General features: G+C 59.6%; 79 protein-coding genes and 2 pseudogenes. 33 read left to right on the forward strand and 48 right to left on the reverse strand.

Annotated elements, in window-relative coordinates:
- The 11 genes and pseudogenes from ASD60_RS29350 to ASD60_RS07695 form a co-directional block, all read right to left on the reverse strand.
- Window positions 1-430: pseudogene (locus ASD60_RS29350) on the reverse strand (aldehyde dehydrogenase family protein); the annotation flags it as partial.
- 1 nt (window position 431) lies between these two features.
- Window positions 432-1,079, reverse strand: a pseudogene (locus tag ASD60_RS29355) (aldehyde dehydrogenase family protein); the annotation flags it as partial.
- A gap of 187 nt (window positions 1,080-1,266) precedes the next feature.
- Window positions 1,267-2,790, reverse strand: a complete 1,524-nt coding sequence (locus ASD60_RS07655; RefSeq protein WP_056853425.1) for an APC family permease — start codon at window positions 2,788-2,790, stop codon at window positions 1,267-1,269.
- 122 nt (window positions 2,791-2,912) lie between these two features.
- Complete coding sequence (locus ASD60_RS07660; RefSeq protein WP_056853426.1) at window positions 2,913-3,935, reverse strand: heme-dependent oxidative N-demethylase family protein; 1,023 nt, start codon at window positions 3,933-3,935, stop codon at window positions 2,913-2,915.
- Between the two features lie 17 nt (window positions 3,936-3,952).
- On the reverse strand, window positions 3,953-4,921 hold the full coding sequence (locus ASD60_RS07665; RefSeq protein WP_056853427.1) for a PDR/VanB family oxidoreductase: 969 nt from the start codon (window positions 4,919-4,921) through the stop codon (window positions 3,953-3,955).
- Window positions 4,918-5,523, reverse strand: a complete 606-nt coding sequence (locus tag ASD60_RS07670; protein WP_056853428.1) for a dimethylamine monooxygenase subunit DmmA family protein — start codon at window positions 5,521-5,523, stop codon at window positions 4,918-4,920. The genes ASD60_RS07665 and ASD60_RS07670 overlap by 4 nt, the downstream gene beginning before the upstream one ends.
- 246 nt (window positions 5,524-5,769) lie before the next feature.
- A complete protein-coding gene (locus ASD60_RS07675; RefSeq protein WP_056853429.1) occupies window positions 5,770-7,206 on the reverse strand; it encodes a sigma-54 interaction domain-containing protein in 1,437 nt (478 codons plus the stop codon).
- Window positions 7,203-8,333 carry a PAS domain-containing protein gene (locus ASD60_RS07680; protein WP_056853430.1) on the reverse strand — a complete coding sequence of 377 codons (1,131 nt, stop codon included), beginning with the start codon at window positions 8,331-8,333 and terminating at the stop codon, window positions 7,203-7,205. Before ASD60_RS07680 ends, ASD60_RS07675 begins: the two co-directional genes overlap by 4 nt.
- Before the next feature lie 613 nt (window positions 8,334-8,946).
- On the reverse strand, window positions 8,947-9,366 hold the full coding sequence (locus ASD60_RS07685; protein ID WP_056853431.1) for an organic hydroperoxide resistance protein: 420 nt from the start codon (window positions 9,364-9,366) through the stop codon (window positions 8,947-8,949).
- 151 nt (window positions 9,367-9,517) lie between these two features.
- The gene (locus ASD60_RS07690; RefSeq protein WP_056853432.1) at window positions 9,518-9,736 is read right to left on the reverse strand and encodes a PLD nuclease N-terminal domain-containing protein; all 219 of its coding nucleotides are present in this window, start codon (window positions 9,734-9,736) and stop codon (window positions 9,518-9,520) included.
- Between the two features lie 121 nt (window positions 9,737-9,857).
- Window positions 9,858-12,305, reverse strand: coding sequence for a TonB-dependent receptor (locus ASD60_RS07695; protein ID WP_056853433.1), 2,448 nt, complete (start codon window positions 12,303-12,305; stop codon window positions 9,858-9,860).
- Between the two features lie 262 nt (window positions 12,306-12,567).
- Between ASD60_RS07695 and ASD60_RS07705 the strand changes: the two genes are divergently transcribed.
- Window positions 12,568-13,035 (forward strand): cupin domain-containing protein, encoded by a 468-nt coding sequence (locus ASD60_RS07705; RefSeq protein WP_056853435.1) that lies wholly within the window; start codon window positions 12,568-12,570, stop codon window positions 13,033-13,035.
- Between the two features lie 14 nt (window positions 13,036-13,049).
- Here the strand turns inward: ASD60_RS07705 and ASD60_RS07710 are convergent, their stop codons facing one another.
- On the reverse strand, window positions 13,050-14,462 hold the full coding sequence (locus ASD60_RS07710; protein ID WP_056853436.1) for an MFS transporter: 1,413 nt from the start codon (window positions 14,460-14,462) through the stop codon (window positions 13,050-13,052).
- A 131-nt stretch (window positions 14,463-14,593) separates the two neighbouring features.
- Here ASD60_RS07710 and ASD60_RS07715 point away from each other — a divergent pair, with 131 nt between their 5' ends.
- The 6 genes from ASD60_RS07715 (at window position 14,594) to ASD60_RS07740 (ending at window position 21,579) form a co-directional block, all read left to right on the forward strand.
- On the forward strand, window positions 14,594-15,484 hold the full coding sequence (locus ASD60_RS07715) for a LysR family transcriptional regulator (RefSeq protein WP_056853437.1): 891 nt from the start codon (window positions 14,594-14,596) through the stop codon (window positions 15,482-15,484).
- 482 nt (window positions 15,485-15,966) lie between these two features.
- The gene (locus tag ASD60_RS07720; RefSeq protein ID WP_056853438.1) at window positions 15,967-17,364 is read left to right on the forward strand and encodes a diguanylate cyclase domain-containing protein; all 1,398 of its coding nucleotides are present in this window, start codon (window positions 15,967-15,969) and stop codon (window positions 17,362-17,364) included.
- Window positions 17,365-17,372: 8 nt separating this feature from the next.
- On the forward strand, window positions 17,373-18,689 hold the full coding sequence (locus tag ASD60_RS07725) for a glycosyltransferase family 2 protein (RefSeq protein ID WP_236708421.1): 1,317 nt from the start codon (window positions 17,373-17,375) through the stop codon (window positions 18,687-18,689).
- 1 nt (window position 18,690) lies between these two features.
- Window positions 18,691-19,509, forward strand: a complete 819-nt coding sequence (locus ASD60_RS07730; RefSeq protein ID WP_056853440.1) for a hypothetical protein — start codon at window positions 18,691-18,693, stop codon at window positions 19,507-19,509.
- Window positions 19,510-19,515: 6 nt separating this feature from the next.
- Complete coding sequence (locus tag ASD60_RS07735) at window positions 19,516-20,631, forward strand: HlyD family secretion protein (protein WP_056853441.1); 1,116 nt, start codon at window positions 19,516-19,518, stop codon at window positions 20,629-20,631.
- Window positions 20,632-20,634: 3 nt separating this feature from the next.
- Window positions 20,635-21,579 (forward strand): NAD-dependent epimerase/dehydratase family protein, encoded by a 945-nt coding sequence (locus ASD60_RS07740; protein WP_056853442.1) that lies wholly within the window; start codon window positions 20,635-20,637, stop codon window positions 21,577-21,579.
- On the opposite strand, the gene ASD60_RS07745 is transcribed toward ASD60_RS07740, so the two are convergent.
- Window positions 21,551-21,811 (reverse strand): hypothetical protein, encoded by a 261-nt coding sequence (locus ASD60_RS07745; RefSeq protein WP_056853443.1) that lies wholly within the window; start codon window positions 21,809-21,811, stop codon window positions 21,551-21,553. The two genes, ASD60_RS07740 and ASD60_RS07745, sit on opposite strands and share 29 nt — an antisense overlap.
- Before the next feature lie 378 nt (window positions 21,812-22,189).
- Here ASD60_RS07745 and ASD60_RS07750 point away from each other — a divergent pair, with 378 nt between their 5' ends.
- Both ASD60_RS07750 and ASD60_RS07755 read left to right on the forward strand, forming a co-directional pair.
- Window positions 22,190-23,251: a hypothetical protein gene (locus tag ASD60_RS07750; protein WP_056853444.1), complete on the forward strand. Its 1,062-nt coding sequence runs from the start codon at window positions 22,190-22,192 to the stop codon at window positions 23,249-23,251.
- A gap of 16 nt (window positions 23,252-23,267) precedes the next feature.
- Window positions 23,268-23,621, forward strand: coding sequence for a DUF1428 domain-containing protein (locus ASD60_RS07755; protein WP_056853445.1), 354 nt, complete (start codon window positions 23,268-23,270; stop codon window positions 23,619-23,621).
- 15 nt (window positions 23,622-23,636) lie between these two features.
- On the opposite strand, the gene ASD60_RS07760 is transcribed toward ASD60_RS07755, so the two are convergent.
- The gene (locus ASD60_RS07760) at window positions 23,637-23,831 is read right to left on the reverse strand and encodes a hypothetical protein (RefSeq protein WP_056853446.1); all 195 of its coding nucleotides are present in this window, start codon (window positions 23,829-23,831) and stop codon (window positions 23,637-23,639) included.
- Between the two features lie 109 nt (window positions 23,832-23,940).
- On the opposite strand from ASD60_RS07760, the gene thpR reads away from it, so the two are divergent.
- Window positions 23,941-24,480, forward strand: a complete 540-nt coding sequence (gene thpR / locus ASD60_RS07765) for an RNA 2',3'-cyclic phosphodiesterase (protein WP_056853447.1) — start codon at window positions 23,941-23,943, stop codon at window positions 24,478-24,480.
- A gap of 977 nt (window positions 24,481-25,457) precedes the next feature.
- On the opposite strand, the gene ASD60_RS07770 is transcribed toward thpR, so the two are convergent.
- From ASD60_RS07770 to ASD60_RS07790, 5 genes are all read right to left on the reverse strand, one after another.
- Complete coding sequence (locus ASD60_RS07770; protein WP_056853448.1) at window positions 25,458-26,555, reverse strand: polyamine ABC transporter substrate-binding protein; 1,098 nt, start codon at window positions 26,553-26,555, stop codon at window positions 25,458-25,460.
- Window positions 26,556-26,771: 216 nt separating this feature from the next.
- Window positions 26,772-27,656, reverse strand: coding sequence for an ABC transporter permease subunit (locus ASD60_RS07775; protein WP_056853449.1), 885 nt, complete (start codon window positions 27,654-27,656; stop codon window positions 26,772-26,774).
- Window positions 27,653-28,534 (reverse strand): ABC transporter permease subunit, encoded by an 882-nt coding sequence (locus tag ASD60_RS07780; protein WP_177336560.1) that lies wholly within the window; start codon window positions 28,532-28,534, stop codon window positions 27,653-27,655. The genes ASD60_RS07775 and ASD60_RS07780 overlap by 4 nt, the downstream gene beginning before the upstream one ends.
- Before the next feature lie 29 nt (window positions 28,535-28,563).
- Window positions 28,564-29,706 (reverse strand): polyamine ABC transporter ATP-binding protein, encoded by a 1,143-nt coding sequence (gene potA, locus ASD60_RS07785; protein WP_056853451.1) that lies wholly within the window; start codon window positions 29,704-29,706, stop codon window positions 28,564-28,566.
- A gap of 370 nt (window positions 29,707-30,076) precedes the next feature.
- Window positions 30,077-30,838, reverse strand: coding sequence for a gamma-glutamyl-gamma-aminobutyrate hydrolase family protein (locus tag ASD60_RS07790; RefSeq protein WP_056853452.1), 762 nt, complete (start codon window positions 30,836-30,838; stop codon window positions 30,077-30,079).
- A 284-nt stretch (window positions 30,839-31,122) separates the two neighbouring features.
- Here ASD60_RS07790 and ASD60_RS07795 point away from each other — a divergent pair, with 284 nt between their 5' ends.
- From ASD60_RS07795 to ASD60_RS07825, 7 genes are all read left to right on the forward strand, one after another.
- On the forward strand, window positions 31,123-32,499 hold the full coding sequence (locus tag ASD60_RS07795) for a glutamine synthetase family protein (RefSeq protein WP_056853453.1): 1,377 nt from the start codon (window positions 31,123-31,125) through the stop codon (window positions 32,497-32,499).
- A gap of 173 nt (window positions 32,500-32,672) precedes the next feature.
- Entirely contained in the window at window positions 32,673-34,163 is a 1,491-nt protein-coding gene (locus tag ASD60_RS07800; RefSeq protein ID WP_056853454.1) for an aldehyde dehydrogenase, read from the forward strand.
- Window positions 34,164-34,217: 54 nt separating this feature from the next.
- A complete protein-coding gene (locus tag ASD60_RS07805; protein WP_056853455.1) occupies window positions 34,218-35,516 on the forward strand; it encodes an NAD(P)/FAD-dependent oxidoreductase in 1,299 nt (432 codons plus the stop codon).
- 326 nt (window positions 35,517-35,842) lie between these two features.
- Entirely contained in the window at window positions 35,843-36,391 is a 549-nt protein-coding gene (locus ASD60_RS07810; RefSeq protein WP_007895886.1) for a cupin domain-containing protein, read from the forward strand.
- Between the two features lie 110 nt (window positions 36,392-36,501).
- A complete protein-coding gene (locus ASD60_RS07815) occupies window positions 36,502-36,972 on the forward strand; it encodes an anti-virulence regulator CigR family protein (protein ID WP_056853456.1) in 471 nt (156 codons plus the stop codon).
- Between the two features lie 106 nt (window positions 36,973-37,078).
- A complete protein-coding gene (locus ASD60_RS29130; protein WP_056853457.1) occupies window positions 37,079-37,573 on the forward strand; it encodes a hypothetical protein in 495 nt (164 codons plus the stop codon).
- A gap of 338 nt (window positions 37,574-37,911) precedes the next feature.
- Entirely contained in the window at window positions 37,912-38,715 is an 804-nt protein-coding gene (locus ASD60_RS07825) for a hypothetical protein (RefSeq protein ID WP_056853458.1), read from the forward strand.
- A gap of 34 nt (window positions 38,716-38,749) precedes the next feature.
- Here the strand turns inward: ASD60_RS07825 and ASD60_RS07830 are convergent, their stop codons facing one another.
- Both ASD60_RS07830 and ASD60_RS07835 read right to left on the reverse strand, forming a co-directional pair.
- A complete protein-coding gene (locus ASD60_RS07830) occupies window positions 38,750-39,487 on the reverse strand; it encodes a hypothetical protein (RefSeq protein ID WP_056853459.1) in 738 nt (245 codons plus the stop codon).
- Between the two features lie 192 nt (window positions 39,488-39,679).
- A complete protein-coding gene (locus ASD60_RS07835; protein ID WP_056853460.1) occupies window positions 39,680-39,916 on the reverse strand; it encodes a hypothetical protein in 237 nt (78 codons plus the stop codon).
- A gap of 355 nt (window positions 39,917-40,271) precedes the next feature.
- Between ASD60_RS07835 and ASD60_RS07840 the strand changes: the two genes are divergently transcribed.
- The 4 genes from ASD60_RS07840 to ASD60_RS07855 all read left to right on the forward strand — a co-directional run bounded on the left by ASD60_RS07840 (window position 40,272) and on the right by ASD60_RS07855 (window position 43,827).
- On the forward strand, window positions 40,272-40,940 hold the full coding sequence (locus tag ASD60_RS07840) for a hypothetical protein (RefSeq protein ID WP_056853461.1): 669 nt from the start codon (window positions 40,272-40,274) through the stop codon (window positions 40,938-40,940).
- Window positions 40,941-41,284: 344 nt separating this feature from the next.
- The gene (locus ASD60_RS07845; RefSeq protein WP_056853462.1) at window positions 41,285-41,821 is read left to right on the forward strand and encodes a hypothetical protein; all 537 of its coding nucleotides are present in this window, start codon (window positions 41,285-41,287) and stop codon (window positions 41,819-41,821) included.
- Between the two features lie 69 nt (window positions 41,822-41,890).
- A complete protein-coding gene (locus ASD60_RS07850; protein ID WP_056853463.1) occupies window positions 41,891-42,715 on the forward strand; it encodes an alpha/beta fold hydrolase in 825 nt (274 codons plus the stop codon).
- Between the two features lie 329 nt (window positions 42,716-43,044).
- On the forward strand, window positions 43,045-43,827 hold the full coding sequence (locus tag ASD60_RS07855; RefSeq protein WP_056853464.1) for a DeoR/GlpR family DNA-binding transcription regulator: 783 nt from the start codon (window positions 43,045-43,047) through the stop codon (window positions 43,825-43,827).
- 231 nt (window positions 43,828-44,058) lie between these two features.
- Here ASD60_RS07855 and ASD60_RS07860 read toward each other — a convergent pair whose 3' ends face one another.
- The 5 genes from ASD60_RS07860 to ASD60_RS07880 form a co-directional block, all read right to left on the reverse strand.
- Complete coding sequence (locus ASD60_RS07860; RefSeq protein WP_056853465.1) at window positions 44,059-45,345, reverse strand: NAD(P)/FAD-dependent oxidoreductase; 1,287 nt, start codon at window positions 45,343-45,345, stop codon at window positions 44,059-44,061.
- Window positions 45,346-45,477: 132 nt separating this feature from the next.
- The gene (locus ASD60_RS07865; protein WP_056853466.1) at window positions 45,478-46,842 is read right to left on the reverse strand and encodes a glutamine synthetase family protein; all 1,365 of its coding nucleotides are present in this window, start codon (window positions 46,840-46,842) and stop codon (window positions 45,478-45,480) included.
- 320 nt (window positions 46,843-47,162) lie between these two features.
- Window positions 47,163-48,509, reverse strand: a complete 1,347-nt coding sequence (gene chrA / locus ASD60_RS07870) for a chromate efflux transporter (protein ID WP_056853467.1) — start codon at window positions 48,507-48,509, stop codon at window positions 47,163-47,165.
- Between the two features lie 120 nt (window positions 48,510-48,629).
- Window positions 48,630-49,628 (reverse strand): GTP 3',8-cyclase MoaA, encoded by a 999-nt coding sequence (moaA, locus tag ASD60_RS07875; RefSeq protein WP_056853468.1) that lies wholly within the window; start codon window positions 49,626-49,628, stop codon window positions 48,630-48,632.
- A gap of 175 nt (window positions 49,629-49,803) precedes the next feature.
- Window positions 49,804-50,655, reverse strand: a complete 852-nt coding sequence (locus ASD60_RS07880) for a CAP domain-containing protein (protein ID WP_056853469.1) — start codon at window positions 50,653-50,655, stop codon at window positions 49,804-49,806.
- 141 nt (window positions 50,656-50,796) lie between these two features.
- Between ASD60_RS07880 and ASD60_RS07885 the strand changes: the two genes are divergently transcribed.
- Window positions 50,797-51,417: a cell wall hydrolase gene (locus tag ASD60_RS07885; protein ID WP_056853470.1), complete on the forward strand. Its 621-nt coding sequence runs from the start codon at window positions 50,797-50,799 to the stop codon at window positions 51,415-51,417.
- A gap of 11 nt (window positions 51,418-51,428) precedes the next feature.
- On the opposite strand, the gene ASD60_RS07890 is transcribed toward ASD60_RS07885, so the two are convergent.
- Window positions 51,429-51,944, reverse strand: a complete 516-nt coding sequence (locus ASD60_RS07890; RefSeq protein WP_056853471.1) for an HvfX family Cu-binding RiPP maturation protein — start codon at window positions 51,942-51,944, stop codon at window positions 51,429-51,431.
- A 251-nt stretch (window positions 51,945-52,195) separates the two neighbouring features.
- Between ASD60_RS07890 and ASD60_RS07895 the strand changes: the two genes are divergently transcribed.
- Entirely contained in the window at window positions 52,196-53,698 is a 1,503-nt protein-coding gene (locus ASD60_RS07895; protein ID WP_056853472.1) for an aldehyde dehydrogenase family protein, read from the forward strand.
- 47 nt (window positions 53,699-53,745) lie between these two features.
- Here ASD60_RS07895 and ASD60_RS07900 read toward each other — a convergent pair whose 3' ends face one another.
- Together ASD60_RS07900 and cynS are read right to left on the reverse strand one after the other, a co-directional pair.
- Window positions 53,746-54,405 carry a carbonic anhydrase gene (locus ASD60_RS07900; RefSeq protein ID WP_056853473.1) on the reverse strand — a complete coding sequence of 220 codons (660 nt, stop codon included), beginning with the start codon at window positions 54,403-54,405 and terminating at the stop codon, window positions 53,746-53,748.
- A gap of 59 nt (window positions 54,406-54,464) precedes the next feature.
- A complete protein-coding gene (gene cynS / locus ASD60_RS07905; RefSeq protein WP_056853474.1) occupies window positions 54,465-54,932 on the reverse strand; it encodes a cyanase in 468 nt (155 codons plus the stop codon).
- A 127-nt stretch (window positions 54,933-55,059) separates the two neighbouring features.
- On the opposite strand from cynS, the gene cynR reads away from it, so the two are divergent.
- A complete protein-coding gene (gene cynR / locus ASD60_RS07910) occupies window positions 55,060-55,941 on the forward strand; it encodes a transcriptional regulator CynR (RefSeq protein ID WP_056853475.1) in 882 nt (293 codons plus the stop codon).
- Window positions 55,942-56,039: 98 nt separating this feature from the next.
- Here the strand turns inward: cynR and ASD60_RS07915 are convergent, their stop codons facing one another.
- From ASD60_RS07915 to ASD60_RS07930, 3 genes are all read right to left on the reverse strand, one after another.
- Window positions 56,040-56,369: a hypothetical protein gene (locus ASD60_RS07915; protein WP_056853476.1), complete on the reverse strand. Its 330-nt coding sequence runs from the start codon at window positions 56,367-56,369 to the stop codon at window positions 56,040-56,042.
- A gap of 522 nt (window positions 56,370-56,891) precedes the next feature.
- Window positions 56,892-57,395, reverse strand: coding sequence for a GNAT family N-acetyltransferase (locus tag ASD60_RS07925; RefSeq protein ID WP_056853478.1), 504 nt, complete (start codon window positions 57,393-57,395; stop codon window positions 56,892-56,894).
- A 41-nt stretch (window positions 57,396-57,436) separates the two neighbouring features.
- Complete coding sequence (locus ASD60_RS07930; RefSeq protein WP_056853479.1) at window positions 57,437-59,386, reverse strand: DNA topoisomerase III; 1,950 nt, start codon at window positions 59,384-59,386, stop codon at window positions 57,437-57,439.
- 208 nt (window positions 59,387-59,594) lie between these two features.
- Between ASD60_RS07930 and ASD60_RS07935 the strand changes: the two genes are divergently transcribed.
- Complete coding sequence (locus tag ASD60_RS07935) at window positions 59,595-59,963, forward strand: DUF427 domain-containing protein (protein ID WP_056853480.1); 369 nt, start codon at window positions 59,595-59,597, stop codon at window positions 59,961-59,963.
- Window positions 59,964-60,014: 51 nt separating this feature from the next.
- Here ASD60_RS07935 and lldD read toward each other — a convergent pair whose 3' ends face one another.
- From lldD to ASD60_RS07950, 3 genes are all read right to left on the reverse strand, one after another.
- Window positions 60,015-61,166: an FMN-dependent L-lactate dehydrogenase LldD gene (gene lldD / locus ASD60_RS07940; protein WP_056853506.1), complete on the reverse strand. Its 1,152-nt coding sequence runs from the start codon at window positions 61,164-61,166 to the stop codon at window positions 60,015-60,017.
- Window positions 61,167-61,306: 140 nt separating this feature from the next.
- Window positions 61,307-62,929: an MFS transporter gene (locus ASD60_RS07945; protein ID WP_056853481.1), complete on the reverse strand. Its 1,623-nt coding sequence runs from the start codon at window positions 62,927-62,929 to the stop codon at window positions 61,307-61,309.
- A 154-nt stretch (window positions 62,930-63,083) separates the two neighbouring features.
- Complete coding sequence (locus ASD60_RS07950) at window positions 63,084-64,730, reverse strand: GMC family oxidoreductase (RefSeq protein ID WP_056853482.1); 1,647 nt, start codon at window positions 64,728-64,730, stop codon at window positions 63,084-63,086.
- Between the two features lie 121 nt (window positions 64,731-64,851).
- Here ASD60_RS07950 and ASD60_RS07955 point away from each other — a divergent pair, with 121 nt between their 5' ends.
- Window positions 64,852-65,736 (forward strand): LysR family transcriptional regulator, encoded by an 885-nt coding sequence (locus ASD60_RS07955; RefSeq protein ID WP_056853483.1) that lies wholly within the window; start codon window positions 64,852-64,854, stop codon window positions 65,734-65,736.
- Here the strand turns inward: ASD60_RS07955 and ASD60_RS07960 are convergent.
- Together ASD60_RS07960 and ASD60_RS07965 are read right to left on the reverse strand one after the other, a co-directional pair.
- Window positions 65,733-66,830 (reverse strand): DNA alkylation repair protein, encoded by a 1,098-nt coding sequence (locus ASD60_RS07960; RefSeq protein ID WP_056853484.1) that lies wholly within the window; start codon window positions 66,828-66,830, stop codon window positions 65,733-65,735. The genes ASD60_RS07955 and ASD60_RS07960 overlap by 4 nt on opposite strands.
- Window positions 66,831-66,902: 72 nt before the next feature.
- Complete coding sequence (locus tag ASD60_RS07965) at window positions 66,903-68,711, reverse strand: monovalent cation:proton antiporter-2 (CPA2) family protein (RefSeq protein ID WP_056853485.1); 1,809 nt, start codon at window positions 68,709-68,711, stop codon at window positions 66,903-66,905.
- Between the two features lie 159 nt (window positions 68,712-68,870).
- Here ASD60_RS07965 and ASD60_RS07970 point away from each other — a divergent pair, with 159 nt between their 5' ends.
- Window positions 68,871-69,785: a LysR family transcriptional regulator gene (locus ASD60_RS07970; RefSeq protein ID WP_056853486.1), complete on the forward strand. Its 915-nt coding sequence runs from the start codon at window positions 68,871-68,873 to the stop codon at window positions 69,783-69,785.
- Here the strand turns inward: ASD60_RS07970 and ASD60_RS07975 are convergent.
- Together ASD60_RS07975 and ASD60_RS07980 are read right to left on the reverse strand one after the other, a co-directional pair.
- Window positions 69,775-70,551 carry a substrate-binding domain-containing protein gene (locus ASD60_RS07975; protein ID WP_056853487.1) on the reverse strand — a complete coding sequence of 259 codons (777 nt, stop codon included), beginning with the start codon at window positions 70,549-70,551 and terminating at the stop codon, window positions 69,775-69,777. The genes ASD60_RS07970 and ASD60_RS07975 overlap by 11 nt on opposite strands.
- 24 nt (window positions 70,552-70,575) lie before the next feature.
- Window positions 70,576-71,868: an MFS transporter gene (locus ASD60_RS07980; RefSeq protein ID WP_056853488.1), complete on the reverse strand. Its 1,293-nt coding sequence runs from the start codon at window positions 71,866-71,868 to the stop codon at window positions 70,576-70,578.
- 271 nt (window positions 71,869-72,139) lie between these two features.
- Between ASD60_RS07980 and ASD60_RS07985 the strand changes: the two genes are divergently transcribed.
- Window positions 72,140-72,478 carry an FKBP-type peptidyl-prolyl cis-trans isomerase gene (locus ASD60_RS07985; protein WP_056853489.1) on the forward strand — a complete coding sequence of 113 codons (339 nt, stop codon included), beginning with the start codon at window positions 72,140-72,142 and terminating at the stop codon, window positions 72,476-72,478.
- A gap of 14 nt (window positions 72,479-72,492) precedes the next feature.
- On the opposite strand, the gene ASD60_RS07990 is transcribed toward ASD60_RS07985, so the two are convergent.
- The 8 genes from ASD60_RS07990 to ASD60_RS08025 form a co-directional block, all read right to left on the reverse strand.
- Window positions 72,493-72,816: a protealysin inhibitor emfourin gene (locus ASD60_RS07990; RefSeq protein ID WP_056853490.1), complete on the reverse strand. Its 324-nt coding sequence runs from the start codon at window positions 72,814-72,816 to the stop codon at window positions 72,493-72,495.
- Window positions 72,813-73,874 carry a M4 family metallopeptidase gene (locus ASD60_RS07995; RefSeq protein ID WP_056853491.1) on the reverse strand — a complete coding sequence of 354 codons (1,062 nt, stop codon included), beginning with the start codon at window positions 73,872-73,874 and terminating at the stop codon, window positions 72,813-72,815. The genes ASD60_RS07990 and ASD60_RS07995 overlap by 4 nt, the downstream gene beginning before the upstream one ends.
- A 220-nt stretch (window positions 73,875-74,094) precedes the next feature.
- The gene (locus tag ASD60_RS08000) at window positions 74,095-74,838 is read right to left on the reverse strand and encodes an SDR family NAD(P)-dependent oxidoreductase (protein ID WP_056853492.1); all 744 of its coding nucleotides are present in this window, start codon (window positions 74,836-74,838) and stop codon (window positions 74,095-74,097) included.
- A 340-nt stretch (window positions 74,839-75,178) separates the two neighbouring features.
- Entirely contained in the window at window positions 75,179-76,198 is a 1,020-nt protein-coding gene (locus tag ASD60_RS08005) for a branched-chain amino acid aminotransferase (RefSeq protein ID WP_056853493.1), read from the reverse strand.
- Window positions 76,199-76,475: 277 nt separating this feature from the next.
- Window positions 76,476-77,858: a dihydrolipoyl dehydrogenase gene (gene lpdA / locus ASD60_RS08010; protein ID WP_056853494.1), complete on the reverse strand. Its 1,383-nt coding sequence runs from the start codon at window positions 77,856-77,858 to the stop codon at window positions 76,476-76,478.
- 3 nt (window positions 77,859-77,861) lie between these two features.
- On the reverse strand, window positions 77,862-79,136 hold the full coding sequence (locus ASD60_RS08015) for a dihydrolipoamide acetyltransferase family protein (protein WP_056853495.1): 1,275 nt from the start codon (window positions 79,134-79,136) through the stop codon (window positions 77,862-77,864).
- A complete protein-coding gene (locus tag ASD60_RS08020; RefSeq protein WP_053158507.1) occupies window positions 79,137-80,195 on the reverse strand; it encodes an alpha-ketoacid dehydrogenase subunit beta in 1,059 nt (352 codons plus the stop codon). It lies immediately after the preceding gene.
- 1 nt (window position 80,196) lies between these two features.
- A complete protein-coding gene (locus tag ASD60_RS08025; RefSeq protein WP_056853496.1) occupies window positions 80,197-81,432 on the reverse strand; it encodes a 3-methyl-2-oxobutanoate dehydrogenase (2-methylpropanoyl-transferring) subunit alpha in 1,236 nt (411 codons plus the stop codon).
- A gap of 185 nt (window positions 81,433-81,617) precedes the next feature.
- On the opposite strand from ASD60_RS08025, the gene bkdR reads away from it, so the two are divergent.
- The gene (bkdR, locus tag ASD60_RS08030) at window positions 81,618-82,106 is read left to right on the forward strand and encodes a Bkd operon transcriptional regulator BkdR (RefSeq protein ID WP_041476986.1); all 489 of its coding nucleotides are present in this window, start codon (window positions 81,618-81,620) and stop codon (window positions 82,104-82,106) included.
- Window positions 82,107-82,190: 84 nt separating this feature from the next.
- Here the strand turns inward: bkdR and ASD60_RS08035 are convergent, their stop codons facing one another.
- Window positions 82,191-83,054, reverse strand: coding sequence for an MBL fold metallo-hydrolase (locus tag ASD60_RS08035; RefSeq protein ID WP_056853497.1), 864 nt, complete (start codon window positions 83,052-83,054; stop codon window positions 82,191-82,193).
- A 162-nt stretch (window positions 83,055-83,216) separates the two neighbouring features.
- On the opposite strand from ASD60_RS08035, the gene ASD60_RS08040 reads away from it, so the two are divergent.
- From ASD60_RS08040 to nahK, 4 genes are all read left to right on the forward strand, one after another.
- Window positions 83,217-84,023 carry a sulfite exporter TauE/SafE family protein gene (locus ASD60_RS08040; protein ID WP_056853498.1) on the forward strand — a complete coding sequence of 269 codons (807 nt, stop codon included), beginning with the start codon at window positions 83,217-83,219 and terminating at the stop codon, window positions 84,021-84,023.
- A gap of 209 nt (window positions 84,024-84,232) precedes the next feature.
- A complete protein-coding gene (locus tag ASD60_RS08045) occupies window positions 84,233-85,417 on the forward strand; it encodes a porin (protein WP_056853499.1) in 1,185 nt (394 codons plus the stop codon).
- A 152-nt stretch (window positions 85,418-85,569) separates the two neighbouring features.
- On the forward strand, window positions 85,570-86,727 hold the full coding sequence (gene nosP, locus ASD60_RS08050; RefSeq protein WP_442965988.1) for a nitric oxide-sensing protein NosP: 1,158 nt from the start codon (window positions 85,570-85,572) through the stop codon (window positions 86,725-86,727).
- The gene (nahK, locus tag ASD60_RS08055; protein WP_082557548.1) at window positions 86,657-89,290 is read left to right on the forward strand and encodes a hybrid sensor histidine kinase/response regulator NahK/ErcS'; all 2,634 of its coding nucleotides are present in this window, start codon (window positions 86,657-86,659) and stop codon (window positions 89,288-89,290) included. The genes nosP and nahK overlap by 71 nt, the downstream gene beginning before the upstream one ends.
- Window positions 89,291-89,450: the final 160 nt, after the last annotated feature.

The following is an 89,450-nucleotide window of genomic DNA, read 5'->3' on the forward strand; positions in this document are numbered from 1 at the left end:
CTTCGCGGCGGACGATTTCGTCGTCCTGCTGGGCATCGGCCAGCACGGTCGGTTCGAAGAAGAAACCATTGCCCTCGACCGCTTTGCCGCCAGTGATCAGGCGAATGTGCGGCTGGGCGATGGCGCGTTCGACGAACCCGGCGACGCGGTCGCGGTGTTGCGCGGTAATCAATGGGCCGAGCTCGGTCGCCGGGTCATCCTGCACGCCATATTTGATACTGCTAACCGCCGCGCCAAGCTTCTCGACGAACTTGTCGTAAATGCCCTCTTGCGCATAAATGCGGCAGGCGGCGGTGCAGTCCTGGCCGGCGTTGTAGAAGCCGAAGGTACGGATGCCTTCGACGGCGGCGTCGATGTCGGCGTCGTCGAAGATGATCACCGGGGCCTTGCCGCCCAGTTCCATGTGCATGCGTTTGACGCTGTCAGCGGTNGTCAGCGGTGCTGGAAATGATGTTCGAACCGGTGGCGATCGAGCCGGTCAGCGACACCATGCGCACTTTCGGGTGAGTGACCAGCGGGCTGCCGACGCTAGGACCACGGCCGAACACCAGGTTGAGCACACCGGCCGGGAAGATGTCCGACGCCAGTTCGGCCAGGCGCAGGGCGGTCAGCGGGGTTTGTTCCGATGGCTTGAGCACCACGGTGTTGCCGGCGGCCAGGGCCGGGGCGATTTTCCAGGCGACCATCATCAGCGGGTAGTTCCACGGCGCGATGGAAGCGATGACGCCCACCGGGTCGCGGCGGATCATCGAGGTGTGGCCCGGCAGGTATTCGCCACCGGCGTCGTTCAGCGCGGCGCTGTAGGGTTTGCCGCAGTTGTCCGATTCCAGTTTGGCCAGCTCTTCGCCATGGGCCTCGATGGCATCGGCGAGTTTGAGCAACAGCAGCGAACGCTCTTTCGGCGGGGTCTGCGACCAGCTGTCGAACGCAGCATCGGCGGCACGCACGGCGGCATCGACCTGGGCTTCACTGGCTTCGTTGATTTCCACCAGCACACGGCCCAGCGCCGGGTTGAATACGGGTTGGGCGGGGCCTTCGCCGGTAATGAGTTGGCCGTTGATCAAGAGTTGGGTTTGCATGGCATTGTCCTCTTCAAAATTATTGTTTTTGTCCGTAGAAACCGGTCCCTGTGGGAGCTGGCTAGTCGGGTCGCCGCATCGCAGCGATAGCGGTGGATCAGCCAACATCTTTGTTGAACCTTTCGGCCCCATCGCTGGCAAGCCAGCTCCCACAGGAATTCGGTTCCCACATTGGGAAATGGGGTTGTCAGTTACCGACCACGACTCTTTGCGACGCTTTGGTCTGTGGTTTCGAGAACTTCCACGCATCACCCGCCGGTGCCGTGCCTTTGTCGTAAGGCTTGCCCAGCAGCATGTAGACCAGACCGGCACCCATCACCACCAGGGTGGTCAGGATCATTGAATAGTTGATGTACCACGGCGCATCCGGCGAGCGCGGCCAGACCATGTTGATGATCGCGCAAACGCCGTAAATCAACGCCGCCAGGTTGATCCACAAGCCCCAGGCACCGAGGGTGAATTGACCATTCGGGCGCCAGCCCTTGGCGCGGGCGATCAACGCGGCGACCACGATCAGCTGGAACGCCACGTAAATACCGATGGCCGCAAAGCCGACAATGGTGGCCACGGCGTCGGCCATGAACATGCCCAGGCAGACAATCGCCGCCGGCACCAGGCCGCTGACCAGCAGCGCGAACGATGGCACATGGTTTGCCGACAGACGCTTGAACAGCGAACTGCCGACGATCATTTCGTCCCGGGCATAGGCGAACAGCAACCGGCTGGCGGCCGCTTGCAGGCTCAACACGCAGGAAATGAACGAGACCATCACCACCGCCATCACCAGGCGCGAACCCACGGGGCCAAACGCGTTGGCCAGGATGGTCGCGACCGGGTCGGTGTCTTCGCCGGCCAAAACCTTGGCCATGTCCGGAACCGAAAGGATCAGCGCCAGGCAAGCGAACATCGCCGCCGCGCCGCCGATGTAAATGGTCATGCGCATGGCTTTGGGAATGCGTTTGCCCGGGTTCGGAGTTTCTTCGGCGACGTCGCCGCAAGCCTCGAAGCCGTAGTACTGGAACAGACCGGCCAGGGACGCCGCGAGGAACGCCGGCAAGTACGAACCATTGACCTCAAGGTTGAAGGTGTCAAACAGCACGCTGAACGGTTGATGACGCTCGAAGATCAGCAGATAGCCACCGACGAGAATCGCCCCGACCAGCTCGCAGAGAAAGCCGAACATCGCCACCTGCGCCAGCAACTTGGTGCCCACCAGGTTCAACGCGGTGGACAGCAGGATGATTGCCAGGGCGATGTAGATGTTGGCCTCGGGACCGGGGCTGAAGCCCAGCATGATCGCCAGATACGGCCCGGCCCCCACCGCGACCCCGGCGATAGTGGCGCACAAGGCCCAGGCATACACCCAGCCGACCATCCACGCCCAGCGCTTGCCCACCAGGCGACGAGCCCAAGGGTAAACACCGCCGGAAATCGGGAACTGCGAAACCACTTCACCAAAAATCAGGCACACCAGCATCTGCCCGGCACCGATCAACAGATAAGACCAGAACATTGGCGGGCCGCCGGCAGCCAGGCACAAACCGAACAGGGTGTAGACGCCGACGACGGGCGACAAGTAGGTAAAGCCCAGGGAAAAGTTCTCCCACAGGCTCATGCTGCGGTTGAAATCGGAGCTGTAGCCGAGGGCGCGCAGTTGTTCCGCGTCCTGGTCGACGCTGCTGCTTGCACGCGTGTTAGATGAGCCACTCATGTTATTTCCTCATTATCAATGGCAGTGGATTGCGGGTACTCGATCCTGTGGGAGCCAGCCTGCTGGCGATGGGGCCCTCACGACCGCCATCGCCAGCAGGCTGGCTCCCACAGGGGATTGCGTCAGGCTTTGGCTTCGTCGTCGTATTGGGACAGCCACTCCACCGCCGCGTCGCGGTAACGGCTGAACCCCTTGTAGTCGACCAGTTGTTGATTCAAGTCGCGCAACACGCGGTGCATGCGCCGGGCCCACGCCGGATTGGTGGCGATGTCTTCGAGGCTCAACAGGTAGGTGCGAATCGGAAAGACAATGGCGTTACTGCGTGGCAGGCGATGCAGCGGTTGCAGTTCGATGCGCAGATACACCAGCTTGCCGGCGTTTTCGGCGGTGACGATGGTTCGGTCGGGTGCCCATTCCGGCAGGCTTTCAGCCGACACTTCCAGACGCGGGTTGACCGTCAGCGACCAGTTCAGGCGACGCACCGGGTGGCCGATACGCAGGCGCAGCAGGAATTTCAGGGCACGGTCGAGCATGCCGATTTCCTTCACCAGCGGTACCGGACCGTGGAATTCTTCCCAGCTCATGCCGAGGTTGAAACGCAGCGAATAGTCGGCACGCTGAGTGGCGATGCCGGCACCCCAGTACAACGTGCCGTCGCGTTCTTCCTGCAAGACCCAGTCGCCCTGAGCCTGACGGGTCACGTATTCCATTGGCTCATAGGGCAGGGTGGTCGGGTCGCCAAAGGTGAAACGGTCGTCGATGCCCAGCAGCCGGTTGGTCCAGTGCCACTGGCGACCGTCGCGCTCCAGGCTGAAGTACTGCGGGTAATCCCGGGCATAGGACTCCATGATCAATTCCAGAAGGTCCCATTGCGCCTCCATCATGTGCGGTGCCGAGACATAGTGCATGCCCGGGTCTTTCTCCAGGGTGATGGCGCGATCGCGGCACTCGCTGATGTAGTGCTCGTCGATATCGAATGCGGCGCGGAATGCACCGTCGCCCACCGAGACATGCGGTTCGAGGTTCATCGAATACATGTACTCGTCATCGGGAAACGGGAAGGGCGCGCGCGCGATGGTTTCCGGGCTGTTGGCGAAGGTGTAGTCGTCGCGGTAGGTTTCGTCGGGATTGAATTTTATGTTCATTGTTTTTTCTCCGTCGATCAGAGGTCGATGACCAGGCGATTGCATTTGGCGCGGGATACGCAGGGCATGATTTTCTTGCCACTGGTCTTGTCGTCGTCGGACAGCCAGTCGTCGCTGTGCAGCAGTTCGCCGTCGAGTTCCAGTACGGGGGTTTCACAATGCCCACAGGCCCCGCCACGACACAGGTAAGGCATGCTGAAGCCCGCGGCTTCTACCGCTTCGAGCATGGTCTGGTCGGGTGAGACCTCGATGGTTGTGCCGCTGCGGCCGAGGGTGAAGCTGAAGGCTTCGCCGCCGCTGCTTTGTTCCAGAAAACGTTCGAAGTGCACATGGCTGTCGGTCCAGCCAAGGTCGCGAGCGCACGCCAGGGTGGCATCGATCATGCTGTCCGGGCCGCACACGTAGACGTGACTTCCCAACGCACGGTCGGCCAGAATCTTGCCGATTTCCATGCGCGATTCGACACCCTTGCGGTACAGATGCACCTGCTGGCCATAGATAGCCTGCAACTCTTCGCCCAATTGCGCATGTTCTTCGCCACGCACTGCGTAATGCAGCTCAAACGGCACCTTGCTCAGGCGCAATTCTTCCAATTGCGAAATCACCGGGGTAATGCCGACACCGCCGGCGATGAACAAATGCAGGCGCGCCTGTTTGATCAACGGGAAGAGATTGACTGGCGGAGTCACCTCGATCATGTCCCCTTCGTTCACCGAATCGTGCAGCGCGACCGAACCGCCGCGACCGCTTTCCACCCGACGCACGGCAATCTGGTAGCTGCTGGTGTCGTAGGGCGAGCTCAGGAGCGAGTAGGGGTTGCGCAAAGTGTTGCTCTGATTGGCGATCAAGACCACGACGTGACTGCCACCGGAGAACGCCGGCAAGTGCGCGCCGGTCGGCGAGACCAGGGTGAAGCGTTTGATTTCCGGGGTTACCGCTTCGATGCGGGCCACACGCAGATTCAAAGTCCCATTGTTCTGGCTCATGTATCGAGCTCCTCGGCAGGGGGTAGTTCGCCCGGTACTTCGGCGTCGGCCTTGACCGCCTGAAACGCTGCCAGGCGCCGGGAATAGTGATCGCGCACCACCAGCGTCAGGCCGCAGCCGGGGCAGTCGTAGACACGTTGGGTGACGTTTTCGGTATAGGTGTCGCAGTGCACGCACCAGACCCGGCGCACGAGGGTGCCGGAGTGCTCGCGCAGGACTTCGTCGCGGTTGAGGTCGAAATGCGTGGCCACTTGCATGGCGCTGCCGAGGAAGCTTTCGGAGCCGGCCAGATACAGGCGGGTGCCCATGCGGGCATCGGCGAGCAGCACCTTGAGCGCGTCGATCAACGCTTGGTTCGTCTCAACGACCTGCAATGGCAGATCGGGGTGGCGCTGCTGCAAAGGTGCGAGGAAGTCCTGCCCGGAAAACGACTCGCGGGAATACAGCAAGGTAATGGGGCAATCCAGCTCCACCAGTTCGTCCAGCAAACGCAACATGGCACGACCGCCGCTGCCTTGCCCGGCAACGATATGGCGCCTGCCTCCCGGTAATGGTTGCAACCGGTCATAGACCGGTCGGCTTTTGATCCCGGTGATCAACATTCTTATTATTCCTCCTGGCTAGCGAGCCGGCGTTTGGAAGCCGGCTGCGATGCAAAGCCCAACGATGGTGGGTTGCAGATAGCAGGAGCACAGGTCGTGCCAAGTGATTAACTTGTTGAAATATAAGGAAGTATTATTTTTGCTGGACTGCGATGCAGGCAAAAGTAAGCAGATGTGTATGCGTTTTTGCAGCGGCTGGAGGAGTGCCGGACAGCGCACAATCCCCGCGGAACCGCCTGACGGCGGTCAATCGCGCTGCAACTTGCGAATCAGCGTGCCGATGTCGATGCCCAGGTGCTGCGCCGCCTTGCGTTTGCTGCCACACAGGTCCACGGCCTGGAGGATCACTTGGCGTTCGAACTGTTGAACCTGAAGCTTGAGGTTTTGCTCCGGGTTGTCTTGCGTCTCGACCTCCACGAAGGAAGGGCTCTGGTGCTGCGGCGATCGCTGCGGTTCCAGCAGTTCGGCTGGCAGGTGATGTTCCTGCGCTTCATCGTCGGCAAGCACCGCCAGCCGCTCGAAGATGTTCACCAGTTCACGAATATTGCCGGGGAAGTCGTAGCTCATCAGACGCTTGCGGCAGCCGCTCGACAGGCTCAGCGACGGCTCGCGGTCGCCATTGATGCGACTCAGGAGAATATCGATCAGGAACGGCAAGTCATCCCGATGCTGACGCAGCGGCGGAATTTCAACCGGCAGCACGGCGAGGCGATAGTAAAGGTCGGCACGAAATTCGCCGATGCTCACCAAATGGCGCAGGTCTTTGTTGGTGGCGGCGATGACCTGCACCTGTACGGTCTTGCTCAATGGCGAGCCGACTGACTGGATGGTGCTGTCTTCCAGAAACTTCAGGAGCTTGGCCTGCACATGCAGGGGGATTTCGCCGATCTCGTCGAGAAACAATGTCCCACCCGAGGCCGCCTCGATATAGCCCTGCTTGCCGCCCTGCAAGGCGCCGGTAAAGGCGCCGCGCTCGTAGCCGAACATCTCCGATTCGAACAGGCTCTCGGGAATGCTCCCGCAATTGACGTGAATGAACGGCCGGTCACCCCAACCGGCCGCCCGATGAATATGCCGGGCGATGGCGGTCTTGCCGACCCCCGGTTCACCCAGCAGCAACAACCGTGCGCGCCGGCGAAAAGCGCGCACGCCGGTATCGGCGATGCTCGACAGTTGCGGGGAAAGATGCAGGGCATTGTCCTGAGGATCTCGCAGGCCCTGGGGTTCTACCGGTCGGCCGCCAAGGGCGGCTCGCCGCTGTGGCTGGCTGCCGTCGAAGTCTTTCTGGGTCAACATGCGGAAGGGTTTTTCGTAAGCCCCCGTGGGGATCGCATGCGTGCTGCTGAGCAGCACGCGACCTTCCCGCGAGCGGGTCAACGCGCTGTTGCCGCCACGATTCAATGCAGCCAGCAAATCGTCGTAGTTCAACGCCGAACGCTGGAAGAAATCACTTTCCGACAGCCCGACGGCTTGCTGTTTGGAGAGCCGGTTGACCCGTTCGGCGGCCAGATTGAGAAAGCGCACCTGGCCTTCGCCGTCCGTCACGATCAGCGCTTCGCTGAAGCTGTCGAGCAAGGCGTGCAGCGCTGGAGTTTGCAGCAGTGCACCGAGCACTTCAGTGCTGACATTGACCGAAGAGCGCATGCCCATCTGCATGGTTGGAGGCAGGTTGGTATCTTTCATGGGTGCAACTCTTCGGTGCGGCGAACGCCCTGGCTTTGGCGGAACACCGCTACCCGCCAGGCCACGCCTTCACGGATCAGGATACGCGAACAATGCACATTGAAGTGCCGTTCGCGCCCGCCAAGGCCCGGCAGGGGCAGGCTGTGCCAAGTGCGCTCGGGCAGGGCGTTATCCAGCAACAATCGAGCGATGCCGGCACCTTGGGTGATCCCGAAGGTTTCTTCGAAGGCTGCGTTACGCCATTGCGGTTGCAGGTGTTCATCGATCACCAGCACCGCGTCAGGCACCGCATCGAACACCCGGCGCAGGGCATCGATGCGTTGCTCGGCGTCGTGCTGCATGCGCAGTTCCTGGCTGACGTCGCGAATACTGCCCCACATCCGTAACAGCTGGCCGTTGACGATGGTCGCCCGAACATCGTTTTCCACGTAGGCGGGCGAACCGTCATGGCGACGGTCCACCGACAGTGCGCAATCGACGGTGAATCCGGCTTCGATCAAACGCCGCACGAACTCTTCGTTGGCCGGGCTGCGCGGCCAGTACAGTCGCACGGGTTGCTGGTTGAAATCGACATCGGACGGCATCTCGTAGACATCGGCCATTGCCCGGTTGCACAGGCGCCAATGGGAGTCGTTTTCGAACACCTGGCGGACGATTTCATCCGGGGAATTGTTGATGTCCACCGCCTCGGCGAACTCGATGCACCAGTAGGCGACCTTGGCGCTCTGCAGCATCTGGCTCATCACCTCATTGGCGTTGTGCATTTCCCGTAGCCGATGGCCCAGCACGCCGAGCGGGATTTTCAACAGATGAAGACGTGCCGGTTGCACTGTCCGCCATTCCAGCAAGCCGCTGGCAATCACGTGCAACAGCCCGCCGTTGCGGCGAATCAGGGTCAATTCCTGGCTTTGGACCTGTTCATCGGCCGGTGGGTTGGTAAACAGCGAATGCACAGCACGCATCGAGTCGACGCTAAAGATGCGTTCGATCGGCTGGTCGAGCAGTTCCTCGGGTGCATAACCCAATTGATCGCTCAGGCTGGCGGAAAGGTTGAGCAGGTGCCCGTCGGCACTCAGGGTACTGGCAAGAGGCTGGGCTTTTCTGGCCAGCAAATTCAGGATATCCATCGATGAGTCGACTCACTCTGGTTTATGGGGTTCCTGGATGAAAAACCACAGGCAATAACAGGAGGGCATTTCGCATGCCAACTCAAAAGCCTGCGAACAGGGAGCAACGCAACAAGGTACTTTGTCGACTGCTGCGATATTGCAGCGAAATGTGCATTTATGCAGCGCATGAGTCGAGCTTAATACGCGAAGATCGTAGGCGGTAGGCATTCCGATGAGTGAAGTATGGGCATAGCATTTTTCAATCCAGCGGTATTTGCCACAGGATGAAATCGGTCTAAAAACAGCAACCCACACTTGTAGTGCTTTGCTACTCTGAAGGTGTAGGTGAAAACGCAGACTGATGCGCAAGCGGATAGCGAGGACGCGTGGGGCGCGCTCCGAAGGGTACACGGTTAGAAAGATCTCCGCGCTGAGATCCAGCCCTTATGCCGTGTGAAGCAGGGCAGCGCAAATAGCTGTTTCTGTGGGAGTCCTGATAAACCTCGTAAGCCAGAGACCAGCACTGGCCACCTACTTGGCTCTCGAAGCCGACTTGTGCAGCTGCGAACAAGCAGTTCGCCAAGATCAAATGCCCCGCCTGCCGGGGCATTTGTTTGTCTGCACTATTGCATCAAACCAGATTGATCGTCACGTCGATGTTGCCACGGGTTGCCTTGGAATACGGGCAAGTCTGGTGGGCAGCGTCCACCAATGTGCGGGCCAGTGTTGGCTCAACACCTGGCAGGCTGACGTTGAGACGCGCCTGGAGGAAAAACGCGTTATCGGTCTTGCCCAGATCGATTTCGGTCGCGACGCTGACGTCAGCCGGCAAGCTGACCTTCAACGCCGCCGCGGCTTTGCCCAGCGCACCGATAAAACAGGCCGACCAACCGGCACCCAGCAATTGCTCGGGATTGGTGCCACTGCCGGAAGAGCCCGGCGGGGAGAGCTTGATGTCCAGGCGCCCGTCGTCACTACGCGACTCGCCTTGGCGACCGCCGGTGGTGACAGTCTTGCCGGTGTACAGCACGGTATCGATTTGATTGATCATGAAGTGGCTCCTGCGGGGGTTGAACGGCGACCCGCGCACTTTTTCACTTTCATGTACACCGTATGTGTCCTGGGCACGCGATTGTGTATCGCTGTGTAGTTTCCCTGGCCTCGAATACAGATCGATACAAATCCCTTCCTGAGCGCCTCAGTTATTGTCGGGCCTGCGCCGATTGCCGGTTGTGGACGATCTGCTTCGGCCCGGCCAAAGCCCAGGCAATCAGTCCCAGCAACGGCACAAACACAATCACCACCATCCACACACCCCTGGTGCTCGCCTTGCCCTCGCTCTTGCGTAGCCGATTGATCGCCCACAATTCAATAATCAATAGCACTGCCGCGAGTACGATCCACGTTGGTTCGAAATGCATGTGTCACCTCCTGATGGTTAAACGGTTAGGTGAACATGGACCGGCAGGGTTCATTAAATTTTGCGGATTGCTACGACGATCAAGTCCTTCCGATTGCCGCAGCCGAGGGGCGAAAGGTCCTTCAGAAATCCACCGTCGCCGACAGTTTCAGCGTCCTGGGCTCACCTTGAGTCAGGTAGTTGTTGGAGGTCGAAGCCGACGACCAGTACGCCTTGTTCGCAACGTTTTCGACGTTGGCGCGCAAGGTGATGTATTTGTCGTCGGCCGTGAAGCCGAAGCGGGCGCCGAGGTCGACGCGGGTCCAGGCCGGGATGCTCAGGCTGTTCGCCGCGTTGACGTATTCGCCGCCGGTGCGCAGCATGCGAGCGTTGAGCGCCGCGCCTTGAATGCCCGGCACGTCCCAATCGGCGCCGAGGTTGTACTGGAAACGTGGCACGCCAGCGGCGCGGTTCCCGTCGTTGAGACCGTTGGAGGTTTTCTTCTGTTCGGTGTCCATCCAGGTCGCCCCCGCAAGCACGCGCAAGCCGTCCAGCGGTTCGCCGAACACATTCAGTTCTACGCCTTTGTTCACTTGCTCGCCGTCGACGCTGAAGGTCGGCAAGCGGTTACCGGTGACGGTCGAGGTCGAACTGTTCGGCATCTCGATGCGGTACACACCCAGCGTCGCGCCGAAGCTGTTCCAGTCCAGTTTCACCCCGGCTTCCGTCTGCTTGCTGCGGTTGGGAGCGAACACTTCATTGGGGTTGGTCACGCCGGTGGACGGCGAGGTCGGGCCTTGTTGCAGGCCTTCGATGCGGTTGGCGTAGAACGACACATGCTCCCACGGCTTGATCACCAGACCGTAGACCGGCGTGGTGATCGATTCTTCGTAATTGGCCGTACGCGCACCGCTGGTGGTGTTCCAGGCGTCGACTTCGAGGGTCTGCCGACGCACGCCGAGGGTTAGCAGAATGCGGTCGTCGATGAACCCCAAGGTGTCGGACACCGCTGCACTCTTGACCCGGTTCTTGCCGACAATGCGCGGATCATGAATATCACTGCCGAAATAAGTGTTAGTCGGGCGCGGCACCTGTACCGGGTTGTACAGATTGCCGTTGACGCGGTTGGCCACCAGGATCGCCTCGAATGCCGAACGTTGCTCGCCCCAGGTGCCGGACAAGCCAACGTTCATCTGATGCGAGACCGGGCCAGTGTTGAAGTGGCCGTTCAAACCGGCAATCGCGCTTTTGTTGTCTTCGTCGTGGGGTGAATAGAGAAAGCCGACTTTACCGCTGCCGTCGTTGGCGACGTATAACGACGAATACTGGCCGTTTTCCCGGGTGTGCTTGGCACCTCCACCGGCGTAGGCCGTCCAGTTGTCGTTGAGGTCGTATTCGCCGTTGACCATGCCGTAGGTGTCTTCGAGCTCCGACCAGGTCCAGTCCTGGGCATAGTTGTCCTTGGCCGATGGCGCGTGCGGGACTTTGGTGCCGGTCGGGTAGACCACCGAGCGCCCGTTGTTGATGCGCTGCTTCTGATAGCCAAGGTCGGTGGAGACGCGCAGACGCTCGCCGCGATAATCCAGGCCCACGGCGATCAACTGGGAATGCTCGCTTTCATCGTCCACGGCAGTATCGCCGCCGTGCTGGGCGAGGTTGACCCGCGCGCCGAAACGGTTGTCATCACCGAAGCGCTGGCCGAGGTCGATGTGCCCACCGACCTGGCTGTCACTGGCGTAATCGAGGCTTGCGCTGCGGGTGGGAGTGTCCTGCGCGCGCTTGGGCACCAGGTTGACGCTGCCGCCAATGCCGCTGCCGCCTGGCGCCACACCGTTGATGAACGCATTCGGGCCTTTGAACAGCTCGACCCGTTCCAGCGCTTCGGTGGTGATGATCTGCCGGGGTAGAACGCCGTACAGGCCATTGAACGAAATGTCGTCCGTGGTCAGTGGCAGGCCGCGAATGGTAAACACCTGAGAAAAGTTGCCAAAACCTGCGGACTGGCGCACCGACGCATCGTTGAGCAGCACGTCACCGACGGTTCGCGCTTGCTGGTCCTCGATGGTCTTGGCGGTGAAGCTGACCACGCTGAACGGCACGTCATTGATATCGCGATTGCCCAGCACCCCCAGGCGCGCTGAGCGGGCGAGCTGGTCACCCGCATAGGTGTCCGCTTCGCTTGCCACGCCACTGACCGTGGTGGCGCCCAATTCCAGCGCTGCGCCGCTGTTGACCTGGGGTGCCACGGTGTAGCTGTCGGCCCCGGTGGCAATCAGCGAATAGCCACTGCCTTGCAGCAAACGGGCAAAACCGGACGGTACGGTGTAATCACCTTGCAGGCCCTGGCTGTTCTTATCTTTCAGCAAATCGGCGTCGAACGACAACAACACCCCCGACTGCGCTGCGAACTGTGCCAACACACTGGACAGTGGCCCGGCGCCGATGGCGTAAGTGTGGGACGTAGCGCTTTGGCTGGCTTCGGCAGCCCAGACGCGGTGTGCGGGGGCGATGGCGGACAGGGCAATGGCCAGGCTCAGCAGATTCATGGGGAGCCGGTGTTTGCAGCGGTTCGAAAGCGGTCGGGATGTCATTCGGCAATGCCTGCGCAAGCAAAGGAAAAAGGAAACTTTCCCAACACACCGAACGGCCGCGAAAAAGGTATCAACCCCTTGGACAATATTTTCGCAAAGGACGCGACGCATGTATCTGAACGTATCTCCATCGCCAACCATTACTTGCGCATACAAAAACCGCACTGCGTGACACGCCAGCGATACACGCAAGTCGCCTAATGGAGCAGCCTCACAACGGCACCCCGCGCATTTTTCATCCCGCGCTCATTGGAGAATTGCGATGTCCCGAAATAACAAAACCAACGCCGCCAGCCTGCTCGGCGCCGCTATTGTCGCCGCAGCACTCACCGCGTTCAGCGGTCTGTCTCAGGCCCAGGAAAACAAGGCAACCGCCGACGCCGGCCAGGCCCCTGCCAAGAGCTGGCAGACAGGCATCAAGCGTACCGATCTGGTGCGTCACGACCTGGATGTAGAAGGGCGAGAAGTGATCCAGGTGCTCGTCGACTTCGAACCGGGCGTGGTCTCGCCAAAACACTCGCATCCCGGAGTCGAAGTCGCCCACGTGATTGCAGGGACATTCGAATACGAAATCGAAGGTCAGCCTAACGTCACGCTCAAGGCCGGTGACTCGCTGTACATTCCCGCCGGCGCCGCCCATGTCGCGAAGAACGTCGGCAAGGACAAGGCTTCGGAACTGGCGACCTACATCGTCAAGAAAGACACGCCGTTGCTGAAACTGGAAAAATAAACGTCAAGGCTTGTTCAACGCTGATCACGCTTTGTGATCAGCGTGCAGCTGCCCACTGCGATCAGGCCCGCCAGGCCAATCAGGCCCAGCGCGACAGTAAAGGTCACACGCAGGCCCCTGGCAATCGCCTCTGGCTGCGCAGTGGTGATGTCGACCTTTGCCGAGGCCATGGCGAATACCGCACCCATCACCGAAGCCCCAGTGATCAGCCCCAGATTCCGCGACAGGTTGAGCAGGCCGGACACCACGCCCCGTTGATCTGCCTGGACCTCGGCCATGACCATCGTGTTGTTGGCGGTCTGGAACACCGCGTAGCCCAGCGTGATCACCACCAGCGGCGCCATGTAGCCCCCCATACCCAGGCTGCTCGGCAGTATCGATAACAGGAAACAACCGAGGGCAACGGCGATCAGTCCGACGAGTGTCATGCGCCGGGCACCGAAGCGGTCGGCAATGTATCCGGCGGGAACGCCCGTCAACGCGGCAACCAACGGCCCCACCGACAACACCAGCCCGACCCCGACCGCGCTCAACCCGAGCGACTGCGACAGATAGAATGGCCCCACCACCAAGGTGCTCATCAGAACCGTTGTCACTAACAGGCTCATGATCAGGCTGCCACTCAATTGTGCGTCGCGGAACATCGCCACTTGCACCAGCGGCGCAGCAACGCGCGCTTGGACCCATGCGAACAAACCGACCCCCAGGCATGCCGCCAGCAGCAGGGCAAGATTGAGCATGCCGAAATGACCGCGACCAAGGGTCATGGCCAGCGCGTAGGCGGCGAGGGTCAAGGCCAGTATCAAGGTGCCCAGCGGATCGAAAGCCGCGCGCCTGGCTGGCTGCCGATCCTCAGGCAAATAACGCATGGTGAGCAGCAAGGTCAGCAAGCCCAGAGGGACGGTGATCAGGAATATCGCCCGCCAGCCGAAACTGCCGATCAACAGACCACCCAGCGACGGCCCCAGCGCCGTGCCGATGGCCGACATCGTTCCCAGCAGGCCCATGGCGCTACCGGTCTTTTCTTTGCCGACGGTCTCGCTGACACAAGCCAATGTCAGTGCCATCATGATCGCCGCGCCAAGCCCTTGCAGCGCTCGCGCACCGATCAGCCATTCAAGACCTGGCGCCAGGCCGCACAGGGCTGACGCAAGCGTGAACACGCCAATTCCGCCTAGCAGCAAACGACGCCGTCCGATGAGGTCACCCAAGCGCCCGACGCTGACGATCAGCGTGGTAATCGCCAGCAGATAGGCGAGAACGATCCATTGCACTTGTTGAAAGGATGCTGTGAATACCTCGGCTAACGTCGGCAAACCCACGTTGGCGATGCTGGTGCCCAAGGAAGACAGCAGCATTGATGATGACAGGCTGAGCAGTGCCCATTTGACCGACAGAGCGGGTAGGCCGACTGATGTAGTTTCCATGCCGTATCTCTTTGTGGCGGCTCCCGATTGGAGCTACCGCCAATCTACGTTAGCGCCTAACATGGCGGAAGACGCACGGCTTGCACTTGATACGTGCGCCTGACGCCACTTCACTCAGTTACGGTGCGATCATGTCTGGTTCCGACTTCAACTTGCTGCTTACCCTTGATGTCCTGCTCAGCGAAGGCAGCGTCGCTCGGGCCGCCAAGCGCCTGCGCCTGAGTCCGTCGGCGATGAGTCGGGCGCTGGCGCGGCTGCGCGAAACCATGGGCGATCCGCTGCTGGTTCGGGCCGGGCGCGGTCTGGTGCCAACGCCGCGGGCGCTGGCACTGCGCGAGCATGTCAGGGAATTGGTGCAGCAGGCAGAAGCGGTGCTACGCCCGGCCGAGCAACCGGACCTGAGCTGTCTGGAGCGCACCTTCAGCTTGCGCACCAGCGAAGGCTTCGTCGAAAACTTCGGCGCCGCGCTGATCGCCCGAGTCACCGAACAGGCACCGGGCATACGTTTGTGCTTCGTCAGTAAACCCGACAAGGACAGCACTTCACTGCGCAACGGCACGGTCGACCTGGAAACCGGCGTGGTGGGTAAAACCGCCTGCCCGGAGCTGTTGACCCAAGGCTTGTTCCGCGACCGATTCATCGGGGTGGTACGTGAGGGGCACCCATTGAGCAAAGGCTCCATCACCCCCGAGCGCTACGCAGCGGGTCAACACATCAGCGTGTCCCGCCGCGGTCTAGAAAACGGCCCGATCGATGAAGCACTGCACCTCCTGGCATTGCAGCGACGCGCCGTGACCATCGTGGCCGGATTCTCGACGGCATTGGCATTGGCGCGATCTTCGGATCTGATCGCAAGCGTGCCGGAGCGACACACCAGCGCGGCGCGAGTCGGGATGTACAGCTTTGCGCTGCCGCTTTCCCTTGCGCACTTTTCCGTCGCCATGTTCTGGCACCCCCGACAGGACGCCGACCCCGTGCATCAGTGGTTACGTGGTTGCCTTCGGGAGGTTTGCACACAATAAAGTTTCATGTGTACGTTCTTGAAACAATCACTGTTTCAGGTATGTAACAGTTATGCGACTCGGAATATTCAGGCAATAAAAAGTTGGCGGTACGTTATAAATGATCCTGAACTTGTCGGTCATTGTGAGGTATTGCCAACAATTGTTATTTGGATCCGTTTTTTTTGTGAATGAAAGTTGATTGCAAATACGTCAGGTGGCGTGATGCTATTAGTTGGTGGCAATTAACCAGTAGTCATGAGGTGGATGGATTAATGTTTTGATGTGATCACAAGTCTTTGATTAATATAATAAATAAACTTGTTGGCGTGCTGGCTATGCATATTATCGGATATTTAAAAACATTATGCGATCTCGGAAGGTTCGTTGCGCAAACAAGATAAAAAAATAACTTCACAATAAAAGCACACGCTTTTCTAATGCGATGCTAGTGTTGGTACCCTCCGTTCACCCCGCTGGCTTTTCTGAAGAGGACGTGCGTCATGCCCACTCAAAACCCGCGGATTGCGATACTCGGTAATAGAGCTCCCGGATTGAACCTTCCCGAGCTTGAGCACTTTACCGATCTCGGCAGTCTGTTGGCTGCAGTCGCATTTGATGTCGTCCTGTTGGATATGCCCGCCGCTTACGCAGCAAAAGTTCTTCGCAAACTGCGCTCGACCGAGCCCTATCGCTACACGCTCATCTACTGTTGTCGCGACCAGGATGGCTGGTGTGAAGCCCTGGGTGACGGAGCGTGCCCGGTTGAGTCCAGCGAAATAAAAACGCTTTGGGCGAACTGGCTGGAGCGCTTCCGGCTTTTCAAGCAAGGATCGGGGCAGGAGCGTTTCGAAAGTCGGGTGTTGACCTGGCTGTGGCTGCGTGACAACGCCCAGGTGTACGCTCTGCGAGACCCACAGGTGCCTCAGCATTACCGTTATCCGTTGCTGGATGCCCTGGCGGATAACGAACCGATCAACTCGTTTGTCTGGCTCGGTTTGATGGTGCAGCAGGAATGGCTGGAGGAGGGCGTACTGATCGACCGCGTCCGGTTGTGCTCGGACTGCGGTTCGGGGCGGCTCAATTACATCGACGTCTGTGCCGAATGTCATGCCATGGACATATCACGGCAACCGTCATTGCATTGCTTTACTTGTGGGCATGTCGGGCCTCAGGAATCATTTCTCAAGGATGGCGTGCTGTTGTGCCCCAATTGTCTGAACCGCTTGCGTCACATCGGTAGCGATTACGACCGTCCGATGGAGAACTACCGCTGCCGCTCGTGCCAGGCGTTTTTTGTCGATGCCGAAGTGCAAGCGCGTTGCCTGGATTGCGGGTTGTCGCACACGCCCGACAAACTGCGGGTGCGAGAAGTCCGGGATTTTCGCTTGGCCGAAGCGGGGCGGTTTCGTTGCCGGCAGGAATTCAGCGAGCGTTCGTCTCGGCACTTTGGCAGGCTCAACCTGCTGGGCGGCAAGGACTTCTTTGATCTGCTGAACTGGCAGATCCAGATCGTTCGCCGCTATTCGAACCCGGCTTTTTCTTTGATCGGCCTGCGTTTTGTCAACCTGGCCGGCACGTTGACGCGCCTGGGTGAACAGCGTGGCCATGCGTTCATCGACAGTGTCGCCGATCGTCTGCAGGAGTCGGTCAGGGAAACGGATCGCTGCTCTCGAAGCACCGAAGAGTTTTTCTGGATCATGTTGCCCAATACTGACGAAAAGGGGCTGGAATCGGTCAAGCAGCGTCTCGGCCGGGTCGCCGAGCTGTTTTCCGCGCCGGAAATCAGTGACGTGTCCTTACGGTTGGTCAGCATCACCGCACCCAAGGAGCTCCTCGATCAGGAAGATGGTGAACTGCTGCTGGCCCGACTGGCCGGCGAATTGGGTGATGCGAGATGAGCCCATTCATGGAGCAACTTTACAGCCTGCTCAGTGCCTTGATGGGAGCGGACGGGTTGAGCCGATTGTTTTACATGCTGTTCCCCCTGTTTCTGATGTTCGAATTGCCGTTGATGGTCATGGTGATGCTCGGTGTGCTGCGCTGGTTCACTCGTCGGCGCACGCGCGTGCCCAAGACCAGTGTCTATCGACCCCGGGTCTCTTGCATCATTACCTGCTACAGCGAAGGCCTTGATGTACAAACCACACTGTTGAGCCTGTGCGAACAGACCTACCCCGGCCATATCGAGATGATTCCGGTGGTCGACGGCGCCACGGTCAATCAAGCGACGCTCAGCGCCGTACGCGGTTTCAAGGTCGATGCGTATCTGTACCCCAGGCGCCATTTGCGACCTATCGCCAAATGGCAGCGGGGCGGACGGGTATCTTCATTGAACGCCGGCCTGTCACTGGCCAGCGGGGACATTGTCATGGCCCTCGATGGCGATACGTCCTTTGACAACAACATGGTCAGCTCCATCGTGCGGCACTTCGAGGACCCTTCGGTGCCGGCGGTTGCCGGTAGCCTGCGGGTGCGCAACGTCTGGTCATCATGGGTGACCGCGATGCAGGCGCTGGAGTATCTGTTGTCCATCCACATGTCGAAAATCGGTTTGTCGGAATGGAATCTGGTCAACAACGTCTCGGGGGCCTTCGGTGCGTTTCGCCGCAGCTTCCTGGTGAAAATCGGTGGCTGGAACACGCATACCGCCGAAGACCTGGACCTGACGTTGCGGATCAAGAGCTACTTCAAGCGCCACAACCTGAGAATCCCGTTCGAGCCTGAAGCGATCGGCCACACCGATGCACCCAAGACCCTTCGCGAGTTTCTGATGCAGCGCCTGCGCTGGGACGGCGACCTGTACTTTCTCTATATCAGAAAGCACAACCACAACATCGACCCCAAGCTGCTGGGCTGGCGCACCTTCCTGATGATTCTGCTCACGGGCTTCTTTTTCCAGCTGGTGCTGCCTTTCCTGATCCTCACCTACACCCTGGTCGCGTTGTTCGTTCTGCCGGGCAAGACGTTGCTGATTCTGTTCGTGATGGTTTACCTGTTGTACCTGATGATCACCTCGATATTGTTCCTGGCCATGTTGGTGATGGTCTCGGACCGGCCCCGCAAGGACATGACCTTGGGGGTGCTGGTGCCGGTCTTTCCGCTGTTCATGCTGATACTGCGCTGTTGGAGCGCCGTGGCGATGCTCAATGAAATGTTTCGTCGCGGACACGAAGAAAGCTCGATGGCGCCGTGGTGGGTACTTAAACGGGCCACGAGGTTTTGATATGCGATCGATTCTGCTCGCCATGACGCTGCTGATTGCGCCGCAAGTGGTGCACGCTGCACCTTCGCAGTGGTCCCAGGCCATTTACGTCTGGGACAGCGAAGCCTTGCTCGATCCCGAGCATCGGGGGGCTGAACTTGCGGCATTGCGCAAGGCCGGTATGGACAAGATTTACCTGGGCCTCAAGGCCGCCCAGATCAAGGACCTTGGCACCACACGTCAACAACTGGAGCAATTACTGCAGCAAGCGACCGGAGCAGGGATGCAGATCAGCGTGTTGCTTGGCGATCCGGAATGGATAAAGCCTGAGGGGCGTCATCAGCTCAGCGATTTACTGGCAAAACTCGACGGCCTTTCCTTCACCAGCCTGCATCTCGACCTGGAGGTCGAGCAGTTGGGCGTACCGGTGCCTGACCAGCGTTTGAAAGACTGGCTCGACACTTTGCGCCTGGCGGCCCGCGAAAGCCCTTGGCCGGTGGAAATTTCCAGCCACCCCCGCTGGTTTGGCGACGCAAAACCCGGAGAAACCTGTGTGCCCTGTGGGCTTCCCGAAGCGGGTGTGCGCCAGGTCAGCCTGATGATCTACACCCGCAACCCGAAAAACAGTGCGCAACGAGCAGAGGCTATCGCCAAACGCTGGCCCGATCTGCAATTTCGCCTGGCGCAAAGTACGGAGCCGCAACTGGATTCCACCGAATCCTGGGCCGGTGCATCGACTGAACAGTTGCAACACCAGGCCAGTGTCTGGCGCGAGCAACTGCAACCTCAAGGGATTGCCGGAATTGACTGGCAAGCCTGGCGAGACTTTCCAAAACGGTGAGCCGTCATGAAGATTCGTTTCGATAGTCGCAAAGAATTGAGCCCTACTCAGGAACAAGGCTTGACGGTGCTTTACGCACCGGGCAAACGCATGGCGTTCCGGGTGCGCTGGTACCTGATTCTGTTATTGGTGGCGAGCCCCTTGATCTGGCTGGGTGGCAAGCTGGTTTACGGGATGTGGATGATCGACGCGCCGGCGCAATTGCGCCTGCCGATTCTTGAGGTCCGAGCGCGGGATGCCGGGCGGGTCGAGCAATTGTTCGTCAAGGCGGGGGAGCAGGTGCGGATCGACCAGCCGCTGGTTAACCTCGACAACCCCGAATGGCGTGCGCGGCTGGCGCAACTTGCGGCCATACCGGCCGATACGATGCGCTTGAGCAATGCCAAGCTCGGTGGCCGCGAACGTCAATTGCTCAGGACCCGTATCGCCCGCGCGGAAGACCGCGTGAAGGTGCTTGAAGAGCTCGTGGTACGCGGCGCGGTTTCCCGGGGAGAGGTGTTGTCCGCCCAGTCCGAACTCGACAGTTTCAGAGCCGATCTGCTGGCGTTTGAACGACGCGAGCAACAGGCCAGTCAATCGCCCTTGAGTGATGAGCGAGATAAGGCACAGCGCAGTGCCGAGCAAGCATGGTTGCAGACGCGGCTTGCCGCGCTGCCGGTCGCGGCCGCGCAGAGCGGACGGGTGGCAGAAGTTTTGGTCAACCCTGGGGAAAACGTCGGCGCCGGCACCTTGCTGATGCGCATCGAGCAATTGGAAGATCCGCTGCTGTGGATTTATCTGGAGCCACTGAACATCAGCTACGCCGCCATTGGTCAGCCGTTGCGTGTACGCATGCCGGACGGCGAGTGGTTGACCGCCCACGTGGTTCAGGCGGTGGACAGCGCCGGACGTACGCCGACGGTGTTGCGCGGGCCGTTTGCCGCCAGCGAAATGGGCCTGCAGGTTGCCGCGCGGTTTGATCGGCCTCTATCGCCACGCTGGCGAATCGATCAATTGCCATTGAATGTGCGCTTTCCCACTGACTGGAAAAAAATGCTCACTGACGGCCGTGAATTCATCGATGAAATAGGCGATTTCATCGCCATGGTTCGTCCCTCCGCCACCGAGCAAGAGAGAGAATAAGTCATGACTGAGCGAATTCTTGTGACGGGAGGGGCCGGCTTCATTGGCTCGCACCTGGTCGAAGCGCTGCTTGAAAAAGGCTATGGCGTGCGTGTTCTGGATGATCTATCCACGGGCAAATTATCTAACCTGCCGATTGATCGCTGCCATTTGACCCTGGTGGTGGGGGACGTCGCCGACGGGCCGACAGTGGCGAGGGCGATGAAAGATTGCAGCGCGGTGGTGCATCTGGCCGCGGTAGCTTCAGTGCAAGCATCGGTAGACGACCCGGTTGCGACCCATCAAAGTAATTTTGTCGGCACCTTGAACATTTGTGAGGCGATGCGCCAGGAAGGGGTAAAGAGGGTGGTTTTTGCCTCCAGTGCGGCGATCTATGGCAACAATGGCGAAGGCACCGCGATCACCGAGGAGACTGTAAAAGAACCGCTGACCCCCTATGCCGCCGACAAACTGGCCAGCGAACACTTTCTGGATTTCTATCGTCGTCAACATCATCTTGAGCCGGTCATTCTGCGATTTTTCAATGTCTATGGTCCGCGCCAGGACCCTTCGTCGCCTTACTCCGGCGTGATCAGTATTTTCAGCGAGCGGGCGCAAAAAAAACTCCCGATCACCGTTTACGGCGATGGGGAGCAAACACGGGATTTCGTTTACGTAGACGACCTGGTCAAGATCCTCGTACAGGCTGTCGGTGATGTTCAACCCGGCAGTGACCCAGTCAATGTCGGGTTCAACCGTTCCACCAGCGTTAATGATCTGGCGTCGATGCTAGGTGAATTGCTCGGGCGGCCACTGACGTTGAACTACGACAAGCCGCGCAGCGGTGACATCAAGCATTCGCGCGCCGACAACAGCCGACTGCTCAAGCGGTTTGCCATGGCCCCGCCGACCGGTTTCGCCGAGGGACTGGGACAATTGCTCAAAAGTATTGATGGCGACGGGCGTTAGCGGCGACTTCGGTCGCCAGCAAATGCTCGGCCAACACATCGTTGAGAAAGCGGAACTGATCGTTGAGCCCCACCACTTCGTTGTTGAAATGATTGCCGGCAGCTGGAATCAGCAAGTCTTCGAATTTTTCGTCGAACATCAGTGTCAACACCTTACGGGACTCGAATTGCTGCGAGTAGTAGTTGTTGCCGAACACCGGGAAGCTCACGGCCAGGGTGACTTCGTTGATCATGACGTGCGCTCCTCGGAGAGAACGAACCAGGCGAATACGCTCAACGTGGAGGCCGTCAGGGCCAGACAGGTCAGGAGATGGATCAGCATGATTCGAACCTCCGCTACAGGGTTTCGTGTGGGGTTGAAACTGATCCTACGCTGACGGTTCTGGAGCGGAAGGCATTCGTGGCGATGGTGAGTATCGATGGCAGTGATGGTCGGGCTTCGCCAGCAGGCTGGCTGCCACAGTAGTCCCTTGCAGGAGCCAGCCTGCTGTCGATGAAGGCATTAAGAACAACATCAACAACCAGCGGGCAAGGACTGCCACCTATACTCAAATCAAGGGTTTTTGAGCGTCGGGCATTTGGTTTGGCGCAGACTTTAGGGAACCGCGATCTTGAATCGGCGCTCGCTGATCGTCGTCATGCTGCTGTTGGCGGGATGCGCCACAGCTCCGCGTGCGCCGGTGGAAGTGCCGCAGGTCATGATCTCGCCAAGTACCTGGCAACAAGTCGATCAGGAAATCGTCAGCGCATCGCAATCCGCCACCGAACAAACCAGAATCTACGCCCGTGGCGCCATGGATTACTGGCGCACGCGGGTCTATCAGTTGACCGAAGAAAACTTCATCCCCTGGTTCAGCAGCTATTGGACCCAGGAATGGCTGTCGATGAAGGTCAGTTGGTACACCATCAGCGCCAAGGGCGAGCGGGACACCTCGGAAAAGCGCCTGGCCGCTTACTTGCTGGAGAAATACCAGGAAAAGGTACTGGCTCCAGTGGCGGTGGAGATTGATCCGGATGCGATTCTCAGTCTGGCGTCGGCGTTTTACGTCGACATCCTCAGGGAAGAGTTGCAGAAAATCTCCCAGCGCCACGGCGTGCCGATGGCTCAACTCAATGGCCGGATCCAGAAAGTCCCGGCGATAGCCCTCGGGCCGCCATCGGCCCGGGATGCTTCGCTGTATCAAGTCGTGCACGCCGAGACGTTGAACTCGCTGCCGGCCTATGCCGCGCTCATCGACAAGGTACACAAGGCCGGTGGCGAGAAAGGCGTCGATTCGACCGACACCGCCATGGCGCCGGTTGCCAAGCGTGCCAGTCAGCGAATCGAGGCGGAAATGGCCCCTCGCGGTGCGGCCAGTGCCGTGGCGGCGGCGGCGGGAAAACTCGCCGGTGGCTTGATTACCGTCGGTGTCGCGGGGATACGTGCGTTGATCCAGGCCAGCGACCGGCCCGACAGCGAGGCGCTGATTCGCAGCAGTCTGGGCAACACCTTCGACAAGGCCTGGACGAAGATGGTGCAAAGCCCGACCAGTGGCGTGATGGCCGGAACGTTGTACATGGCGGGGCAGATCGAAGGCAATCTGGCGCAAAGTGCGCAACCGCCGGTCGGTGTCAGCGTGGGAACTGTCGATTGGAGTCCGACCGAATCGACTAACCAGCAGATCAACCCATGAAGCAAGGAGATGACTCATGTCTTACATCGATGGTTTTGTCGCGGCGGTGCCTACCGCCAATCGCGAGCAATACAAAAAACACGCCGAAATCGCTGCGGCGGTTTTCAAGGAAAATGGCGCCTTGAGTGTGGTCGAATGCTGGGGCGAAGACGTGCCGCAAGGCACCGTCACCTCTTTTCCGATGGCGGTGAAACTCAAGGAAGGCGAAACCGTGGCATTCGGCTGGATCGTCTGGCCGGACAAGGACACCCGCAATGCCGGCATGGACAAAATGATGCAAGACCCGCGCATGAAACCGGACGTCAATCCGATGCCGTTCGATGGTCAAAGAATGATTTACGGTGGATTTGAACAGCTGCTTGAAGCCTGACAGCGTAACGCAGGATCACTCTGCCGCCGGGGTGATCCTGCAACTCTTGCGCCCGCGGATTTCATCGTCCGTCGGCCGTTCACGAATGAACTCGAAACGCGGTTCGCCTTCGCTGTAATGCACCAGCCAGCCCCATTCCAGCTCGAATTCGTCCTGCCCGGGCTTGGGTGGAGCGGCCCACCATGGTTCTTTGCTGAGGATCTGACGCATGGCCGCCTCCTGATGGTTCGCTTGCATGAACTATAACGTGCATGCCGTCATGCGCCAGAAACAGCCCGTCGGTTGTAGACTCAAGTGAGCCAGCCAGAGATCCCCCTGCATGAATGACGAATCCCGTGAGCCGTTCAAACGGCTGTTCTTTGCCTTGGACTGCGCGCCGGCACAACGCAAGGCCATCGCCCAATGGCGTGGCGCATTGCAATTGAGGAGTGGACGCCCGGTGCCGGCGGAGAACTTTCACCTGACCCTGAAATTTCTCGGTTCGATCGATAACGCGCGAATCGCTGATATCTGTGAGGCAGCCGCATCTGTGCGCACATCGGGCGCGCGACTGACGGTGGTGCTCGACCGATTGGATGTCTGGCGCAGGGCAGGGGCGCTGGTACTGGCGCCGGAACAGCCACCGCCGGCATTGTTGCGCCTGGTGTATGACCTGGAACAGGCCTTGTTGCCCTTTGGCCTGGAAGACGCCCCCCGGGAATTTCGCCCGCACCTGACCTTGGCCCGCGACTTTCGCGCACCCCTGCCCGAGGCCGTCACGGCGCCGGAATTTTTCCTGCGCGCCGATCGCTTCATCCTGTTCGAATCCCACAAGGGCCGCTATCGGGCACTGGCCGAGTGGCCTCTGGGCACTGCCTGATCCCAAACAAAAAAAGGCGCCCGAGGGCGCCAAACTTCACCTTAACCGAGGAGCCAGGTGAGCGATGCAGCGGTGGTAAGGCGCTGCATGAAGGTAAACCTCGATCGTTATTTCCTTGATCGTTCCCACGCTCCGCGTGGGAATGTAGCCCGGGACGCTCCGCGTCCCTCGTCAGAGCTGGAACGCAGAGCGTCCCTTGAGGCGTGCCCACGCAGAGCGNATCCTTGATCGTTCCCACGCTCCGCGTGGGAATGTAGCCCGGGACGCTCCGCGTCCCTCGTCAGAGCTGGAACGCAGAGCGTCCCTTGAGGCGTGCCCACGCAGAGCGTGGGAACGATCCTCGCTCCGCGCCGTTATTTGATCGTTCCCATGCTCCGCGTGGGAATCCTTGATCGTTCCCACGCTCCGCGTGGGAATGTAGCCCGGGACGCTCCGCGTCCCTCGTCAGAGCTGGAACGCAGAGCGTCCCTTGAGGCGTGCCCACGCTCCGCGTGGGAATGTAGCCCGGGACGCTCCGCGTCCCTCGTCAGAGCTGGAACGCAGAGCGTCCCTTGAGGCGTGCCCACGCAGAGCGTGGGAACGATCCTCACTCCGCGCCGTTATTTGAATCGTTCCCACGCTCCGCGTGGGAATGTAGCCCGGGACGCTCCGCGTCCCTCACCAGAGCTGGAACGCAGAGCGTCCCTTGAGGCGTGCCCACGCAGAGCGTGGGAACGATCCTCACTCCGCGCCGTTATTTGATCGTTCCCATGCTCCGCGTGGGAATGTAGCCCGGGACGCTCCGCGTCCCTCGCCAGAGCTGGAATGCAGAGCGTCCCTTGAGGCGTGCCCACGCAGAGCGTGGGAACGATCCTCRCTCCGCGCCGTTATTTGATCGTTCCCACGCTCCGCGTGGGAATGTAGCCCGGGACGCTCCGCGTCCCTCGTCAGAGCTGGAACGCAGAGCGTCCCTTGAGGCGTGCCCACTCTCTGCGCCGTTATTTACCCAACTTCACCTTGGTCCAGCCGCGGGTCATGATCCGCTGTACGGCAATCGGCTGGTCAGGAATGGCATACAACGTCGCCATTACGGCTTCAGGCGGGTACGACCCCGGGTCGTTGCGAATCGCCTCATCCACCAAAGGCGTTGCCGCCGCGTTGGCGTTGCTGTAGCCGATGTTGTTGGTGATCTCGGCGATGATGTCCGGGCGCATCAGGAAGTTCATGAACTGATAGGCCTCTTCGACGTTCGCCGCATCACGCGGGATGGCAACCATGTCGTAGAAACTGCCGGCACCTTCTTTCGGGATGCTGTAGTCAATCTTCACCTTGTCACCGGCTTCCTCTGCGCGGGCCTTGGCTTGCAACACGTCGCCGGAGTAACCGACGGCGACGCAGATGTTGCCGTTGGCCAGGTCAGAGATGTACTTCGACGAATGGAAGTAAGACACCGACGGGCGAATCTTCATGAACAGCGCTTCAGCTTCGGCGATGTGCGCCTTGTCGCGGTCGTTGACCGGGTAACCCAGGTAGTGCAGGGCGGCCGGGATCATTTCGGTCGGCGAATCGAGGAAACTGATACCGCAGGCTTTGAGTTTTTCAGCGTTTTCCGGTTTGAACAGCAAGTCCCAGGAGTTGGTCGGCGCGTTGGCACCCAGCACTTCCTTGACCTTGGCCGGGTTGAAACCAATGCCGATCGAACCCCACATGTACGGGAACGCATGAGCGTTGTCCGGGTCGCTGGCGGAGGCGTTTTTCAGCAACACTGGATTGAGGTTTTTCCAGTTCGGCAGCTTCGATTTGTCCAGTTCCCGATAGACGCCGGCCTTGATCTGCTTGGCCAGGAAACTGTTGGACGGCACGACTATGTCATAGCCGGATTTGCCCGCCAGCAGGCGCGCTTCAAGGGTTTCGTTACTGTCGAAGACATCGTAGGTCACGCGGATGCCGGTCTCGTCTTCGAATTTCTTGACCGTGTCCGGGGCAATGTAATCCGACCAGTTGTAGACGCGCAGAACCTTGTCATTGGCCTGGGCGCCCGAGGCGATCGCGCCCAATAAGGACAGTGTCAGCAGAGTCCTGCCAAACATTTTCATCGGTACAACTCCATTTCTTTTCTTATTCAAATACACAAAACAAAAATCAGAATTCAGAACCTGTGGCAGTGAGCCCCAATACCCGGGGGCTTGATACAGTGCCTGTGGCGAGGGAGCTTGCTCCCGCTGGGCTGCGCAGCGGCCCCAAAATTGTGTGAGTGCTGCACACTCAAGCGGGAGCAAGCTCCCTCGCCACAAGAAGCAAGCCCCAACGACTTACGCCGTCGCTCCCAACATCTTCTTTTCGGGCGCCTGCCAGGATTCGCTGGCGGTCTGGTCCATCGCTTCCTGGATCGCGCGTTTACGGCTGGCTTCGGCACGTCGGCTGAAATACCAGACCATGAAGGTCACGATCGAAACAGCCAACAGAATCAGGCTGGCCACGGCATTGATCTCAGGCTTCACACCCAGACGCACCGCCGAGAACACTTCCATCGGCAGGGTCGTCGAACCCGGGCCGGAAACGAAGCTCGCCAACACCAGGTCATCCAGCGACAAGGCGAACGACATCATGCCGCCCGCTGCCAGTGACGGCGCGATCATCGGAATGGTGATCAGGAAAAACACCTTGAATGGCTTGGCGCCGAGGTCCATGGCCGCTTCTTCGATGGACAGGTCCAGTTCGCGAAGGCGGGCGGAGACTACCACTGCCACGTAGGCGGCACAAAACGTGGTGTGGGCGATCCAGATCGTGACGATGCCACGCTCCATCGGCCAACCGATCAACTGCGCCATGGCCACGAACAGCAGCAACAGCGACAGGCCGGTAATCACCTCGGGCATCACCAGCGGCGCGGTGACCAGGCCACCGAACAACGTACGGCCCTTGAAACGCGTGACACGGGTCAGCACGAACGCGGCCAATGTCCCCAGTGCGACTGCTGCGATTGCCGTGTAGCAGGCGATTTCCAGCGAGCGCACCACCGAACCCATCAGTTGCGAGTTGTCGAGCAGACCGGCGTACCACTTGAACGACCAGCCGCCCCACACCGTCACCAGTTTCGATGCGTTGAACGAGTAGATCACCAGGATCAGCATCGGCAGGTAGATGAACGACAGGCCGAACACCAGCATCAATTTTGAAAAACCGAAACGTTTCATCCCCGTGCCTCCATCTCTTTGGCCTGGCTGCGGTTGAACAGCAGAATCGGCACAATCAGGATCAACAGCATGACCACCGCCAGCGCGGACGCCACAGGCCAGTCGCGGTTGTTGAAGAACTCTTGCCACAGTACGCGGCCGATCATCAGGGTCTCCGGACCACCCAGCAGTTCCGGGATCACGAACTCGCCCACCACCGGAATGAACACCAGCATGCAACCGGCGATGATGCCGTTCTTGGCCAGCGGCACGGTGATTTTCCAGAAGCTGTTGAAGGTGCTCGAACCCAGGTCCGACGCGGCTTCCAGCAAGCTCTGATCGTGCTTCACCAGGTTGGCGTAGAGCGGCAGGATCATGAACGGCAAGTAAGCGTAAACGACGCCGATATACACCGCGATGTTGGTGTTGAGGATCTCGATCGGGTGTGAGGTCAGGCCTGTCCACATCAGGAAGCCGTTGAGCAAACCGTTGTTGCTGAGAATGCCCATCCATGCGTAGACGCGGATCAGGATCGCGGTCCAGGTCGGCATCATGATCAACAGCATCAGGACGTTTTGCGCTTCCTTGCTCGCCTTGGTAATGGCGTAGGCCATCGGGAAACCGATCACCAGGCACGCCAGTGTGCTGAAGAATGCGACCTTCAACGAACCGAGGTATGCCGAGAGGTACAACTCGTCTTCACCCAGCAACGTGTAGTTGCCGATATTGAGCAGCAGGTTGAATTTCTGCTCGGCGTAGGTGTAGATCTCCGAGTAGGGCGGAATGGCCAGCGCGGCTTCCGAGAAGCTGATCTTCATTACCAGGAAGAACGGCAACATGAAGAACAGGCACAGCCATACGAATGGAATGCCGATCACCAGTTTTCGCCCACTGGGCACCAGGCGCAGGAATTGCTGATTGAAGGTTCTCATGCGCGCAGTACCACGCCGCTGTCGTCTTCCCACCACACGTAGACCTGATCGTCCCAGGTCGGACGCGCGCCCCGGCGTTCGGCGTTGGCCATGAACGACTGGACAACCTTGCCGCCGGGCAGCTCGACGTAGAACACCGAGTGGCCGCCGAGGTAGGCGATGTCATGCACCTTGCCGCTGGACCAGTTGTAGCGCGTGTCGGGTTTGGTGGTGCTGACCAGCAGTTTTTCCGGACGGATCGCGTAGGTGATCGACTTGTCCTGCACCGACGTGCTGACGCCGTGGCCGACGTAGATCTTCTGTTCCAGGTCGGGGCTGTGAATGATGGCGTGACCTTCGAGGTCTTCCACCACGGTGCCGTCGAAGGCATTCACGTTGCCGATGAATTCGCAGACCATGCGGCTGACCGGCGCTTCGTAAATGTCCACCGGGCTGCCGATCTGGGCGATCCAGCCCAGGTGCATGATTGCAATGCGCTGGGCCATGGTCATGGCCTCTTCCTGGTCGTGGGTCACCATCACGCAGGTCACGCCAACGCGCTCGATGATCTCCACCAGCTCCAGTTGCATCTGCGAGCGCAGCTTTTTATCCAGCGCGCCCATGGGTTCGTCGAGCAACAACAGCTTCGGCCGCTTGGCCAGGGAACGGGCCAGCGCCACGCGCTGACGCTGACCACCGGACAACTGGTGCGGTTTGCGCTTGGCGTATTGGGTCATGTGCACCAGACGCAGCATTTCTTCCACGCGGGCGTCGATTTCGGCGGCGGGCAAACGGTCCTGCTTGAGGCCGAAGGCGATGTTCTGCGCCACCGTCATGTGCGGGAACAGGGCATAGGACTGGAACATCATGTTGATCGGCCGTTCGTACGGCGGCATGTCGGTGATGTCGACACCGTCTAGCAGAATCCGGCCTTCGGTCGGGCGCTCGAAGCCGGCGAGCATGCGCAGCAGCGTCGATTTACCGGAACCGGAACCACCGAGCAGGGCGAAGATTTCGCCCTGATGGATTTCCAGGGACACATCGTCCACAGCGGTGGTTTCGTCGAATTTCTTGGTGACGCGGTCGACTTTCACCAGAACCTTTTTCGGTGCCTGGTGACCTTCAAGAGCCTTCCTGTAGATGCTGGAGGCGTTTGCCATGTGAAACTCCCAACAGGTTTCAGTCGTCGGGCCAACGCGGCCTGACTTAATAGTTGATTGCAAACCCGGAGCGAGTGATGCCGGCCAATTCATTTGCGGTCCTTGTGGGAGCTGGCTTGCCAGCGATGAGGCCCTGGCAGTCAACATGATCGTTGACTGACCAACCGTCATCGCTGGCAAGCCAGCTCCCACAGGGAATTGCATTTGCATTGCTGGCATCACCCATCCCGCCGGGTTTATTCGGCGCCGCCGTCCTGGCTGCCTGGTCGTGCTTGTTGTTATTGCAGTGTGTAGTTGTCGTGAAGGGCAGGCGCGCCAAGGCTCGCCTGTGATCTTCACGGGGCAGTAAATTGAATATTCGGGGTTTGAGTCAGCGCAAATTACGCAACGCTGCCCGTTGTCGGCACGCGTCACCAAACGCCTGGAAAATTCTCAGGTAGGGAGGGTTATCCAGCACCTGCCACTCCGGATGCCATTGCACACCGAGGGCGAAGGTTTTGCTGTGCTTGACCGAGACCGCCTCGATCAAGCCATCCGGCGCGACGGCTTCGGCGCGCAGGCCGGGGGCCAGTCGGTCAATGCCTTGGCTGTGAATCGAATTGACCTGGAACACCGTAGGCAGATCCAGCGCTTGGAACACACCGCCCGGTTGCACATTCACCTCATGTGCCGGTGCGTATTGCACGGCCAGGTCCGGGTGATTGGCTTCGCGATGATCGAGGAAGCCAGGGAGCTCATGGACCTTCTGATGCAGGCTGCCGCCGAACGCCACATTCATCTCCTGGAAACCCCGGCAGATGCCGAGCACCGGAACGCCGGCAGCGATGGCCGCACGGATCAGGGGGAGGGTGGTGGCATCCCGCGCCGGATCATGATCCGTGCCGGGGGCGCTGGCGGGGCCTTGATAGTGGAAGGGTTCCACATTCGAGGGCGAGCCGGTCAGCAACAGACCGTCAAGCTGCGGTAGCAGATCCTCGATTTCGGTCAGGTCGCCTAAGGAAGGAATAACGACGGGCAGCCCCAGCGCCGCAACGCTGACAGCGCGCAAGTACTTGTCGCCGCTGACGTGGTAGGGGTGCAGGCCAATCTGTTTGACGCACGCAGTAACGCCGATCAATGGCTTGAATGCCATTTTTATCACCTCGAAGTTTGACACTTGAACGAGCTTTTCCGGAGCTTAGCCTTGTTGATTTTAATTAACAACTCCCATGTAAAAAATTCTAAACGCCGCGCGTCCGATCTTCAGGATTTACAGGTGTTTCGAGGCTGGTTTGGCACTCTCGTGCCGCTTGGAGGCCCGAAAATAAAGGTCGAAAGGCGCGGTGTTCGCTATTGACTTCACTTTGCCTTTCGGATTGACTGGCTGCGTGAAAGGGCGGTGAACATAATAATTAACAGTAAAAAAATAGGTGCATCATGTCGGTCCCTCTGCGTACCGTTCAACTCAACGAAGCAAACGCATTCCTTAAGAAATATCCTGAGGTTTTGTACGTCGACCTTCTGATTGCGGATATGAACGGTGTGGTGCGCGGCAAGCGCATCGAACGCACCAGTCTTCATAAGGTTTACGAGAAAGGCATCAATCTGCCGGCTTCCCTGTTTGCTCTGGACATCAATGGCTCCACGGTGGAAAGCACCGGCCTGGGTCTGGACATCGGCGACGCCGACCGTATCTGCTACCCGATCCCAGGCACCCTGAGCATCGAGCCATGGCAGAAGCGCCCGACCGCGCAACTGCTGATGACCATGCATGAAATCGAAGGCGAGCCGTTCTTCGCCGACCCGCGTGAAGTGCTGGCCAATGTCGTGCGCAAGTTCGACGACCTGGGGCTGACCATCTGCGCCGCGTTCGAACTGGAGTTCTACTTGATCGACCAGGACAACGTGAACGGTCGACCGCAGTCACCACGTTCACCGGTGTCCGGCAAACGTCCGATTTCGACCCAGGTGTATTTGATCGACGATCTCGACGAATACGTCGACTGCCTGCAAGACATCCTCGAAGGCGCGAAAGAGCAGGGCATCCCGGCAGACGCCATCGTCAAGGAAAGCGCCCCGGCGCAATTCGAAGTCAACCTGCACCACGTGGCTGACCCAATCAAGGCGTGCGACTACGCCGTCCTGCTCAAGCGTCTGGTGAAGAACATCGCCTACGACCACGAGATGGACACCACCTTCATGGCCAAGCCGTATCCGGGCCAGGCGGGCAACGGTCTGCACGTGCACATTTCGATTCTCGACAAAGAAGGCAACAACATCTTTGCCAGCGAGGATCCCGAGCAGAACGCCGCGCTGCGACACGCGATCGGCGGTGTGCTCGAGACCCTGCCGGCGCAGATGGCGTTCCTCTGCCCGAACGTCAACTCATACCGCCGCTTCGGCGCACAGTTCTATGTGCCGAACTCGCCGAGCTGGGGGATCGACAACCGTACCGTGGCGGTGCGGGTGCCAACCGGTTCGCCGGACGCCGTGCGCATCGAACACCGAGTGGCTGGCGCCGATGCCAACCCGTACCTGCTGATGGCGTCGGTATTGGCGGGCGTGCATCACGGCCTGACCAACCAGATCGAACCGGGCGCTCCGGTGGAAGGCAACAGCTACGAGCAGAACGAACAAAGCCTGCCGAACAACCTGCGCGATGCACTGCGCGAACTGGACGACAGCGAAGTCATGGCCAAGTACATCGACCCGATGTACATCGACGTGTTCGTGGCGTGCAAGGAGAGCGAGCTGGCCGAGTTCGAGAACTCCATTTCCGACCTTGAGTACAACTGGTACTTGCATACCGTGTAACAGCGCCGACACCCAACCCGTGGCGAGGGAGCTTGCTCCCGCTGGGCCGCGTAGCGGCCCCAAAAGATGGGACTGCTGCGCAGTCCAGCGCGAGCAAGCTCCCTCGCCACAGGTTACTTACCTCGCACTGTCTGTTAACACGACCATCTATTCCCCTGCGTCGAGTCACAACAATGACAATTACTCGCAGCGATTGGGAGCAATGCTTCCAGTCCCTCACCATCGAGAGCCGTGCCTTCATCGACGGCCAATACTGCGCGGCTGCCAGTGGCGCCACGTTCGAGTGCATCAGCCCGGTGGACGGCCGTTTCCTGGCGAACGTCGCCAGCACCGATGAAGCCGATGCCAACGCCGCCGTCGCCGTGGCACGCCGCACGTTCGAATCCGGCGTCTGGGCCAACCTCGCCCCGGCTGAGCGCAAGCGCATCCTGATCCGCTTTGCCGACCTGATCCTGGCCAACCAGGAAGAACTGGCGTTGCTCGAAACCCTCGACATGGGCAAGCCGATCAGCGACTCCATGAGCATCGACATTCCGGCCGCCGCCAACGCGATTCGCTGGACCGCCGAGGCCATCGACAAGCTCTACGACGAAGTCGCCGCCACACCACACGATCAGCTGGGCCTGGTGACGCGCGAAGCGGCCGGCGTAGTGGCGGCCATCGTGCCGTGGAACTTCCCGCTGATCATGGCCAGCTGGAAATTCGCCCCGGCCCTGGCGATGGGCAACTCGTTCATCCTCAAGCCTTCGGAGAAGTCACCCCTGACGGCGATCCGCATCGCGCAACTGGCACTGGATGCGGGCATTCCCAAAGGCGTATTCAACGTTTTGCCAGGCTTCGGCCACACCGTCGGCAAGGCGCTGGCGTTGCACATGGACGTTGATGTACTGGCCTTCACCGGCTCCACGGCGATTGCCAAGCAGCTGATGATCTACGCCGGGCAAAGCAACATGAAACGCGTCTGGGCCGAAGCCGGTGGCAAGAGCGCCAACGTGGTGTTCGCCGACGCACCGGACTTGCGCGCTGCAGCACAGGCCGCCGCTGGTGCCATTGCCTTCAACCAGGGCGAAGTCTGCACGGCTGGCTCGCGCTTGCTGGTGGAACGCTCGATCCGGGATCAGTTCATTCCGCTGCTGGTGGAAGCCCTGCAAGGCTGGAAACCCGGACACGCGCTCGATCCTGCAACAACCGTCGGCGCGGTGGTCGACCAGCGTCAACTGGACAACGTGCTGCGCTACATCGCCATCGGCAAAGAGCAGGGTGCTCAGCTGATCGCCGGTGGCAGCCGCACCCTTGAAGACACCGGTGGCCAATACGTGGAGCCGACGATTTTCGACGGCGTCACCAATGCCATGACCATCGCCCAGGAAGAGATCTTCGGCCCGGTATTGTCGGTGATCACCTTCGACACAACGCAAGAAGCCCTGGCGATTGCCAACGACAGCATCTACGGCCTGGCCGCCGGTGTCTGGACCGCCAACCTGAGCAAGGCGCACACCTTCGCCCGTGGCCTGCGCGCCGGCAGCGTCTGGGTCAACCAGTACGACGGCGGCGACATGACCGCGCCGTTTGGCGGGTTCAAGCAGTCGGGGAACGGTCGGGACAAATCGCTGCATGCGTTCGACAAGTACACCGAACTCAAAGCAACCTGGATCAAGCTCTAAGACCTTTATAAGCGGCGGTCGTCGGCACATTGTCGGCGACCTTCGGAGAAACGTATGAAACAGAACTCTTCAATCCAACAGCATGTAAACAGCTACTACGCCGCCACTCGCAACTTCACCGGTGATTTCCCGGTGCTCGAAGGCGCGGTGGACTGCGATGTCTGCGTGATCGGCGCAGGCTACACCGGGCTGTCTTCGGCGCTGTTCCTGGCCGAAGCGGGCTACAGCGTCACCGTGCTTGAAGCGGCGAAAGTCGGCTTCGGCGCCAGCGGGCGCAACGGTGGGCAACTGGTCAACTCCTACAGTCGCGACGTCGATGTCATCGAAGAGCGCTATGGCGACAAGACTGCCGAAGTGCTCGGCAGCATGATTTTCGAAGGCGCCGACATCATCCGTCAGCGCATACAGCACTACGACATCCAGTGCGACTACCGCCCCGGCGGCATTTTCGCGGCGATGAACAAAAAGCAACTCAAAGGTCTGGCCGAGCAGAAGAAGAGCTGGGAACGCTACGGCAACAAAAACCTGACACTGCTCGGCGAAGCCGATATCAAGCGCGAAGTCGGTTCCCAGGCGTACGTCGGTGGCTTGCTGGATATGCAGGGTGGTCACATCCATCCGCTCAACCTGGCCCTTGGTGAGGCTTCGGCAATCATCGGCCTGGGTGGCAAGATTTACGAACAATCGGCGGCGGTGGAAATCACTTACGGCGAACCGATCACTGTGCGCACGGCCAAAGGCGTGGTGAAGGCCAAGTACCTGTTGATCGCCGGTAACGCCTACCTGCCGCAAGGCCTCGACAACCGAGTGACCAGCAAGAGCATGCCGTGCGGCTCGCAGATCGTCGTTACCGAGCCGTTGTCGGCGCAGCAAGCGCGTAGCCTGATCAAGAACAACTACTGCGTTGAAGACTGCAACTACCTGCTCGATTACTACCGCCTGACCGCCGACAACCGCTTGCTGTACGGCGGCGGTGTGGTCTACGGCGCCCGTGAACCGGACGACATCGAGCAACTGATCCGCCCGAAAATCCTCAAGACCTTCCCGCAACTGAAGGACGTGAAGATCGACTATCGCTGGACCGGCAACTTCCTGCTGACCATGTCGCGCATGCCGCAATTCGGCCGTATCGAAAAAAACGCCTACTACATGCAGGGCTACAGCGGCCACGGCGTCACCTGTTCGCACCTGGCCGGCAAGCTGATTTCGGAAATGATCCGCGGCGACGCCGAGCGTTTCGACGCGTTTGCCTCGCTGCCGCACATGCCAATGATCGGTGGGCGAACCTTCTCGGCACCGCTGACCGCCCTTGGCGCGGTGTACTACTCGCTGCGTGATCGGTTCGGCATCTAAGTGTTACCTCACCGGTGGTGCCCCAATCAGGTGCCGCCGGTTTTTTACATCAAAAGCATCGCTTCCCCCCCGGTGGGAGCCGGCGTGCTGACGATTGCGGTGTGCCAGTTCAAATTGTAGGAGCAAGGCTTGCCCGCGATAGCACCCGTTCAGACGGCATTTGAACCGTCTGACAGACCGCTATCGCGAGCAAGCTTTGCGCCTACAGCAACATCCACAAACGTGATTTAATAGCCGCCTTTCACGTTTCCGGGACCGGAAAACGGCGTGATTCGCGCCGGCCATCCACCCCCATTACCCTTAAGTACCAAGCACATAAGGCTGTCATGGACACGGGCTCACGACTCAAATTAGTACGCGAAAGCTACAAACTGTCCCAGCGCGAGCTGGCCCGGCGTAGCGGCGTCACCAATGCCACCATTTCCCTGATCGAACAGAATCGAGTCAGTCCTTCCGTCAGCTCCCTGAAAAAGCTGCTCGAAGGCATCCCCATGTCCTTGGCCGACTTTTTCACCTTCGACCAGCCACCCCGGGAACACCAATACGTCTTCCGCGCCAACGAACAACCTGACCTGGGTCGCCACGGTCTGCGCCTGCTGTTGATCGGCGCTTCCGTACCGAGCCGGCAGATGCGTTTGCTGCGCGAGCAGTACGCGCCGGGTGCCAGTTCCGGTGAAGAGCCGATCGTGCATTCCGAAGGCGAAGAGTGCGGGCTGGTGACGCGCGGTACGGTCGAGCTCACCGTTGATGGCCAGATCAGCGTACTGAATGCCGGGGATGGCTATTACTTCCCGACAACGCTGCCGCACCGGTTCAGGAATATCGGGGCGGATGAGGCGGAAATCATCAGTGCGAATACGCCGGCGAACTTCTGACCGGGCAGCCCTTTGTTGTCGGTCGCGTTCGCAATGTCGCATCAATGGAAACTATTGCCTGCCACATCGTCTAAATTTCAGGGACTACTCCCGTCACGAAGGAACGACTCATGATCAGGTCTCGATCGTTGATTGCAGCGGTGACAAGCGTGGTGCTGGTTTTCGGCTCTGTGACTGCCCTGGCAGATCCCGGTAACGGGAAAGGTCAAGGGAACGGCAAGAACCACCCACAAAATGCCCAGGACCACGGCAACCAGGGCAGCCATGGCAACAAAGGAAAAAATTCCGGGGGCGGTGACTGGGGCAACGGCCCGAGCATCAATCGCTCAAATATCGTTGGCATTGTTGATGGCTACCGCGATTACTGGAGCCCAGGTCCTGCATTGCCACCGGGCATCCAAAAGAATCTTGCTCGCGGCAAGCCGCTTCCGCCAGGCATTGCCAAGAAGCTCGATGGCCGGTTGATCGGCAGATTGCCTCATTATGACGGGTACGAGTGGCAGCAAGTCGGCACGGATTTGATCCTGGTCGCGCTGGCTTCCGGGCTGATCTACGAAATTGTAAATAATGTGTTTGATTGAAGTTTGCACGCAGGAGCGGCCTGTCAGCCGTCCGTCGCGGTCTTTTGAACCGAAAGGGTGATATCGCGTCTTACGTTACGCGATATCAACCCCTACGGAAGCAATCATGCTTTTAAAAAACAAGAGTCTTCTAGCTGTCATGTCCTGCGCTTTGATGTTGGCAGCGGCCCCGTTGTTACCTGCTGACTTTTCCTTGATCAGTTCAGCAGCTGCCAAAGAAGGCGGCGGTGGTGGTGGCGGCGGTGGCGGTGGCGGCGGTGGTGGAAACGGTGGAGGCCACGGCGGCGGGAATGGTGGTGGTCACAGCGGTGGTCGCAGCGGTTCCGATCACGGCGGCAGCTCCGCCAGCAGCGGTCATGGCAAGGGTCTGGCCAGCGATCATGCCGGTAAAGCCACCCGCAATCACGGGGTGAGCGGTAACCATTATGGCAGTGAGCGCAATGACGACAACGGTCATGGCACCGCGACTTCAGGCATTGCCAGTTCGAAAGACACCCGTGGCATCAGCAAAGCCCGGGCCGTCTCGACGACTACACCGGGTGATCACAACACCAAGGGACTGACCAATGCCGGTCCGTCGGGGTCGAAAAAAACCCATTGAGTCGTGGTTGAGGCAATCCGCTTGAGCCGTAAAGAAAACCCGCAGTGATGCGGGTTTTTTTCGCCTGGCGTTTCGGCGCTGTTTCTTGCGCACCTTGGGTGCGCGTCGTTCATGCGAACCCGTTCCTCATCACAAAGTGATAACGCTTAAGTGTATGGCCGATACGAAAGCTAACGTTCGTCGGATGTCAGGTTGCTATCACTGCATTCGCCTGCTCATTCCGGCACGGCTGCTAAGCTTCGTCGTTGCAGCGTCCGAGCCTGTTCTCGGCTGACGTTGCGTGTGTACCCACGGAGTACGATTTCTATTCCTGTCGGCAACCTGCACGGAGGCAGGCGATGGTGATCAAGAGCATGGTCGAATCGAGTGCGGACGGGCTTCCCGAACCGCTTGATCGAGAAGAAATGGAGCGGGTGCTGGCGTCGTTGCTGGCCAGTCCGTTATTTGCCAAATCGCGGCGCATGGGCAGTTTGTTGCGCTTTCTGGTCGAGCATGACCTGCAATCTTCCAACACCCAGCTCACCGAGTACGCCATTGGCATCGCGGTGTTTCGTCGTGATCCGGCCGTCTATTGCACCGGTGACGATCCGGTGGTGCGGGTGCAGGTCGGCCGGTTGCGGCGCAAGCTCGCCGCGCATTACGCCACCAGCGGCCAGCAAGAGCCGGTACGGCTGAGCATTCCCCCGGGTTGTTATCGCTTGGTGTATCAGCGTTTTCGGCATAAACACATCGGCACGCGCCACCCGGTGTTGCAGATCCAGCCGTTCACCTGCATTACCCGCGACGGCGACGATTTTGCCCGAGGGCTGTGTGAGGAGTTGAGCTGCCGCTTGTTTGAGTCATTCGAACAAACCCAAACAGGCACCAACCATGTATTGCTGAAAGTGCCGCGCAACAGCGTCAAAGCTGCCGCGATGGGGCGCGGTGGACGCTACTGCTATTGCCTGGAGGGCAGCGTGCGGGTCGAGCCGGCACGGGTGCGGGCGTCGTTGCGGCTGGTGGATGTAGCGCAGGGGCGGATTCGCTGGTCGGCACAGTTCGACCGCAACCAGCCTTATGGCATCGCCACCCAGGAAGCGTTGGCCGAGTCGATCTGCCTGTCGTTGACGGGCTACTTTGCCAACGGCGCGATCGACGAGTAAAAGGGGCGACCCTGAGGCCGCCCCGTTGCAGGGGTTACACGGTTTTCCATTGACCGCCTTCGTAAAGGCGACCTGCGGTGTTATCGAACGTCAGGTCGATTTCGATCGCCTTGGAGCGTGAGGTACTGAACATGGTGCTGGTCTGCACGTTCTGTTCGAACCACACGAGGATGGTTTCGACGGGGGTCAACACCGTGTTGCCGGTGACCACCTGATCGACGGCCACATAGATCGGCGTACTGACCTGTTTGCCATCGATGCCGGTGGACAATTGGTTGATGCCTGGATGAATCGGTGCGTAGTTGTTCACGAAGGTCATGGAGATGTCCGGCCCCCCCGTTACCGCCGGGCTCAACAGGCCGTGTTCATCGAGTGTCGAAGTCTGCCCCAATCCTATGTTGACGATATTGGTCGAGACTTTGACCTGAACGTTTTCCTTGAACACGTTGGAAGCGAACAGCTGATATTGCGGAGTCCAGCTGAACTCGTTGTTGCTCAGGTATGCGTCATACGACTGCCAGACCACGTTGTAGTCTGCTGTGCCGACTTTCTTGGCAAAGCACAGCTTGTAGCCAGATTTTTTCAGCAGGGTCAGATCGCCGGCGGCGATCTCGATGGTGACGACTTTTTGCGTTGCCGCCAGGGCGGATCTCAGTACCCGGTTATAGTCTGACGTCTTCAGTTGCGTTGCACCCATGATCGATTTGACGGCTTCTTGCACATCATTGTGAAGCTGCTGGCTTTGTTGGCTGACAGCAATTGATTTGCTCATGGTTCCCTCTTCCTTGGTGGTGTGTTGGGCAATCAATGGGGCGGCGGAGAGTGATCCCGGTCGGTCCATTGAGGGCTTCACTCTAGGTTCATGGGGCAGGGGAGCGAAGTATCTTGGCGTTACAGGCGGGTAACCGCGTTGTATCAAATGCAAGCAACGACGAGGCGACCCAGAGGCCGCCTCGCCCTGGTTTCAAGCGGCCTGCGCGTCGGCCCAGACGAAATTCCAGCTGGTACGTTTGCCCTTGGCGACCTCGATCAGCTTGTTCTCATACACGGTGTGATTGACCACGCCGGTGTAAGTCAAGGTACGGGCAGCATTGGTGCCGCTGCACTCGCCCGGTGTTCCGCCAGCCTCGACCATGGCTTTTTTCATGTCGGCTTCCGACGGGGCACTGCTCTGGTTTTTTTCCACTTTCACAAAACTCATGATTTCACCTCTTCCGTGATGGGGGATCGGCGCAGGGCAAGGCCGACAGGCTGTCAACCCTGAAAACTCACCGAAGGCCATACTCTATTGGCCTGCCTCGCGGCGCAGAAGTGACAACTGCGTCGCTGAGGTAACACGCGGGAAACAGTAGAAGGCGCTGAGGTATCCGCGATGTATCACTCGCGGCAATTCATCAAGGTACGAGATGCCTCGCGTTCTGCGGACGATTGGGCGCGTGCGCTCATAGCGACCATTCATTTGCTCGATACTCATCATTAAGCAATGCAAGTTCTGTTTTTCTGTCATCAGAGGAGGATAGGGTCATATCGATCTCGCCTTTGAAGGAATCAGCGCGATGAGAATGTCGACCTTGCTGGCTTTTATCGCCGTATTAAGCGGTGGCTTTGCTGTTGCCGATCCGGCCGTTGCGGCTGACCCGTCCTGCCACTTCCTGCCCATTGCCGACAGTGCTGCCAGTTTGCGACAGGCGAAGACCGTGGCGGTGCTCTATAGCGAAAACACCCTTAACACCCAGCAATACCTCGAGCGCTACCACGCGGTGGCAGTGAACGGTGCGAAGAATCCCCAGCTGGATTCGCGGATCAGCCAGGCGTTTGTTGACAGCTCCGATCCGCAACGGGCGATCAATTGGTTGATGGCGTCGTTGCAGAAAGAGTTCGCGTCGGTAACGGTCTACGACAGCCTGGATGCAGCGGTACAGGCCCATCCGGATGTGGTAGTGATGCTCGACACTTACAGCCGCCTGGTCTCCAAGCGCAACAGCCAGGTTGAAGCGCGGTTCATGGCCAAATTCTACGATGCGAACTTGCAGTACATCGGCCAGGCTGAAGGTTCGCGTGCTCAACAAATGCCTTCGGTGTGGGTGCATGGCAAGGCCGCGCCGCAGATTGCCGCGCAGATTGGTCAGCAGACCGAACTACAAGTGAATGCCTTGAAGCAGTTCGATGCAGCGTTGAAGGCGCTGGTGAACACAGGCGCTGCGGGGCATGTCGCGAGTAATTGATGCACGTGCAGCAGAGCCAGGCTGCAGTAGACGCAGTGTAGATAGCGTTTGCGTCAGGTAAGTTTGGAAACGCGAAAGCTCAACCGACGACTGGTGAAATAAATGCTTGAGCGGTAGCCGGTCATGCCGCTTGTCGAATCTGAAAAATCTTTGAATAAACTTTCTCCTGTCCATCACCTTCAGATGACTGTGGACGCCGCATTCAGTGAATCACCGAGTGAGTATCGGCGCCTTTTTGGCCTGAGGAGTTTGGTCATGTGCCTGCGTAACAAAGGCATCATGATGTTTCTTGATGCCGCATTGGGTTGTACGCGACCGTACTAACCGATCAGAGTGAGTCTATCGTGCCGAAAATTTTGACCTCCTACATCGACGAAACCGAATTGAGCGAGCACAACGCAAAGATGTTCGGATCGCCCAAGGAGCGGTTGGATTTCTACCGAAGGGAGATTCAATACGAAACCAGTATTCTGGCCAATCGAACAGACGCTTACTTGGCCGCTCAGTCATTTTTGGTGATTGCCTTTGCGTCCTGCATGGCCAATCTGAACCCCGAGTGGGGGAAACTGTTTACGTTGGTGGTACCACCGTTTCTGGCGCTGTTTGGGGTACTCAGCTCACTGAACGCCTGGCCCGGCATACGAGCGGCCTATGACATCATCGATCATTGGTATTTCAAACAGAGTGAGCTGCTTCGCAGTGAACCACTAATGGGATTGGCCTATGACGAATCGCCTTTGTTTTCCGAACGAGAGTCCACCCATAAGGGCTACCGCAAAGCCTTGCTGTTTTCGGTTCGTACGCCATGGATTTTTACGACGTTCTGGATAGTGCTGGGGGCCTGGTCGATCTTCATTCAAGTGACAAACCCAGGCGCGTGAGATGAGTGATTCTGCTCAATGTTGTGTGTGGAAAGGGTATGCAGGGAAAGTATGCCAAGGGGCAAAACGATGAGAACGCACACATTAACCGTTGACGATTTGCAGCTGAACGTTTCAATCCGAGGTCAAGGCTCGCCGCTGCTCTTGCTCAACGGCCTGGGTGGTCTGATCCGCACTTTCGATCCTCTGCGCGAACAATTGGCAGACTACAAGACCATCACGCTGGACGTGCCAGGGGTCGGCAAATCGCAAATGCCCCGCTGGCCACTGCGTCTGCCGCGCCATGCCGACTTGATCGCCGGGATGCTCAGGCAATTGGGAGTCGACCAGATCGACGTGTTCGGCGTGAGTTGGGGCGGTGCATTGGCGCAAGAATTCGCCCTGCGGTACCCGAGCATGGTGCGCCGTCTGATCCTCGCAGCTACCTCGGCCGGCCCGGCGATGCTGGTGAAGCCCGCCGATGTCCTGGATTTCTTTGGCAGGAGCAAAAGCGCCAATCTGCGCAAACAGGAACGCTCGCGCCATTCGATTCAGACGCTGCTGCGCTTCGGTGTGGTGAACGGCATGCTCACGGCCAACCCGAGAACCTATTACCATCAGCTTACAGCGCTGGTCGGTTGGACAAGCCTGCTGCGGTTATTCCGTCTGCGCCAGCGCACACTGATCCTCACTGGCGAGCGCGACACTCTGGTGCGACTGTACAACGCGCATATCCTGCGCCGCACCATACGCCGTGCCGAGCTGCACGTCTTGAAGGGCGAGGGGCATTTTTTTGTGGTAACCAGCGCCAGGCGAACCGCCGAAGCGATACGCGAGTTCCTCTGCCAGCAGCACGGCGATGAAGAATCAATGGGCCGGCGAATCGGCTTGGCCGATGCGACAAGTTGCGACTAGGAAGCAGATACTCCCGGCACATTCATGTTTATTTTTCCCAGGAGCAGACCCACGGTTTCGCAAGGGGTTCGATGCTGTTCAGGTATGTACCAGTGCGATGGTAAACGAGACCACGATCATGCAGGCAAATGCGAAATTCAGATTCATGAAGTGTTCATCCGGAATAGGAGAGATGGACGCCATTTTGGACAGGCCACCGCTGAATAAAAAATTCGGCTTCATGATTTGAAAGATCGAAACAAATGATACCTGGTGCGATGGTTTGTGTTTGTCGGGCGGTTTGGCTAATCTCGCAAAACCCGCAGATTAACGCGCAAACAGGCACAAGCATGCAGGATCACTCCGCAACCGAACTCCCACATCTGCGTCGGCAGAAAATCCTCTTGATCCTCGAGCGCGACGGCAAAGTCATGGCGTCGGGGCTGAGCCAGCATTTCGCCGTGTCCGAAGACACTATTCGCCGCGATCTGTCGGAGCTGGCCGCGGCCGGACTGGTGCAGCGAGTCCACGGCGGGGCGTTGCCGCGGCCCAAAGACACTGGCAAGGATTATTTCACCCGGATCAGCGAGACCGACGAGGTGAAAACCCGTCTTGCGCAACTGGCGGCAGAGCGGGTTGAAGACGGCCAGACCGTGATGTTCGACTCCGGCACCACCACATTGCAGATCGCGCGTTCGTTGCCGTTGGACATTCGCATCACGGCCGTCACTGCGTCGCCCATGACAGCGATCACGCTGTCGGAGTACAAGGGCGTCAAAGTGATTTTGGCCGGTGGCCAGCTTAATCCGGCGACGCTGTCGGCCAGCGGGCATGAAACCTTGCGTCTACTTGAAGGGATCAAAGCCGATTTGCTGTTCACCGGGGTATGCGCGATTCACCCGGAAGTGGGCATCAGCTCGCTGCATTTTGATGAAGTGCCGGTGAAACAGGCGATGCTCGACAGCGCGTCCCATGTGATTGCGGTCACCACGGCGGACAAGCTTGGCGCGGTGGAACCGTTCGTGGTTGCGCCGTGTTCGCGTTTGCACACGTTGATTACCGAGCGGCATGTGGCCTCGGGGAATATCGAGGATTACCGCGGGTGGGGGATTGAGGTGGTGCAAGCTGTGTGACTGCCGGTAGAGGTGCGGTGAGTTTGCCGGCCTCATCGCTGGCAAGCCAGCTCCCACAATGACCGCGTTCAACACAGCTTTTGTATACGCCACTGAACCTGTGGGAGCTGGCAAGCCAGCTCCCACAATGACCGCGTTCAACACAGCTTTTGTGTACGCCACTGAACCTGTGGGAGCTGGCTTGCCAGCGATGAGGCCGGCACAAACAACATCAATGCCGGCTCGAACCACTCAGCGCAATCGCTCAAGCATCTGGTAATACCACATGCCCGCCGCCAGCATCGGATTGCCCAGCAAGTCGCCCATCGGCACGCGGATGTGTTGGCAGGCGGCGAAGGTGTCGAAGTGCTCAAGCTGCCCGGTGATCGCACGGCCCATGATTTCACCCATGATGTGGCTGGTGGCGATGCCGTGGCCGGAGTAGCCCTGGCAATACCAGACATTGTCCGAGAGCTTGCCCAATTGCGGGATGCGGTTGATCACGATACCCATCGCGCAGCTCCACTGGTAATCGATGGCCACGCCTTTGAGTGCCGGGAACGTCTGCTCGATGCACGGGCGCAGCTCGGCGGCGATGTCCCGTGAATCCTTGCCGCTGTAATTGGCGCCACCGCCGAACAGCAAACGACCATCGGCCGTCAGGCGGTAGTAGTCGAGCACGAAACGACAGTCATACACGGCCAGGTCTTCGGGGTTGATCTGTTTCGCCAGATCCCCCAGTGGCGCGGTGGTGACGATGCCGCCCATGGCCGGGAAAATCTTGCCCTTGAGCTTGCCCGGCTCAAGCTTGTGATAGACGTCGCCGGCCAGCAGCACCTGGTTGGCATCGATGCGGCCGTGAGCGGTACGCACCCCGGGCGTATCGCCATGAATGATTTCCAGCACTTCGCTGTTTTCGAAGATCAGCGCGCCCAGACTCTCTGCGGCCCGCGCTTCACCGATGCACAGGTTGAGCGGGTGCAAGTGCATGTTGCGGGTGTTTTTGATTGCGCCGTGATAGAGATCGCTTTGCAGCAGATCGCGCACCTGGCTGCGGTCGAGCAGGCTGACCTCATCAGCCATGCCGCGTCGCACGGCCTCGTCGTAATCCTTGCGCAGACCGTCCATGTGGCTGGGCTTGTAAGCGGCATGCAGGTGGCCATGCTTGAGGTCGCAGGCGATGGCGTATTTCTCGACCCGCTGCTTGATGATCTGATGCCCGCGCCAGCGCAGATGCCAGATGAAATCGTCGACTTCATCGCCAAGGGTGTGGCGCATCTGTTTGCGCATCGCTTCATCGCCCGACAGGCTGCCGGTGACTTGACCGCCGTTGCGTCCGGTAGCGCCCCAACCGATTTTATGGCTTTCGACGATGGCGACTTTCAGGCCTTTTTCCGCGAGTTCGACGGCGGTGGCGACGCCGGTGAAACCGCCGCCGATGATCACCACATCGACCCGGTGCCGGCCTTGCAGGGTCGGGTAATCGGTGTCCTGGTTGAGGGTGGCGGTGTAGTAGGAATTGCTGCGTTGTTGAGTCATGGCTGTGTCCGGGGAAAATGTGGGGGAGTGCAGTCGTTGTAGGAGTGAGCCTGCTCGCGATGGCGGTGTGTCATTGACCAGTGATGGTGGCTGACACGACCTCATCGCGAGCAGGCTCGCTCCTACAGGGGCTTACGCCTCAGTCAAATACCAACGCCAATCCTGCTCACCCACTTCAGCCATGAACTGCCGATACTCGGCACGCTTGACCGCCAGATACACCCCGAGAAATTCCTGCCCCAATGCATCCCGCGCCCACACCGAGTTTTCCAGTGCCGTCAGCGATGTCAGCCAGTCGGTCGGCAACAATTGCGTGGCTTGTGCGTAACCGTTGCCCTCTACCGGTTCCCCCGGATCGAGGTTTTCAGTAATGCCGCGATGAATGCCGGCCAGTATCGCTGCTGCCGCCAGATACGGGTTGGCGTCGGCGCCGCAGATGCGATGTTCGATGTGCCTGCTGTTGGCCGGGCCACCTGGAACTCGCAAGCTCACGGTACGGTTGTCGACGCCCCAGGTCGGCGCCAGCGGCGCGTAGCTGTTGGCCTGGAAGCGCCGGTAGGAGTTGGCGTTGGGGCAAAACAGCAACAGCGAATCAAGCAACGAGGCGAGCATGCCGCCGATGGCCGTGCGCAGCAGCGGTGTGCCGGCCGGGTCTTCGCAGGCGAACAGGTTGCGGCCCTCGGCATCGGCGATGCTGACATGCATGTGCATGCCGGTACCGGCCAAATGGTCAAAGGGTTTGGCCATGAAGGTCGCTTGCATGCCGTGCTGATGTGCAATGGCTTTGACCAGGCGTTTGTAGCGCACCGCCTGATCCATCGCTTGCAAGGCATCACCGTGTTCCAGCGTGATTTCCACCTGGCCTGGTGCGTATTCGGAAATCGCCGTGCGCGCCGGAATGCCATGGAGTTTGCACGCCGCGTAGAGGTCGGCAAGGAACGGCTCAATCTGTTCCAGTTCGCGCAGGCCATAGACTTGCGTGTGTCGCGGTCGACCGCCGTCGGCGTCCAGCGCCGGTTGCGGGCGCCCGAGATGATCGCGCTTGGCATCGAGCAAGTAGAACTCCAGCTCGCACGCCATCACCGGGTAGTAACCCTGGGCTTTCAGGCGCTCGATCACGTTGATCAGCAGGTGGCGCGGGTCGGCGATGCTCGCCGGCCTGCCTTCCTGCGGGTGCATGCTGACTTGCACGGCGGCGGTCGGAATCTGCCGCCACGGCAAGCGCACCAGGCTGCCTTCGAGCGGGTAGGCACGACAGTCGATATCGCCCACATCCCAAACCAGCCCGGAGTTCTCGACGTCGTCGCCCTGCAAGGTCAGGCCGAGGATGGTGCTGGGCAGCGGACGACCGCTTTCATACACCGCCAGCAGTTCTTCGCGGTGCAACAGTTTGCCGCGCGGCACACCGTTGGCATCGAGGATGAACAGCTCGATCATGTCGATATCGGGGTTGTTCGCCAGGAAAGTCTGGGCGTCTTCAAGGGCTGCGAATTTCATTGTTCGTCACTCACGTTGGCGTCCTGCGGACGCACGGATTCAGGCCTCGGCACGACTACGGATACAAAGATCCGGGGCATGCAGGCAAAGGATTAGCGAAGGAAGAGGCTCTACGCGTTTGGGACGCGATCAGGCGAGCAGGGTGCTATCCGGCGGACGTGCGGAGTGACGGAGTTTGGAACGGCTCAAGGCCATGGGCAGGTTGACAATGCGGTTCATATCGGATGTTTCCGGCATTGGGATTCGTCGATGGCGGGTGTGACCCGCCATCGGGCGTGTCTGGATACTAGGGGGGAATCTGATGCGTGTAAACGTTTCATTCATCGCATCATGTGTACGCCAAGGCCGATTATCGCAGCGCCGAGCAACACCTCGATCACCCCGCGCTTGAAGCGAAACAGGGCAATGGCCGCCACGATCGCGATCAGCAACGAGGGCCAGTCGAGGGGGTTTTCGAAGCCCTTGGGCCACAGCACGTGGTAGCCGAAAAAGCACGCCAGATTGAGGATCACGCCGACCACGGCCGCGGTAATCGCCGTCAACGGTGCGGTGAATTTCAGTTCGTTATGCGTCGACTCCACCAGCGGCCCGCCAGCGAGGATAAACAGGAACGAAGGCAGGAAGGTGAACCAGGTCACCAGCGTTGCCGCGACGGCACCGGCGACAAAGGCCTGGTCCGGGCCGAAGACTTGCAGAACGTAGCCGCCGATGAACCCGACAAATGCCACCACCATGATCAGTGGTCCGGGGGTGGTCTCACCGAGCGCCAGGCCGTCGATCATCTGCGTCGGCGTCAGCCAGCCATAGTGACCGACCGCGCCCTGGTAGACATACGGCAACACCGCGTAGGCACCACCGAATGTCAGTAGCGCCGCTTTGGTGAAGAACCAGCTCATTTGCGTGAGCGTACCGTCCCAGCCAAACAAAGCGGTCAGGGTGGCCATGGGCAGTGTCCACAGGATAACGCCGGTCAGCGCCAGGCGTGCCAGCTTCAAACCGCTGAAACGGGCATGCTCGGGGGGCGGTGTGTCATCGTCGATCACGGCCGGGCCGAAGGATTTTTGCGTTGCGCCATGGCCACCGGTGCGAAATTTTTCCGGGGCCAGTCGGCCGCCGAAGTAACCGATCACTGCGGCACCCAGGACGATCAGCGGAAATGGCACGTTCAGCACAAAGATCGCCGCGAAGGAGGCGCCGGCGATGCCCCACAGCCAGCCATTTTTCAGTGCCCGCGAGCCGATCCGGTGGGCGGCTTGCAGCACAATCGCGGTGACCGCCGGCTTGATCCCGTAAAACACACCGGCCACCACCGGCACTTCACCGAAGGCGATGTAGACCCAGGACAAGCCGATCAGGATGAACAGCGAAGGCAGCACAAACAGCACACCCGCGATCACGCCGCCCCAGGTGCGGTGCATCAGCCAGCCGATGTACGTCGCCAGTTGCTGGGCCTCGGGGCCGGGCAGCAACATGCAGTAATTGAGCGCGTGCAGAAAGCGTCGCTCGGAAATCCAGCGTCGGCGCTCGACCAACTCCTGGTGCATGATCGAAATCTGTCCCGCCGGCCCGCCGAAACTGATGAAGCCAAGCTTGATCCAGAAGCGCAAGGCTTCGCGCAGGCTGATCGGCTCGGGCGTGGAGTGTTCCTGTTTTGGTAAGACGCTCAAGCCTGCGCTCCTGGTGTCGATGCCACTGAATTGAGCTCAGGCTACGGATAACGATTTATCGCGTCCAATGGTTCTTGTGCGTTGATGGGGAATGGCTGATACGGCTGGCGGTCGTCAGCTTCAGCCGCCCGTCATGTTCATGAACCGAACGACTTGAACATCGTCGTTCACTTCGAAATTGTGTCGATAGGGCTTGAGTTTCATCGCTTCGATGATCGCTTTCTCCAGGCGTTCGGGATGCCCCGGATGGCTACGCAAAACCGCCTTCAAATCCACCGAATGTTCATTGCCCAGGCACAGCAGCAAGCGTCCCTCCACGGTCAGTCGCACCCGATTGCAGGTACCGCAAAAATTATGGCTGTGGGGCGAAATGAACCCCAGGCGAATTTGCGGTGCTTCGGCCAGGCGCCAGTAGCGTGACGGGCCTTGGGTCGACTCGGCGGAATCAATCAGCGTGAAGCGCTCGGCAATCCGCTCGCGCACTTGTGTGCTGGAGCAGAACGCTTCGGCGCGGCTGTGTTCATCGATGATGCCCAGGGGCATCTCTTCGATAAAGGAAATGTCGAGGTTACGATCGATGGCGAAGCTCACCAGATCGTTGATCTCGTGGTCGTTGCGGCCCTTCATCACCACGCAATTGAGTTTGGTATGGCTGAACCCGGCCTGGTTGGCGGCGTCGATGCCCTTGATCACTTGCGCCAGATCACCGGTGCGGGTCAGTTCGCGAAAGCGCTGTGGGTCCAGGCAATCGAGACTGATGTTGAGGCGCTTGACCCCTGCATCGAACAACGGTTGCGCCAGTTTGGCCAATTGCGAGCCGTTGGTGGTCATGCACAGTTCACGCAGGCCGGGCAGGGCGGCGATCTTTTCACACAGCTGTACCACGCCCGGACGGATCAGCGGCTCGCCCCCGGTCAGGCGGATCTTGCGGGTGCCGAGCGCCACGAAACTTGCGGCCAGCTGATAGATTTCTTCCAGTGTCAGCACCCGTTGGCGCGGGAGAAACTGCATGTCCTCGGCCATGCAATACACGCAACGGAAATCGCAACGGTCGGTGAGCGACATCCGCAGATAGTCCACGCGCCGGGAGAACCCATCTAGCAGGACCCGTTCTGACATGACACCCTCGCTTGGCGCTTTTATAGAGACTTGCGTTTTTGACGCAAGTGTTGAGCGCAGGCTAAGAGCAACGTTGATAGGCGTCCAATCACTATTAATAACCAAGTGATCGAGCGGATCTATGATGGATTGATTTATCCGTAAGGTCGCTGACGTGCTTGCGGCTGGCAGGTGCTCACTGCGCACCAAACATGGCAGTCCAGTAAATGCCGGCATCGCTCTTCGGATCATTGGCATACGCCGCGCCCAATTCGTTGAACTGCGGGTTCATCAGGTTGGCGCAGTGGCCCGGGCTGGCGAGCCAGCCGTCGACGACCTTGCGCACGGTGTCCTGCCCGGCGGCAATGTTTTCGCCGATCTGCTGGAAGTTGTAGCCTGCCAGTTCCGCGCGGTCACCCGGTGTGCGGCCGTCGCGATCCTTGTGATCGAAGAAATTGTTGTTGGCCATTGCCCGTGAGTGGGTTTCGGCAGCGGCACCCAGCGTGGCGTTCCAGGCCAGTGGTGTGGTGGCGTTGAACGATTGAGCGCCGCACTGGCGCGATTTGGTGCGTGCGGCATTAAGCTCGGCCAGCAACTTCTGGCCTTCGGCTTGCCAGTCGCCCAAGCGTGCGCTCAGCAGTGGACGCGCCACTACAATTCGCCATTCGCGGTCCTGGCGGCTCACGCCGACATCGACAAATTGCGGGTCGAGCACGATCTGGCAAAAGCTTTCCTGAATCGCTTTCATCGCCGATGCCGCATCACGCGGTCCGGACAGGCTGATCGCCTGCACGTTCTTCATGGGGTAGCCGGCAGTCACCATGGCTTGCTGCAGATTGCCAATGCTGGTGGCGGAAAGTGCCAGTCGCGGATCGGCCGCCAGTGGTGGCAATTCCGATGAAACCTGACCGGCGCAACGTTGCAACTGGCTGCGATAGAGATTGATCGATTCGATCAACTGTGACTCATCGCTGGCCACGGCGCTGGCGGCCAACAGCATTCCCAACGACAAACCGGCAAAGCGCATAGCGGATGGTAGAAAACCCATGGAAAACTCCTTGTGCTGACTGCGCCATGATGCGCGAAGTTGCCTTGTCACAGTCAACGGATTTTCCCGAAAGTTGTGGCGCAAGTGCAATCATTTCACTACTACACTCTAGCGATACTGCCTACAGAGTACCGCCCGACCATGTGCCAACACTGGATAACAACCTGCTTCGCCCTGATTCTGCTCGCTGGCCCGGCATTGGCCGCCGATCAGCAGCAAACCCAAAAAGTCGCCGAAGACAAGGCCGAGGTGCTGGAGCAAAAGGCTGCCGAGAACAGCAGCCCGGCACCGGTGCCCAAGTCCGAAGCCATTACCCAGCCTGAAGTGCAGGCCGTTGACCCGGCCGGCAAGGCGCCGCTGGACGACGCCATCACGTGTCTCGCCCGATCGATCTACTGGGAGGCCAAAGGCAAGGACGCTGCCGACATGGAAGCGGTGGCCAACGTGGTGATGAACCGTCTCGGCCATGATGGCTTTCCCGATACCGTCTGCGGCGTGGTCAAGCAAGGCTCGGAAACCAAAAGCTGCCAGTTCTCGTGGTGGTGCGACGGGCGTGCCGATTCGGTTCAGGAGGAGGTGCCTTACGCCCTTGCCAAGGAGATCGCACGCAAAGCGCTGAACAAGCAGTTGCCGGATCGCACCAAAGGCGCGCTGTACTTCCACGATCGCACGGTTAAACCGGATTGGGCCAAGGAATACACCAATACAGCGAACATCGGCCTGTTCAAGTTTTACAAGCCGCTAAATGGGGATGCCAAATAGCGGCCTTTTTTTCAGTTATGACGGCGACGCCAGAAGAACCGCGCCAGCAGCGCATCGAGACTGAATTTACCCGGACCCGAGAGCAGCAGCGGCAGCAGTGCGGCGAGGTAGATCAGCGGCAGTTTGAAGTTGCCGTAGCCTTTGTTGGTGATCGAGTAACCCTGGGCCAGTTCGCTCAGGCTCGACCAGTCAGCGGGCCAGTGCACGGCGGCGGTTGCGACGATGGTGACGACAATCAGGCTGATGGCCGAAAACCGTGTAGCCAGGCCAACCAGCAAGGCGAGGGCGCAGATCAATTCCACCCACATCGACATTTCCCAGTTCAGCGTGGCCGGCAGGTGGTTGAACGGAAACAGGAAGCGCTCTTGAATGTCGGCGAACCAGTTTTCACCGTTGTATTTCTCCAGCCCCGACTCGAAGAACTCCCAGGCCAGGAACACTCGCAGCGTCAATGGCGCGATCCAGTGGCCGACGCGATCAAGGTTCAGGTGCAAGCCTTTGACGGCCGATGAAATCGAAGTGTTCATGGACGGTGTCTCCTACAAGTCAGTGATGTCGGGCGAGGTGTGCCCGTTTAGCGACAAGTGAATTTCATCAGGCGGGTGTATCTGCGTTGTGTCACTTGCGCGGGGGTTTAAGGCTTGTTGTGTCGAGGGCGGGGCTGTACACACTTTGATACGTGGAGGCCGCAGGTCAGGTCGCTATCGCAAGCAGGCTCGCTCACACAGGTGTTTTGCTATACATTTTCTGCCCGCCCATTGCATGGTGAAACCGCTTCATGTCTCTTGCGCTCGAACGTCTAGTCGCTGGCACGCCGATCCCTTTCGCCGGTAACCGTGTCACTGTGGTCAGCCCCGAACTGGCGGCACGCTTCCAGCCCGGAGACCACTTGCTGGTAGAACAGGTCAGCGGCGAGTTGCTGTTGATCCCGGTGGCTGATCAGCAGGCGGCCGCCTTGGCAATCGAACGCGCGCAAGCGGCGTTTGCTGCGATGTCGGCGGTGTCGGATCAGGCGATCAGCAACTTCTTCGACCTGTTCGCCCAGCGTCTGGAAACCCCGCAGTGCTGGGCCTTGATCGAAGCCGCCAACCAGGCTGACATCGAGCGAGCGAAGTCCCGTGGCCGGTCGACCACGCGTTTGCTGGCCGATGAACGCATGCGTCGCGACATGATTGCCGGCCTGCGCGCCTGGCGAGACGCCTCTGCCACCCGTGGCAAAGTGATCAGCTGCGTCGAGCACGACGGCTGGAAGGTCGAGCAAGTGGTGTCGCCGCTGGGCATCGTCGCGTTTGTCTTCGAAGGTCGACCTAACGTTTTTGCCGATGCCGCGGGTGTTTTGCGCACGGGGAACACCGCGGTGCTGCGCATCGGCAGCGATGCGCTGGGCACCGCCCAAGCCATTGTGGCCCATGCGTTGAATCCGGCATTGAGTGATGCCGGGTTGCCGAGCGGCGCGGTATCACTGGTGGAAAGCGTCAACCATGCAGCCGGTTGGGCGATGTTTGCCGACCGGCGCCTGTCGCTGGCCGTGGCCCGTGGTTCGGGACGTGCCGTCAGCCAGTTGGGCAGTATCGCGCAACAGGCCGGAACGGCTGTCAGCCTGCACGGTACCGGTGGTGCGTGGCTGATCGCGGATACCGATGCCGATACCGGTCGCTTCGCCAGCGTGGTGCGCAACTCCCTCGACCGTAAAGTCTGCAACACCCTGAATGTTTGCCTGATCCATCGCAACCGCGCCGCCGAACTGGTGCCGGTGTTTCTCGATGCCTTGCAACAGGCCGGCAAGGCACGGGGCCAGGGCTGCAAGTTGCACATCGTCGAAGGCAGCGAAGCATGCCTGCCGGCCGATTGGCTCAATGCAACCGTCGAGGTTTACCGCGCCGAAGGCTACCAGAGCGAAGCCTTGGTCGAGCCGTTGCCCGAGGATCAACTGGGCCGCGAGTGGGAGTGGGAAGAAACGCCGGAAGTCAGCCTGAAAATCGTCGACGACCTGGACAGCGCCATTGCCTTGTTCAACCGCTACAGCCCGCAGTTCACCGTGTCGCTGATCAGCGAAGATGCCGCGACGCAGGAGCGTTTCTACAACGCAGTCAACGCGCCTTTTGTCGGCAATGGCATTACCCGTTGGGTCGATGGCCAGTACGCGCTCAACAAGCCGGAGCTCGGTTTGTCGAACTGGGAGAGCGGGCGCCTGTTTGCGCGCAGTGCGATTCTCTCGGGCGATGGCGTGTTCACCATCCGCAGCCGCATGACCCAGATCGATCTGGGCGTCAAACGCTGAGTGATTCAGCTGGGCGACCGCCGCAATGGCGGTCGCCATCGCCTTGATCAGGCCGCTTCCATTGCTTTGCCAGGCACAGCGCAAGTGCCAGGATGCTCAGCCAGCGGCAGAAAACGATGGCTGCTGCCATCGAGTGCATCGATCGAGCCTGTTTCGATGTCATAGACCCAGCCGTGCAAATTCAGCAGACCTTTTTCCTGGGCCAGGCGCACGCTTGGATGAGTCTGGATGTTGGCCAATTGCGCGATCACATTCTCGCGCACCATCGCGCTTATTTTCGCCGTTTGCGTAACGTGAGGCCGTGACTCGTTGATGACTTTCGCCGACTCGGCGTGCTGCAACCAGCCGCTGACGGCGGGCAGGTGATCCATGCAGGTGCATTTGGCGACAGCGGTCATTGCGCCACAGTCCGAATGCCCGCAGATGACGATATCCGTTACGCCCAACACGGCAACAGCGTATTCGACGGTGGCCGACACACCACCCGGATGAGGGCTGTAGGAGGGCACGATGTTGCCGGCGTTACGGATTACGAACAACTCGCCGGGTTCTTGCTGGGTCAGCAATTCGGGCACTACACGGCTGTCGGAACAGGTGATGAACAAGGTACCCGGTTGTTGCGTGGTGGCCAGGTGTTTGAACAAGTCGGTGCGTTGTGGAAACACTTCTTTCTGGAATTTTACAAAGCCTTCGATGAGCGCTTTCATGGCGGCGTCCTCATGGATGAGCGGATTTGGCCCGCACGGTGGTACGGGCCGTTTTCGACTTAGAACGGACGCAGGGGCAGGAACTTGCCGTCGAGCGTAATCACTGCGCGCGAACCGCCTTCCGGGTCTTCGACTTTTTTCATGTCGAGCTTGAAGTTGATCGCACTGATGATGCCGTCGCCGAACTGCTCATGAACCAGAGCCTTCAAGGTGGTGCCGTAGATCTGGATCATTTCGTAGAAGCGGTAGATGGTCGGATCGGTCGGGACACCCGCAAGGCTGCCGCGCAGCGGGATGATCTGCAGGCGAGCCACCGCCTCGGCATCCAGGTCGAGTTTCTCGCCGATCACCTCTGCGGCGCTTTGCGGCAGTGGATGCTGGCCGAGAAGTGCAGCGGTGACATAGGCAAGGCCCAGGCCGGTGCCGTCAGCCAGGTCTTGCCACGACAGATTTTTGCGAGCTTTGGCATCGAGAATTGCGGTGGTCAGGGCCAGGCTTGGATCGTTATAGGCGTGAGACTGTTGCATGGTGGTTCTCCTGTCGCTGGGGGAAGTGTCTGGGTGTGAAGCCATCTTCTTCCGTTCAATCCATAGCGTCCAAGACCGATATACAATGCAAGGCATAAGTACTGCCTATAGATAGAAAGGTCTGAGCATGCTGCTGCGACATCTGCGTTACCTGTTGGCCGTGGCTGACCATGGCGGCTTCACCCGTGCGGCCGAAGCCCTGCATGTTTCCCAGCCAACGCTTTCACAACAGATCCGGCAACTGGAAGAGACCCTGGGTGTCAGCCTGTTCGATCGCACGTCGCGTACGGTCAAGCCGACCGACGCGGGTCAGGCGTATATCGAATGCGCTCGGCGGGTGCTGATAGAGCTGGAGGCGGGCAAGCGTGCGCTGCACGACGTGAAGGATTTGTCCCGGGGCACTTTGCGTCTGGCCATGACCCCGACTTTCATGGCCTACCTGGTGGGGCCGCTGGTGCGCGATTTCGTGGCGCGTTACCCGAACATTCACCTGGAGGTGTTCGAGCTGTCGATGGACGACATCGAAACCGGGTTGGCGCAGGACTCTCTGGACATCGCGATTGCGTTTGATCAGGTGAGAAACCCTGATATCGAATCGATTCCTGCATTTACCGAAACCCTGGGATTGATGGTCGGCCAGGCGCATCCGTTGTATGAAAGCCGGGACACCGTGACCCATGACCAGGTGGCGCAGCTGCAGTTTGCCTTACTCAGCGCAGATTTTTTCACGCGCACCTGCATTGACGAGTATTTCACCCGGGCGCAGATAACGCCGAAAGTGGCGATCGAGGTCAATTCAGTCAACACGCTGTTGGAAGTCATTCGGCATACGGCAATGGCTACAATCCTTCCGGAGCCCATTGCAACCAGCGACCGCGCTCTGCGCATGATCCCGCTAGCGGGGGAGGCGCCCCAGCGTGGCGCTGCATTACTGCGTCGTAAAAACAACTATCACAGTGCGGCGGCTTTGGCTTTTGTGCAGGTGGTGTTGGCTGCTGGTATGTCTTGATTGGCAACATTCCCCACTTTCATTGAGCCATTAAAAAGGGCCTGCTCTTATCAGGAGCAGGCCCTTTTTATTTATGAGTCAACAATGACTCATTTCAATTAGTAGAACCGATCAATCACCCGAACTTCGTTCTTGTTCTGCATCGAATCCCAGGCCTGTTTCAGCGTTTGCAGGACATTGCCGATGAAGTCTTTGTCGGCCGCGGCTTTTTTGCCGACATAGCCCTGGCCGCGACGGTACATCTTCAGTCGGGCGAGCAGGTTCTGGTTGTTCTGGTCGAACTCTGCTTCATGGGCATGTGGCGACAGGCAGTCGATATGAACCTGACCCGATTTGCTGATCCACAGGATATGGCTGTCGTGGCTGTCTTTCTTTGCCGCGAACATACGAGCCAGTTCTTCGATAGTAGGTTGATTGTTCAGATTCATGATAAAGCCCCCTTGACCATTTGGTGATCTTTCAAAGTTGATTCGCTAATACAAGTAGCCCATCGGTTAGTTGATCCCTGGCACCGAAACCAGGACGTCAGCAGCCGTCCGTCATAAGCGACGAGGTCCTGCGTCTGTTGCATGTAGTCGTGTTGAATAACTGCTACGCAATAGCGTCACAACGAAGAGAAGCGGCGATAACCTTTGGCCCCTGCCGACGTTTTCAAGGTCGGCCACAAGCTTCATGAGGATGGATCGCCAGCGCTTCTCGTCCTTGTACTGGACGTTCAGGCCAGGTCAGCTTCTTCAATCTGCCTTGTGGGCAGCGTGTATCCGGAAAAAACAGCTCGGCGGTCAGACGAGCTTGCTCAAGCGTGTTGCGTGTACTCCCGATCGGGGAGACGTCTGCATCATGCAAGGGCAAATCGTGCTCGTCAACGGTTTTGTAGTGATTATTTTCAGTCACTACATATTGTCGGACAAAGCTGGGAGGAATTAAAAAAGGCGCTGTAAAGGCGTCACTCAGGCTGGCGGTGCTGGCGCCTCGAAGCGGTAAAGGGTGCAGGGATAACCTTCTACCGTGAGGAAATGTCGAGTAAAACCGCCTGCGCTGAGATCGGGCATCACGGTGGCCCAGAACAACCGAGCAGGCAGGTTCGCTTCGATGTGGAAAATTTGCCATTGACCGGGAAATCGGCTCAAGAGGGTGGAAACGACAAACCTGGCGACACCCTGGCCACGAAAGCGTCGGCTGACAAACAAGTAGCCGATGTTGTAATCGGCGCCGGGCAAGTGGGTGTTGTCATCCACGGTCACGAAACCCGCCAGTTCGCCGTCGACCCGGATCAAAAACGGTCGGGTGGCGGGTTTTTGCCAATAGTCCGACAAGGGGCGAAGGCTGAAAAAGCCGTGTTCGCTCAGTTTCAGCGGCAACCATTCACTGAAGTCGTAGGTGTAGAACTGCATCAGGTTTTCAATGGTTTCCAGTTCGTCGCGTTGCGCGGCGTGCAGTTCTATCGAGGGCATACTGGTGAACTCCTGTCTTGATGCCAGGACAGTATGGCCGATCAACCCTTGCTCGCCGGTTTCGCGCTGCGTCTGGTGCCAGCCGCTGCTTTGCGCTTGGCAGGCTTGCGCTTGTTTTTCCATGGCGTGGCACCGCGTCCGGCGGGGCTTGCCGGACCGCTGATGGTCAGGTTCAAACCGGCACATCGACTGACCTGTTTGCTCATCCAGGCCGCCTGTTTGGCAACGAACTCTTCGAGGCTCATTTCCCCGCTCTGCACCATGTCCAGGGCTTGCTCCCAAATGGCCGTAGTGCCCGGATCGGCAATGGCGCGAGGCACCGCATCGATCAGACTGAAAGCGGCCGGCGTGGCAGAAAGAGCCTTGCCGTTCTTGATCAGGTAACCACGGTCGAGCAGACCCTGGATGATCGAGGCGCGGGTCGCTTCGGTGCCGATACCCGTGGTGTCCTTGAGTTTCTGCTTGAGCAGAGGGTCTTCCACCAGTTTGGCGACGTTTTTCATCGCCTTGATCAGGTCGCCCTCGGTGAACGGTTTGGGCGGTTGGGTCCACAGGTCCTTGAGCTGCACGCTGGCCACTGCGCAATCAATTCCTTCGCGCAGGTTGGGCAAGGTTTGAGGCGCTGGGGCTTCACGACCTTTCGCCGGGGCAAGCGCTTCGGGCAGGGCGCGTTTCCAGCCGGGATCGACGATTTGTTTGCCCACCGCGCGCAAGGCTTCACCGGCACAGTCGAAATCAGCCTGGGTGCGGTCATACTCGTGATTGGGCAGAAACTGCGCGAGATACCTGGCCCTGATCAGCGTATAGACCGCGCGGTGCTTGCCGGTCAGGCGTTCGAGGTTTTTGGCCGCAGCAGTAGGGATGATGCCGTGGTGCGCACTGACCTTGGCATCGTTCCAGGCCCGTGAGCGCCTATGGGGCTCCAGGTGATCGCGCAAGGCATCCAGCGCCGGATCGGCTTGCCTGAGGGCGGCGAGAATCGCCGGTGCTTCGACGTGCTGGCTGACGGGCAGATAGCCGCAGTCACTGCGCGGGTAGGTGATCACCTTGTGGGTTTCATAAAGTGCCTGGGCGATGTCGAGGGTTTCCTGAGCGCCGAGCCCGAGTTTCTTCGAGCAGACTTCCTGTAGCGTGCCCAAATCGAAGGGCAGTGGCGCCACTTCACGCATGCGTTCGGTGCGCAGCTTGATCACCCGGGCACTTGCCGCGCCCATCATTGCTGTGGCTGCCTGTTGGGCCAGTGCCTGATTCAGGCAGCGATCCTGATCGTCGCAAACTCCGGATGCCGCGCGCCATTGCGCGGTGAAAGCAGTGCCGTCGTGCAGCAGTTGCACGTCGATGGCCCAGTAGGCGACCGGGACGAAGTCGGCAATGCTGCGGTCGCGATCCACCACCAGGCGCAGGGTAGGGGTTTGCACCCGGCCTACCGGTAACACACCCTGATACCCGGACTGGCGCCCGAGCAGCGTGAACAGTCGACTCATGTTCATGCCGATCAACCAGTCGGCACGACTGCGCCCCAGTGCGGAATGGTAGAGATTGAAGGTTTCGGCGCCTGGTTTGAGCGACGCGAGGGCTTTGCGGATCGAGGCGTCGTCCAGCGCCGACAGCCACAGGCGGCGGATCGGGCCGCGATACTTGCAGTGCTCCACCAGTTCCCGGGCGATCATCTCGCCTTCGCGGTCGGCGTCGGTAGCAATGATCAGTTCCGACGCTTCACCGAGCAGACGTTTGACCGCCTTGTACTGGCTCGCCGTGCGCGGCTTGACGGTCATCTTCCATGTGCCCGGAATGATCGGCAGGTCGGCCAGTACCCAGCGCTTGTAGCGCGCGTCATAGGCATCCGGCGGCGCGGTTTCCAGGAGATGGCCGATGCACCAGGTCACCGTGACGTCCGTGCCCAGCCAGCAGCCGTCGCCCCGGCGTCTGGCGCCGAGCACAGCCGCGATGTCTTTGGCCTGGGAAGGTTTTTCACAGAGGTACAGCCGCATAACCACCATCGTTGATCAGTGTCCGGGGAGGTGCACAGGATGGCGGGTGATGCGCGCCGGAGCAATCATTATCTGTATGGATGTACAGCCTTGGCGTTGCATTTGATTTCATCGCCTTCGCAATCCGTTCGGCTGCGAGGCCGCCAAGGTCAGCCAAGTTGCGTTATACCTGATGAATCGACTCATCACCGTCTCGAGGAACGTATACATGAAAACTTCAGGTCCCAGCCCTGTCATCACCATTGCCGAGCAGCCCGGTTGCCTGTTGGTGAAGTTTCACGGGATCCAGGTCGCGGCGTCCTCCCGCGCGCTGGTGCTGCTTGAGGCCAACTACCCACCGGTTTACTACGTGCCCCGCGAAGACATCGACGAGAAGTATTACGCCCGCACCGATCACACCAGTTACTGCCCGTACAAAGGTGATGCCAGTTATTTCAGTCTGCAAGTGCCAGGGCACGAAGGAGCTAACGCCGTGTGGAGTTATGAAAACCCCAAAGTGTCGGTGGCGCAGATCCGTGAATACATGGCGTTTTATCCCGACCAGGTGAAATTCGAGGTGGTCGAGCTTGAAGAGTGATTGTCTGTGCGGCTGACGAATCGTTTGCGTACACGGCAGGAACAAGCATCGTCAGTCGGTATTCTTGATTGCCTGTACCAGGGTGCTCTCGTCGATCTGAGCAATCGACGTCACCCCGGTCAGCGTCATCGCCACACGCATTTCCCTGGCAAAGATATCCAGCATGTTCTCCACTCCGCGTTGACCATCGGCGGCCAGCGCGTAAGCCATCGAACGCCCCAACAACACGCCCTTGGCGCCCAGCGCCAGCATGCGCACAACGTCCAGCCCTGAGCGGATGCCCGAATCGACCAGCACCGTCAGGTCATCGCCAATCGCTTGTTTGATCGGCGGCAATGCCTGGGCAGTGGAGAGAACCCCGTCCAGCTGCCGGCCGCCGTGGTTCGACACGACAATGCCATCGGCACCGAAACTCACCGCGTCCTTGGCGTCCTGCGGGTCGAGAATGCCTTTGATGATCATCGGGCCTTTCCAGAAATCGCGAATCCATTCCAGGTCGCTCCAACTGATCGATGGATCGAAATTGTTGGCCAGCCAGCCCATGTAGTCTTCAAGTGTCACGGCTTTGCCGAGGTACCTGGAGATATTCCCCAGATCATGCGGCCGGCCCATGAGGCCGACGTTGTACGCCCAGTCGGGTCGGGTCATCGCTTGAAGCATGCGCCGCGATGACGCAAAAGGCCCGGACATGCCCGAGTGGGCGTCGCGGTAGCGGGCGCCGGGGGTTGGCATGTCGACGGTGAACACCAGGTTCTTCACCCCGGCAGCTTTCGCCCGTTCCAGGGCGTTGCGCATGAAGCCGCGGTCCTTGAGCACATACAGCTGAAACCAGATGGGTTGCTCGCTTTGCGCCACGACTTCCTCGATCGAACAGACCGAGACGGTGGACAGGCACAGGGGGATGCCTTTGTTCTGCGCCGCTCTCACGGCCTGCACCTCACCACGGCGGGCGAACATGCCGGTCAGCCCCACAGGCGCGAGGATGATCGGCATGGCAAGAGGTTGATCGAAGAGGGTGGTTTCCAGGCTCAAAGTTTCGACGTTCTTGAGGATACGCTGGCGCAGGCTGATGCCGGTCAGGTCGGCGCTGTTGGCCCGCAGGGTATGTTCCGCGTAAGCGCCGCCATCAATGTAATCGAACAAAAAACGTGGGAGTTTGCGACGTGCTGCCTCGCGATAATCGGATGCAGAGGAAATGATCATGCCGGTGCCTCGGTCAGTGTAGGAGCGAGCCTGCTCGCGATGGTCGTTAACGATAGCGCGTGCCTTCAGGTTGAACACGGCGCTCTTGAGACCTATGCGAGCGAACTCGCTCCTACAGAATCCAGTTTGTGAGTTGGCTGTCAGTTCTTGTCCAGATCGACGTTGCGCGTCTCACGCAAACAGATCATCCCCACCACCAGGCTCACCCCGGTGATCAGCACCGGATACCAGAGCCCGTAGAAAATGTCCCCGGTGTAGACCACCAGGGCAAACGACACGGTCGGCAAGAAGCCGCCGAACCAGCCGTTACCGATGTGATAGGGCAGCGACATCGAGGTATAGCGGATGCGCGTCGGGAACAGTTCGACCATCAGTGCCGCCAGCGGGCCGTAGCACATGGCGGAGATGATGATCAGTGCCACGATCAATGCGACGATCATTGGCTTGTTGATTTGCTGCATGTCGGCCTGTTGCGGGTAACCGGCGAGGGTGACCGCGCCGCGCAATGCGGCTTCGTCGAAACCGTCGATCTTCACGTCGCCCACGCTGACTTGCACGCCGCTGCCGGCTGGAGCCGCCGCGCTGGCGTAGGGCAAGCCTTGCTTGACGAGGAAGGTCTTGACCTTGTCGCAGGGGCTATCAAATTTCGCCTTGCCGACCGGGTCGAACTGGAAGGTGCAGGTGGCCGGGTCAGCCAGCACGGTGATCGGTGCCTGGCGGCTGGCCAGGTCAATCGCCGGGTTGGCGTAGTGGGCCAGGGTCTTGAAGATCGGGAAGTACAACACGGTCGCCAGCAACAGGCCGAGCATCAGCACCGGCTTGCGTCCGACCTTGTCCGACAGCCAGCCGAAGAAGATGAAAAACGGCGCGCCGATGGTCACGCTGACGATCAGCAAGCCATTGGCCACGGCCGGGTCCATTTTCAGAAACTGGGTGAGGAAGAACAGCACGTAAAACTGCGCCGCATAGAAGGTCACGGCTTGGCCGGCGTTGATGCTGAACAGGGCGATCAGCACGACCTTGAGGTTTTCCCATTTGCCGAAAGAATCGCGGATCGGCGATTTGCACAGCTTGCCTTCTTCCTTCATTTTCACGAAGGCGGGGGATTCATGCAGGCTCAGGCGAATCCAGGTCGAGATGCCCAGCAGAATGATCGAAAACAGGAACGGAATGCGCCAGCCCCAGACTTCGAACTGATCGCCGGTGAAGTAGCGGCAACCGAGTACCACCAGCAGCGACAGCAACAGGCCGAGAGTGGCGGTGGATTGAATCCAGCTGGTGTGGAAGCCGCGTTTGCCGATGGGCGCGTGTTCCGCCACATAGGTCGCGGCGCCACCGTATTCACCGCCCAGGGCCAGGCCCTGGAGCATGCGCAGCACCACGAGAATGATCGGCGCGGCAATGCCGATGCTGGCGTAGGTCGGCAGCAAGCCGACACAGAAGGTCGCCAGCCCCATGAGAACGATGGTGGCGAGGAAGGTGTATTTGCGTCCGATCATGTCCCCCAAACGGCCAAACACCAGGGCACCGAATGGCCTGACGATAAACCCGGCGGCAAAGGCCATCAGGGCAAAAATGAACGCCGTGGTGTCGTTGACTCCGGCGAAAAACTGTTTGCTGATGACCGCCGCGAGGGCGCCATAGAGGAAAAAGTCATACCACTCGAACACTGTTCCAAGTGACGAAGCGAAGATGACTTTCTGGGTTTCCTGGCTGGTGCCCTCGCTGCGCACGGCTTCCAGGGGCTGAACGTGTTCTGACATATCGGTATCCCTCACAGTGATTGTTTTTGTTGTTCCACTGATGTTGCGTATTCCTTGCAGGGGGTGATGCTCGATGTCCGTGAAACCAGTAACGTCCCTGTGGGAGTGGGCTTGCCCGCGATTGGGAAGGGGCAGTCAGCATGAATGTTGACTGTCATGCCGTCATCGCGGGTAAACCTGCTCCCACAGGGATGGTGTTTGCAGCATTGAGAATCATGTGTGCCGCTTTCTCCGCGATCATCAGCGTAGGCGAACAAGTGTTGCCGGAAGTGATGCGCGGCATGATCGACGCGTCGGCGATGCGCAGGCCGGGAATGCCTTGCACGCGCAGTTCGGCGTCGACCACCGCGTCCGCGTCGTTGCCCATCCGGCAAGTGCCCACCGGATGGAAAATCGTAGTGCCGATGCGCGCGGCGGCTTCGTGCAGTTGTTCTTCGCTTTGCAGGTTGTCTCCGGGCAGATATTCGACCGGTTTGAACGCCTTCAGGGCCGGTGCGGCAACGATGCGCCGGGTCAGGCGAATCGCATCGGCGGCGACCCGCAAGTCTTCCGGATGGCTCAGGTAGTTGGGTTGTATCAGCGGTGCTTCCTGCGGGTTGGCCGAACGGATCTCCACCCGGCCACGGCTCTGCGGACGCAAGTCACAGACCGACGCGGTAAACGCCGGGAACGTATGCAATGGCTCACCGAAGCGCTCCAGCGACAGTGGTTGCACGTGGTATTCAAGATTGGCCGAGGTCTGCTCCGGACCGGAGCGGGCAAACGCACCGAGCTGGCTCGGCGCCATCGACAGCGGGCCGCTGCGGTCGTACAGGTAACGCAGGCCCATGCCCATTTTGCCCCACAGGCTGCCAGCGATTTGATTGAGGGTGCGGGCGTTTTCCAGTTTGTAGATCAGCCGCAGTTGCAGATGGTCCTGCAGGTTGCCGCCGACGCCGGGCAGTTCATGGACGACGCCGATGCCCAAGCGTTGCAGCAGCGGGCGAGGGCCGATACCGGAACGTTGCAGAATGCTTGGCGAGCCCACGGAACCGGCGCAGAGGACGATTTCCCTGCGTGCCTTGAAAGTTTTCGGCTGATTTTGCCAGCGGGCGCTGACCGCTGACGCGCGGCCGTTTTCCAGCAATACGCGGTCAACTTCAACGCCGGTCAACACGGTCAGATTGGCGCGGTTGCGCACCGGTTTGAGGAATGCCTTCGCCGCGTTCCAGCGGATGCCGGCCTTCTGATTGACCTGGAAGTAACCGCAACCTTCGTTGTCGCCCTGGTTGAAGTCATCGATGCTGGCGATGCCGCTTTGCTCGGCAGCGCTGCGGAACGCATCGAGAATCGGCCATGACAAACGCTGGCGTTCGACCCGCCAGTCGCCGCTGGCACCGTGAAATTCGGAGTCGCCGGCAAAATGGTTTTCGCTTTTCTTGAACAGCGGCAACACGTCCTGCCAGCGCCACCCGGGGTTGCCTTCGGCTGCCCAGCCATCGTAGTCCCCGGCCTGGCCACGCATGTAGATCATGCCGTTGATTGACGAGCAGCCGCCCAGCACTTTGCCCCGTGGGTAACTCAGGGCGCGACCCTGCAGGCCAGGTTGAGCTTCGGTCTTGAAGCACCAGTCGGTGCGCGGGTTACCGATGCAGAACAGGTAACCCACGGGAATATGAATCCATGCATAGTTGTCGCGGCCACCGGCTTCGAGCAACAGAACCCGGTGTTGTGGGTTGGCCGATAGCCGATTGGCCAGCAAACACCCGGCGGGACCGGCCCCGACCACGATGTAATCGTATTCATCAAGGGAAGACTGCATCCCTGACCTCGTCTTGTTGTTCTTGTTGTCGGTCATCCTAGTTGTTAGCTTTCGTCAAAAGAATGTTAGTTTTTGCGCAGCTGCTGTGCGTTTTTAAACAGCGACGACCTAAGGATGGACGATGTTCGACTGGAATGACCTGCGGTTTTTTCTCGAATTGCAGCGCAGCGGGCGTTTGCTTACCGCTGCCCGCCGTTTGAACACCACGCACGCCACCGTGGCGCGGCACATCGAGGCCATCGAAAAGAGCCTCGGCACCGCGCTGTTCGTGCAGCATGCCCAGGGGTATGAACTGACCCCGTCCGGCGAAGCGCTGCTCAAGCATGCGGAAGCGATGGAGAACGTCGCGCTGTTGGCACAGGAGGAAATCACCCAGTCCACGGCACCGCTGGGCAAGATCCGCGTCGGGGTCACAGAAGGGCTGGGCATCATGTTTCTATCCAGCCGCATGAACGGTTTGTTCGAACGTTACCCGGGGCTGGAAGTGGAACTGGTCGCGGTGCCGCGTTTTGTCAGCATTCTCAATCGCGAGGCGGAAATCAGCATCCACCTCGAACGGCCATCGGCGGACATGCTGGTCACGCGCAAGCTCACGGACTATCGCCTGGCCCTCTACGCCAGTCAGGACTACCTCGATCGTTCGCCGCCGCTGGGCAATCGAGAGGATCTGGGGCGCCATGCGTGGATCGGCTACGTCGACGACTTGTTGTTCAGTCAGGAACTGATGTTCCTCAACAGCTTCTGCCGCAACCCGCAGGTGGTCTTTCACAGCACCAGCGTTATCGCCCAGCAACAGGCTGCGCGCGCAGGTCTGGGGATTGCCGTTTTACCGTGCTATATGGCCAGCGCCGATCCCGGGTTGGTACCGCTGTTTCCCGATGAAAGCATTCTGCGCAGCTACTGGATCAGTACCCGGCGCGAGCTGCACAAATCGGTGCGGCTGCGGGTGATGTGGGATTACGTGGTGGAGTTGTGTGAGCGCGAGCAGGGGTTGTTGTTGGGTTAAGGAAGGATTTCAAACGCCGTACTGGCCAGCCGTTCGCCATTGACCATGATGTGCACCGCATGACGACCGGCGTAATGCCTGCGGGTGGTCAGTTCTTTGATGTGCTGGCCGCGGCTCAGTTGCTCGGTGGCTTTGCCGGGCAACGTCAGGGCTTTGAGCTTGAACACCTTGGCCGAGGTGCTGCCGTTGGCTTTCACGTAGTCGATGGCATAGTCGATCACCAGTCGCTGGCTGTCCTCGACCTTGGATTTGACGGCAAAGGACAGGGTGATTTTCTCCCCCAGGCCAATCACTGGCGGGTTGACTCGCACATCGACGATCTCGACTTCAGGCTTGCCACCCGCGCCGATGATCGCCAGCGCTCGAGGGTTGCCCTGTTTGATCAGGCTGCGTAGTGCATGTTTGGCGATCCACGCGGTGTGTTTGTTGTCCAGCGACCAGCCTTCAATCAGCTCAAGCACCCAGTCGGGATGATCCTTGGTGATGTCGTTCAAGTGGTTGGCCACGGACTTGCGCACATACAGGCTGGTGTCGGCCTTGAGATTGTCGAGGATCTTCGCCGCCAGGCTCGGGTCGGCCTGGACTTGCTCCAGGCGAAACGACCACGGCAGTCGCGGACGGCAACCTTCACTGGCCAGCCTCCGGACATGCTCGTTGTCGTCCAGTGACCAGTCGTGCATCAGCTTCAGCGAGCGCTCGAGGTCCCTGCGCAGGAAGTGGCGAATGGCAAACTCCGAGGAACCGAATGCAGTGAAGTACTTGAGCGCGTCCATCGATACGTCGAAGCGATCGGCACCGTAAGCCGCCACGTACTGCGGCAGGCACATGCTGACGAAGCCACTGTTGAGGCGCGGGGCGAGGGCGCGCAGGACTTCGAGCGATGCTTCATAACCCAGCGGCAACACCGCGTGCAGGCATTCGCTGACGCGTGCCATGCGTTGCATGACCGACAGGTCCGCCAGGCCGGTGCTGGCCAGTTTGAGGAATCTCTGCGCATCGAACTCCGGATAGACCGCCGTCATTTCGCTGGCGATATGCTGGAGGCGCTCGACGTTGAAGATTTCCTTGAGGGCGGGGGATTGATCGGCAGCCATTACGAGTTCCTTGGTCGTTGTGATTTATCCGGTACACCGCGTTATCGTTCCGACGAGGCCAGTACTGCCACCTCAATTGTTCTTGGCTTGCTCTTCCAGCTGATCCGCCTCAAACAACCGCGCCAGTTCCGCCCGCGCTTCCTGTGCTGTCTGCTTGACCTTCACCGCATCGTCGTAAATCGAATGCTGGGTTTCGAGCACCTGTTCGTCGTGATGCTTGAAGCGCTTGATCCGTGCGTCGGCCTGGGCCTGGGTCAGGCCGAGTCCGATCAGGGTTTGCCGGCTCATTTCCAGGCTCGAATAAAAGGTTTCGCGCACCGCGTAGGCCCCCACGTCCATCAACCGATGTACATGTTGGCGGTTGCGTGCGCGGGCGATGATCTTGATGTGCGGGTAGAGCTTGCGCACCAGTTCGGCGGTCTTGATGTTGGTGTCCGGGTCATCGGTGGCGATCACGAAGAATTCGGCTTCGCCGACCTTGGCCGCACTGAGGATTTCCGGGCGCATCGGGTCGCCGTAGAACACCGGCACGCCGCCGAAGCTGCGCGACAGTTCAATGGTTTCCACGGAGGTGTCGAGGGCAACGAACTTGATGTTCTGTGCCCGCAGGATACGGGCGACGATCTGCCCCATGCGACCCATGCCGGCGATCACTACCCGGGGTTCATCAGTGTCGATTTCGCGGAATTTTTCCGGCACTGCCACAGCTTGCACCTTGGGGCTGACAAGACGCCCACAGATCAGCATCAACAAGGGCGTCAACGCCATGGACAGGGTAATCGCCAATACCAACAGGTCGTACAGGCGCGGGTCGAACAAGCCATGATCGCGACCAATCTTGAACACCACGAAGGCAAATTCACCGCCGGCGGCCAGGACAATGCCGAGTCGAATCGCGCTGACCTTGTTCAAAGCGCCGGCCAGTTGTCCCAGGATAAACAGCAGTGGCAATTTGACGGCGATCAACAGCACCGTCAGGCCCAATACCACGATGGGCTCGCGCAGCAACAGACTGAGGTTCGCGCCCATGCCGACACTCATGAAAAACAGCCCCAGCAACAGGCCCTTGAACGGCTCGATCTGCGCTTCCAATTCGTGGCGGTACTCGGAGTCCGCCAGCAGCAGGCCAGCAAGAAATGCGCCGAGGGCCATGGAAATGCCCGCCAGATCCATCAGCCATGCGGTGCCCATCACCACCAGCAACGCGGTCGCGGTGGACACTTCCGGCAAACCGCTCTTGGCCACCACGCGAAACACTGGCCGCAACAGATAGCGTCCACCGATCACTACAATGGCGATGCTCACCAGCACGCGCAAACCCTGATTGACATCGTCGGCCGCAGTCACGTTTTCAGCGCTACCGGCCAGCAGCGGCACCATGGCGATCAGCGGGATCGCGGCGATGTCCTGAAACAGCAGAATCGCAAAGGCCAGACGCCCGTGAGGGCTGGTCAGTTCCTTGCGTTCGGCAAGGCTTTGCAGGCCAAACGCAGTGGACGACAACGCCAGACCCAGGCCCAGAACGATGGCGGTGTTCAACGGTTGTCCGAAAACATACAGCGCCAGCACGCCCAACACTGTTCCTGTCAGCAACACCTGCGCCAATCCGACCCCGAACACTGACTTGCGCATCACCCACAACCGTCTTGGCGACAATTCCAGGCCAATGATGAACAGCAGCAACACCACACCGAGCTCCGAGATGTGCGCAACGCTTTCCGTATCGCTGATCAGGCCCAGCCCCGAGGGGCCGATGATCACCCCGGCAAACAAATAACCGAGTACCGCACCCAATTGCAGGCGCTTGGCCAGGGGAACGGTAAGCACGGCCGCGAGCAGAAACACGACTGCGGCTTGCAACAGACTGCCTTCATGGGGCATGGCGAAAACTCCATTAACTCGGTACGGCGGGGCGACAAGGATAAAGGCTCGACCCGGTCGCGTCAGCATAGTGTTTCAACCGAGTTGTTACATTTTGCATTAATTGGTTACATTTATAGAATAATCGAATCAATCTGATCCCCGCGCCGAGTCCATCCCATGGCCATCAATTTCGACCTCAACGATCTGCAAGCTTTTCGCGCCGTGGTGGAGCAGGGCAGCTTTCGCAAGGCGGCCGATACCGTACGCATCTCCCAGCCGGCCCTGAGCCGGCGTATTGAAAAACTCGAGGACGCCCTCGGGGTGAGGTTGTTCGAACGCACCACCCGCAAGGTCAGTCTGACCCAGGCCGGTCGCGGCTTCATGCCCAGCGTCGAGCGCTTGCTGGATGATCTGGACGTGGCACTGCTAGGCATCAGCGAAGTCGCATCGACCCGGCTGGGCCATGTCACTGTCGCTTGTGTGCCGTCGGCGGCCTACTACTTCATGCCCCGCGTCGTCGCGCACTATCACCGGCAATTTCCGCGGATCAAGGTCAAAGTACTGGATTCCAGTGCCCATGAAGTGCTGAGTGCGGTGGTCAACGGTGAAGCGGATTTTGGCCTGAGCTTCATGGGTACGCTGGAGGCCGAGGTGGATTTCGAGCCGTTGGTGCAGGAGGGCTACGTCGTGGCCTGTCGGCGTGATCACCCCTTGGCGAGCCGTACCAGCGTGACCTGGGACGAGTTCTATCAGCAGGACTACATCTCGCTGGACAAGAGCTCGGGCAACCGCTTTTTGCTGGATCAGGCGTTGACTGGTGTGGTGCCACAGCGGCCGAGCATCTGCGAAACCCGGCATGTGACGACGATGATCGGGCTGGTGGAGGCGGGGTTGGGTGTTGCCGCGGTGCCGCTGATGGCGATGCCGGGCGAAGATCACCCGATCCTGACGCGGGTGCCTCTGACCGATCCGCAAGTGATGCGCAGCGTCGGTTTGATCAAGCGCCGGGGTCGCACTCTGACCCCGGCAGCACTTGAACTGGAACGTTTGGTGGTGGCGATGAAAGTCCAGCTGCCGGCTATCAGCGGCTGACAGAATCCAGGCCGGTGGCTTTTACATCTGCTTGCGCCTGGGCCGATGCCATGTACTCAAGCAACGCCTTGGCCTGCGCGGGGTGTTGCGCGCCAACCGGAATACCCGCGGCGAAACGCGTGACCGACTGCACTGATTCCGGAATCTTCGCGACAAAACTCACCCCTGGTACCGGCAGCAGTTCGCTGACCTGCTGGAAACCCAACTGATAGTCGCCGGTGGCAACCACCGATCCCACAGGAATCTTCGGCACCATGGTCGACTTGGCTTTGAGCGAGTCTTCGATGCCCAGGCGTTTGTACAGTTGCTGCTCGATGTACACGCCACTGGCGCTGTCGGAATAGGCCACGGACTTGGCGTCCAACAAAGTTTTTTTCAGGTTGTCGACGGTGCTGATATCGGGCTTGGGTGCACCCTCGCGCACCACCAGACCGATCCGCGAATCCGCCAGTTCAACCCGGGACGACGGGTCGACCTTGCCTTGCTTGATCAGATCGTCAAGCGCGTAGCCGACCATGATCACCACGTCGGCCTGTTCACCGCGGGCCAGGCGATTAGGGATCGCTTCCGGGGCCTTGCCCATCGACGGACCGAGGGCAGTGTTGAGGGTGTTGCCGGTGGCTTCGGCGAACTTCGGGCCGAGGATCTTGTAGGCCGCGGTGAAGCCCCCGGAGGTCATCACGCGTAACTCTTCGGCCTGTGCCGCGGTGCTTAAGGCCAGGCTGACCAGCCAGCTCATGGCCGCAACGTTGAAAAGCTTTTTCATAGGGATTTCTCTAACAAGGCAGGTTTACGAAAGGGCTGGTTGCAGGCGACCGCTGGCGCGGCGATAGAGATAAAACGTCGCGCAGAGCGCACAGAGCGCGGCGAAGCTCATCCAGTAGCCAGGCGCCGCTTTGTCGCCGGTGTACTGAATCAGGAACGTCGACATCGCCGGGGTGAAGCCGCCAAACACGGCGGTGGCCAGGCTGTAAGCCAGAGAGAAACCCGCAACCCGTACTTCGACCGGCATGATTTCCGTCAGCGCCGGGATCATTGCGCCGTTGTACAAGCCATAAATAAACGACAGCCACAGCAGCACCAACAGCATGTTGATGAAGCTTGGCGCCTGCACCAGGTACGACAGGGCTGGATAGGTCGAGGCCAATGCCAGCAGGGCCATGGCAATCAACACGGGACGACGGCCGACGCGGTCGGAGAGTGCGCCGCCAATCGGCAACCAGAAGAAATTCGACACGCCCACCAATAAGGTGACCAACAGCGCATCAGACGTGCTCAGGTGCAGCACGGTTTTGCCAAAAGTTGGCGCGTACACGGTGATCAGGTAAAACGCAGTGGTGGTCAGGGCGACCATCATCATCCCGGCAAAGACAAGCACCCAGTTTTGCGCGAGCGTGCGGAACACCTCTGCCATGCTCGGACGTGATTTGCGGGTGGCGAACTCTTCGGTTTCTTCCAGGTTACGGCGCAGGAAGAAAATGAACGGCACGATCATGCAGCCGACGAAGAACGGAATCCGCCAGCCCCAGTCGGCAATCTCCGATGGCGCCAGCCATTGGTTCAGGCCATAGCCCAAGGCTGCGGCAACAATGATCGCCACTTGCTGACTGGCCGACTGCCAACTGGTGAAAAAGCCTTTGTTACCCGGTGTGGCGATCTCCGCGAGATACACCGAGACGCCGCCCATTTCCGCGCCGGCGGAGAACCCTTGCAGCAACCGGCCAATCAACACGAGCGCCGGGGCGAACAGGCCGATGGTTTCGTATCCGGGGACCAGCACAATCAGAATTGTGCCGCTGGCCATGATCGACAGGGTGACGATCAGCCCTTTGCGCCGGCCAACATCATCGATGTATGCACCCAGCACCACTGCGCCCAGAGGTCGCATCAGGAAACCGGCGCCGAACACGGCAAAGGTCATCATCAGCGAGGCGAACTCGCTGCTGGCCGGGAAGAACACGGCCGCGATCTGTGTGGCATAGAAGCCGAACAGGAAGAAGTCGAACTGTTCGAGGAAGTTACCCGAGGTAACCCGGAAAATGGCGCTGGCGCGAGAGCGTCCGCGCGGGATTGAGGCTGTCATCGATAAATACTCCACCGCTTTTATGACGTGCGCTGCCTGGACGCGGCGCACGGATCTTATTGAGGCGAATGGTGGAGCAGGGCGATCGATATGTTAATTGCATAGTTGGCATGTATTGATGCGTGAAGCGGATCAATAAAAGCATCTGAATTCAGTGTGTTGTTCAGAAAAACTCATCGGAACAAAGGAGGCCATGGTTGCCAATCGCGGACAAATCTGGGAAAACGGCGCCCAACAGGCCTAAGGGCGAAAGAGCATACGAGTGAATTCAATGAACGACGAACTTCAGGTAATCGATATTCAGGCCGGTGACGGTAAAGCGGCCGTCAAAGGCGCGTTGATCACCACCCAATACCGTGGCTGGCTGGAAGACGGCTCTGAGTTCGATTCTTCCTACAGCCGTGGCAAACCGTTCCAGTGCGTGATTGGCACTGGTCGTGTCATCAAGGGGTGGGATCAGGGAATCATGGGCATGCAGGTTGGCGGCAAGCGCAAGTTGCTGGTCCCGGCGCACCTGGCTTATGGCGAACGCACGATGGGCAAGATTCCGCCGCATTCGAACCTGATCTTCGAGATCGAGTTGCTGGAAGTGCTGACGCGGGAGGATTGAGTGGCGGGGGAGATCTACAGCAACTGGCCTGTATCCCAAAGGTGCACCAGATCCCCCGGTGCCTGGTCTTCCGGCACTTTGAGCACCATGTGGTCTTCCTGTTCGCCCTGCCGGTAGCTCACCTCGACCTGGTAGAAACGCTGGTCGCTACGCCCGGATTCCGATGTGTCGAGGGGCAGGCAGCCTTCCAGTACCGAGCAGATACGAGTGCGCTGGCTGATGTCGCATTGCGCAAACTCGATCTCCCGAGGTCGGCTCAGGGCGTGAATCGGCGCAAAGCCGCCTTGGCGGGAAAGGCGGACCCGGGCGTCGTCGCCTAATGCAGGCAGGGTTTTCATTTGACCTCCGTGATGTCGATACCCGTTTGAGACCAGCCCTGGCGCACAGCGTCGACCTCCTGTGCACCGAAGCGCTGGCCGGCATGGTCGATGGTCAGTCGAGCGAAAGCATCGAAACTGGCGTCCGGACTCAGGCGTTTGTCGCACAGCGCGTCGTACCAGATTACTCCGGCTTTCTTCCAGGCGAACCCGCCGAGTGCCCTGGCCGCGAGATAAAACGCGCGATTGGGAATGCCCGAATTGATGTGCACGCCGCCATTGTCCTCTTGAGTGATGACAAATTTGCGCATGTGATCCGGTTGCGGGTCCTTGCCCAGCAATGGGTCGTCATAGGCTGTGCCTGGATGGGACATCGAGCGCAAGCCCCGGCCGTTGATTTTTGCCGTGAGCAAATCCGAGCCGATCAGCCAATCTGCCTGCTCGACGGTATGTCCGAGAACGTATTGCTTGGTAAGGATGCCAAAAACGTCCGACAGTGACTCGTTCAAGGCCCCGGACTGATTGGCATAGATCAGCCCGGCCGTGCTTTCAGTCACGCCATGAGCCAATTCATGGGCGACCACGTCCAGCGAGCGGGTGAAGCGCTGGAAAATTTCCCCATCGCCGTCACCGAAGACCATTTGTGCACCATTCCAGAAGGCGTTTTCGTAGCCCAGGCCGTAATGCACGCTGCCGACCAGTGCGAATCCTTGGTTGTCGATCGAATCGCGACCGAGCACCTTCCAGAAAAAATCATAGCTGGCACCCAATGCATCGTAAGCTTCATCGACGGCTGCATCACCCGTGGCCGGCTGGCCTTCCAGGCGCACTGGCATTCCCGGCAGGAGCATTTTGTTTTGCGCGTCGTGCAGGCTGCGCTGGACCACGCCCGGTTTCCCGAGTTGCGGCAGAATTGCCCGCTCCGGCGGCCGCACAGGGGGACCGGGATTGTGCAGCAGGCTTTGCACATGATGCAGGGTGATCATTGCCGCCGTGCGTTGCGGCTCTGAACCGTGGGCGATGATACGGTTGAGAATGTAGGGCGGGATAAAACTGCGCGGTGTTTGTGAGTCGGTCATCAGTGCATCCCTGGCGTGATAGATGTCGATACTGATGAGATCCAGACACCTCGCGTTCGGTTCCGTGCCGGTTTTTGACGAGTGTGAAGTGCTTGGCAATCAGTACAAATGATCAGCACGCTCACCCTGTAGATTGAGAGCGTGATGTCTGATGACGCTCGAAATATACCTCGAAAAGACATCACGTTTATTTCATTAAATATTGATATTTAAGGATATTTTATTTAATGGTGTAACCGCTATCGACTACCCAGTCCTGACCGATGACGTTACGGGCACCGTTGCCGAGCTGGAATAGAATCACGTCGGCGACAGCGCCTGGTTCGAGGAAACGGCCGTCGAGCAAGCGTTGATTGACCGTGCTGGCGACAGCGCTCAATTGCTCATCCTTCAAGCCCAGCGTTGACCAGATCGGTGTCGCAGTCGGGCCGGGGGACACCGTGTTGATGCGAATGCCGTGGGGCGCCAATTCGACCGCCAGCGTGCGGGCATGGTGAATCAGCGCGGCTTTTGAGGCGATGTAGGCGGCGAGGCCGGGAAAGGTCACTTGCGCCAGGAAAGTACCAATGAACACCACCGAGGAGGATGCCGCCAGTTGACCGCGCAAGCACGCCAGGGTGTTCAATGCCCCGGCACCGTTCACCGCCCATTGCCGGTCGAACGCTGCCAGATCCAGGCCATCGGCCAGCTCCGCAATGCCGGCGTTCGGCACCAGATAGCTCACCGGCCCCAGGGTTGCCGCCTGCTTTGCCAGCCGCGCCAGGTCGGCGGGTTGGGTCACGTCACCCGCCACCCATGACAGCTGCGTCGGGAAACGTTCAGCCAATTCACCGAGGCCGCCAATCTGACGCGACATTGCCAGCACACGGGCACCCTGAGCCAACAGACGTTCGGTGACAGCCAGGCCGATTCCGGAACTGGCACCGGTGACGACAGCCAGATGATCCTTAAAAGCAGTGTTCATAAATGCGTTCCTTTTTGGTCAATGAGCTTTCGCAGTTCACGTTCCAAAAAGCAGGCCAATGTGCCGGGCCTTGATTCTCGGGGCTTTGAGGGATGTTGTAGTTATTGTGACTTGATCGGTTTGGTGTCTTTCTGACTGCGTGATGGTCGATATGATTGCATAAATCCATGTAGGAGCAAACGTGCTGGCGATAGCGGCGTGCCAGTCATTGGGGATGTTGAATTTGAGGTCGCCATCGCGAGCAGGCTCGCTCCCACAGGTATCTGTCGGGCAGGCAAAAAAAAAATCGCCGCCTCCGAGTACCGAAGGCGGCGATTTTTCATGGCGGGTAGAGGTCAGGTCAAACCTTGACGATCCAGCCCGCTGGCGCTTCGATGTCGCCGGTCTGCACGCCAGTCAGCTCTTTGTAGAGCTTCTGGGTGATCGGGCCGACTTCGGTTTCGCTGTGGAACACGTGCAAGTGGTCGTTGTAGCTGATGCCGCCGATTGGCGTAATTACCGCAGCGGTGCCGCAGGCGCCGGCTTCCTTGAAGTCCGACAGTTTGTCGATCAGCACGTCGCCTTCAACCACTTCCAGGCCCAGACGGGTCTTGGCCAGCTCGATCAGCGACAGGCGAGTGATGCCCGGCAGTACTGACGGCGAGTTCGGGGTCACGAACTTGTTGTCATGGGTGATACCGAAGAAGTTGGCCGAACCGACTTCTTCGATCTTGGTGTGGGTCATCGGGTCCAGGTAAATGGCGTCGGCGAAGTTGGCTTTCTTGGCCTTGGAACCCGGCATCAGGCTGGCGGCGTAGTTGCCACCGACTTTGGCTGCGCCGGTGCCTTGTGGTGCGGCACGGTCGTAGCTGGAAATCTGGAAGTTGTGCGGGGTCAGGCCACCCTTGAAGTAGGCGCCGACGGGAATGCAGAAGATCGAGAAGATGAACTCGGGGGCGGTGCGCACGCCGATGTTGTCACCCACGCCGATCACGAACGGGCGCAGGTACAGCGCACCGCCGGTGCCGTAAGGCGGGATGAAGCGCTCGTTGGCGCGAACCACTGCCTTGCAGGCTTCGATGAACTGTTCGGTTTCTACCTGAGGCATCAGCAGACGCGCACAGCTGCGCTGCATGCGCAGGGCGTTCTGGTCCGGGCGGAACAGGTTGATCGAGCCGTCCTTGCAACGATAGGCCTTCATGCCTTCGAAGCATTGCTGGCCATAGTGAAGGGCCGTCGAGCCTTCGCTGATGTGCAGCACGTTGTCTTCGGTCAGGGTGCCTTTGTCCCACTCGCCATTGCGAAAATACGACAGATAGCGCTTGTCGGTCTTGATGTAGTCAAAACCCAGCTTGTCCCAATTGATGCTTTCGTTACCCATGACACCCTCTATCACTGAACAACCGTCGAAACGGTTCAAGGCTTCTGACGTTTTTTGGATGGGCACAACAATACTTCATTCCGGGCCTGTTTCGCAGCCCGGTCTATCGGCTATTTGCCGCCGACTAGACAATGCTCGAAATCCTGTGGCGAGGGAGCTCGCTCCCGCTCGGCTGCGAAGCAGTCGTAAATCCAGGCAACGCGGTTCGCCATTAAGTCAGCCAGGGGCCGCTTCGCAGCCCGGCGGGAGCAAGCTCCCTCGCCACAGTTGATGGTGTTTACAGATGCAACGCATGCCCCAGAGCACGCAATGCCGCTTCCTGCACCGCCTCGCCAAGCGTCGGATGCGCATGGATGGTGCCGCCGATGTCTTCCAGCCGCGCGCCCATCTCAAGGCTTTGCGCGAATGCCGTGGACAACTCCGACACACCCACGCCTACCGCCTGCCAGCCGACGATCACATGGTTGTCACGACGGGCGACCACGCGCACGAAGCCGCTTTTCGATTCCAGCGTCATCGCCCGGCCATTGGCGGCGAACGGGAAGCTGGAAACAATGCAGTCCAAACCTGCAGCCTTGGCTTCGTCCGGAGTCTTGCCGACCACCACCAGTTCCGGGTCGGTGAAGCACACGGCGGCGATGGCGGTCGGGTTGAACTCGCGGGGCTTGCCACTGATCAACTCGGCAACCATTTCGCCCTGGGCCATGGCCCGGTGCGCAAGCATGGGTTCGCCACTCAGGTCGCCGATGGCATACACATTGCGCATGCTGGTCTGGCAGCGGTTGTCGATTTTGATCGACGACCCGTTCATGTCCAGGTTCAGCGCTTCGAGGTTCCAGCCTTGGGTGTTGGGTTTGCGGCCAACCGCGACCAGAACCTGATCGGTTTCCAGGTTGAGGGTATCGCCGTTCGGCTGCGAAACCTGCAAGGTTTTATTAGAAGAATCAAAGCCTTGTACGCTGTGATTCAAGTAAAGCTTCACACCGAGTTTTTTCAGTTCGTCGTGTACGGGCTGAGTCAATTCAGCGTCGTAGGCTGGCAGAATCCGATCCTGCGCCTCGACCACGCTGACATCGGCGCCGAGCTTGCGGTAGGCAATACCCAGTTCCAGACCGATGTAACCGCCACCTACCACGATCAAGCGCTTGGGTACGGATGTCGGCGCCAGGGCCTCGGTGGACGAGATGATCGGCCCGCCAATCGGCAACATCGGCAGGTTCACGCTTTTCGAACCTGTCGCCAGCACCAGGTGCTCGCATTGAATGCGCGTGTCGCCGACGTCGACGGTTTTACCGTCGACCACGTTGGCCCAGCCTTGCACGACCTGAACCTTGTTCTTTTTCAACAGCGCGGCGACGCCGGTGGTCAGGCGATCGACGATGCCATCCTTCCATTCGACGCTCTTGCCGATGTCCAGCGTCGGCGCCGCAACGCTGATGCCCAGGGCTGAGTGCTGATTATGCTGCTGCGTCTGGTGAAACTGCTCAGCGACATGAATCAATGCCTTGGACGGAATGCAGCCGATGTTCAGGCAGGTGCCGCCCAACGATTGGCCTTCCACCAGGATCGTTGGAATGCCCAACTGACCGGCGCGGATCGCCGTCACGTAACCGCCGGGGCCGCCGCCGATGATCAGCAGCGTGGTGTTCAAAGTCTGCATTGCTTACTCCACAAACAGGGTGGCGGGTTGTTCGAGCAAGCCACGGATGGCCTGGATGAAGAGCGCCGCGTCCATGCCGTCGACCACGCGATGATCGAAGGAGCTGGAAAGGTTCATCATCTTGCGGATCACGATCTGGCCTTTGATTACCATAGGCCGTTCGACGATTTTGTTCACGCCGACGATCGCCACTTCCGGCAGGTTCAGCACCGGTGTGCTGACGATGCCGCCCAATGCGCCGAGGCTGGTCAGTGTGATAGACGAACCGGACAGTTCATCGCGGCCGGCCTTGCCGTTGCGGGCGGCCGTGGCCAGGCGCGAAATTTCCGTCGCGCTGTCCCACAGGCTGCGGGCTTCGGCGTGACGAACCACAGGCACCATCAAACCGCTATCGGCCTGGGTGGCGATACCGACGTGCACCGCGCCGAGTCGGGTGATGACTTGGGCTTCGTCGTCGTAACGGGCGTTGATCTGCGGGAAATCGCGCAGGGCGACGACCAGGGCGCGGACCAGAAACGGCAGCAAAGTCAGCTTGCCGCGGGTCGCACCGTGCTTCTCGTTAAGGTGAGCGCGCAATTCTTCGACGGCAGTGACATCGATTTCCTCGACGTAACTGAAGTGTGCCGCGCGCTGGGTGGCGTCCTGCATGCGTTGGGCGATCTTGCGGCGCATGCCGATCACCGGGATCTGTTCTTCATCGTTACGCTGGGCGTAAGCGGCGGCGACCGGTGCCGAGGCGTTGGCTTGACCCTGAGCCAGATAGGCCTCGAGGTCTTCATGCAGCACGCGACCGGCCGGACCGCTGCCACGCACCAGACGCAACTGGATGCCCAGGTCCAGCGCATGCTTACGCACGGCCGGTGAGGCCAGCGGACGCTCATTGGCTTCGCGAGCAATCATCGGCCCCTGGCAAACGGCTGCCTTCGGTGCTGCGGCAGCGACCGGTTTGTTTTCCACCACGGTTTCGGCTTTCGCTGCTGCAACCGGCGCTTGCTTGACCGGTGCCGGTTGCGCCGACTCCTTGACGTTGCCCGCGCCTTCGACTTCGATGCTGATCAGCACGCTGCCGACCGCCATGACTTCGCCCGGCTGACCGCCGAGGGCGATGACCTTGCCATGCACTGGCGACGGGATATCCACCATCGCCTTGTCGGTCATGACATCCGCCAGCACCTGATCCTCGACGACCATGTCGCCGACCTTGACGTGCCACTGTGACAATTCAACTTCTGCAATGCCTTCGCCAATGTCCGGCATTTTAATGACGTGCGTGCCCATTCAGACCTCCATGACCCGTTTCAAAGCCGCGCCCACTCGGGACGGGCCAGGGAAATACGCCCACTCTTGCGCGTGCGGATAGGGGGTGTCCCAGCCGGTGACGCGTTCAATTGGCGCTTCCAGGTGGTGGAAGCAGTGTTCCTGCACCAGCGACACCAGTTCGGCACCGAAACCGCAGGTGCGGGTGGCTTCGTGAACCACCACGCAGCGTCCGGTTTTCTTCACCGACTTGACGATGGTTTCCAGGTCCAGCGGCCACAGGCTGCGCAGGTCGATGACTTCGGCGTCGATGCCGGTTTCTTCGGCGGCGACTTGCGACACGTACACGGTGGTGCCGTAGGTGAGGATGGTCACATCCTTGCCCGGACGGGTGATGGCGGCGACGTCCAGTGGCACGGTGTAGTAACCGTCCGGCACTTGCGCGGCCGGGTGTTTCGACCACGGGGTTACCGGGCGGTCGTGGTGGCCGTCGAACGGGCCGTTGTACAAGCGTTTTGGCTCGAGGAAGATCACCGGGTCATCGTTCTCGATGGAGGCGATCAACAGGCCCTTGGCGTCGTACGGGTTGGACGGCATGACGGTGCGCAGGCCGCACACCTGAGTGAACATCGCCTCGATGCTCTGGCTGTGGGTCTGGCCGCCATAGATGCCGCCGCCGCAGGGCATGCGCAGGGTCATTGGCGCGGTGAATTCGCCGGCCGAACGATAACGCAGACGTGCGGCTTCGGAGATGATCTGGTCGGATGCCGGGTAGACGTAGTCGGCGAACTGGATCTCGGCCACCGGACGCAGGCCATAGGCGCCCATGCCCACGGCAACGCCGACGATGCCGCTTTCGGAGATCGGAGCGTCGAAAACCCGCGAGGTGCCGTACTTGTTCTGCAGGCCTTCGGTGCAGCGGAACACGCCGCCGAAGTAGCCGACGTCCTGGCCGAACACCACGACGTTGTCGTCACGTTCAAGCATCACATCCATCGCCGAGCGCAGGGCCTGGATCATGGTCATGGTGGTCGTGGTCATGGCGGTTTCCAGCTCGATATTGTTGTTGTGATCGTTCATGTCAGATCCCCAACTCCTGACGCTGGCGCTTCAAATGCTCCGGCATCTCTTTGTAGACGTCTTCGAACATGGTCGCGGCGCTTGGAATCTGGCCACCGGCGAGGGTGCCGTACTGTTCGGCTTCCTTTTGTGCGGCAATCACTTCGGCTTCCAGTTCGGCACTGACGGCGGCGTGTTCCTCTTCGGACCACTGGCCGATCTTGATCAGGTGCTGCTTGAGACGCGCAATCGGATCGCCGAGCGGGAAATGGCTCCAGTCATCGGCAGGGCGGTACTTGGAAGGATCATCGGACGTCGAGTGTGGACCGGCACGGTAGGTGACCCACTCGATCATGGTCGGGCCGAGGTTGCGTCGGGCGCGTTCGGCAGCCCAGGCGGAAGCGGCGTAGACCGCGTAGAAATCGTTGCCATCGACGCGCAGCGAGGCGATGCCGCAACCGACGCCACGGCCGGCGAACGTGGTCGCTTCACCCCCGGCAATCGCCTGGAACGTAGAGATTGCCCACTGGTTGTTGACCACGTTGAGGATCACCGGCGCGCGGTAAACGTGGGCGAAAGTCAGGGCGGTGTGGAAGTCCGACTCAGCAGTGGCGCCGTCGCCGATCCACGCCGAAGCGATTTTGGTGTCGCCCTTGATCGCCGAGGCCATGCCCCAGCCAACCGCCTGGACAAACTGGGTCGCCAGGTTGCCGGAGATGGTGAAGAAACCGGATTCTTTGACCGAGTACATGATCGGCAGCTGACGTCCCTTGAGCGGATCGCGCTCGTTGGACAGCAGTTGGCAGATCAGGTCGACCAGTGGCACTTCGCGGGCCATCAGGATGCTTTGCTGGCGGTAGGTCGGGAAGCACATGTCGTCGATGTTCAAGGCCAGGGCCTGGGCGCTGCCGATGGCTTCTTCGCCGAGGCTCTGCATGTAGAACGACATCTTCTTCTGACGCTGGGCGACAACCATGCGGTTGTCGTAAATCCGCGTCTTGAGCATGGCGCGCATGCCTTTGCGCAGGATCTCCGTGGGAACGCCTTCGGCCCAAGGCCCCAAGGCATTGCCCTGATCGTCGAGCACGCGAATCAGGCCGCGGGCCAGATCGGCCGTGTCGGCGGGCTCAACGTCGATTGGGGGTTTGCGCACCGTGCCGGCATCGGTCAGATGCAGGTAGGAGAAGTCGGTTTTGCAGCCTGGGCGGCCCGAGGGTTCAGGGACGTGCAGGCGCAGCGGTTCGTACGCTTGGGTCATGGCTTCTACGCTCGATCTTGTGAATTTCTTGTAGTGAGCTGACAGATTTCGTTCTGTGGAAGAAATCTTGTCCTACAACAATCATAGGCCCGGCCAAGAAGAATATTTCTCTCTGTTTCGTTGCGCTTAAGATCATTTGCAGATAAAAAATCTGCATAAACCTAAAAAACAGGTGGTTTTGTCTCATGCGCAAACTTGACCGTACCGATATCGGCATTCTCAACAGCCTTCAAGAGAACGCGCGGATCACCAATGCCGACCTTGCACGCTCGGTCAACCTGTCACCGACACCGTGCTTCAACCGGGTCAAGGCGATGGAAGAGCTGGGTTTGATTCGCGAGCAAGTGACGTTGCTGGATGCTGATCTGCTGGGGCTGCACGTGAACGTGTTCATTCACGTCAGCCTGGAGAAGCAGGTGGAGGAGGCCTTGCAGCATTTCGAAGAGGCGATCTCCGACCGCCCGGAGGTGATGGAGTGCTACTTGATGGCCGGCGACCCGGATTACTTGATCCGGGTGCTGGTGCCGAGCATTCAATCGCTGGAGCGTTTCATGATGGACTTTCTGACCAAAGTGCCGGGGGTGGCGAACATCCGCTCGAGTTTTGCGCTCAAGCAAGTGCGCTACAAGACCGCGCTGCCCCTGCCGGCCAACGGCCTGACGCTCGGCGCGTAAAACCAGGGCAAATCCGTAGGCGCGAAGCTTGCTCGCGATAGCGATCTCAAGGGCGCAATCGCGAGCAAGCTTTGCGCCTACAGATCAGAGTTGATTGATCGGGATTTTAAGGTACGTCACGCCATTGTCTTCCGCCGGCGGCAAATTTCCCGCCCGCACATTGACCTGGATTGCCGGTAGCAGCAGCGTCGGCATGCCCAGCGTGGCATCGCGCCGGGTGCGCATCGCAACGAATGCCGCCTCATCGATGCCGTCACGCACATGGATGTTGCTTTTGCGTTGTTCGCCGACGGTGGTCATGCAATGCGGTTCGCGGCCCTCGGGCGGGTAGTCGTGACAGACATACAGGCGCACGCTGGCGGGGAAGGCCAGCAGTTTATGGATCGAAGCGAACATCTGGTTGGCGTTGCCGCCGGGAAAGTCGCAGCGCGCGGTGCCCACGTCGGGCATGAACAGCGTATCGCCAACCAGAATCACATCGTTGCCGATCAGGTATGCCATGTCCGCCGGGGTATGCCCAGGCACATGCAGGGCCTTGGCCTTGAGGTTGCCGATGGAAAACGACTCATCCGCAGCGAACAGGTGATCGAACTGCGAGCCGTCGATGCAGAATTGCGGTTCAAGGTTGAACAGCGCCTTGAACACGTTCTGCACCTTGCAGATCGACTGGCCGATGGCGATCCGGCCACCCAGTTCCCGGCGCAGATAGGGCGCGGCGGACAAATGATCGGCGTGGGCGTGGGTTTCCAGTAGCCATTGCACCTGCAGCCGGTGTTCGCGCACGAACGCGATGATCCGGTCGGCCTGCACGGTGGAGGTTCGTCCGGCAGCGGGGTTGTAGTCGAGCACCGGGTCGACGATTGCGCATTGTCCGCCGTCCGCTTCGTAGATCACGTAACTGTAGGTGGAGGAGGCATCGTCGAAAAAAGCTTCAATCAGGGCAGGCATGAGGATTGTTTCTTGGTGAACAAGTCATGAGGTTAGTTTCATTTTCCCTGCGCTGACCAGCCCCTGCGTCATTTCTGTTATCGAAAAATCCGGCTGGGCTCTATCCTGTCACGCTATCGATACCGGGCGTTCCCGGCCTTTGTCATGGATTACGAGCGTTCTATGTTGCTGGCGAGTTTTTTCGGTGTAGTCATGGGTTTGGTGTTGGGTTTGACCGGCGCCGGCGGGGGCATTCTGGCCGTGCCGGCGCTGGTGCTGGGCCTGGGTTGGAGCATGACTACGGCGGCGCCCGTCGCGTTGTTTGCGGTGGGCAGTGCGGCGGCGGTCGGCGCCATCGACGGCCTGCGTCATGGCCTGGTGCGCTACCGCGCGGCGTTGTTGATTGCGGCACTCGGTGCGGTGTTTTCGCCGGTGGGCATCTACTTTGCCCATCAGTTGCCGGAAAAAATCCTGATGGTCCTGTTCAGCCTGCTGATGGTCATGGTGGCCGCACGAATGCTGCGCCGTGAGCGCAAGGATCAAGGGCCAAGCGATCACGGTCACGCCAACTGGGGCCAGAAAAACTGCATGCTCGACCAACAGACCGGGCGCTTTTCCTGGACCGCCAAATGCACCGCGACCCTCGCCGCGCTAGGTGCGGTGACCGGCGTTGTCTCGGGATTGCTGGGCGTCGGCGGCGGGTTCCTGATCGTGCCGGCCTTCAAGCAACTGACCGACGTGCAGATGCGCGGGATCGTTGCCACGTCGCTGATGGTGATCAGCCTGATCTCGGCCATCGGCGTGATCGGTGCTTTCCACGCCGGGGTGCGCATCGATGGCGTGGGCATCGTGTTCATCATCTCAAGCATTGTCGGCATGCTCATCGGCCGCAAACTTAGTGCGCGGGTGCCGGCGCGGGCGTTGCAGGTGGGGTTTGCCAGTATCTGCCTGGTGGTCGCCGCCTACATGCTGTTCAGCGCCAACGCCTAGCCAGTACCGGTTCCTGCGAACGCCAGTTGCGTCGGCAGGCCTAAGCCCTAAGTGGCAAGCCTCGCCGACAGGCGGTCTTACGCCGTTGTAGTCACGCGCCGCTGGCCAATCCAAAGCACCTGAAAACCAGCCCCAAGGCAGCGTATGGCGCCGCCTGTCAGGTTTCGATAATCGCCTCCGACACTTCGTCCCCCGTTTCGGAGCGCCCCATGCACAACAATAAGAAATTCACCCAGCGTTTTCTGCCAGCGTTCATTGCCAGCCTGTCCGCGCTCGGCCTGACCCCAGTGGCCGAGGCAGAGATCATGCTGTACGACAAAGACCAGACCACATTTTCCACCGACGGTTACATCAACGCCTTTTACGTCAACAGCGATGTGGACCGCGCTGGCGATCAGTACGATCGTCGGCAGTCGCGGGTGAAGATGGGCTTTCTGCCCAACTACCTGGGGTTCAACATGGGTAAGCAAGTTGACGACCTCAAGCTCGGTGCCCGGGCATCGTTTTGGGTCACCATCAACGACAGTGAAACCAACGGCACCGATACCGCCATCGATGTGCGGCAGTTCTATGGAACAGTGGCCAACCCGCAGTGGGGTGAAGTGCTGATCGGCAAGGACTTCGGACTGTTCGCCCGTTCCAACATCCTGCTCGACGAAATGCTCGCCGGTTACGGTCAGGTCAGCGACACCTTAGGACTGGTGGACGGTGGCGGGGTGTCGTTCGGCAACATCGGCACCGGCTACCCGTACCCGTTCCCGACGTCGCAGATCACCTATCGCACCCCGGTGATGGACGGTCTGCGCGTGGCGGTCGGCATCATGGACCCGGTGGACACCAACGACAGCAGCCCGACGGGCAAGGCCTATCAGGAAAACCCGCGCACCGAGAGCGAGATCACCTATCAGTTCGACCTGGCCGGTGCAAAGATCTACAGCTGGGTCAACGGCAGCTACCAGACTTCGGACAACACCGATTCGACCGTCGAAACCGTCACCTCCAAAGGGCTCGGTTATGGCGTGCAGGCGAAGATGGGCGGCCTGTCTCTGACCGGGTCCGGTTTCCAGGCCAAGGGTATCAACCCGTTCTTTACCAACAATGCGGGCGAGCCGACCCTGCGCAACGTCGACAGCGACGGCTACTTGATGCAGGGCTCCTACAAACTGGGCAAGAACCGCCTGGCCTTGTCCTACGGCAAGACCAATGACGACGGCAACGGCGTGGTGGGCAGCGGAGCGGACTACGAGACTCGCGGCATCGCGTTGTTCCATGACGTGAACGACAACCTCAAGCTGGTGGCCGAATACAACCAGTTCGAAATCAACGGTCACGACACCGATGAACAGAACGAAGACACCGATACTTTTGCGGTGGGTGCGGTGCTGACCTGGTAACCCCGGCTGGTGGCCCTGGCCGTGCGCATCGCGGCCAGGGCCGCCAACCGTCTCATCCCATCGAAGCGGCTACCCGCTACCCAAGTAGCATTCGTCGCATCGCGCAGACTTCGTACACTCGTGCCTCATACACGCGCCTGCCGGAGGCGATGATGCAGCAGAGCGAAGGGGTCGTCAGTGCAATGTCCCAGGCCACCGATGCCTTTCAGGTGGCGCAGGAGCTGGCGCGGCAGTTGTTGCATCCGCACCTGGGGTTCGTGCTGTTTTTCTGTTCAGCCGAGTACGACTTGCAGGCGTTAGGCAAGGCCTTGCAGCAAAGCTTCGGTGGCATTCGGCTGGCGGGTTGCACCAGCGCCGGAGAAATCACGCCGCTGGGCTACGGACGCAATTGCGTGACGGCGGTGGGCTTCGATCATCGGCATTTTTCAATCGCGGTGGAGCTGATCGATCAGATGGAGCACTTCAGCCTGATCGACGCCCAGCAAATGGTCGAGCGCCTGGTCAGTGGCTGTCGCAGCAATACCCTGGCGCCGATCAAGGGCAACAGTTTTGCCCTGACCCTGCTTGATGGACTGTCCAGCCGTGAAGAAATGGTCCTGGCGGCGCTGAGCGCGGCCTTGGGCGACATTCCGCATTTTGGTGGTTCGGCCGGCGACGATAACTACCTGACCCATACCCATGTGTACTTCGATGGCGAGTTTTACAGTGGCGCCGCCGTGGTGGTACTGGTCAATACCTGGCTGGATTTCGAAGTATTCACCACCCACCACGTAATGCCGCGCGCCGAGAAGTTGGTGGTCACGGGGGCCGACAATGCCTTGCGCCGGGTGTTCGAACTGAATGCCGAACCGGCCGCCGCCGAGTATGCCCGGCATATCGGCGTGCCGGTGGCGCAACTCGATCACCGGGTCTTCGCCGCGCACCCGCTGGCCGTGCGCATCAATGATCAGTACTACGTGCGGGCCATCCAGCAGGTGCATCCGGACCTGAGCCTGAGTTTCTACTGCGCCGTGGAAAACGGCATCGTTCTGACCGCCATGACCCCAGGCCCGATGCTGCCGAACCTGCAAAATCTGTTCGAGGGCTTGCAGGCGCGCCTGGGGGAGTTGCTGTTGACCATCGGGTGCGACTGTTTCCTGCGACGCCTGGAGCTCGAAGACGATGGCAGCCTTGAACAGATCGGCAGTTTTTTGCGTGAGCAACGGGTGATGGGTTTCAACACCTATGGAGAACAGTTCAATGGCATGCACATCAACCAGACCTTCACCGGCGTTGCCATTGCCCGCGGCCGTGCCCCAGGACATCGCTGAACTGCAGGCCGAACTCGCCAGGCTGCGTCTTGAAAACCACAAACTGCAACGCATCAATGGTGCGCTGATTGAGCGGGTCGAATCCGGGGTGACTCGCGGCAATGATCCGTACGCGGCCTTCCAGCATTCGGTCGTGCTGGCCGAGCAAGTGCGCGAGCGCACCGATGCGCTGAACCAGGCCATGGCCGAACTCAAGGCCGGCAATCATCTGCTCAGCGAAGCCCGCCTGCGTGCGGAAACGGCGCACCAACACCTGATCGATGCCATCGAAAGCATTTCCGACGCATTTGTGCTGTTCGACGCCGAGCAGCGCATTGTGCTGTTCAACAGTCGTTTCAAGGCGTTCTGGAGCAAGAGCCGAGTACGAATCAACGCTGGCATGCGCCTGAGCGAGGTCAAGCGCCTGATGATGAGCAACGGCCTGTTCACCGAAGAGCCTCGCGGGCATGCCGATGAAAACCTGCTGTATCGCCTGCAGAACGGGCGCTGGCTGCAAGTCAGCGAGCGGCCGACCCAGGAAGGCGGGCGGGTGATTCTGTTCATCGACATCACCGACGTCAAACTCAGCGAAACCATGCGCCGCGAGCAGGCGGTAGCGCAGAAGTCGCATCTATTGCAACGCGCGGTCGACAACCTCTCGCAAGGGGTGGCGATGGTCAGCGCCGAGGGCATTCTGGAGTTATGGAACCGGCGTTTCCTGGAATTGAGCGGACTGGCACCGGTAGCTGCCCACCGGCCGTTTGCCGAGGTGATTGGCGACAGCGAGTTGACCCTGCTGACCCCGTTCAGCCGCGATGGCAACGGTCGCCCGATACGCGAATGCGAACAGCGTTTATACGACGGCCGGGTCCTGGAAATCCGCACCCATCCATTGCCGACAGGCGGCTTCGTCAACACCTTTACCGACATCACCGAACGCTATCAGCACGCCGAGGCCCTGAGTGAAAGCGAGCGCTGGATCCGCCTGATCACCGATCACGTGCCGGCATTGATCGCCTACCTCAATGCCGACCTGGTCTACGAGTTCACCAACAAGGTCTACGAAGAATGGTATTGCTGGCCGCGGGGCGTAATGCTCGGCCAGAGCTTGCGCGAAGTGCACAGTGAACAGCATTACCAGCGCCTGGAATCCTACGTGGCCAGGGCATTGGCGGGGGAGAGCGTGACCTTCGAGTTTGCTGAAACCAACGTCAACAACCAGGAGCGCTACATGCTGCGTTCCTATGTGCCTAACCGTTTGGCCAATGGAGAGGTGGTAGGGATCTTCGTGCTGATTCGCGATATCACAGAGCGCCGCCGCACGGCCGAGGCGCTGCATCAGGCGTATCAGAACCTTGAGTTGCGGGTGCGCGAGCGCACGGCGGAATTGACCACTCTCAACGATCAATTGTTGCGCGAAATCGGTGAGCGGCGTCTGGTCGAGTCACGCTTGCGCGAGGCCAAGCAGGAAGCCGAACAGGCCAACCTGTCGAAAACCAAGTTCCTCGCTGCGGTCAGTCACGACCTGCTGCAACCATTGAACGCCGCACGCCTGTTCACCAGCGCCTTGCTGGAACGGCGCGAGCCGATGGCCAGCGAGATTCTGGTGCGCAACGTGAGCAATTCCCTGGAAGACGTTGAGAATCTGCTCGGCACCCTGGTGGATATTTCCAAACTCGATGCGGGGGTGATCAAGGCTGACATTGCGCCGTTCGCCCTCAGTGAATTGCTGGACAACCTGGCCGCCGAGTACACCCAGGTGGCACTCAGTGAAGGCCTGCAACTGCGCTACATCGGCTGTTCGGCGTTGGTGCGCAGCGACATTCAGTTGCTGGCGCGCATTCTGCGTAACCTGCTGAGCAATGCGATTCGCTACACCAGCAAAGGTCGTGTGGTGCTCGGTTGTCGCCGTCATCGGCAGCGCCTGACGATCGAGGTCTGGGACAGCGGCATGGGCATTGCCGAGCATCGTCTGGAGGAGATTTTCCAGGAGTTCAAGCGCGGTGATGTGCAGCGCCCGGACCAGGATCGCGGTCTGGGCCTGGGTCTGGCGATTGTCGAGAAAATTGCCGGTATCCTCAGCCATCGCATTCAGGTGCGTTCATGGCCTGGCCAGGGCTCGATGTTCTCGGTCGAAGTGCCAATCAGCGCCACCGCGCCTGCAGCACCGCCGACGTTGCAGATGAGCGAGCCGATGCTTGAGCGCCTGCGGGGGGCACGGATATGGGTGCTGGACAACGATGCGACCATCTGCGCCGGCATGCGCACGTTGCTGGAAGGGTGGGGATGTCGGGTGGTGACGGCGTTGTCGGAACAGGACCTGGCACGGCAAACGGACAACTACCACGCCGAGGCCGACCTGCTGATTGCTGATTATCACCTGGACAACGAACTGAACGGCGTCGACGCCGTGGCGCGCATCAATGCCGGTCGTAAGTCAGCGATCCCGGCGATGATGATCACCGCCAACTACAGCAATGAACTCAAGCAGCAGATCCGCGAACTGGGTCACACGCTGATGCACAAACCGGTGCGGCCGATGAAGCTGAAGACGGCGATGAGTCATTTGCTCGCAAGGCCATGAGCCTGCCGGTGTTTGTGAGGGCCTCATCGCTGGCAAGCTGAACTGGTCAAGTAATCCCGGACACCGATTACGGTGTTTATGCCGCTTTTTGCTCCATGGCTATCGGCGACAGATAGTTGTTGTAGCTGTGGAGCCTGGTGCGGTTGTAGTACATGAAGAG

It is taken from the genome of Pseudomonas sp. Root562, from assembly GCF_001427125.1.
In the GTDB taxonomy this organism is placed as follows: Bacteria; Pseudomonadota; Gammaproteobacteria; order Pseudomonadales; family Pseudomonadaceae; genus Aquipseudomonas.

Excerpts from the sequence above, each read along its gene's own strand:
- ASD60_RS07655 (WP_056853425.1), bottom strand. The coding sequence starts at position 2,790 with ATGAGTGGCTCATCTAACACGCGTGCAAGCAGCAGCGTCGACCAGGAC.
- ASD60_RS07660 (WP_056853426.1), bottom strand. The coding sequence starts at position 3,935 with ATGAACATAAAATTCAATCCCGACGAAACCTACCGCGACGACTACACC.
- ASD60_RS07665 (WP_056853427.1), bottom strand. The coding sequence starts at position 4,921 with ATGAGCCAGAACAATGGGACTTTGAATCTGCGTGTGGCCCGCATCGAA.
- ASD60_RS07670 (WP_056853428.1), bottom strand. The coding sequence starts at position 5,523 with ATGTTGATCACCGGGATCAAAAGCCGACCGGTCTATGACCGGTTGCAA.
- ASD60_RS07675 (WP_056853429.1), bottom strand. The coding sequence starts at position 7,206 with ATGAAAGATACCAACCTGCCTCCAACCATGCAGATGGGCATGCGCTCT.
- ASD60_RS07680 (WP_056853430.1), bottom strand. The coding sequence starts at position 8,333 with ATGGATATCCTGAATTTGCTGGCCAGAAAAGCCCAGCCTCTTGCCAGT.
- ASD60_RS07685 (WP_056853431.1), bottom strand. The coding sequence starts at position 9,366 with ATGATCAATCAAATCGATACCGTGCTGTACACCGGCAAGACTGTCACC.
- ASD60_RS07690 (WP_056853432.1), bottom strand. The coding sequence starts at position 9,736 with ATGCATTTCGAACCAACGTGGATCGTACTCGCGGCAGTGCTATTGATT.
- ASD60_RS07695 (WP_056853433.1), bottom strand. The coding sequence starts at position 12,305 with ATGACATCCCGACCGCTTTCGAACCGCTGCAAACACCGGCTCCCCATG.
- ASD60_RS07705 (WP_056853435.1), top strand. The coding sequence starts at position 12,568 with ATGTCCCGAAATAACAAAACCAACGCCGCCAGCCTGCTCGGCGCCGCT.
- ASD60_RS07710 (WP_056853436.1), bottom strand. The coding sequence starts at position 14,462 with ATGGAAACTACATCAGTCGGCCTACCCGCTCTGTCGGTCAAATGGGCA.
- ASD60_RS07715 (WP_056853437.1), top strand. The coding sequence starts at position 14,594 with ATGTCTGGTTCCGACTTCAACTTGCTGCTTACCCTTGATGTCCTGCTC.
- ASD60_RS07720 (WP_056853438.1), top strand. The coding sequence starts at position 15,967 with ATGCCCACTCAAAACCCGCGGATTGCGATACTCGGTAATAGAGCTCCC.
- ASD60_RS07725 (WP_236708421.1), top strand. The coding sequence starts at position 17,373 with ATGGAGCAACTTTACAGCCTGCTCAGTGCCTTGATGGGAGCGGACGGG.
- ASD60_RS07730 (WP_056853440.1), top strand. The coding sequence starts at position 18,691 with ATGCGATCGATTCTGCTCGCCATGACGCTGCTGATTGCGCCGCAAGTG.
- ASD60_RS07735 (WP_056853441.1), top strand. The coding sequence starts at position 19,516 with ATGAAGATTCGTTTCGATAGTCGCAAAGAATTGAGCCCTACTCAGGAA.
- ASD60_RS07740 (WP_056853442.1), top strand. The coding sequence starts at position 20,635 with ATGACTGAGCGAATTCTTGTGACGGGAGGGGCCGGCTTCATTGGCTCG.
- ASD60_RS07745 (WP_056853443.1), bottom strand. The coding sequence starts at position 21,811 with ATGATCAACGAAGTCACCCTGGCCGTGAGCTTCCCGGTGTTCGGCAAC.
- ASD60_RS07755 (WP_056853445.1), top strand. The coding sequence starts at position 23,268 with ATGTCTTACATCGATGGTTTTGTCGCGGCGGTGCCTACCGCCAATCGC.
- ASD60_RS07760 (WP_056853446.1), bottom strand. The coding sequence starts at position 23,831 with ATGCGTCAGATCCTCAGCAAAGAACCATGGTGGGCCGCTCCACCCAAG.
- thpR (WP_056853447.1), top strand. The coding sequence starts at position 23,941 with ATGAATGACGAATCCCGTGAGCCGTTCAAACGGCTGTTCTTTGCCTTG.
- ASD60_RS07770 (WP_056853448.1), bottom strand. The coding sequence starts at position 26,555 with ATGAAAATGTTTGGCAGGACTCTGCTGACACTGTCCTTATTGGGCGCG.
- ASD60_RS07775 (WP_056853449.1), bottom strand. The coding sequence starts at position 27,656 with ATGAAACGTTTCGGTTTTTCAAAATTGATGCTGGTGTTCGGCCTGTCG.
- potA (WP_056853451.1), bottom strand. The coding sequence starts at position 29,706 with ATGGCAAACGCCTCCAGCATCTACAGGAAGGCTCTTGAAGGTCACCAG.
- ASD60_RS07790 (WP_056853452.1), bottom strand. The coding sequence starts at position 30,838 with ATGGCATTCAAGCCATTGATCGGCGTTACTGCGTGCGTCAAACAGATT.
- ASD60_RS07795 (WP_056853453.1), top strand. The coding sequence starts at position 31,123 with ATGTCGGTCCCTCTGCGTACCGTTCAACTCAACGAAGCAAACGCATTC.
- ASD60_RS07800 (WP_056853454.1), top strand. The coding sequence starts at position 32,673 with ATGACAATTACTCGCAGCGATTGGGAGCAATGCTTCCAGTCCCTCACC.
- ASD60_RS07805 (WP_056853455.1), top strand. The coding sequence starts at position 34,218 with ATGAAACAGAACTCTTCAATCCAACAGCATGTAAACAGCTACTACGCC.
- ASD60_RS07810 (WP_007895886.1), top strand. The coding sequence starts at position 35,843 with ATGGACACGGGCTCACGACTCAAATTAGTACGCGAAAGCTACAAACTG.
- ASD60_RS07815 (WP_056853456.1), top strand. The coding sequence starts at position 36,502 with ATGATCAGGTCTCGATCGTTGATTGCAGCGGTGACAAGCGTGGTGCTG.
- ASD60_RS29130 (WP_056853457.1), top strand. The coding sequence starts at position 37,079 with ATGCTTTTAAAAAACAAGAGTCTTCTAGCTGTCATGTCCTGCGCTTTG.
- ASD60_RS07825 (WP_056853458.1), top strand. The coding sequence starts at position 37,912 with ATGGTGATCAAGAGCATGGTCGAATCGAGTGCGGACGGGCTTCCCGAA.
- ASD60_RS07830 (WP_056853459.1), bottom strand. The coding sequence starts at position 39,487 with ATGAGCAAATCAATTGCTGTCAGCCAACAAAGCCAGCAGCTTCACAAT.
- ASD60_RS07835 (WP_056853460.1), bottom strand. The coding sequence starts at position 39,916 with ATGAGTTTTGTGAAAGTGGAAAAAAACCAGAGCAGTGCCCCGTCGGAA.
- ASD60_RS07840 (WP_056853461.1), top strand. The coding sequence starts at position 40,272 with ATGAGAATGTCGACCTTGCTGGCTTTTATCGCCGTATTAAGCGGTGGC.
- ASD60_RS07850 (WP_056853463.1), top strand. The coding sequence starts at position 41,891 with ATGAGAACGCACACATTAACCGTTGACGATTTGCAGCTGAACGTTTCA.
- ASD60_RS07855 (WP_056853464.1), top strand. The coding sequence starts at position 43,045 with ATGCAGGATCACTCCGCAACCGAACTCCCACATCTGCGTCGGCAGAAA.
- ASD60_RS07860 (WP_056853465.1), bottom strand. The coding sequence starts at position 45,345 with ATGACTCAACAACGCAGCAATTCCTACTACACCGCCACCCTCAACCAG.
- ASD60_RS07865 (WP_056853466.1), bottom strand. The coding sequence starts at position 46,842 with ATGAAATTCGCAGCCCTTGAAGACGCCCAGACTTTCCTGGCGAACAAC.
- moaA (WP_056853468.1), bottom strand. The coding sequence starts at position 49,628 with ATGTCAGAACGGGTCCTGCTAGATGGGTTCTCCCGGCGCGTGGACTAT.
- ASD60_RS07880 (WP_056853469.1), bottom strand. The coding sequence starts at position 50,655 with ATGGGTTTTCTACCATCCGCTATGCGCTTTGCCGGTTTGTCGTTGGGA.
- ASD60_RS07885 (WP_056853470.1), top strand. The coding sequence starts at position 50,797 with ATGTGCCAACACTGGATAACAACCTGCTTCGCCCTGATTCTGCTCGCT.
- ASD60_RS07890 (WP_056853471.1), bottom strand. The coding sequence starts at position 51,944 with ATGAACACTTCGATTTCATCGGCCGTCAAAGGCTTGCACCTGAACCTT.
- ASD60_RS07895 (WP_056853472.1), top strand. The coding sequence starts at position 52,196 with ATGTCTCTTGCGCTCGAACGTCTAGTCGCTGGCACGCCGATCCCTTTC.
- ASD60_RS07900 (WP_056853473.1), bottom strand. The coding sequence starts at position 54,405 with ATGAAAGCGCTCATCGAAGGCTTTGTAAAATTCCAGAAAGAAGTGTTT.
- cynS (WP_056853474.1), bottom strand. The coding sequence starts at position 54,932 with ATGCAACAGTCTCACGCCTATAACGATCCAAGCCTGGCCCTGACCACC.
- cynR (WP_056853475.1), top strand. The coding sequence starts at position 55,060 with ATGCTGCTGCGACATCTGCGTTACCTGTTGGCCGTGGCTGACCATGGC.
- ASD60_RS07915 (WP_056853476.1), bottom strand. The coding sequence starts at position 56,369 with ATGAATCTGAACAATCAACCTACTATCGAAGAACTGGCTCGTATGTTC.
- ASD60_RS07925 (WP_056853478.1), bottom strand. The coding sequence starts at position 57,395 with ATGCCCTCGATAGAACTGCACGCCGCGCAACGCGACGAACTGGAAACC.
- ASD60_RS07930 (WP_056853479.1), bottom strand. The coding sequence starts at position 59,386 with ATGCGGCTGTACCTCTGTGAAAAACCTTCCCAGGCCAAAGACATCGCG.
- ASD60_RS07935 (WP_056853480.1), top strand. The coding sequence starts at position 59,595 with ATGAAAACTTCAGGTCCCAGCCCTGTCATCACCATTGCCGAGCAGCCC.
- lldD (WP_056853506.1), bottom strand. The coding sequence starts at position 61,166 with ATGATCATTTCCTCTGCATCCGATTATCGCGAGGCAGCACGTCGCAAA.
- ASD60_RS07945 (WP_056853481.1), bottom strand. The coding sequence starts at position 62,929 with ATGTCAGAACACGTTCAGCCCCTGGAAGCCGTGCGCAGCGAGGGCACC.
- ASD60_RS07950 (WP_056853482.1), bottom strand. The coding sequence starts at position 64,730 with ATGCAGTCTTCCCTTGATGAATACGATTACATCGTGGTCGGGGCCGGT.
- ASD60_RS07955 (WP_056853483.1), top strand. The coding sequence starts at position 64,852 with ATGTTCGACTGGAATGACCTGCGGTTTTTTCTCGAATTGCAGCGCAGC.
- ASD60_RS07960 (WP_056853484.1), bottom strand. The coding sequence starts at position 66,830 with ATGGCTGCCGATCAATCCCCCGCCCTCAAGGAAATCTTCAACGTCGAG.
- ASD60_RS07965 (WP_056853485.1), bottom strand. The coding sequence starts at position 68,711 with ATGCCCCATGAAGGCAGTCTGTTGCAAGCCGCAGTCGTGTTTCTGCTC.
- ASD60_RS07970 (WP_056853486.1), top strand. The coding sequence starts at position 68,871 with ATGGCCATCAATTTCGACCTCAACGATCTGCAAGCTTTTCGCGCCGTG.
- ASD60_RS07975 (WP_056853487.1), bottom strand. The coding sequence starts at position 70,551 with ATGAAAAAGCTTTTCAACGTTGCGGCCATGAGCTGGCTGGTCAGCCTG.
- ASD60_RS07980 (WP_056853488.1), bottom strand. The coding sequence starts at position 71,868 with ATGACAGCCTCAATCCCGCGCGGACGCTCTCGCGCCAGCGCCATTTTC.
- ASD60_RS07985 (WP_056853489.1), top strand. The coding sequence starts at position 72,140 with ATGAACGACGAACTTCAGGTAATCGATATTCAGGCCGGTGACGGTAAA.
- ASD60_RS07990 (WP_056853490.1), bottom strand. The coding sequence starts at position 72,816 with ATGAAAACCCTGCCTGCATTAGGCGACGACGCCCGGGTCCGCCTTTCC.
- ASD60_RS07995 (WP_056853491.1), bottom strand. The coding sequence starts at position 73,874 with ATGACCGACTCACAAACACCGCGCAGTTTTATCCCGCCCTACATTCTC.
- ASD60_RS08000 (WP_056853492.1), bottom strand. The coding sequence starts at position 74,838 with ATGAACACTGCTTTTAAGGATCATCTGGCTGTCGTCACCGGTGCCAGT.
- ASD60_RS08005 (WP_056853493.1), bottom strand. The coding sequence starts at position 76,198 with ATGGGTAACGAAAGCATCAATTGGGACAAGCTGGGTTTTGACTACATC.
- lpdA (WP_056853494.1), bottom strand. The coding sequence starts at position 77,858 with ATGCAGACTTTGAACACCACGCTGCTGATCATCGGCGGCGGCCCCGGC.
- ASD60_RS08015 (WP_056853495.1), bottom strand. The coding sequence starts at position 79,136 with ATGGGCACGCACGTCATTAAAATGCCGGACATTGGCGAAGGCATTGCA.
- ASD60_RS08020 (WP_053158507.1), bottom strand. The coding sequence starts at position 80,195 with ATGAACGATCACAACAACAATATCGAGCTGGAAACCGCCATGACCACG.
- ASD60_RS08025 (WP_056853496.1), bottom strand. The coding sequence starts at position 81,432 with ATGACCCAAGCGTACGAACCGCTGCGCCTGCACGTCCCTGAACCCTCG.
- bkdR (WP_041476986.1), top strand. The coding sequence starts at position 81,618 with ATGCGCAAACTTGACCGTACCGATATCGGCATTCTCAACAGCCTTCAA.
- ASD60_RS08035 (WP_056853497.1), bottom strand. The coding sequence starts at position 83,054 with ATGCCTGCCCTGATTGAAGCTTTTTTCGACGATGCCTCCTCCACCTAC.
- ASD60_RS08040 (WP_056853498.1), top strand. The coding sequence starts at position 83,217 with ATGTTGCTGGCGAGTTTTTTCGGTGTAGTCATGGGTTTGGTGTTGGGT.
- ASD60_RS08045 (WP_056853499.1), top strand. The coding sequence starts at position 84,233 with ATGCACAACAATAAGAAATTCACCCAGCGTTTTCTGCCAGCGTTCATT.
- nosP (WP_442965988.1), top strand. The coding sequence starts at position 85,570 with ATGCAGCAGAGCGAAGGGGTCGTCAGTGCAATGTCCCAGGCCACCGAT.
- nahK (WP_082557548.1), top strand. The coding sequence starts at position 86,657 with ATGGCATGCACATCAACCAGACCTTCACCGGCGTTGCCATTGCCCGCG.